Raw genomic sequence first — 115,343 nt, 5'->3', positions numbered from 1 at the left:
CACTGTTGACCACTTCGGAGGTGTAGCACAGCTGCAACAGATTGCGGTCGGCGTGTACCCCGGTAGCCAGCGGTTTTACCTGCGCCCGGTTAAGCAGCAGTTCCACCTCTTTCTGCGCCAGCGCAAAATCATGTTGCGGAGCAATTTCCAGTTCAATCAGGCAGATATCATCATGACTGGTGACAATCTTCGCTCCGGTACCCGAGGCCAGCACCCGCTCAATACGGGTTGATCCCTGCTCCGGCTGATAGCTGCAACGCAGTTGTAAATCGATATCGCTGCCGGAGACCGGCTGCAGAGTGCGGGTGTGCAACACCGGTGCCGCCAGACGCGCCAGTTCACTGGCTTCGTCCAGACGCAACAGCGGCAGCAGACAGGCGTCTTTCACCTTGCGCGGGTCGGCGCTATAAACCCCGGCGACATCGCTCCAGATGGTTACCCGACTGGCACCGGCCAGCGCGCCAATCTGTGTGGCCGAGTAGTCACTGCCGTTACGCCCCAACAGCACGGTTTCACCGGCTTCATTGCGCGAGATAAAACCGGTGACCACCAGATATTGCTGAGGATGCTGCGCTAACAGCTGTTGCAGCAGCGGATAAGAACGACCTTCATCCACCTGCGGCTGCGCTGCGCGTTCCGCACGCAGAAAATCGCGGGCATCCAGCCAGGCGGCGGGCAGGTCCATTTTCGACAGCAGCGCGGCCATCAGACGGGCCGACCAGATTTCGCCATGGCCGACAACTTCGGCATAGACGGCATCGGTCACCTTGCCATCAAGCAATCCCGCCAGACGTTCAAGATCCTGAATAAATGAGGCAATAAGCGGTTCGGACATTTCCACCGGCACCAGCCCGGTGATCAATTCCGTTTGATAACGGCGCAGCGCTTGCTGCACCTGATGCGCCGAAATACGATCCGTCTGACTGAGCTTCAACCAGCTGATCAGCTGATTGGTGGTGCTGCCTGCGGCAGAAACCACCATCATATCGCCGGGATTGCCATATTCAGCCATAATGCCGGCCACGCGAAGATAACATTTCACATCGGCCAGACTGCTACCGCCAAACTTGTGTAACTGCCGACTTCCTGCCGGCGCTGCAACCGCTATTGCACTCATTGCTTACCTCTTTGCCGCCGCCTGGAAAGCCTGTTCCAGGTCAGCAATTAAATCTTCGCTATCTTCAAGACCGACAGAAATGCGCAGCAGACTGTCGGAAATCCCCGCGGCTTTACGCGCTTCCGGTGCCATTCCGGCGTGCGTCATGGTCGCGGTATGGGAAATCAGACTTTCCACGCCGCCCAATGATTCGGCCAGGGTGAATAATTTTAATTCCTTGAGGAAGTGGCGCAAGGCTGCTTCTTCTCCCGCAAATTCAAAACTTACCATAGCGCCGAATCCGCTTTGCTGACGCCGCGCAATATCGTGGCCTTGATTCTCAGGCAATGATGGATGGTAGAGTTTTTTCACCAGCGGCTGTTTTTGCAAATAGTCGACAATCGCCAGCGCATTTTGTTGCTGCTGTTTGACCCGGACACCCAGGGTGCGCAGGCCGCGAAGCAATAAATAGCTGTCGAAGGCCGCGCCGGTTACACCAATATTATTGCCCCACCAGGCAAGCTCGGTGGCATGCTCGGCGGTTTTGGAGATAACGGTGCCGGCCACCACGTCAGAGTGACCATTGAGATATTTGGTGCATGAATGCACGACCAGATCCGCCCCCAGTTTCAGCGGCTGCTGCAATACCGGGCTAAGGAAGGTGTTATCCACCACCGTCAGCGCGCCAACCTGATGTGCCGCCTCGCAGATGGCCTGAATATCCACCACGCGCAGCAGAGGATTACTCGGTGTTTCAATCAGCACCAATTTCGGTTGCTGCGCCAGCGCATCCGCCAGTGCCTGGGGATTGCCCTGATCGACAAACAGCACGCGGTAAGCGCCACGCTTGCTGAGGCTATCGAATAAACGGTAGCTGCCGCCGTAGCAATCATGGGGAGCCACCAGCAAATCGCCAGGTTTAAGAAACACAGTACACACTAAATGAATGGCAGACATACCGCTGCTGGTTAACACCGCTCCGGCACCGCCTTCAAGATCGGCCAAAGCGCGCTGGGCTATATCGCGCGTAGGATTACCGCGACGGGAATAGTCATGCGCCCGCGGTTGATTGAAGTCGGCAAAATTATAGGTGCTGGAGAGAGTAATAGGCGGGACAACACAGCCATATTGTTGGTCGATATTGAGTCCACTGCTAACCGCGATAGTGCCTTGTTTGAGCGTCATAGTGTTTCTCCCTGACGGGATAAAAGAGGATAAGGGCTAAAGATTAACCGCCCGAGAGATAGACGTCAATACATCTGGACATCTAAACTTCTTTGCGTATAGATTGAGCAATGCAATAATACCCGCTAAAATTATAGCGGTATGATGGATTGTACCGGTACAGGGGGTGAATTTGGCCCAACCTGGAAAAAATATCTCCTGGCAGTAACCTACCACCGGTATCCGCTGACAAGATAAACAGCAGTCCGTCCAGGATGATAACCATTACCCGAGCACTTACTGCGATAAGTGACTGGACAGCCAGCGCACCTGCCACGTGAAAGCGAAGGGTCGATACCCGGCTTCCGGTATGACGGGTGTAGTGAGAACTGCGGAAATCGGGCATACTCCCCGGGTTTTCAGAATATTATTTTTTTTGATAAATTTAAGGTGTCCCATGGCTGAGTGGAACGGCGAATATGTCAGCCCTTACGCTGAACACGGTAAAAAAAGCGAACAAGTTAAAAAGATTACAGTTTCGATTCCTCTAAAAGTACTGAAGATTTTGACGGATGAGCGCACGCGTCGTCAGGTTAACAACCTGCGTCACGCCACCAACAGTGAACTGCTGTGTGAAGCTTTTCTGCATGCCTTTACCGGCCAGCCCCTGCCGAACGACGAAGACCTGCGTAAAGAACGTAGCGATGAGATCCCGGAAGCGGCCAAAATCCTGATGCGCGAGCTGGGTGTGGATCCTGATACCTGGGAATATTAAGGAAGAAATTCAGGGCAACAAAAAAGGCGCCACCGGCGCCTTTTTTGTTTTCGAGCAAAAACTTATTTGCTGCTCGGAACGCTGAAACGCTTGTTGAAGCGGTCAACGCGGCCACCGGTAGCGACTTCACGTTGCTTACCAGTGTAGAACGGGTGACATTCGCCACACACGTCCAGGTTCAGGTTGTGACCCACGGTTGAGTGAGTATTGATCACATTACCGCATGAACAAGTTGCAGTAATAGCTACGTAATTAGGGTGAATACCTTTTTTCATGGGAAAAACCTCTTTTAGGCCGCGTCGCTATCCAACCCTGTTTCCGTCGGACACCACACGTAGTGTTAATGAATAGTTCGATGATACGGAATGTATCAAAGGCGGCAAATCATACAGAATATAAACTGGCCGCGCAATGATGTTCATGCAATCCCAGCCACACAGTGTACACTATCTCGTCATTTTTTTATAGTCTGGACCGCCAATGCCCGTTGCTCACGTTGCTCTACCCGTCCCCTTAAGTCGCACATTTGATTACTTATTACCTCCGGGTATGCAGGTTGTCCCCGGCTGTCGGGTAAGTGTGCCTTTCGGCAAACGTGACGCCATCGGGATTGTGACCGCCGTCAGTGACAGCAGTGAGTTTCCGATGGAAAAACTCAAGCCGGTGGCCGCAGTGATCGACGCCACCAGCCTCTATACCCATGACTTATGGCGCGTGCTGCACTGGGCGGCGGACTATTATCACTTTCCGCTGGGCGAAGTGTTGTTTCATGCGCTGCCGGTGTTGCTGCGCCAGGGCAAAGCGGCCGAACTCGCGCCGCTGTGGCAGTGGTTCGCCACCGAACAGGGACGCGCCACGCCGTTAGCCAGTCTCAAGCGAGCACCCAAGCAACAGCAGGCAATGGCTGCCTTGCTGCAAGGCAAAATTTACCGTCATCAGGTAAGCCAGCTTGATCTGAACGAGGCCGCACTGCAGGCGCTGCGCGCCAAAGGGCTCTGCGATCTGCAAGGCGTTGCCCCCGTCGCCCAGGACTGGCGCGACAGTTTCGCCGTGGTCGGTGAACGCCTGCGACTGAATACCGAACAGGCCACCGCCGTAGGTGCCATTCGCAGCGAAGATCAGCAGTTTTCAGCCTGGCTGCTGGCCGGAGTCACCGGCTCGGGTAAAACCGAAGTCTACCTCAGCGTGCTGGAAAATATTCTGGCACAAGGACGACAGGCGCTGGTGATGGTGCCTGAAATCGGCCTGACGCCGCAGACTATCGCCCGCTTTCGGGAACGCTTTAGCGCTCCGGTAGACGTATTGCACTCTGGTCTCAATGACAGCGAACGCCTGGCGGTCTGGCTACGGGCCAGAAACGGCGAAGCGGGCATTGTGATCGGTACCCGCTCCTCATTGTTTACGCCCTTTGCCCGTCTCGGCGGCATTATTATCGATGAAGAGCATGACAGTTCTTACAAGCAGCAAGAAGGCTGGCGTTATCACGCCCGCGATTTGGCGGTTTTGCGTGCCCATGAAGAGAATATTCCCATTATTATGGGCTCGGCCACTCCGGCGCTGGAAACGCTACACAATGTGCAGTTGGGCAAATACCGACAGCTTACGCTGACCAAGCGCGCCGGCAACGCCAAACCGGCAGTGCATCATTTGCTGGATCTGAAAGGCATGGCGTTAAAAGTCGGGCTGTCTCAACCCTTGATTCAGCGTATGCAACAGCATTTGAAAGCCGATAATCAGGTGATGTTGTTTCTTAACCGACGCGGCTACGCCCCGGCGCTGTTATGCCACGAATGCGGCTGGATTGCCGAATGCCAGCGCTGCGACCACTACTATACGTTTCACCAGAACCAGCGGCAGTTGCGCTGCCACCACTGCGATAGCCAGCGGGCAGTACCTCAGCAGTGCCCACAGTGTGGATCCACCCAGTTGGTCTCCGTCGGCGTGGGCACCGAACAGCTTGAGAATGAACTGGCGCCGCTGTTTCCCGATACGCCGATCACCCGCATCGACCGCGATACCACCAGCCGTAAAGGTTCGCTGGAACAGCATCTGGCCGAAGTGCATCGCGGCGGCGCGCGCATTCTGATTGGCACGCAGATGCTGGCCAAAGGGCATCATTTCCCGGATGTAACGCTGGTGTCACTGCTCGACGTGGACGGGGCACTGTTTTCCGCCGATTTTCGTTCCGCCGAACGCTTTGCGCAGCTATATACCCAGGTTTCAGGGCGTGCCGGACGTGCCGGTAAACAGGGTGAAGTGGTGCTGCAAACCCACCATCCCGACCACCCCTTGCTGCAGGTTCTGCTGCAACAGGGGTATGACGCCTTTTCAAAACAGACACTGGCCGAACGCAAAAGCGTATTTTTACCGCCGTTTACCAGCCATATTCTGTTTCGCAGCGAAGATCACGACAATCAACAGTCGGCGATGTTTTTACAGCAACTGCGCAACCTGCTGGAAGCCAGCCCGCTAAAAGACGATGCGCTATGGATCCTCGGGCCGGTACCGGCTCTGCAGGCCAAACGCAGCGGCCGTTTTCGTTGGCAATTGTTGCTGCAGCATCCCTCCCGTCGGGTACTGCAGCATTTGATCAAAAGCTCGATGCCATTAATCGCCAGTTTGCCGCAGGCAAAAAAAGTGAAATGGACCCTCGACGTTGATCCCATAGATAATTAACGCAAAGAACGGCTTTTTTTTGGAATAAGGTACAAAAAAACAACAAAAGTGACATTTATTGCGTAATTAGGTAATTAATCCTAGTCACATTCTGTTTAGAATGTGATGTGCTATGCGAGCAGTCTGCTGGCAGGCAAAAACGCACGGATGCTGCAGTCACTATAAAAATAAACATCCATGATGTCGTGTCAGTTTGATGCAAATGCAAGGAGAGATGCGTTGGATCAGAATAGAGTCATTACTAGCGCCACAATGAAAGATGTCGCCGAACAGGCGGGGGTTTCTACCGCGACAGTATCAAGAGCCCTGATGAATCCCGAAAAGGTTTCAGCACCCACGCGCCAGCGGGTTGAACAGGCAGTGATCGCCGTGGGCTACTCGCCGCACTCTTTGTCCCGTAATCTCAAACGCAATGAATCCCGCACTATTTTGGTGATCATCCCGGATATCTGCGATCCCTTCTTTGCCGATGTGATCCAGGGGATCGAGCGTACCGCCGCCGAACACGGCTATCTGGTGTTGATTGGTGACTGCGCGCAGCAGAATCAGCAAGAAAAAACCTTTATCAATCTGATCATCACCAAACAAATTGACGGCATGCTGTTGCTCGGCTCCGATCTGCCGTTTGACGCCAGCAAAGAAGAGCAGCGCAATCTGCCGCCGATGGTGATGGCCAACGAATTTGCTCCGGAACTGGAATTACCGACGGTGCATATCGATAACCTGACCGCCGCCTATGAAGCCGTGCACTATCTGCTTGGGCTTGGCCATCAGCGCATTGCCTGTATTACCGGCCCGGAAGCGATGCCGCTATGTCAATATCGGCTGCAAGGCTATATTCAGGCTATCCGCCGCAATGGCTTGACCGTTGAAAGCCAGTATATCGCCAACGGCGACTTCAGCTATGAATCGGGGGCACTGGCGCTGGCCAAATTAATGAGTCAGCCGACACCACCGACGGCCATTTTCTGTCATAACGACATGATGGCCATTGGCGCCATGTATCAGGCGAAAAAATTAGGGCTACGTATCCCGCAAGATTTGTCTATTGTTGGGTTTGACGATATCAAACTCAGCCAGTTTTACGACCCGCCGTTAACCACAGTGGCACAACCACGATTCCAGCTTGGCAGAGAAGCCATGTTACTATTGCTGGAACAGCTTAACGGCCATTCGGTGCAAAGCGGTTCACGACTGCTCGACAGTGAACTGATTATTCGCGGCAGTACCGCTGCGCCCAGATAACAGTGACGTTTCAGGACCCTGTAAAATGACGTACTTCTTTAAACATAACGACACAGCGAAACGATAGTGGCACAAAAAGACTATGTGAGCCGTGGACGCTCAGGAGCACGGCGGAAAAAAAGTACCAGCCGTAAAAAAAGCAGTTCCCCGATGATCCCCAAAACCATGGTGGTGTTTGCCGTTGCCGTGGTGGTGGTATTTATTGGCGGCCTCTACTTTATCACCCATAACAAAAGCGAAGAGGCCCAGATCCTGCCTGCGCATGCCCCGCGCCCGGGCAATGGCTTGCCGCCCAAACCGGCAGAACGTTGGCGTTATATCAAAGAGCTTGAGAATCGTCAGATGGGGGTACAAACGCCAACGGAGCCGACTTCGGGCGGGGATGTCTCATCCAAGACACAGCTCACGCCAGAACAGCGTCAGTTGCTTGAGCAGATGCAGGCCGATATGCGTCAGACGCCAACCCAGCTCTCGGAAGTGCCTTATAACGATCCGACGCAGGTTTCACGGACACAGGCGGCGAAACAGCAAAGTAGCCAGCCAACCTTTATGCAACAACCGGTGAGGGCACCACAACCCCAGCCAACCCCGACACAGCCAAGACCGCGGCCAGTGCAGGTGGCACCGCAGGCAACAATCACCCAGAGCAAGCCGGTGGTTACCCAGCCCAAACCGGTGGTCGTTCAGCCGAAACCTGTTGTCACGCAACCCAGGGCGATGATCACCCAGGCGAAACCGGAACATATCAAACCGCAGCAACCGGCTAGCGTACAAGCAGCGCCGGCAGCGGCTCCGGCAGTTATTGCCGAAAAACCGGCCGAAAAGCCTAAAGAAGCAGAAAAACCGAAAGATCAGCCAAAATCACAGCGCTTCCTGCTGCAGTGTGGCTCATTCCACGGTACCGATCAGGCCGAATCCTATCGTGCCAAACTGGCATTTGAAGGGTTTGAAGGGCGCGTCACCACCAGCGGTGGCTGGAATCGTGTGGTGATCGGCCCCTACAATAACCGCGCGGGCGCTGACGGCACCCTGTCGCGTTTGAAAAATTCTGGCATTACCGGCTGTATTCCCCTCCCTGTCGGGGGTTGAAAACCCACATTCTTCCCCAATCTATATTTACAATATGCCTCGCGCGTTAAGCTGACCTGATCAGGGCCAGCTTAACGCGCCGGGATCTTTTCCGTCTGCAACGAGGAACCGCTCGTGACAACAATTGTATGTGTACGCCGTAATGGCCAGGTGGTAGTCGGTGGTGATGGCCAGGCCACCATGGGCAATACTGTAATGAAAGGCAACGTCCTGAAAGTGCGTACCTTTTATAAAGATAAAGTGATCGCGGGTTTTGCCGGCGGTACTGCTGACGCGTTTACCCTGTTTGAACTGTTTGAGCGCAAACTGGAAATGCATCAGGGTCATCTCACCAAGGCGGCCGTTGAGCTGGCCAAAGACTGGCGAACTGACCGTATGCTGCGCCGTCTGGAAGCGCTGCTGGTGGTTGCCGATGACACCGAATCACTCCTGATTAGCGGTAACGGCGATGTTATCCGTCAGGATAATGGCCTGATTGCCATAGGTTCAGGCGGTCCCTACGCCCAGGCAGCAGCGACCGCACTGCTGGAAAATACCGAGTTAAGCGCCCGCGAAATTGCCGAGAAGTCGCTGAATATCGCCGCTGATATCTGTATTTATACTAACCATAACCTCAATTTCTTAGAATTGCCCTGCAATCCTAAAGCGTAAGGATCTTAGAATATGTCTGAAATGACCCCACGCGAGATTGTCAGCGAGTTAGACAGCTACATCATTGGCCAGGACAAAGCAAAGCGCGCTGTGGCGATCGCCTTGCGTAACCGCTGGCGCCGGATGCAGCTTGATGAAGCGCTGCGTCACGAAGTGACACCCAAAAACATTCTGATGATCGGCCCGACCGGTGTCGGTAAAACCGAAATTGCCCGTCGTCTGGCAAAACTGGCCAATGCTCCTTTTATCAAGGTCGAAGCGACCAAGTTCACCGAAGTGGGCTATGTAGGTAAAGAAGTGGATTCAATCATCCGCGATCTGACCGACTCCGCCGTTAAAATGGTGCGCCAACAGTCAATCGAAAAGAATCGCTTCCGTGCCGAAGAAATGGCCGAAGACCGCATTCTTGACGTGCTGATCCCCCCGGCCAAAAACAACTGGGGCCAGCCGGATGAAACACAGGAGCCTTCTGCGGCACGTCAGTCTTTCCGCAAAAAATTGCGCGAAGGTCAGTTGGACGATAAAGAGATCGAAATCAATCTGGCAGCGGCACCTATGGGCGTGGAAATCATGTCGCCACCGGGTATGGAAGAGATGACCAATCAACTGCAATCCATGTTCCAGAACATGGCCGGTCAGAAACAGAAAGCGCGTAAGCTGAAAATCAAAGAAGCTTATAAACTGTTGGTCGAAGAAGAAGCGGCCAAACTGGTTAATCCGGAAGAGCTGAAAGAACAGGCCATCGAAGCCGTAGAACAGCACGGTATCGTGTTTATCGATGAGATCGATAAAATCTGTAAGCGTGGCCAAAGCTCCGGTCCGGACGTCTCCCGTGAAGGGGTTCAGCGCGACCTGCTGCCGCTGGTGGAAGGCTGCACCGTCTCCACCAAACACGGTATGGTAAAAACCGACCATATTCTGTTTATTGCTTCCGGGGCATTCCAGACCGCCAGTCCATCCGATCTGATCCCGGAACTTCAGGGGCGTTTGCCGATCCGCGTAGAACTTCAGGCATTGTCTACCGAAGATTTTGAGCGCATTCTGACGGAACCCAGTGCCTCTCTGACTCACCAATATCAGGCACTGATGCAAACCGAAGGTGTCAGCGTGACCTTTACCCCGGATGGTATTCGTCGCATTGCCGAGGCAGCATGGCAGGTTAACGAAACCACCGAGAATATCGGTGCTCGTCGTCTGCATACCGTTCTTGAGCGTTTGATGGAAGATATCTCCTATGACGCCAGTGAAAGCAACGGTATTTCAATAAACATTGATGCAGATTATGTTCGTGACCACCTGGACGCACTCGTTGCTGATGAAGATCTGAGCCGTTTCATCTTATAATTTATCTATACCTTCGGTGGTAAAAAAGGAGGCATACGCCTCCTTTTTTATGCTGCCGATCCCATCCGATACGTACCTTCAGCGGATAACGCCAATTATGAGCTCTATAACCTGCACCAGCCCGGCCAGTGCATGGCTTGAAAGTCTAAGACTACGCACTCTGCCTCTGGCCTTTGCTTCAATTCTTATGGGGTCGGCCGTTGCCAGTCTGCAAGGCAGTCTGAAACCGTCAGTGGCGCTGTTGGCATTGCTTACTGCGGGCTTGCTGCAAATCCTGTCCAACCTGGCCAATGATTACGGCGACGCCGTAAAAGGCAGTGATACTCCAGAACGCGTGGGTCCACTGCGTGGCATGCAAAAAGGGCTGATTACTCAGCAGCAGATGAAACGCGCCATCAAATTGTGCATTGTGGCCGCCGTGGTGGCTGGCCTGGCATTGATTGCCGTCGCCTGCCAGAAACCCAGTGATGTACTGGTGTTTTTAGTGCTGGGATTACTCTCCATTGCCGCCGCCATTACCTATACCGTTGGCACACGACCTTACGGTTATATGGGGCTGGGCGACCTGTCGGTGCTGATCTTCTTTGGCTGGATAAGCGTCGGGGGGACCTACTATCTGCAGGTTGGCCGGCTTGACCTGCTGGTTATGCTGCCGGCGACCGCCTGCGGTTTACTGGCGGCGGCCGTGCTCAATATTAATAACCTGCGCGATATCGAAACGGATCGCCAGCATGGCAAGAACACGCTGGCGGTGCGCCTGGGTCCGCATAAGGCACGAGGCTACCACCTGCTGTTATTGGTGGCCGCACTCGCCGCACTGGCCGTTTTTTCCCTGCTCTATCTTGATAGCTGGAAAGGCTGGCTGTTTATCCTCGCCGTGCCCATGCTGGTCAGTCATGCCCGCAAAGTTATCACTGCGAAGACGCCTGAGGGCGTGCGCCCCTTGCTTGAAGGGATGGTCAAAGCTGCACTGCTGACTAACGTCCTGTTTGCTGTGGGACTTATACTGAGCTGACTGGACAGTTTTTATCCGGACCGCTCAAATCGTCGTCATCAAAACTTAACATTTGATGATTTTGCCAACATCAACCAGAAAGGGATATACTGAAAGCTCCCGCGAGCCACCAGATAAAAATCCTATGAAATACGATACTTCAGAATTGTGCGACATCTATCTTGAAGAAGTGAATGTCGTTGAACCCCTGTTCTCCAACTTTGGTGGACGTACTTCATTTGGCGGGCAGATCACCACGGTGAAATGCTTTGAAGATAATGGCTTACTGTATGATTTGTTGGAAGAGAACGGTCGTGGCCGTATTCTTCTGATTGACGGCGGGGGGTCGGTACGTCGTGCGCTGCTTGATGCCGGTCTGGCACTGCTGGCATTGCAAAACGAATGGGAAGGTATTGTGATTTACGGTGCCGTGCGCCAGGTCGATGATCTCGCTGAGCTGGATATTGGTATCCAGGCTATGGCGGCCATTCCTGCCGGTGCCACCAGCGAAGGTATTGGTGAAAGCGATATTCGCGTCAATTTTGGCGGCGTAACGTTTTTCTCCGGCGATCATCTCTATGCCGACAATACCGGGATTGTGCTCTCTGAAGATCCCCTCGATATCGAGTAAATCTCAGGGTAGCAGATAACAAAAAGACGCAGCATGCTGCGTCTTTTTGCTCTGGCAAAACTTGCCAAATAGCCAGGTTAGTGGCGATGCAGACCTAAGGGTCGACACTGGTACTCCACAGATTTCAAGACAGATCGGCGCAAAATCCACCCACGCCCACGGCCATGAAAGCTATCGGGGTATTTAGACTTCTTCCATTTTGCCCAGCAGTGAGCGCAAACGCTCTTGCCAAACAACCTGTTCTTCTTTCAACTGCGTATTTTCACGAACCAGAGACTCCTGGTTACCATTGGCTTGCTGAACCTGTTGCGCCAAATTGGTGTTCTGTTCTTTCAGCTCTTCGATTTCCATCTGTAATAAAGTAATGGTATCAATCGCTTGCTGAACTTTAGTTTCTAGTTTCTCAAATACTTCAAATGACATGTCTTAATCCCCTTATGTTCGCAAGGCGTACATCTTTTATGTTCTGCCACATCGTCCCGACGCAGCTCAAAAATTCAATTATCTTGATCCAACGAAAGATGCATCCTGACCCAAGTGAAGGTCGCAGCCCTCGATGGCATACAATCGATTGAGATGATAACTATCGATTGTATGTAGGCAACCTTTCCCTGTCTAGCAACATACAGGCTACGCACGTAGTCTGTTGCAATTTTAATGTCGCCACCATCAGCATATGCCTAAAAATCGCTTAATCGCCAAGCAGTTTCTTCATTTTGTTTCTGTTAAGGACGCATTTTGCACGCCCGTAGCGGTCAATCAGGTAATAATTGCGCTACTTTTACGAAGTCGCCTACCTGTTTAGGGTGAGTAATCCACGCAAAAAACACTCGAATTCGCTCATTTTCATGACGCAGTACACACATTTTGATTTCGGTATTTCTCGTTTATGTTCGTTAACGATAAATTCACATTACAGACTCATTCTACGTGAGATGTAAAAAATACATAACAAAGCATAAAAGCAATTAATCTTAAACTTACCCTAACAACCATCCTTATATAGGATCCGATTATGAGCCAAAACATCAGTTCCACAATCAAAGGGCAGTGTATCGCAGAGTTTCTGGGAACCGGCCTGATTATCTTTTTCGGTGCCGGCTGCGTAGCGGCGCTAAAACTGGCTGGTGCCAGCTTTGGCCAGTGGGAGATCAGTATCATCTGGGGCCTCGGCGTATCAATGGCCGTTTACCTGACCGCCGCCATCTCCGGCGCCCATCTCAATCCCGCCATCACCATAGCGCTCTGCCTGTTTGCCAACTTTGACGGACGCAAAGTTTTGCCTTACATCGTTGCCCAGGTTGCCGGGGCATTCTGTGCCGCCGCATTGGTTTACGGTCTCTACTACAATCTGTTCTTTGATTTCGAGCAGAGCCATAACATGGTGCGCGGCAGCGTTGAAAGTCTGGATCTGGCCGGTATCTTCTCTACTTATCCAAACCCGCATATCAGCGTGTTGCAGGCGTTTCTGGTTGAAGCGGTGATCACCGCCATTCTGATGGCACTGATCCTGGCATTAACCGACGACGGTAATGGTGTCCCGCGTGGTGCCCTGGCTCCGCTGTTAATTGGTCTGTTGATTGCCGTTATCGGTGCCTCTATGGGTCCGTTGACCGGGTTTGCCCTTAACCCGGCCCGTGACTTTGGTCCCAAGCTGTTCGCCTATTTTGCCGGCTGGGGCAAAGTTGCCTTTACCGGTGCCCGGGATATTCCTTACTTCCTGGTGCCGATTTTTGGTCCATTGGTAGGCGCATGCCTCGGTGCTGTCGGCTATAAAGCCTTGATCAGCAACCACCTTCCTCAGGCAGTGTCGGAAGCCGAAGAAGCGGTACCGCAACAGACGCGCCGCAAGGCCTGACCGTTGCCACTGATTTCAAGACACCCGGTAGAAACTGTTCCATCGCAAACATTGCAGGACATAATTATGACGACTGACAAGACACACCAGAAAAAATATATCGTTGCCCTCGATCAGGGTACCACCAGCTCCCGCGCAGTGATCCTTGACCACGACGCCAATATCGTTAGCGTCTCACAGCGTGAATTCTCCCAGATCTATCCCAAGCCGGGCTGGGTTGAGCATGACCCAATGGAGATTTGGTCGTCACAGAGCTCAGTATTGGTGGAAGTGCTGGCCAAAGCCGATATTGATTCTGACCAAATCGCCGGTATTGGTATCACCAACCAGCGTGAAACTACTATCGTCTGGGAAAAAGAGAGCGGCAAACCGATTTATAACGCTATCGTCTGGCAGTGTCGCCGCACCGCAGATATCTGCGAGAAACTGAAAAATGACGGTATGGAAGAGTATATCCGTCATAATACCGGTCTGGTGGTTGACCCTTATTTCTCCGGCACCAAACTGAAATGGATCCTCGACCACGTAGAAGGTTCCCGTGAACGCGCCAAACGTGGCGAGTTGCTGTTCGGTACCGTCGACACCTGGCTGGTGTGGAAAATGACGCAGGGACGGGTACACGTCACCGATTATACCAATGCCTCGCGTACCATGATGTTCAATATCCACAGTCTGGAGTGGGATGAGCGCATGCTCGAAGCGCTGGATATTCCTCGCGAAATGCTGCCGGCAGTCCGTCCTTCCTCCGAGATTTACGGTCAAACGAACATTGGCGGTAAAGGCGGCACCCGTATTCCTATCGCCGGTATCGCCGGTGACCAGCAGGCGGCGCTGTATGGCCAGCTCTGCGTGCAACCGGGAATGGCGAAAAACACTTATGGAACAGGCTGCTTCCTGCTGATGAATACCGGCACCGAAGCGGTAGTTTCAAAAAATGGTCTGCTGACCACCATCGCCTGCGGCCCACGCGGCGAAGTCAACTATGCTCTGGAAGGGGCGGTGTTTGTGGCGGGTGCCTCTATCCAGTGGCTGCGCGATGAGCTGAAAATTATCAGCGATGCTGCCGACTCGGAGTATTTTGCCACGAAAGTAAAAGACACTAACGGCGTATACGTGGTCCCGGCCTTTACCGGTCTCGGTGCCCCTTATTGGGACCCGTATGCTCGAGGTGCCATTTTTGGCCTCAGCCGCGGTGCCAATAGTAACCATATTGTGCGCGCCACCCTAGAATCCATCGCCTATCAGACCCGTGATGTGCTCGATGCGATGCAGGCTGACTCAGGCGCTCGTTTGCAGTCGCTGCGCGTAGATGGTGGCGCAGTGGCCAATAACTTCCTGATGCAGTTCCAGTCCGATATTCTCGGCACCCGCGTAGAACGTCCGCTGGTGCGCGAAGTCACCGCACTGGGTTCGGCTTTCCTCGCCGGTCTGGCGGTCGGTTTCTGGAACGATCTGGAAGAAGTGCGCAGCAAGGCGACCATTGAGAAAGAGTTCCGCCCTGGCATTGAAACCACCGAGCGCAACTTCCGCTACAAAGGCTGGCAGAAAGCCGTGGCCCGCGTGCGCGCCTGGGAAGATCACGAATAACGACTCAACACTGACCGATCTCTTGCCCATCAAACTCCCCCCCAGCGGGGAGTTTTTCTTTTTTGCCCCCCTCGCTATGATAAACTTTACCGCCTGAGACGAGCCTGTGCTCTCCCCCCTCATTTTTCTCAACACGGATTTATCCATGAAACGTGAATTAGCTATCGAGTTCTCCCGCGTAACAGAAGCTGCCGCCCTTGCCGGTTACAAATGGCTGGGTCGTGGCGACAAAAATCTGGCCGATAACGCCGCCGTGCAGGCGATGCGCATTATGCTTAACAAGGTCGATATCGACGGTGAAATTGTTATTGGCGAAGGTGAGATTGATGAAGCGCCAATGCTCTATATCGGTGAGAAAGTGGGGACCGGGAAAGGGGATGCCGTCGATATCGCCGTTGATCCCATTGAAGGCACCCGTATGACCGCCATGGGCCAGGCCAATGCGCTGGCGGTGCTGGCCGTTGGCGATCGCGGTTCATTTCTCAATGCGCCCGATATGTATATGGAAAAACTGGTGGTTGGCCCGGCAGCAAAAGGCAGCATTAATCTCGATTTGCCGCTGGCGGAAAACCTGCGCAATATTGCTGCCTGCATGAATAAACCTCTGGATGAACTTACCGTTTCCATTTTGGCCAAACCGCGCCATGACGACATTATTCGCGAAATGCAAAGCCTCGGTGTACGGGTATTTGCTTTCCCGGACGGTGATGTGGCCGCGACAATCCTCACCTGTATGCCGGAAAGTGAAGTCGATGTGGTGTATGGCATTGGCGGCGCACCGGAAGGGGTGATCTCGGCGGCGGTGATCCGCGCGATGGACGGCGATATGCAGGGCCGTTTACTGGCAAGGCATCATGTCAAAGGCGATACCCCGGAAAACCGCAGACTGGGTGAAGACGAGCTGGCGCGCTGCAAGCAGATGGGCATTGAAGCAGGCAAAGTGTTGCAGCTCGATGATATGGCGCGCAATGATAACGTTATTTTTTCCGCGACCGGCATTACCCAGGGAGACCTGCTGGCGGGTATCAGCCGTCAGGGAAATCTGGCCACCACCGAGACACTGCTGATCCGCGGTAAATCTCGTACCATTCGCCGTATCCGCTCAACCCATTATCTTGACCGCAAAGACCCGGCGCTACACAACCTGATTATCTAGGCCAGTCTATCAGGCAAGCGCTCTCGCCTGCCTGATAACATTTAATCGATAATTCTTCTGTAGAATATGGAATAACATCAGCCAGTAATATCAATCCTTAACCTAGCGGAGTGAGAATCGATGGCTGAATGGGTAACAGGTAAAGTGACAAAGGTGGAACACTGGACAGATAACTTGTTCAGCATCGTTGTTAATGCTCCCGTCAACAGTTTTGCTGCCGGACAATACGCCAAACTGTCGCTGGAAATTGAGGGTGAACGGGTACAACGTGCCTACTCCTTTGTGAATGCACCGAGCAATAGCAACCTGGAATTTTATCTGGTGACCGTGCCAGAGGGTAAACTCAGCCCGCGGCTACATGCGATGCAGCCAGGTGCAGAAATTCAGATCACCAAAGACGCTGCCGGCTTTTTTGTTATCGACGAAGTCCCGGAATGCGATACCCTCTGGATGCTGGCCACCGGCACCGCCATCGGCCCTTTCCTGTCGATATTGCAGGAAGGCAAAGGCCTTGAACGCTTCAAAAATATTGTACTGGTCCATGCCGCGCGTTTTGCCGCAGACCTGAGCTACCTGCCGCTGATGCAACAGTTGCAACAGCGCTATAACGGCAAACTGCATATCCAGACCGTGGTCAGCCGTGAACAGACCCCGGGTTCCCTTAGCGGACGCGTACCGGCGCTGATTGCCGACGGTTCGCTGGAAAGCGCCGTCGGATTGAAGATGGATGCCAGCGACAGCCATATCATGCTGTGCGGCAACCCGCAGATGGTGCGCGATACGCAGCTGATCCTGAAAGAAAGCCGCGATATGCGTAAACATTTACGCAGAAAACCCGGTCATATGACCAGTGAGCATTACTGGTAAACATGGCGACAGAAAAGACGTAACTTATGAGACAAATTTTCCCTTTGCAGCTGGCATCCGCGCTACTGTTGCTGATCCTCGGCAGCAGCATGGTCCTGGCCGATCCCCCCCAGGAACGTCCTGCTAACGAGGAGGTTCCCAAAGCGCCCTATCTGATGCCGGGCGCGCCAACGTTTGAAATGACGCTGGTGAATTTTCGCGAAAAATATAATGCTGCCAACCCGACGCAGCAAATTGGTGAATTCCGCGCCATCCCCGATAAAACGGACAGTGCGCTGTTGACGCGCGCCGCCAGCAAAATCAACGAAGATCTCTACGCCTCCACTGCGCTGGAAAAAGGCACCGGCAAAATTAAAAGCCTGCAGATCACCTATTTGCCCATCAAAGGACCGGATGAAAAGGTCGCCCATGCCACGGCAATAAGTTATATGGCCAACCTTATCCGCCAGTTTGACGCCACCCTGACCCCCGCGCAAAGCCAGGACAAAATCAATAACCTGCTGGATAAAGGCAAGGGCATGCAGTTTTATCAGCAACAGGTCGGGGCAATACGCTATGTGATTGCCGACAATGGCGAGAAAGGCCTGACTCTGGCGGTAGAACCGGTAAAACTGGCGTTGTCTGAACCTTAATCGCCAACGGTTAACAGGATGCGGCGCGCCATTTAATGACGAAAAGCAAAGCCTTTCGGTTTAATCCTCTCTATACTGTTTAGCAGGTAATCTGCCGGTTTGGCAGAAATTTTAATCGACAATCGCGTCCCCTTTTGGAGGAAAATACATGCGACATCCATTAGTGATGGGTAACTGGAAACTGAACGGCAATACCCACATGGTTAACGAACTGATCGCCGCTTTGCGTGCAGAGCTGAGCACCGTTGAAGGCTGTGGCGTTGCCATCGCACCACCGGAAGTGTATCTGTCTCAGGCAAAACATGCGCTGTCAGGCAGCCGTATCGTGCTGGGTGCCCAGAACGTTGACAGCAACCTGTCAGGTGCTTTTACCGGTGAAATTTCTGCCGATATGCTGAAAGATGTTGGTGCAAAATACATCATTATCGGTCACTCAGAACGTCGTACTTATCACAAAGAAAGCGATGAGTTGATTGCCAAGAAATTTGGCGTTCTGAAAGCCGCAGGTCTGACTCCAGTGCTGTGCATTGGTGAAACCGACGCAGAAAACGAAGCGGGTCAAACCCAGGCCGTTTGCGCCAAACAACTCGACGCCGTACTGTCGACTCTGGGTGCAGAAGCGTTCCAGGGCGCGGTTATCGCCTATGAACCTGTTTGGGCTATCGGTACTGGCAAATCAGCGACCCCTGCTCAGGCACAAGCGGTTCACAAATTTATCCGTGACCATATTGCCAAACAAGACGCTGCTGTGGCTGAACAAGTCATTATCCAGTACGGCGGTTCTGTTAATGCTGCCAATGCAGCAGAGCTGTTCACTCAGCCAGACATCGATGGTGCACTGGTCGGTGGCGCTTCACTGAAAGCCGACGCCTTTGCAGTTATCGTCAAAGCGGCCGCTGCTGCCAAAGCCTGATTAATCGCTGATTATTTAGGCTAATAAAAAACCCCGCGCTGCGGGGTTTCAGACTGCTGACAAAGTCCGTTATTAGGGAGAGTGCACCGTTGGGGTCGTAGCGGGCTTGCCCGCCGGAGCGCCCCTAGGTGTGCTATGCCCGGGTATCTCGCTCATCAAGACGACTTGGTCATCAAACTCAAACCCCGCGCTGCGGGGTTTTTTTATCCTTTGTCCACTTAGCGCTTATTGATCTCGTCGTAGACGCCGCCGTTGGCAAAGTGATCTTTTTGCGCAGCGGTCCAGCCACCGGCAACCTGCTCAACGGTATAGAGTTTAATCGCCGGGAATTGCGCGGCAAATTTCTTGGCAATTGCCGGGTCGCGCGGACGATAGTAGTTTTCAGCAGCAATCGTCTGGCCTTCTGGCGAATATTCGTATTTCAGGTAAGCATCCGCCACTTCGCGCGTTCCGCGTTTATCAACAACCTTGTCGACCACTGAAACGCTGGGTTCTGCCAGAATGGATTCACTTGGGTAGACCACTTCAAACTTGCCTTTGCCAAGTACTTTGTCCGCCAACTGCGCATCGTTTTCCCAGGAAATCAGCACATCACCAATGCCACGCTCAACAAAAGTATTGGTTGCGCCGCGAGCACCGGAATCCTGAACTTCGACATTCTTAAACAATGCACGCAGGAAATCCGTTGCCTTGGCTTTGTCATTGTTGTTGTGATGCAGGGCATAACCCCAGGCTGCCAGATAGTTCCAACGGGCACCGCCGGAGGTTTTCGGATTTGGCGTGATCACCGAAACACCCGGTTTGATTAAATCTGACCAGTCGTGAATACCTTTAGGATTGCCTTTACGCACTAAAAACACAATCGTCGAGGTGTAAGGCGCGGAGTTATCCGGCAAGCGGGTGATCCAGTCTTTGTTAATACGACCACGTTCAGCAATAGCATCGACATCCGACTGCAACGCCAGGGTGACCACATCAGCTTCAATGCCGTTGATTACCGAGGTCGCCTGCTTACCGGAACCACCATGGGATTGACGCACGGTCACCGTATCACCGGTTTTGGCCTGCCAGTATTTACTGAACGCTTTATTGTACTGCTCATAAAGCTCACGCGTTGGGTCATAAGAAACATTGAGGATTTGGATATCTTTAGCTATCGCCCCCGCTGTCACCAGTATTAATGCCAAACCTACAGCCAATTTCCGCATTGCTTCTCTCCCGGCGAGTGATTTTAGTCAGATTGATTCATTGAATCAGTTTGATAAAGCCTGCCAGAGAAAGAGAAAACTAATAAAGAATAAAAAAGTTCTATCTATTCACTTTTGGAATATGACATCGCCGGGCGTAAAAAAGCCCTCACGGTGGAGGGCTGATTTGGCAACGCGACGATTAATAGAGTTTTTTCGCCGTTTCCCACATTTCGGTTTTAAACGGACGCTTCATATTTTCGATGGCATCAATGATGTCATGATGCACCAGCTTCTCGTTCTGCACACCGACGCAGCGACCACCGTAGCCCTGCAACAGCAGTTCGATGGAGTAGGCACCCATACGTGACGCCAGAATACGGTCATAAGCCACCGGCGCACCACCACGTTGAATATGTCCCAGAACCGTAGCGCGGGTTTCGCGTTTGGTTTCTGTTTCAATATGACGTGCCAAATCGGCGATATCGCAGATATGCTCGGTAATGGCTACGATAGCGTGTTTTTTGCCTTTGGCGATGCCGCCTTTGATTTCTTCAACCAAATCATCGCGGTTAAATTCAACTTCAGGGATAACGATAAATTCGCAACCACCAGCGATAGCCGCCGACATGGTCAAATCACCGCAGTAACGGCCCATCACTTCGACGATGGAGATACGCTGATGCGAAGAAGAAGTATCGCGCAGACGGTCAATCGCCTCAACAACGGTTTCCAGAGCGGTGAAATAACCGATGGTGTAGTCGGTACCGGCCACATCGTTATCGATGGTACCTGGCAGACCAATACATGGGAAACCCATCTCGGTCAGACGCTTGGCACCCATATAAGAACCGTCGCCACCAATAACCACCAGGGCATCGATACCGCGATTCTTCATGTTCTCAATTGCTTTGCCGCGTACCGCTTCATCACGGAATTCAGGGAAACGAGCTGAACCCAGGAAGGTACCACCGCGGTTGATAACATCTGAAACGCTGTAACGATCAAGCTGCTTCATGCGGTCTTCATACAGTCCAAGGTAGCCGTCGTAGACACCGAAAACCTCAAGGCCTTCCGTTAGTGCCGCGCGCACCACGCCACGTATCGCCGCATTCATGCCTGGGGCATCGCCGCCACTTGTCAGTACACCGATTTTTTTGATCATGACTACCTCTGAACTTGTAGATGCAATTTCTTAAGAATTCTTGAGCATACCTGCCACACCTGGCCCTTGGGGCAATGTTTCAGGATCTTTGCTTCGATGCTCAAATCATATAACACAATGCTAAAACTGAATTGATTCAGGTCAGCTCGATCCGCTTAATTAAGAGCTGTTCACTGCAATTTACCGTCTGGCTCCGATTATACAAGTCTCGCGTTACAAACCTTATAGGGAAATTAAAGTTCTTTGAGAAGCGACTGAATTTTGTCAGCAATAGGGCCGTATGCTCTAAGAATAGCACTGTTCATCACGACATCTGACTGATAACGCAACATATCTGTTGCATAGTGTTAAAAAACAGATTTTCTGCCGAAATGCAAAGCGTTGCGGAAAAGCGATCGAGGCGGGGCGTAAAATGGCAAACACCCTGTTGACGGCAAAAAAAACCCCACCTCGAAGGTGGGGAAAGACAGGGATGGTGTCTATGGCAAGGAAAAGCAGAGATTTACTCGTTACTATTACTACTTGGCTTCTGGGCAGAAGTCGGTTGTACACCAGAAAGTTGCGCGGATAGCTGTTGCATACGCTGCTCATGTTTCTGGTTTAGCACATTTTTCTGTTCCGGGGTCAGGAGGTTAAACATCAGGTTACGTATGCGGGCCATTTCTATCTGGCGGTCCACCTGTTCCTGCGCTATTTTCTCCGCCTGAGCTCGCACAGCGGTTTGATCAAAATGTTCTGCGGTCACCAGCTTATGCATGGTTTCCATTTGTTCTAAATTAACCTGCGGCGCGTCTTTACGAGCCTGATGCATAAGATCACGCATTTGTTGGCGTTGCTGTTCGGTAAGATTAATTCCATCGAACATCGTGTTACGTCTATCCAACATATTGCCATCATGAGCTAAAGTATCTGCAGGCACCAATTTCGCGCTTTCAGCCAAGGCTACACTTGAACTAAGTGACAGCATTGAGGCCATAAGCATTGCAGCCACCTTACTCATCACGAACTCCTATATCATTTCGCTTAACGCGAATCATTGAAAAGCAGTCTAACCCTGGAGCTGCAAACTAGCGTCAGTGCATGTAAAACTACGTAAAGTCATGGAATAGCGGCAATTGATGACGTATTTTGCGTCTAGAGGTAAACACAATGAATAAAATTTTGTTAGTTGATGACGATCGTGAACTGACTTCACTGTTGAAAGAATTGCTTGAAATTGAAGGATTCAGCGTTGTTGTTGCCAATGACGGCGAACAAGGGCTGGAGAAACTCGACGCCAGCATCGAATTAATATTGCTCGACGTAATGATGCCAAAGAAAAATGGTATCGAAACCCTGAAAGATTTACGCCAGCGCCATCAGACGCCGGTGATTATGCTCACCGCCCGTGGCAGCGAGCTGGATAAGGTTCTCGGCCTTGAACTGGGGGCGGATGACTACTTGCCCAAGCCGTTCAACGATCGTGAACTGGTGGCGCGTATACGTGCCATGCTGCGTCGTTCCAACTGGAGTGAACAGCAACAGGCGGGGGAACATAATAGTTCACCCAATCTCGAAGTGGACGGACTACAGCTTAATCCGGGTCGCCAGGAGGCCAGCTTTGACGGGCAACCGCTGGATCTGACCGGTACCGAATTTACCCTGTTGTATCTGCTGGCCAAGCATCTTGGGCAGGTAGTATCGCGTGAGCATCTCAGCCAGGAAGTGCTGGGCAAACGCCTGACGCCTTTTGACCGGGCTATCGATATGCATATTTCCAATCTGCGTCGTAAGCTGCCGGACCGCCAGGATGGTCATCCGTGGTTTAAAACGCTGCGTGGCCGCGGCTATCTGATGGTATCAGCTACATGATCAACAGCCTTACCGCGCGCATATTTGCCATCTTCTGGTTCACGCTCGCGCTGGTGCTTATGTTGGTCCTGATGGTCCCCAAGCTCGACTCGCGCCAACTGACCCCGTTGCTTGACAGTGAGCAACGGCAAGGGTTAATGATTGAGCAGCATGTCGAAGCCGAACTGGCTGGCGATCCGGCCAATGACCTGATGTGGTGGCGCAGGCTGTTTCGGGCCATAGACAAATGGGCGCCACCGGGCCAGCGGCTCTTGCTGGTTACCAGCGAAGGCCGGGTTATTGGTGCACAGCGCAACGAAATGCAGATCGTGCGTAATTTTATCGGCCAGTCTGATAATTCCGACCGTCCCAAGAAAAAGAAATATGGCCGCGTTGAAATGGTCGGCCCCTTTGCCGTCCGTGATGGTGAAGACAACTATCAGCTCTACCTGATCCGCCCGTCGGGCAGCGCTCAGTCCGACTTTATCAACCTGATGTTTGACCGCCCGTTGCTATTGCTGATTGTGACGATGTTAATCAGTTCTCCTCTGCTGCTATGGCTGGCCTGGAGCCTGGCCAAACCGGCGCGTAAACTGAAAAACGCCGCCGACGATGTGGCACGCGGCAACCTTAAACAGCACCCCGAACTGGAATCCGGGCCACAGGAATTTCTGGCCACCGGTGCCAGCTTTAATCAGATGGTCAGTGCGCTGGAACGTATGGTAACCGCACAGCAGCGGCTGATTTCCGATATTTCCCATGAACTGCGCACCCCGTTGACGCGTTTGCAGTTGGCCACGGCGCTGCTGCGCCGTCGACATGGCGAAGGCAAAGAGCTGCAACGTATCGAAACCGAAGCCCAGCGGCTGGATGGCATGATCAACGATTTGCTGGTGCTCTCCCGCAGTCAGCACAAAAATGAGCTGACTCGCGAGCAGTTAAAAGCCAACGAGCTGTGGGCCGACGTTATTGATAATGCGCAGTTTGAAGCCGAGCAGATGGGCAAAACCCTGGAGGTGACCGCACCGCCTGGGCCATGGAAAATCATTGGCAACCCCAACGCCCTCGACAGTGCGCTGGAAAACATTGTTCGCAATGCCTTGCGCTATTCCCATCATCATATTGCGGTCAACTTTACCGCCGACAGTGAAGGGATCACCATCATGGTTGACGATGATGGTCCTGGGGTCAGCGAAGAAGATCGCGAACAGATTTTCCGCCCTTTCTACCGTACAGACGAAGCGCGAGATCGCGAGTCAGGCGGCACAGGTTTGGGGCTGGCGATTGTGGAAACGGCAGTACAGCAGCATCGTGGTTGGGTAAGAGCCGAGGACAGTCCGTTGGGCGGTTTGCGGCTGATTATCTGGCTGCCGCTGCAGCAACGCTGAGATTCTGTTATTCTGCGTCCCTCATGAGAGAGAGGGGCGCGAGCCGCATGCTTAACATCATTTTATTCGAACCAGAAATCCCACCGAACACCGGTAACATTATTCGCCTTTGTGCCAATACCGGCTGCCAGTTACATCTGATTAAACCTATGGGTTTTGCCTGGGATGACAAACGGCTACGCCGTGCGGGGCTGGACTATCACGAATTCGCTCATATCAAGCATCATGACAACTATGAGGCGTTTCTGGCCAGCGAAACCCCTGCCCGCCTGTTTGCCCTGACCACCAAGGGGACACCGGCGCACAGCGCGGTTGCCTATCAGCAAAATGATTATTTGCTGTTTGGCCCGGAGACACGGGGTTTGCCCGCAACAATCCTCGATAATCTGCCGCCGGAGCAAAAAATTCGCATCCCAATGCAGGCCGAAAGTCGCAGCATGAATTTATCCAACGCCGTATCGGTAGTAGTGTACGAAGCCTGGAGGCAATTGGGCTATCCGGGGGCGCTAATTAAAACGCTGCCGGGCAATCTTTAAGAAAAAAGCAGAAACGGCATGCGAACGCCTGCCGTTAACAATCAAATCCCGTCGCCAAACTCAAAACCCTGATTAATCCCGTTAAAGTGCTGGTTCATATCCATTGAAGGTTTTTCGCTTTCCGGACGCCCGACGATACGCGCAGGTACGCCAGCGGCGGTGGTATGCGCGGGTACAGACTGCAAGACCACTGAACCGGCACCTATTTTCGCACCTACGCCGACCTCGATATTGCCAAGGATTTTCGCCCCGGCACCAATCATCACACCTTCACGAATTTTGGGATGACGATCGCCAACGGTTTTGCCGGTCCCGCCGAGAGTGACCGATTGCAGGATGGAGACATCGTTCTCTACCACCGCCGTTTCGCCGATCACAATGCCGGTGGCATGGTCGAGCATAATGCCACAGCCAATACGTGCGGCAGGATGAATATCGACGCCAAAGGAGACGGAGATCTGGTTCTGAAAATAGATTGCCAGTGCCTTGCGGTCCTGCTTCCACAACCAGTTGCCAATGCGATAGGCCTGCAGCGCGTGAAAACCTTTCAGGTACAGCAGCGGCGTAGAGAATTGATCAACGGCAGCATCGCGGGAATGCACGGCCAGAATGTCACGGGCCGCCGACAGCGTCATTTGCGCGTCGTTACGGTACGCCTCTTCCACCACTTCACGGATAGCGATGGCGGGCATAATCGGATTGCCCAGTTTATTGGCCAGAATATAGCTCAGCGCGCTGCCAAGATTTTCGTGTTTAAGTAATGTCGCATGGAAAAAGCTCGCCAGCATAGGTTCACACTCAGCCAGCGCTCTCGCCTCTGATTTTATGTTGTTCCAGACCAGTTCCAACTCTTCTGACGACATCACTTTTCCTTACAGCCAATAAAATAAAGGGCAGTTCCCTTTATCTTTCAAGTAACAGAAAACCTGCCGGCAGATCTTGCCGGCGGGCAAACAGTATGAGGTATCAGCGGCTGGTCAGTTCGTCTTTACTGGCTCGAGCCAGCAAACTGGTTGCCGCTTCTCGCGCGTCTTTACCGTTGTACAGCACCTGAAAGATTTGTTCGGTAATGGGCATTTCAACGTTAAAACGCTGCGCCAGGGCACGAACTTCTTTGGTATTACGATAACCTTCAACCACCTGGCCTATCTGATCCTGAGCACTCTGCACATCGTGCCCCTGTCCCAGCATGATACCAAAGCGACGATTACGGGATTGGTTATCGGTACAGGTTAGCACCAAATCGCCTAACCCTGCCATGCCCATAAAAGTAGAAGGTGAAGCCCCTAATGCCGTTCCCAGACGGCTCATTTCAGCCAGTCCACGGGTAATTAACGCCGTGCGGGCGTTGGCACCAAAACCAATGCCGTCGGACATGCCGGCACCAATGGCGATAACGTTTTTCACGGCACCGCCAAGCTGAACGCCAATGAAATCGGGATTACTGTAGACGCGGAAGCTTTTGCCGCAGTGCAGCAATTGCTGCAGGTCTTCGGCAAACTGGGCATCGGTGGAAGCCAGGGCAATGGCGGTTGGCAAGCCCGCGGCCAGCTCTTTGGCAAAGGTCGGTCCGGACACCACGGCCAGAGGAATAGTGTCACCCAGGGCTTCGCGCGCGACGTCCTGTAACAGACGCCCCGTTTCTGCCTCCAGACCCTTGGTGGCCCAGACAATACGCGCATCGGCACGCAAGAAAGGTTTGATTTGTCGTAGCACATCGCCAAAAACGTGGCTTGGTACTACCACCAGCACATCGCGACTTGCCGCAATAGCTGCCGCAAGGTCTGTTTCCAGAATCAAGGTTTCAGGAAAAGTGACATCAGGCAAAAATGCCTGATTGCAACGAGCAGCCTGCAATGCCTGAATGTGCGCAGCGTTATGACCCCACAGCACCACAGAGTGGCCATTTCTGGCGAGGGTAATGGCTAAAGCGGTGCCGTACGAGCCGGCACCGATAACGGTCATTGAAGCATTGACAGTTTTCATCAGGCATCCTGATGTGGCTGTGCACCTTCGGTTTCTGACTGCTGTTGCAGATAATTCATAAACAGCGCGTCAAAATTTACCGGTGCCAGATTGAGTTGCGGGAAGGTGCCGCGTGAAACCAGGCTGGTGATGCACTCACGCGCGTATGGGAACAGAATATTCGGGCAATATGCACCCAGGCAATGCGCCATCTGAGTACCATCAATACCATCGATAGAGAAGATGCCGCCTTGCTGAACTTCGCACAGGAATGCTGTTTCTTCGCCAACGCTCGCAGTCACGGTCACACGCAGGACAACTTCAAATACGCCTTCGGCCAATTGGCTGGAAGCGGTGTCCAAATCCAGTTTGATCTCCGGTTCCCACTCTTTCTGAAAAACCTGCGGTGCGTTTGGAGCTTCAAAAGAGATGTCTTTGGTATAGATACGTTGGATCTGGAAAGTCATCTCTGTGTTGTTCTGTTCTGACATGAAAAAATTACCCTTAAGTTAATTATAGTCCTTGTTAACACCCGCCTTTATACGCAAAAGCGCGCCCTCTGCTAAAGCAGAGGATCAAGACCACCACGAGCATCGAGTGCGTGTAAATCGTCGCAGCCACCAATGTGCTGTCCGTCGATAAATATTTGAGGAACAGTAGTACGGCCACTGCGTGCGATCATCACTTCACGCTGTTGAGCATCACCATCGATGGCAATTTCGCTAAAGGCTGCGCCCTTGCTGTTGAGCAAGGCTTTGGCACGATGGCAATAAGGACAGGTCGCTTTGGTGAAGATTTCAATCTTAGCCATATCACACCTCAGAATCATGTAGTTGGGATAGAGAGTATTCTTACTTGCCGCGAGCCAATGGCAGATTTTCACCGCTCCAGCCTGCAATGCCTTCTTTCAGGGTGTAAACACGCTCAAAACCGGCGGTGACCAGACCTTCTGCGGCAGCACGGGAAGTTTGACCATTGGCACAGACAACAATCACTGGCTGCGCTTTATGTTTGGCCACTTCGGCCAGATTGTTGCTTTTAATGTCTGCAGTCAGCAGATTGACCGACGTGGAAATATGACCTTTGCGGAACTCTTCACGCGCACGCACATCCACAACCACGGCATCTTCTTTATTAATCAGACGCGTCGCTTCGCCGCGGGTGATCTCTTTGACTTTGGAAAAACGTGCTTTGACCGTGGTAAAAATCACGGCAATCAGCAGGGCAACCCACGCCAGGCTCAGAACCGGGTGCGCGCTAATAAATGGCATAATGTCTTGCAGGGGTAGAATGTCTTGCATGGGGTGTAGCAACTCCCGACAGTTAAGGGAAAAATCAAGGCTAACGAGTATACCCTGCGGATGGCGCAATTACAGCCCGAATGCGCCGCCTATTACCATAAACTGAGGCATATCCCGAAAAAATCAAGGGAGCATTCCTTAAAATAATCCCGGACATTGCGCTTACTTTGATCTCCCTGCGCTATTCTCCTTTGCGCGCTGATATAGAATTTGCCAGCAAAAGTGGGAATAGCCGCGCAGATCTGCTCTGCATGCGCAACTGACGCCTTCTGCGAGCCTATTCAACATTTAAACTTATCAAGTAGAGGGTATTGCAATGTCGGGTAACAAAAAACCAATGGTTCTGGTGATCCTTGATGGCTACGGATATCGCGAAGAACAACAAGATAATGCGGTGCTCAATGCACAAACGCCGGTTATGGATAAACTGTGGCAAACCTGTCCCCACACGCTGATTGCCGCTTCCGGCCTCGATGTCGGCTTGCCTGACGGGCAAATGGGCAACTCGGAAGTCGGCCACGTCAATCTGGGTGCCGGTCGTATCGTTTATCAGGATCTGACCCGTCTCGACAAAGAAATCAAAGAAGGCGAGTTCTTTGCCAACCCAACGCTGGTCGGCGCAGTCGATCGCGCGGTAGCCGCCGGCAAAGCGGTGCATATCATGGGTCTGCTGTCCGCAGGTGGCGTTCACAGCCATGAAGATCACATTATGGCCATGGTCGAACTGGCCCAGCGTCGTGGTGCCAAAGCCGTCTATTTGCATGCATTCCTCGATGGCCGCGACACGCCGCCACGCAGCGCAAAAAGTGCGTTGCAACGCTTTAGTGACAAATTCGCAGCACTGGGCTGTGGTCGTATCGCGACGATCATTGGCCGCTATTACGCCATGGACCGCGACAACCGCTGGGACCGCGTGCAACTGGCTTATGATCTGATGACCCAGTCGAAAGGCGCTTTCCACAGCGATAACGCCGTGCAGGCACTGGAAGCCGCCTACGCCCGTGACGAAAACGACGAATTTGTTAAACCGACCGTGATCCAGGCCGCCGGCGAAGCCGATGCCAGCCTTAATGACGGTGACGCGCTGGTCTTTATGAACTTCCGCGCCGACCGTGCACGCCAGATCACCCGCGCCTTTGTTGAAAAAGAGTTTGACGGCTTTGCCCGTGAAAAAGTGATCAACTTTGGTGATTTCATTATGTTGACCGAATACGCTGCCGACATTTCTGCCGCTTGCGCTTATCCACCGGCTTCGCTGAAAAACACCCTCGGCGAATGGCTGATGGATCATCAGAAAACGCAACTGCGTATCTCGGAAACCGAAAAATACGCTCACGTGACTTTCTTCTTTAATGGTGGACTGGAACAACCTTTCACCGGCGAAGAACGTATTCTGATCAAATCACCAAACGTGGCAACCTACGATCTGCAGCCTGAGATGAGCTCTGCCGAGCTGACCGACAAACTGCTGACCGCCATTGCCAGCGGTAAATATGACGCCATCATCTGTAACTACCCTAACGGCGATATGGTTGGCCATACCGGTATCTACGATGCAGCGATTAAAGCGGTAGAAACCCTGGATAGCTGTATTGCCAAGGTTGTCGATGCAGTGAAAGCCGTCGATGGTCAGTTGCTGATCACCGCCGACCACGGCAATGCCGAGCAAATGCGCGATCCGCAAACCGGTCAGGCACACACTGCCCATACCAGCCTGCCCGTTCCATTGATCTACGTCGGTAAAGCGGCCGATGCCATCGAAGGCGGTAAATTATCTGATATTGCCCCGACCATGCTGTCGCTGATGGGCATGCCAGTACCGGCAGAAATGAGCGGCAAACCGCTGTTCATTACCAAATAGTCGACGCCAGGTCGCCAACCGGCGGGGCTTTGCCGCCGGTGAATACCTGACGAAAACAACCTATTTAAGGTGTATCAGCCACGGCTGGTACGCCTTTTTTGTTTGTGCATCAGCCTGTTGATTAGTGCTACGATAAAGGCTCACGTGATCAGATTGTCTATCATCCCTGGGTCGGCAAGCGGAAAAAAGTTTGAGCAAATCTATTTATTTTAGTTTGATGAGAAAAGTCCTGTCCGGTACAGCACTGATCGTCTGTGGCGTCCTGCTGGTTCAGCCACGGATCGCTTTTGCCGATGAAACCAAGGACCAACTCAAAGACATTCAGCAAAGCATCGCCGATAAAGAAAGAAGCGTTCGCGCGCAAAAGCTGCAACGTGGATCCCTGCTTGAACAATTGAAATCACAAGAAAAAACCATCTCGGCTGCCAGCCGCACCCTGCGTGCAACCGAGCTGACTCTGGCCGGGTTAAACAAAGATATTAGCGGCCTGAACGCCTCGATCGACAAACTGCAAAAACAGCAAAAGAGCCAGGAGAGCATTCTCGCCAAACAGCTCGATGCCGCCTTCCGATTAGGCAAACAGAACGGACTGCAACTGGTGTTAAGCGGAGAAGAGAGTCAGCGCAGCGAACGTCTGCTGGCCTATTTTGGCTATTTTAATCAGCAGCGTCAGGAGAATATCGAGGCGCTAAAAAAGACGCGCAGCGACCTGGCGGAACAACGCGTCACCCTGCAATCTAAGCTGGTAGAGCAGAAATCGGTGCTCGCGGCGCAACAGAGCCAGCAGGAAAAACTCGAGCAGGCGCTGGGGGCTCGGCAAAAAACCTTAACCTCGCTGGAATCAGCTTTACAGAAAGATGAAGAAAGCCTGGTGGAGCTGCGTGCCAACGAAACCCGACTACAGGATAAAATCGCCGCCGCCGAGCGCGCAGCACGCGCACGTGCCGAACAGGAAGCCCGCGAGGCAGCTGCGGTTAAACAAAAAGAACAGCAGGCCAAATCCAAGGGTTCCACCTACAAACCGACGCAAAGCGAACAGTCTTTGGTGTCGCGTACCGGCGGCCTTGGCCGGGCGGCAGGACAAAATATCTGGCCGGTCCACGGCTCGATACAACACCGATTTGGTGAACAGCTCCAGGGCGAACTGCGCTGGAAAGGCATGGTGATCGCCGCTCGCGCTGGCACTGATGTCAAGGCCATCGCCGATGGACGCGTACTGCTGGCAGACTGGTTACAGGGTTATGGGCTGGTTGTGGTGATCGATCACGGCAAGGGCGACATGAGTTTGTACGGCTATAATCAGAGCTCACTGGTCAATATTGGCGAGCAGGTGAAAGCCGGTCAGCCAATTGCCCAAGTGGGTACCAGCGGTGGTCAAGGTCAGCCGGGCCTCTATTTCGAAATTCGTCGGCAGGGTCAGGCCGTTAACCCACAGCCGTGGTTGGGAAGATAACATTGCAATATAAAAAAAGACGCTTAGTGACGTTATGCGCGGCGCTGGCATTCACTCTGGATGTTCAGGCAGCCAAACTGGCTATTCTGTTTGATGATTTTGGTTATCGGGCTCAGAACGAAAATCAGGTGCTGAAAATGCCAATCAATGTCTCGGTTGCCATTTTCCCCAATGCGCCTGATTCCCGTCAAATGATGGAAAAAGCTCACCAGCAGGGTCGCGAGATCCTGATCCATCTGCCAATGGAGCCTATCAGTAAACAACCGCTGGAAAAAAACACGCTGACACCGTCAATGAGCAGTCAGGAAGTCAGACGCATTGTCGATCAGGCGATTGCCGATATCCCTTACGCGGTGGGTATCAACAATCATCAGGGCAGCAAAATGACCTCCAGCCTGAGCGGCATGCAAAATGTCATGCAGGCCATGGCACCTCATCACCTGTTCTTTCTCGACAGTATGACCATTGGCGGCACGCAATCAATGCAGGCCGCGCAGGGCACCTCGGTCAAAGTAATAAAACGCAATGTCTTTCTGGATGATGTGCAAAACGATGCCGAGATCCGCCATCAATTTGCTCGCGCCATCGCCATTGCCCGCAGCAGCGGCTTTGCTATCGCCATTGGGCATCCGCATCCCAGCACTGTCAGTGTGATCCAGCAAGAGCTGGCTAACCTGCCGGGGGATATCCAACTGGTACGCCCAAGCGATTTGTTAAACGCGTCGGTCAGCCATATGCCACAACCGGCATTCAAACCTGTTATTCCGCCTAAGCCGCAGCCTAAAGGTATTCGTACCTGTGCGCTTAAACAGCCGATCCCGCCGGTCTATGCCACCGCCATGTTTACTGTATTGGCCGAGAGTATTGAACAAACTCCGGTGGTTAATTTTATTGCGCGCCAATGGCGGGATTGGGGCACAGCGCCTGCGCAGGCAACACCGCCGGCGCCTCCCGCTGAAGCACCGAAAAAACCCTGATATAACAGGCTGGTCTGCGGTTGATAGAGATCTGTTGAATTTCTGTCCCCGACTACCAGTCTAAAATCACCTTGCCTGATTGTCCTGAGCGCATCACGTCAAAGCCCTGCTGAAAATCATCAATGGCAAAATGGTGAGTAATAAGCGGCGTCAAATCCAGGCCAGACTGCACCAGCGCCGCCATCTTGTACCAGGTTTCGAACATTTCCCGCCCGTAAACACCCTTGATAAACAGTCCCTTAAAAATCACCTGCTGCCAATCGATAGCCATATCTGCGGGAGGGATCCCCAGCAGCGCAATACGCCCGCCGTGGTTCATGGCCGCCAGCATTGAGCGAAACGCCGGTGGCGCACCGGACATCTCCAGCCCGACGTCAAAACCCTCCGTCATCCCCAGCTCTGCCATCACACTGCCCAGATCCTGCTGAGCAACATTGACCGCCCGCGTCACCCCCATTTCCCGCGCCAGTCCCAGACGATACTCATTCATATCGGTGATCACCACGTGGCGCGCACCGACATGACGACAAATGGCCGCCGCCATAATGCCGATGGGCCCGGCACCGCAGACCAGCACATCCTCGCCCACCAGATCAAACGACAAGGCGGTATGGACCGCATTGCCGAGGGGATCAAAAATTGCCGCCAGGTCATCGGAAATATTGTCGGGAATTTTGAAGGCGTTAAACGCCGGGATCACCAGATATTCGGCAAAGGCGCCGGGACGGTTGACCCCGACGCCCTGGGTGTTGCGGCACAGATGCGTACGTCCGCCGCGACAATTACGGCAATGTCCGCAGGTGATATGCCCCTCACCGGAGACGCGATCGCCGAGCTGAAATCCTCTCACTTCCTGGCCGATAGCCACCACATTGCCAACATACTCATGCCCAATCACCATCGGCACCGGGATGGTTTTTTGCGACCACTCATCCCAGTTATAGATATGCACATCGGTGCCGCAAATCGCCGTTTTGCGGATTTTAATCATAATGTCGTTATGACCCAGTTCAGGCAGCGGAGACTCGGTCATCCAGATACCCTGCCGGGGGAAAAGCTTGGCCAATGTTTTCATAAATGCTCCTCGATAAAATGCGTCAGGTCATTTTGATCACTTAGTGGTGAGCCAACACGCCGAGTTCTCTGCCGGTTTGGATAAAGGCTGCCACCGCCTGTTCAATCTGCTCACGGCTGTGCGCGGCAGACATTTGCGTGCGAATTCGCGCCTGTCCGCGCGGCACCACCGGATAAAAGAAGCCGGTAGCAAAAATGCCCTGTTGCTGGAGACGGCTGGCAAATTGTTGCGCCAGTTGTGCCTCACCGAGCATCACCGGAATAATGGCATGGTCGGCACCCGCCAGTTGAAATCCGGCCTGCGACATCTGCTGACGAAACAGGCTGGCATTGTCCCACAAGCGTTGGCGCAGGGCCTCGCCCTGTTCCAGCAACTGCAATACGGCAAGGGAGGCGCTGACAATGGACGGCGCCAACGAGTTGGAAAACAGATAAGGCCGCGAGCGCTGTCTTAGCCATTCGACCACTTCCCGGCGAGCGGCGGTATAGCCCCCCGACGCGCCGCCCATGGCTTTGCCCAGGGTGCCGGTAATAATATCGACCCGCCCCATCACCTCGCAGTATTCATGGCTACCGCGCCCATTGGCACCAATAATGCCCACTGCATGGGAATCATCCACCATCACCAGCGCACCAAATTCTGCGGCCAAATCGCAGATAGCACGCAGGTTGGCAATCACCCCGTCCATGGAAAAAACGCCGTCGGTTGCTACCAGGATGTGCCGTGCACCGGCTGACTGCGCCTGCTGTAAACAGGCTTTCAATTCGGTCATATCATTGTTGGCGTAGCGATAGCGCTTGGCCTTGCACAGGCGAATACCATCAATAATGGAGGCATGATTCAAGGCATCGGAAATGATCGCGTCCTCTTCCCCAAGCAGCGTTTCAAACAAACCGCCGTTTGCATCAAAACAGGAAGAGTAAAGAATGGCATCCTCCATCCCCAGAAATGCCGCCAATCGGTTTTCGAGGGTTTTATGAATATCCTGGGTGCCGCAGATAAAGCGTACCGATGCCATACCAAAGCCGTGGCTGTCCAGCCCCTTTCTGGCAGCCGCAATCACCTGGGGATGATTGGCCAGCCCAAGATAGTTATTGGCGCAGAAATTGATGACCTGGCTGCCGTCAGCCAGAGTAACCAGCGCTTGCTGGGCTGAAGTCAGGATACGTTCGTGTTTAAAGAGTCCTTCAGCACGCGCCTCGGCGAGTTCTGCTGCCAAACGATCGTAGAATGAAGCAGACATGAGATTATCTCCTGAAATAACGTTTTCAACAGAGAGACTACTCATTGCATGGCGGAATAACGAGCAACCCAGAGGTTAAATGTCATTTTTGCAGCATATGTCACGGGCACACATTAGCACTTACCACATGAAACGAATCAGATAGCTTACCAATGTGAGTCAGCTAATGAAGTGTTATGATACAGACAACTCAATGGCCAGGCATGGTGCCCGGTCGCTAATCAAGAATAAGGTGATCCCCATGATTATCGTCACTGGCGGTGCCGGTTTTATCGGCAGCAACATTATTAAATCGCTTAATGATATGGGATATCGCGACATTTTAGTGGTTGATAACCTTAAAGATGGCACCAAGTTTGTCAATCTTGTCGACCTGGATATCGCCGATTACATAGATAAAGAAGACTTTATTGCCAGCATTATGGCCGGTGACGACCTGGGCGATATCGACGCGGTGTTCCATCAGGGTGCCTGCTCTTCCACCACCGAGTGGGATGGCAAATATATGATGGACAATAACTATCAGTATTCCAAAGACATTCTGCATTACTGTCTGGATCGCAGCATTCCGTTCCTGTACGCCTCTTCCGCGGCGACCTACGGCAGCCAAAATGCCAACTTTATTGAAGATCGCCAGTATGAGAAGCCTTTAAACGTCTACGGCTATTCCAAATTCCTGTTCGATCAGTATGTGCGCGAAATTCTGCCGCACGCTGAATCGCAAGTCTGCGGTTTCCGCTATTTCAACGTTTATGGTCCGCGTGAAGGCCATAAAGGCAGCATGGCCAGCGTGGCCTTCCATCTGAACAATCAGATCAAAGCCGGTGAAAACCCAAAACTGTTTGCCGGTAGCGAACAGTTTAAACGCGACTTTATTTACGTGGGTGACGTGGCTGCGGTTAACCTGTGGTTCTGGCAAAACGGTAAATCCGGCATTTTCAACTGCGGCACCGGCCGTTCCGAATCCTTCCAGGCAGTAGCAGACGCGGTGCTGGCATTCCACCAGAGCGGAACTATCGAAACCATTCCTTTCCCGGAAAAACTGAAAGGTCGCTACCAGTCATTTACTCAGGCCGATATGACCGCGCTGCGTGGAGCGGGCTACGATCAGCCGTTCAAAACCGTAGCGGAAGGCGTCGCCGAGTATATGAGCTGGTTGAATCGTTAATTCAAGGGATCAGTTAACGCGATGAAAACGCTGGTCATTGGGCCCTCTTGGGTTGGCGACATGATGATGTCGCAGAGTTTGTACCGCACGATCAAAGCCAATAATCCCGAGGCCGAGATTGATGTGATGGCACCTGCATGGTGCCGTCCACTGCTCGACAGGATGCCTGAGGTCACTCAGGCGCTGGCGATGCCGTTAGGTCACGGGGCACTCGAACTGGGTGAACGTCGTCGCCTGGGGATCGCGTTGCGCAAGGAGGCCTATCAACAGGCGTTTGTGCTGCCCAATTCATTCAAGTCGGCCCTGGTGCCTTTTTTTGCCGCCATTCCCAAACGCACCGGTTGGCGTGGTGAAATGCGCTACGGCTTGCTCAATGATCTGCGTACCCTCGACAAGGCCGCCTTTCCGCTAATGGTCCAGCGCTACGCTGCGCTCGGCTATCCGGCGGCACAGATAAAATCCGCCGCCGACTTGCCGCCGATACTTTGGCCAAAGCTCAGTGTCAATCAGACCGAAATTACCACGGTCAAAGAGTCTTTTGCCCTCACCGGCGAACGTCCGCTGATTGGTTTTTGTCCCGGGGCAGAGTTCGGTCCGGCCAAACGCTGGCCGCACTATCACTATGCCAGCCTCGCCGCCATGCTGATTGAAGCAGGCTATCAAATCGTGCTGTTTGGCTCGAACAAAGACCATACCGCCGGTGAAGATATTCGCCAGTTGCTGCCGCCCGATGCCGTGGATCACTGCCTGAATATCGCCGGGAAAACCACGCTGGACCAGGCAGTGGTATTAATCGCCGCCTGCCAGGCAGTAGTCAGCAATGATTCAGGCCTGATGCACGTGGCCGCGGCGCTCGATAAACCGCTGGTGGCACTCTATGGCCCGAGCAGTCCCGATTTTACGCCACCGCTCAGCCATCAGGCCCGCGTGATCCGACTAATTAGTGGCTATCACAAAATACGTAAAGGCGATGCCGCCGAGGGCTACCATCAAAGCCTGATAGATATTCAACCCACACAGGTGTTCAGCGAGCTGCAACAACTGCTGGTTACCTCCAAGGAGCGGGAATGCGGGTTTTAATTGTTAAAACGTCGTCGATGGGTGACGTTTTACACACGCTTCCTGCGTTGACTGATGCCATGCAGGCGCTGCCGGGCATCACTTTCGACTGGGTGGTAGAAGAAGGTTTCGCGCAAATACCGAGCTGGCATCCGGCGGTCGATCGGGTGATCCCGGTGGCGATCCGTCGCTGGCGTAAACACTGGTTTGGTGCAGAAACGCGGCAACAGCGCTGTGACTTTAAACGCCTGCTGCAATCACGCACTTACGACGTGATTATTGATGCACAAGGCCTGGTGAAAAGCGCAGCGCTGGTCACCCGTATGGCCAAAGGCAAAAAACATGGGCTGGACAGCAAAAGCGCCCGCGAACCCTTTGCCAGCTGGTTCTACGATATAAGACATCATGTTGAGAAAAAACAGCATGCGGTTGAACGTATTCGCGAGCTGTTTGCCAAAAGCCTCGGCTATCAGAAACCGACAACCCAGGGTGATTACGCCATTGCCTCACGGTTTCTTGCCACCTTGCCAGCCGACCACGAAAAGTATCTGGTCTTTCTGCATGCCACCACTCGCGACGATAAACACTGGCCGGAAGAAAACTGGCGGCAGTTGATTGGTCTGTTGGCCTCTACGCCGTTACGCATTAAGCTGCCGTGGGGAGCCGAGCATGAACATCAGCGAGCGCTGCGTTTGGCGGAGGGGTTTGATCAGGTCGATGTATTACCCAAACTGAGTCTGGAAAAAGTGGCGACTATCCTGGCTGGTGCCGAGGCTGTGGTCTCGGTGGATACCGGCCTGAGTCATTTGACCGCGGCCCTCGATCGGCCCAATATTACCCTGTACGGCCCCACAGATCCGGGCCTGATCGGCGGCTACGGACAAAATCAGACGACCTGTCGTCCGCTGCAGGGTAAGGCGATGTCAGCTATCACCGCCGCTCAGGTAAAAGATCTTTTGGATAAGGAGCGAATGAGTCGTGGGATCTTTTTTTAAACAACTCTATCGCTATACGCACAAGCGTCCTTTTCGGCATAATGAAAATCTGTGGCCCTATATGCGAATTTCCCGCGCTTCCAGCGGAGAAATTATCAGTCTTAACTTTCGTGGTCAGACAGTACCTATTGTAGATTTATCCTCGTTAGCTGCGGCGCACAGTGGGCCGATCATGCTGACCGCCACCGGCCCCTCGGTAAAAGACATTCGCTTTAAAACGCCCGCCAGCTTTCCTGCCATGGGCGTAAACGGCGCCTGGTCATTAGGTAACGTCGTCGATTTCAGATTCTATGTGATTGTCGATATGGGATTTTTTGACCAACGTCCGGAAATGATTGCCGAAATTGTGGCCGATCCACAGCTGACACTGTTTACCACCGCCCACGGCATTGCCCGCATTATTGACCGACTTTCCCTGGCCAGGATCCGCTGTCGGCTGGCGCTAATCGAAGATGCCGCGTTCAAAATCTTTCAGCCGAAGATACCGGCCAGCGAACTGGGACGCTGCTATGCCAATGTGCGCAGCGCCTCATTTGCTGAAAACAGACCGGATATTGGCTTTACCACCGATATCCGTCATGGTGTATTTGATGCCGGCACCGTCGCCTATTGGGCGCTGCAAATCGCCGCCTATCTGGGTTTCAGCGAAATGTATATCGTCGGCCTGGATATGAATAACTTCAACAAACCAAGGTTCTACGAAGCCGAAAACAATAAACTGCCCACCTTCCTGGCGGAAAACCTCGAAGATTTAATCGTTCCGGCCTTTACTCATGCCAGCCAGGTATTAAAAAAGAAAAATATCCGCGTGGTTAACCTGTCAGTACACAGTGCCATCTCAAGCCAGATCTTTGAGAAGGCCGATTATCACCAGGTTTTTGGCTAATCAGTTCGTTGGCAACAGCGTGGTGATCCGCTGCTGAACTTCTTCGGCAGAGATAATATCCAGCGGCTGTTCTTTGACTGTTGCGTCCAGACTTTCCACCTCGGCCGACACCCACATAATTTCATGCAGTTGGGGATCCTGATACGGCCCGGTATATTTGGGAACAGCGGTGACAAACAGACTGACGGTTCTGGTTTTTAGCGCCACGGCCAAATGCAGAGGTCCGGTATCACCGGTGACCAGCACGTCCATATTTTTGATAATGCCCAGCAGTTGGGGCAGGCTGGTTTTGGCAATATAGCTGACCACGCGCTGTTTTTCCGTGTCTGACAAGGCCGCGAGAAAGGCTTGTTCATGGTCCTTCTCTTTTTGCGTACCAATCAACACCACTTCATATTGCGGTCCCAGGGCCAGCAGCGATTTTGCCAGCGCAACAAACTTTGGCACCGGCCAGCAACGCAATTTCTCGGAGGCCCCCATCTGAAAACCGATAGTAATTTTGCCGGATTCTTTTTCAATCAGCGGAAAATCAACGGGGATAAACATCTCTTTATTGCTGCTGTCACAACCCAACAACGCCAGCAGATTGAGTTTGCGCTGGATCAGATGACCATCGAAGCCGGTAATATAATGTGCCAGCCAGGGCTCGATTCCACTGGGCCGATCGCCATAGACGTCTTTGACCACATACTCGCAGCCCGACAGTACGGCGCTGATCACGTCATAAGGTGGTTTGGAATGCAGAATAACCGCCAGCTCGGGTTGGTTTTTGCGTAGCGCCTTAATCACCCCGCCGATATCCCGTACTTTTTCATCCCAGTAGATCACATCATCAAAATAACGACTATTGGCCACCAAGCCTTTGTTTTTATGGCTGGATACCAAGGTAATAAAAGCGTGGGGATAACGATTTTTTATCGCGCGGATCGCCGGAGTATTAAACATCAAATCCCCCAACGCCGTAGTCGAATAGATAACGATACTGGTAAAGATACGCGTGGGCTCAAAGGAATCGCGGGGTTTTAATCGACCAGAAAACAAGGTGTACAACTGTAATACCTTGTTTGCCAAAGCTGTTTTCCACTTCTTAGCCATCTTAATTCACTTTCCGCTGATAATATTCTGACAATGTTAACCCTACTGTGCGTTCGCTCAGCCAGCTAAACAGCTGTTCGAGGTCGCGATAAAGACCTTCGATTGCCGCATCATTTTTAAAGGTCGGACTCCCGCCTGGCATAAACTCCGACGAATGCAGCATAAATTCCACGTAATCTTGCCCATTAGCCAGACTACGCGCAGCAACGGCTTTCATTTTTTCCAGATTGCCACCTGCTGGCCGCAGCCACAACGCAGACGGCGAGCGTTGTTTACCCCGCAGGGCATCGTAGCCCTGTTTCAGGCGGTTCATCAGCGCTGAATGCTTGAGATGAATGCTCATCGGCACTTCCAGCAGTGGTGATTGACCGGCACGGCGAATATCTGCCGGATCGATAAAATAGGCCTCGCTGGGAAAATGCCGATAATCGCTGCCGCCGACGCCTTGCGGATCACCCGGGGAAAATGCCCAGTTGACGTGCGGGGTCACCGAGCAATCTACCTGATAGCCATATTCCAGCAGCAGCGCGGCGTAATATTCGTTAAAAGCCCAGCGCCCGGCGCGATGACTGCGCATTTTGGTCTGGAAGGCATCTTCCAGCAGCTTAGTCATATGGTCGACTTTGGCTCGCATCTGCTGTTGGGGATATTCAATCAGATAGGGCTTATGACGCCAGTCATCAGCGGTTAATGGCGTGAGCGGCGGACTGTTCCAGGCATGCAAATGCATCCCGACTTCACCGGCATCGCGGCGGATCACATCGCTGGCAAATTCAACGTATTGCGCATCCATGGCCATCTCATAGTTGGTGAGATACACAGGCTTGAAAGCATATTTTTCACAAAGCGCCTGAAAACGCGGCAAATATCGCGTGTTCTCCGTGGAGATACTGTCGTGATTTTGCCAAAGATTGTCGCCTTCGGTATCAATTGTGATAATAAATGCCGGTTTTTTCATAAAAAAATGCCCGATGAAAACATGATGACGTTTTCCAGAATCATGGTGAAGTTAGCAACCAGTATCTCTTCAGGAAAACCAAAATAAGCTGGTTATTCGACAACAATTAATCAATTTTGTTGTCTATTCTTTGACATTTTTCCCCCCAAGGCAAGAAAGGTCTGGAAGAGTAGCCACATTCTTCCGGGTCCATTAGAATCTATAGCCAATAGATTGCAAGCATAGCGTCGGCCCCGATCGCCAGTCCGCCTGCGAACCTGCAATAGAAAAGATAATCGGCATATGCCTAAATCCTTGAATAGCGATTAAAAGATGACTCAGGTTTCAGCGACGCCAACCTCGAAAACACCGCAGCGTATTCTTATTGTCAAACTCCGTCATCACGGCGATATGTTGTTGACCACGCCGGTGATCAATACGCTGCATCAGCATTATCCTGATGCCGAAATTGATATGCTGATGTATCTCGAAACCCGGGACATGCTGGCCAGCCATCCGGCTCTCCACCAGCTGTTTACCATTGATCGTCAGTGGAAAAAACAGGGTGTCCGCGCGCATATGGCGCACGAAATCAGGCTGGTCAGGCAATTGATGCAGCGCAAATACGACCTGGTGATCAATCTTGCCGACCAGTGGCGCAGTGCGATTGTGACGCGCTGTACCGGCGCGCCTGTCCGTCTGGGATTTGATTTCCCTAAACGTCGCGGCAAGATCTGGCCCTTCTGCCATACGCAACTGATTAGCACCGCTGACCATCAGACTCTGCATACCGTCGAACAAAATCTGGCGATCCTCGCACCATTGCATCTGCAGCCCCTGGTCAGTACTGCCACCATGAGCTATGCCCCGCAAGACAGGCAGGTGGTGGATCAGCTGCTGCTGGACAACCGAGTCAAGATCCCCTTTATCGTGGTACAGCCCACTTCCCGCTGGTTTTTCAAATGCTGGAGCGAAGAGAAAATGGCGGCAACCTTTGCTGCTTTAGCGGCCAAAGGCTACCCCATTGTCGTCACCGCCGGACCCGATCCGCGTGAACTGGAGATGGTGGCGCGCATTCTCGCGCTCTGTCCCGAGGTAAATGTCATTTCACTGGCCGGAAAGCTAACGCTGCGCCAACTGGCGGCCCTAATTGACCAGGCCGCACTGTTTATCGGCGTCGATTCCGTGCCGATGCATATGGCCGCTGCGCTGCAAACGCCGCTGGTTGCGCTGTTTGGCCCGTCAAAACTGACGTTCTGGAAACCCTGGCAGGCAAAAGGCGAAGTGATTTGGGCCGGTGATTTTGGCCCCTTGCCCGATCCCGATGCTATCGATACTCATACCGACCAGCGCTATCTCGACGCGATCCCCACCGAGGTAGTCATTGCGGCGGCAGAAAGGTTACTCCCATGAAGCATTTCAGACTGGCGCTGGTTCGCCAAAAGTATCGTCCCGATGGCGGGGCAGAAAGATTTGTCTCCCGCGCCCTGGAAGCCCTCGACAGTCAGGATCTTGAGCTAAATGTGATCACCCGCCAGTGGCAGGGCGAGATTAAACCCGGCTGGAAAGTCCACCTGTGCGATCCCTGGAAATGGGGCCGCATCAGCCGCGAACGCGGCTTCGCCAATGCCGCCCGCCGTCTGTGGCAGCAAGAAGCCTTCGATTTGGTGCAGAGCCATGAACGTATTCCGGGTTGCGATCTGTATCGTGCCGGGGATGGCGTCCATCGCCGCTGGCTGGAACAGCGGGCGAGAGTATTACCCGGCTGGAAAGGCAAACAGCTGTTTGCCGACCGTTATCACCGTTATGTGATGCAGGCGGAACAGCAAATGTATGCTGCTCCCGAGCTGAAAGCGGTGATTTGCAATGCCGAGATGGTGAAACAGGAAATTATCCGCGAATTTGCCGTACCCGCCGCCAAGATCCACGTGATTTACAACGCCATCGACAGCCAGCGTTTTTTACCCCCAGGCGAAGCCGAACGCCATGCGCTGCGTCTGCAATATGGCATCCCGGTGGCGGCCAGTTGCCTGATCTATGTCGGTTCCGGTTTTGAGCGCAAGGGGCTGGCGGCAGCAATAAAAGCGGTGGCCAATACCGATCGCCATCTGCTGGTGGTGGGTAAAGATAAAGACGAGAAACGCTATCGCGCGCTTTGTGCCACCTTGGGTTGTAGCCAGCGGGTGCATTTCTTCGGTATGCAAAACCAGACGCTGGCCTTTTATCAAATGGCCGATGCACTGCTGCTGCCAACGCTGTACGACCCTTTTCCCAACGTCATTTTAGAAGCCATGGCCTGTGGACTGCCGGTGATCACCACGCCAACCTGCGGCGGTGCCGAATTTATTACTCAAGGCGTCAATGGCTACGTGTGTGATGCCCTGGATATAGCGGCGTTACAGCAGGCGGTGATGGCTCTGCCACACCAGGCGTTAGGATCGCTGCAAGGCGAAAAAGCGCGAGAAAGAGTGCTCGACAGCACGCCACAGCGCCTTTCTTCGCAACTAATCTCTCTGTATCAGGAGTTGCTTGGCTGATGCGCATTCTGTTTATTATTGATGGCCTGCCGGGCGGCGGTGCTGAAAAAGTGGTGCTGACCCTTGCCGAAGGCCTGCTGCGTCAAGGCCAGCAGGTCACACTGTTTTCACTGCGTGACGTCTGCCACTATCCGTTGCCTGCCGGTCTGGATTATCAATTAATCGCCGACCACTGTCGCACACCCTGGCGCAAACTGACCGAGCTGTCCCGCCGCGCCGCGCAGCTTGATAAAGCGCTACAGGCTGCCGGTAGCTTTGATTTGGTATTATCCAATCTGCATAAGACCGATCGCATTGTGGCCAAGAGCCGGGTGCTAGCCACGGAAAAAGTGTGGTTCTGTCTGCATGGTATGTTTTCACGCTCTTATCTTGGCCATCGGCGCGGTTTTGACCGCTGGCTAAAACAGCGAAAAATCAGAGCGGTCTATCAGCAACGTAATCTGGTGGCGGTGTCGCAGGCGGTCGCCGATGATATCGAGCAGCAGTTCAACCTGACGCCCTCGCAGCTGCGGGTGATTTATAATCCTTTTGATATCGAGGCCATTGAGCAAGCGGCAGAGCAACCCTGTGAGATGGCCGGGATGGATTACCTGATCCACGTCGGGCGTTTTCATGAAGGCAAGCGCCATGACCGGCTGATTGAGGCCTACGCGCAAAGTGGCGTCAGCGCGCCGTTGCTGCTGGTCGGACAGGGAACGCCAGCACAAACAGAGAAACTCAAGGCGCTGGCCAGCCAATTAGGTGTGGCCGAACGCGTGATTTTTAAAGGTTTTCAGGCCAACCCTTATCCTTATATTCGCCACGCAGCCCAGTTGATTTTAAGCTCCGACAGCGAAGGCTTTGGCAATGTGCTGGTTGAGGCGCTACTGCTCAATACGCCAGTAGTCAGCACCCGCTGTCCGGGAGGACCGGCAGAAATTCTCACCGGTGAATTGGCGCGCGGCCTGGCAGACCTCAACGCCCCGGCGCTGGCCGACAGGATCCGTGATATCTACGAAAATCCCCCGCTTATCGACCGCACACGCCTGGCGCGTTTTGACCTGTTGGCGATTTGCCAGCAATATAGCAGTCTGATAAAAAACCCCTAGCGACAAACCAAGTCGTCTGCGGCGAACAGCACCAGGGAGAAACAGGATCGCTATCCTGTTGATTCCTGGTAGCTCCACGGCAACGACGAATAAATGATAGCTTTAGCCTCGGTTAAAACTTAGAATTCGGCCTTTACCATCAGATTTTACGGAAATTATGTTACAAACGCTGTATACCGTTCTTCTTTACCTCATCCAGCCACTGATCTGGGTCCGTCTCTGGATGCGTGGTCGCAAAGCCCCGCTTTATCGTAAAAGATGGGCGGAGCGCTATGGATTTTGTCGAGGTAAAGTGGTGGCGGACGGCATTATGTTGCATTCGGTTTCCGTTGGCGAAACGCTGGCCGCCGTGCCGCTGGTGCGCGCGCTGCGCCACCGCTATCCTTCGCTGCCTATCACCGTCACCACCATGACGCCTACCGGCTCGGAACGCGCGGTATCCGCCTTTGGCAAAGATGTGAATCACGTCTACCTGCCTTACGATCTGCCTGGCTCAATCAATCGCTTCCTTAATGAAGTTCGCCCCAAGCTGGTGATCATTATGGAAACCGAACTGTGGCCCAATCTAATCACCGCCCTGCATAAGCGTGAGATCCCTTTGGTGATCGCCAATGCGCGTCTTTCCGCACGCTCGGCCAAAGGCTATGGCAAGCTGGGCAAGTTTATTCAGGGGGTGATGAAAAAAATCACCCTGATTGCCGCGCAAAATGCCGAAGACGGCGAACGTTTTATTGGCCTTGGCCTGAAACGATCGCATCTGGCGGTAACCGGCAGCCTGAAATTTGATATCTCGGTTACTCCCGAACTGGCAGCGCGCGCACTGACCCTGCGTAGCCAGTGGGCCTCGCGCCGCAAAGTGTGGATCGCCACCAGCACCCACGAAGGCGAAGAGGCCATGTTGCTCGCCGCCCACCGCGAGCTGCTGAAAACCTTTCCTACCCTGCTGCTGATTTTAGTGCCGCGCCATCCGGAGCGTTTCCCGGTGGCCTGTGACTTGACGCAAAAAGCCGGTTTGACCTTTATTCAGCGCAGCAGCGGGGAAGTACCTACCGCGCAAACTCAGGTGGTGATTGGCGATACCATGGGCGAACTGATGCTGCTCTATGGCATTGCCGATCTCGCCTTTGTTGGCGGCAGCCTGGTTGAGCGCGGCGGCCACAATCCGCTTGAAGCCGCCGCCCACGCCATTCCGGTGCTGATGGGTCCACATACCTTTAACTTTAAAGATATCTGCGCCAAGCTGGCTCAGGCCGACGGCTTGATTACCGTCAGCGACAGCGCCTCGTTGGTGAAAGAAATCTCCACGCTGCTGACCGATGAAGACTATCGTTTATACTATGGTCGCCATGCGGTTGAGGTACTGCGCCAAAATCAGGGGGCATTACAGCGTCTGCTGCAACTGATGGAGCCTTATCTTCCTATTCGGAGTCACTGATGCCTGTCAAAAAACGCCTGTCGGTGGTGCTGATCGCCAAAAACGAAGCCTCACTGCTGGAAGAGTGTCTGCAATCGGTCGACTGGGCAGACGAAATCATCCTGCTCGATTCCGGCAGCAGTGACGGTACTCAGGAACTGGCTCGCAGTCTTGGCGCCAAGGTATTTGCCAACACTGACTGGCAAGGCTTTGGTAAACAGCGACAACTGGCGCAGACACACGCCAGCGGCGAGTATATTTTGATGATCGATGCCGACGAGCGGGTTTCGCCCGAACTGCGTCAATCCATTGAACGCTGCCTGCAACAACCCGATGAACATACTGTCTACCGGCTTGGCCGACGCAATCTGTTTTTGGGTCGTTTTATGCGCCACAGCGGCTGGTATCCCGATCGCGTCAATCGCCTGTATAAAGCCGATAAATTCCGCTACAACGATGATTTTGTCCATGAGTCGCTGAATACCGGCACGGCAAAAATTGTCGATCTCGACGGCGATCTGCTGCACCTTACCTGCCGTGATTTTTTCGCTTTTCAGCGCAAACAGATGAACTACGCCGAAGCCTGGGCCAAACAGCGTTACCAGCAAGGCAAGCGCTGCAGCTACTTTGCCATTATCAGCCATACGCTGGGGGCGTTTTTTAAAACCTGGATCCTGCGCGCCGGTTTTCTTGATGGTAAACAGGGGCTGGTGCTTGCCGGGGTGAATGCCCAGTATACTTTCAACAAGTATGCGGCCCTGTGGGCGTTTAGCCATCAACTGCAAAAAAGTGAGCCATCATGAGCACCAAGGCAATCTATCCCGGTACTTTCGACCCCTTTACCAACGGTCATCTGGATTTGGTGACCCGGGCCTCGCTGATGTTCGACGAGGTGATCCTGGCTATCGCCGCCAGCCCAAGCAAAAAGCCGCTGTTCACCCTCGATGAGCGGGTAGCGCTGGCCAGCCAGGCGACGGCCCATTTGCCCAAGGTGAAGGTGATGGGGTTTAGCTCACTGATGGCAGACTTTGCCAGACAGCATCAGGCCAATATCCTGGTACGCGGTTTACGCGCTGTCTCGGATTTTGAATATGAAATGCAGTTGGCCAATATGAATCGCCATCTGATGCCGACGCTGGAAAGCGTATTTATGATGCCGTCAAAAGAGTGGTCGTTTATTTCATCGTCGTTAGTCAAAGAAGTGGCGCGACATGGGGGGGATATCACGCCCTTCCTTCCGGCCCCAATCACCAAGGCCTTGCTCGAGAAGATCGCGGCAGGTTAATGCTGGCAGCGACGGCAAAAGAAAGTGCTGCGCTGCGCATGCTTGCTGCTTTCAATCAGCGTACCGCAAACGCGACAGGCCTCCCCGGCACGGCCATAAACCTGAAGCTCCTGAGCAAAATAGCCCGGCTTGCCGTCTGACTGCAAGAAATCCCGCAACGTGGTCCCCCCCTGCTCAATGGAGCGGAGCAACACCGCCTTAATGGTCGCCACCAAAAGCGCGTACTCGGCCAATGACAGCGAGTTTGCCGGGCGATCGGGCAAGATACCGGCCACAAACAGCGATTCACTGGCGTAGATATTGCCGACCCCCACCACCAGTTTGTTATCCATCAGCCAGGGTTTAATGGCTGACTTCTTGTTTTTGGATCTGTCACGCAGATACTCGGCGTTAAAATCCTCGCTTAGCGGCTCTGGCCCGAGATGTGACAGCACACTGCTGCCTGCCAGGTCCTGACACCACAGCCAGGCACCAAAGCGGCGAGGATCGGTATAGCGCAGCACATGGCCGCTATCCATCACCAGATCCACATGGTCATGCTTGCCAGGTTCGGTCTCTTCCGCCAGGATACGCAAACTGCCGGACATGCCGAGATGAATGATAATCCATCCACTATTCAGCTCCACCAGCAGATACTTGGCGCGTCGTTGTACGCTCAGTACCGGTTGGTCGCTCAACGCCATGATTTCTTGTGACACCGGCCAGCGCAGGCGGCTATTACGCACCACGGCATGCATAATGGTATGGCCAACCAGATAGGGTTCTATGCCCCGCCGACTGGTTTCTACCTCTGGTAATTCTGGCATAGCCTCTCCCGCATCCAATGTTTCAACCATAGTCATGCCATTCTACGGGCATAAAAAAACCCGGCCAAGGCCGGGTTTTTAGATAATCCACTAAAATTATTTAATTTTAGCTTCTTTGTAGATCACGTGTTGACGGACAACTGGATCGAATTTCTTCAGTTCCAATTTTTCCGGCTTAGTACGCTTGTTCTTCGTGGTGGTATAGAAGTGACCAGTACCAGCAGAAGAAACCAGCTTGATCTTCTCGCGAACACCTTTAGCCATGTTTCAGTTCCTTTCCTTAATACTTCTCACCACGGGCACGAATTTCGGCCAAGACCGTTTCGATACCCTTCTTATCAATCACGCGCATACCTTTAGCAGATACACGCAGAGTTACAAAGCGCTTCTCACCTTCAACCCAAAAACGATGGGAATGCAGGTTTGGCAGAAAACGGCGTTTGGTCGCGTTCATTGCGTGGGAACGGTTGTTACCGCTCACCGGGCGCTTGCCAGTAACTTGGCAGACTCGGGACATGTGTCTATTCTCCAAAAATCAAATCAGCTCGAGCTTCGTATAGGGTATGGCCGCCTCGTCAGGCTTTGAGAGCCCATCTCAGCAAACTCCACTGAGAACCGACTCACTGTCGTCGGGTAAAAACCAAATCATCAGGTATGAAACCTGCTGAGATAGGCTCTTAACGCCAAACCCAAGATTCTCAAAGGTGGCGTAGTATACGCTCTAGAGCGTAAGTGCTCAAGTCCCGAACAGCTAAAGATCCCAAAGGATCTTCAAAAAGAAGTCTAAATCCAACCGCGCTCGGCAAAAGATACCGTTTCACCGCCCCCAATCACAAAATGATCAAGCACGCGAATATCGAGCAGTTGGCACGCTTTTATTATCTGTTCGGTTACCCTTCTGTCCGCAAAACTGGGTTCCGCTTTGCCGGACGGGTGATTATGCGCCAGAATCAGCGCCGCCGCATTAACCTTCATCGCTTCACGTACAATTTCGCGAGGATGAATTTCGACGCGGCTAATGGTACCAGCAAACATCTCCTCATGGCGAATAACACGGTGTTGATTGTCGAGAAAAAGTACTAAAAACACCTCTCTTTCACGATGAGACAGTAAATTCTGCAAATATTGGCGGGTGACCAGCGGGTTAAGCAGGGCATTTTCCCGCGCAAGCTGACAGGCATAGCGCCGCTGAGAAAGTTCGGTCACCGCCGAAAGCTGGGCAAATTTGGCAGCACCCATGCCATGAAAGCTGGCCAGCGTCGAATAATCGGCGGCCAGAATTTCATAAATCGAGCCAAAATGCATGATCAGACGCTCGGCCAACTCCAATACGTTCATGCCGCGCACGCCGGTATGTAAAAAGATTGCCAGCAACTCACAGTCCGATAATGTTTCTGCACCAAAGGTGATCAGTTTTTCTCTGGGACCTGCGCCAGATTGCCAGAAGATTTTATGATTTTTCATCCCCCCACTCCTTGTGAGTCAGGATTGTCTCATAGCCGGATAGCCAATGGTTTTATGAAAATTTACCCTGCGAGATATCTCGCAAAACCGCCGGAGCTCTCCTTAATAACGAAAGCGTATAGCTGTCATGAATGCGCATTATGCTAAAATATCGCCTCTTTGGACTTTCAATCGGACAATCATGATGACGGGACTTTCCGGCAAACATATTGTGCTTGGCGTCAGCGGCGGTATCGCCGCCTACAAAGCACCGGAGCTGGTACGGCGTTTACGCGATCGCGGAGCAGAAGTACGGGTAGTGATGACAGAAGCGGCCAAAGCTTTTATTACCCCGCTCAGTTTGCAGGCCGTTTCGGGTTATCCGGTCTCTGACTCGCTACTCGATCCTGCTGCCGAAGCGGCCATGGGGCATATCGAACTGGGCAAATGGGCCGATCTGGTGATTATTGCCCCGGCAACGGCAGATCTGCTGGCGCGGATGAATGCCGGTATGGCCAACGATCTGCTGACCACCGTCTGCCTGGCCACCGCCGCCCCCGTCGCGGTGCTGCCGGCCATGAACCAGCAGATGTATCGGGCAACCATTACCCAACAAAACCTGCAGCAATTATCTGCCCGCGGCACACTGATCTGGGGGCCAGATGAAGGTAGCCAGGCCTGCGGCGACGTCGGCCCGGGTCGTATGCTCGACCCGCTGGTTATCGTTGCCATGGCGGTTGAGCATTTCTCCCCGCAGCAAGATCTGCAACATCTGAAGATTATGGTCACCGCTGGCCCGACCCGCGAAGCCTTGGATCCGGTGCGTTATATCAGCAACCACAGTTCTGGCAAGATGGGCTTTTCTATCGCCCAGGCCGCGGCGAAACGCGGCGCACAGGTCACGCTAATTAGCGGTCCGGTTACCCTGCCGACACCACCCAATGTGACGCGTATAGACGTGACCACCGCATTGGAAATGCAGGCGGCCGTCAATCAGAGCGTGGCTTCCCAGCATATTTTTATCGCCTGCGCCGCAGTGGCGGATTATCGCGCCCTGGCTATTGCTGACGAAAAAATCAAAAAACAGGGTGATGAAATCACGCTGAAAATGGTTAAAAACCCTGATATTGTCGCCGGGGTAGCCGCCATGCAACATCAGCGGCCTTATGTGGTTGGGTTTGCTGCCGAAACCCAGAATGTGGAAGAATACGCCCAACAAAAACGCATCAGGAAGAATCTTGACCTGATTTGCGCGAATGATGTATCACTTGCCGGGCATGGTTTTAACAGCGATACCAATGCCCTGCATCTTTTTTGGCAAAATGGCGATCTGCGTTTACCGCTTAGCGATAAACAGCAGCTTGGCCAGGCTTTATTCGACGAGATTGTCAGCCGTTATGATGAAAAAAATAGACATTAAGATCCTTGATCCGCGCATCGGTAAAGAATTCCCTTTACCGGCTTACGCCACCCCTGGCTCTGCGGGCCTGGATCTGCGGGCAATTTTGGATACCGCCGTGGAGCTGCACCCGGGTGAAACCACCCTGTTGCCTACCGGTCTGGCGATTCATATTGCCGATACCAATCTGGCTGCGGTGATCCTGCCGCGTTCCGGTTTGGGTCATAAGCACGGTATCGTATTGGGTAATCTGGTAGGACTTATCGACTCGGATTATCAGGGGCAGTTGATGGTATCGGTATGGAACCGTGGGCAAACCAGCTTTACCATTGAGCCGGGCGAACGTATTGCGCAGATGGTGTTTGTTCCTGTCGTGCAGGCCGAATTCAATCTGGTTGAAGATTTTACCAGCAGCGAACGCGGCGAAGGTGGCTTTGGCCATTCTGGACGCCAGTAAGAATCTGTTCAACATCGCGGTGCAGGGCCGCAGGATATTGAACAGATCCTTGTTTATATCAAACCGATACAATAAAAAATTACTGATTTCCAACCACTTTTAGCGGTCGGGCGCTTTGCCCGTTACCACTCTAAGAATGAAGGGTCTATAAGCTGCGCGATCTGCCGATCGCCGCGGCAATTGTGCGGTTTTCGTATATTTTGAGCCGTTTTTAGCAAGGGTCTATTCAGGCATGGCAGAAAAAGAAACTACTAAAAGGAACCGGCGCGAGGAGATTTTGCAGGCGCTAGCGCAAATGCTCGAGTCCAGCGATGGCAGCCAGCGGATCACTACGGCAAAACTTGCCGCCAATGTCGGCGTATCAGAAGCTGCACTTTACCGTCACTTTCCCAGCAAGACGCGGATGTTTGACAGTCTGATCGAGTTTATCGAAGACAGTTTGATCACCCGTATCAACCTTATTCTGCAGGATGAAAAAGATACGTTTAACCGGCTTCGTCTTATACTGTTGCTGATCCTGGGCTTTGCCGAACGTAATCCGGGGTTGACCCGCATTATGACCGGGCATGCGTTAATGTTTGAACAGGAACGCTTGCAGGACCGCATTAACCAGTTGTTTGAGCGTATAGAAGTACAGCTTCGCCAGGTGCTACGCGAAAAGAAAATGCGTGAAGGCAGTGGATTCAAAACCGACGAAACGCTGCTGGCCAGCCAGTTGCTGGCACTTTGCGAAGGCCTGCTGTCGCGCTTTGTTCGTTCCGAGTTCAAGTATCGACCAACGCAGGATTTCGATACCCGCTGGCCGCTAATTGCCGCACAACTGCAGTAAATGCAAAAAGGGCCATTGGCCCTTTGAGTTTGATGACAAAGTGGTTTTGAAGATCGAGATACCCGGGCATAGCACACCTAGGGGCGCTCCGGCGGGCAAGCCCGCTACGACCCCAACGGTGTACTCTCCCTAAAAATGAGCTTTGTCAGCAGTCTGAAAGGGCCATTGGCCCTTTTCTTATATCAGCAGAAGAAAGTTAAATCCCGTACTGCTGTTGGTAGGCACGTACAGCCGCCAGATGATCGGCCATCTCGGTTTTCTCTTCGAGATAATCAATCAAATCAGCCAGCGTAATAATGGAAATCACCTTGCAGTGATAATCCCGTTCTACTTCCTGAATTGCCGAGATATCCGCACGTCCCCGCTCCTGGCGGTCGAGAGAGATCAGTACGCCAGCCAGCGTTGCCTGGTGGGCATTGATAATTTCCATCGATTCGCGGATCGCGGTACCGGCGGTGATCACATCATCCACCAGCATCACTTTCCCCTGCAACGGACTGCCAACCAGCGTACCGCCCTCGCCGTGGTCTTTGGCTTCCTTACGGTTAAAGCAGTAAGGCACGTCGCGCTCATGCTGCTCAGCCAGCGCCACCACGGTGGTGGTCGCAATAGGAATACCTTTATACGCCGGGCCAAACACCAGATCAAAATCGATGCCGGAATCGATCAGCGCTTCGGCGTAGAAGCGACCAAGCAAAGCCAGATCGCGCCCAGTATTAAACAGACCTGCGTTAAAAAAGTAGGGGCTGATACGGCCTGATTTCAGGGTAAATTCGCCGAATTTCAAAACCTGCTTGTTCAGTGCAAACTCAATAAACTGGCGCTGATAGGCTTTCATGGGTGCTTCTCCTCGTCTTAAATTTGATGACTATACCCAAAGGGATACAGACGTTGTGACCATAAAAAAGGCGACTCATGGTCGCCTTAAAAAATTATTCTGCTGCCAGGACCGCTCTCTGCGCCTGGAAAATCGTTTCGATCCCCCCGCGAGCCAGGGTCAGCAGGCTCAGCAACTCTTCGTGGCTGAAAGGCTCGCCTTCTGCGGTACCCTGCACTTCGATCATCCGGCCGTCTTCCATCATTACCACGTTCATATCGGTTTCGGCTGCCGAGTCCTCGACATACTCCAGGTCACACAGCGCTTCGCCTTTGACAATACCGACGGACACGGCCGCCACCAGACCTTTCATTGGGTTGGTCTTCAGCTTTTTAGCCGCAACCAGCGCATTTAACGCATCAGCCAGTGCCACACAGGCCCCGGAAATGGACGCGGTACGGGTACCACCGTCGGCCTGCAACACGTCGCAGTCGAGAGTAATGGTGAATTCACCCAGCTTTTTAAGGTCGACCGCCGCACGCAGTGAACGGGCGATAAGACGCTGGATCTCCAGAGTACGTCCGCCCTGTTTGCCTTTTGCGGCTTCACGGGGATTACGACTGTGGGTTGAACGTGGCAGCATGCCATATTCTGCGGTGATCCATCCCTGGCCCTGGCCTTTGAGAAAACGAGGAACGCCCTCTTCTACCGTTGCGGTGCAAAGAACTTTAGTATCACCAAATTCCACTAACACAGAACCTTCAGCGTGTTTAGTGTAGTTTCTGGTCAGGGTAAGGGGGCGTACTTGTTGTGCATTTCGGCCTGCTGGACGCATGGGTTGTTCTCCGGCTCGCAAATCATGATTGGCTGCGCATTATACGGGCTTCGTGAGGTAATGCCTATCATGACCGCTGCAGCGAGGCTATAATCCCTTCATCTTTACATTAACAGGTAAACAGACATGATCCGTAGTATGACCGCTTATGCCCGACGTGAAATCAAGGGTAACTGGGGCAGCGCAGCGTGGGAACTTCGCTCCGTAAACCAGCGTTATCTTGAAACCTATATCCGTCTGCCCGAGCAGTTCCGCGGTCTGGAGCCGGTTATCCGTGAACGCATCCGCGCCCGACTGACCCGCGGTAAAGTTGAATGCAATCTGCGTTTCGATCTTGACCCCAGCGCCCAGGGCACCCTGCAACTTAACGAAAAGCTGGCAAAACAGCTGGTCGAAGCCGCGCAATGGGTCAAGATGCAAAGTGATGAAGGTGAAATCAATCCGCTGGATGTACTGCGCTGGCCGGGTGTGATGCAGGCCGAAGAGCAAGATCTCGATGCCATCAGCAATGAACTGCTGCAGGCGCTGGAAACCACGCTGGATGACTTTATCAGCGCCCGTGAAAGCGAAGGCGCATCACTGAAAACGCTGATTGAACAACGTCTTGACGGCGTCAGTGCCGAAGTGGTCAAAGTCCGCGCGCAGATGCCAAATGTATTGCTATGGCAGCGTGAACGCCTGGTCAGCAAACTGGAAGACGCGCAGGTACAGCTGGAAAATAACCGTCTGGAACAAGAGCTGGTGCTAATGGCACAGCGCGTTGACGTCGCCGAAGAGTTGGACCGACTGGAAGCGCACGTTAAAGAAACCCATAAAATCATGAAGAAAGAAGAGGCCGTAGGCCGTCGCCTGGACTTTATGATGCAAGAATTCAACCGTGAATCCAACACCCTGGCCTCCAAATCAATTAACTCCGACGTCACCACTTCGGCCATTGAGCTGAAAGTGTTAATTGAACAGATGCGCGAGCAGATTCAGAATATTGAGTAAGCAATTACGAGAATGCATCAGCTAGCATAAATCCTAAAAGCCCGCACCATAGCGGGCTTTGTTGTCTCTATAGACTCGCATTATCACCAGAATTTAAACGGTATCGCATCAATGACGCCGATTAGGAACAAGAGTATTACAATATGCTACTGGAGGGCGTTACGGTTATCTCATTTAATCCGGGAATGCCTAATACCAAAATGTCAGAAATGTCGGGCGCAAACCATACAGAAATGGTTTCTCTGATGTATGAAAAGATCACACACAAATATTGTGATGGTAATGTACAGCATTCAGATAGCTGGAATGAACGATAGTTAAAAGGGGTATCCGCCCCTTTATCAATCAAAAACGAATCCCAACAAGGTTATAACGATGTAAAAAATAATCACGCATACTACTGCCAGGGCAAAAGTTTTCATTACACAAGAGAGGAACCACTTCGTAAACGGCCCAACAGAAAATTCTTTATTGTAGAGATTAACTGCAAGTGTAATTAAAAATGAATACACAACGATGGAAACTGATGCAATGAAATAAATGCATACTTCATCGTAAATATTCATGATTGCTTCCCCCATTCCTTCAACACCAAATACCTTGGCAAGAAAATGGATGAAATCCCAACTGATTATATTTTCACTAATGTTGAAATAAAAATCTATCCTTGCACATACATAGAAGACAAGAATATAAAAAATAAATTTAACAAGCTTACGGACAAGTAGTGCCATTTGCTATTATCTCTATTTTTCCATAAGCATAAGCTTCGAGCCAGGTATCGGCCCTACACTTGGCAGTGTGGGCACATGCTCCTTTGTTTATGTAAGCTCCCTGCCCTGAAAACGCCATGAAGGTGCCTATACCGTAAATGGTCAGAGGCGAGTAGTCTGCCCCATTGATGATGAACTTCCCTTGTATTGTCATCCGTCGCAAAACTCCATTTGATAAACCATGTTTATTATAGGGGTAAGTGTGATATTTTAAAGTGGCATTGACTAAAAAGCAGTTTAAAAACGAGGTCTGTGCCAGTGGGCTAAAAAAAGATTTGATAATGGGAGGGTGGGTTAAACGTTTTGGCTGCCATCTGTTACGGGCTGCCCGCCCCATCGTATTTTTCCGCACGTAAAATAAGAATCAAATTTTATGATCGTTTTTATCCGCGATATGTGATCAATTTTAAGTTGAAACCTATCATGGGAGGATTTATGACTATTCGCGCAAGTGGTGCCGGACGTAAGAAGAACGTTGTTCAATTCTCTTAAAAAGCGGGTGAATTGAAAAAATGGATAAACATAAAATCAATCTCCTCAAAGGGAATAGGAAACGATGGCAGTTCTTAATAAAGAATAATATAGGAACAGCTTTCCGCTGATTAAGAATATTCCACGTTAGCCTGAACTGCGTGAAATGGCCAAACCATCCGTGGCTTTTTATTACTGCTCGGCAACAAAATAAAAAGCCCGAACATTGTGTCGGGCTTTTTGACCGCCGCTTATTGCGGTTTATATCGGGACGGCGATCGCTACTCCTGCGCCCCCGGTAACAGCAACGGATTAATGCCGCTACAGCGGTAACCACGCGTCTCCATTTCCATATCGAGAAGCAGTGAAGCCAGGCTGTCAGCCATGGCGTCCACCTCACTATCCTGTTCCGCATACAGCGCCTTCAGATAGCTATGACAGGTATCGCAGCTTTCCGCTTTTACCACGGCATTGGATTTATCAATCGACCAATACTCCACTTTTTCATCCTGCGGGCAAACGCTACAGGTGCTACGCACCTTATGCCATTGGCATTCGCACAGTGAACAGTGCAAATAACGCAGGCCTCGCGGTTCCCTGGCATGGATCACACTGGCGACCGGCGGACTGCCGCACAGCGGACAGAGCTGGCGTGACTGACCATAATCGGCAGAGGGCAGAACAGTGGTGGCGGCAGCCAACTGCGTCCAGTAGAGGCTGATAGCCGCCCAGATAAACAGGCTATCGGTAGCGCTAACCTGTTGAAACTGGCCGTTAAGCAGTTCACTGGCCCAGCGTTGGCGATCTGCTCTGGTACTGTCACGCAGTGCCCGGGCAGCAGGACGCACATGGTCAGGTGCCGTGGTCAGCATCTGATCAAGTATCGCGTCCAGCGCCTGTTGCCAATATTCGCTGTCCAGCCACGCCGTGCCTTTCAGTGACGCAGAGGCAGCGGCTTGCTCGGCTAAGGCTGCCGGAAGCGGGAAGCGCTCGCAGAAGGCCTGCTGAGCCTCCACCAGCGCAGCGCTAAACAGCAGATAATCTGCCATCGACGCATTGGCCGCCAGTCCGCGCAAGCGCGCCGCGCGCCCGGTGTAACGGGTTAACGGCGCACTGCGCAGTACATAAGGGATCGGACCGTTTTGTGAGGCAGAAGGAGGCGTGATCATGATCTATCCTTCGCCTGTTTAGCCATCAGCTTGCGATACCAGCGAGGATGGTGTTTCCTCGCCCACGGCTGCGTTACCCGCCCCTGCACCATGCCGCGAATCGAGCCTTTAACCCAGAATGCCATATAGACATGGATCAGGATGGCATGGATAAGCACAATGGCCGCCGTGGCGTGGATAAGTAAACAGACGCGAATCAGCGGGATAGGAAAATACCCGGCGAAAAAAGGTCGCCAGATAATCACGCCGGTAATCCCCAGCACCGATACCAGGCCGATAATGCTCCAGAACATCAGTTTTTGACCGGCGTTATATTTGCCGACGTCAGCGACCTTATGCTCATTGCCTTTCAGCACTTCGACAATATTCTTCAACCAGGGAATATCTTCCCGCTCTGGAATATTGTGTTTAACAAAGCGGAAAAACATCACGATCAGCAGGCAGAAGATGGCAACGCCAAAGAAAGGGTGCAGGATGCGCCCCATCTGCGGAGTACCAAAGGTATCGGTCAGCCATTGCAAGGTGGGGAAAAACAACGCCATACCGGACAGCGCCACCAGGATAAAGCTGATCACCACGCACCAGTGGCAGGCACGATCGATAAATCGAGTGCGCAATATTTCAGGCTGCTTACTCATGGATATCCTCCTCTGATTTTTCCAGTTCTTCGGTATTTGGCCCAATGCCGACATAGTGGAAGATCAGGCTGGCAAAGGTGGCAATAAAGCCGAGTGCCGCCACCGGTTTGAGCACGCCTTTCCACAAATTGATTGGCGTGGAAATAGAGGGATTTTCCGGCAAGCCGTGATACAACCCTGGCTTATCGGCATGGTGCAGAACGTACATAACATGGGTGCCGCCCACGCCTTCCGGGTTATAGAGCCCGGCATTAGTGAACCCGCGAGATTTCAGTTCGGCAATCCGCGTGGCGGCCAAATCCAGCATATCCTGTTTAGTGCCGAAATTAAGCGCACCGGTAGGACAGGTTTTGACACAGGAAGGCTCCTGACCCACCGTGACCCGATCGACGCAAAGCGTACATTTATAAACCCGGTTATCCTGCGGATTAAGGCGTGGAATATTAAACGGACAGCCAGCGATACAATAACCACAGCCAATACACTGCTCTGACTGAAAATCCACAATGCCATTTTTATACTGGATGATCGCCCCGGGGGATGGACAGGCCTTCAGACAACCCGGATCGCTACAGTGCATGCAGCCGTCTTTACGGATCAGCCACTCCAGCTTGTTGTGCTCATTTTTGACTTCGCTAAAACGCATCACCGTCCAGGCTTTGGCGCTCAGGTCGGTGGGGTTATCATAAATACCGACGTTATGCCCCACTTCACTGCGAATATCGTTCCATTCTGAGCAGGCAACCTGACAACCTTTACAGCCAATACAGGTGCTGACGTCAATCAGCTTGGCCACTTCCATTTTAAAATCACGAGCCTGCGGTGGCGGCGTGAGATCGTTGGTGGCTGAACGTTTGATAATATCCTGAGATTGCATTGACATAAGCGCCTCACACCTTCTCAACGTTGACTAAAAACGCTTTATATTCCGGCGTTTGCGAGTTCGCTTCACCAATACTGTGCGTCAGCGTATTGGCCAGGAAACCTTTGCGGGTTGCCCCGGTAAAGCCCCAATGGCAAGGAATACCCACCGTTTCGATCTGTTCCCCGTTGACCGTCAGCGGATGCAGGCGCGCGGTCACGACCGCCTTGGCCCTGATATAACCTCGTTGTGAAGAAACACGGATCGCATCCCCGGTAGCAATGGATTTTGCCTTTGCCAACTGTTCACTGATTTCCACAAACTGCTCTGGCTGAGCAATGGCGTTGAGCAGAGCGTGCTTGGTCCAGTGACGGAACAGTTCGGTAATGGAATAGCTGGTGGCGACATACGGGAAATCCGCAGCCTTGCCTAACGCCTTCTTATCACGAGGGAAAACGCGAACTACCGGACTTGATACCACCTTAGGATGCAGCGGATTGGTGCCGATCGGCGACTCCATTGGCTCATAGTGTTCCGGGAAAGGCCCGTCCACCATTTTATTGAGCGAGAACAGATGACCCAAACCGTCCGGTAACATGATAAATGGCGACACTTTTTTATCTGGTGCGCTATTAACCGGGAAGTCAGGAACATCCAGTCCGTGCCAGCGAGTACCATCCCACTCCAACAACGGACGTTTCGGATCCCAGGCCTTGCCGGACGCATCCGCAGAAGCGCGGTTATACAGAATGCGGCGGTTGGCCGGCCATGCCCATGACCAACCAGAAACAGAGCCCAGCCCGGAAGGATCGGTATTGTCGCGGCTGGCCATCATATTGCCCGCTTCCGTCCAGCTGCCGGCATAGATCCAGCAAAAACTGGCGGTACTGCCGTCGTCTTTCAACTGCGCAAAGCTGGCGATCTGCTGACCTTTTTTCAGTACCAGTTTGCCCTGGTCGTCAAAGATATCCTGCAGTGCGCTGCCGTTGGCTTCGCGCGCCACCTCTTCAGGCTGCGGATCGGTGGGATCACGGTAGTTCCAGTTCACACTGAGGAAAGACTCAGCCGCTACGCCCCCTTCATTTTGATAGAGTTCGCGCAGACGGGTAAACAAACGCCCGAGGATTTTGGCATCGTGCAATGCCTCTCCCGGCGGGGCTACTGCTGCCCAGTGCCACTGTAGCCAACGAGAAGAGTTGGCGATAGAACCGTCTTCTTCCGCAAAACATGAGGAAGGTAAACGGAAAACCTCGGTCTGAATGGCAGCACTATCGACGTTGTTAAACTCCCCTTCGTTTTGCCAAAAGCTGGCACTTTCCGTCGCCAGCGGGTCGATCACCACCATATATTTGAGTTTTGAAAAAGCCTGAGTGGCTTTGTTTTTATCCGGGAAGGCCGCCAGTGGATTAAAGCCCTGAATAAGATAGCCATTCATTTTGCCATCCAGCATCAGCTCGGCCTGGGTGGTCACATCGTAGCTTTTATCCCACTTCGGCAACCAGTCAAAACCCCAACTATTTTGTGCCGTCGCCTTGTCGCCATAAATACTCTTCATCAGGCTGACAAAGAATTTTGGCGTATTTTGCCAGTAGTTGACCTCACCGGCGCTAAGCGTTGCGGGAGTGATGGCACCGAGAAAACTTTCCAGCGTGGTCTGCTTTTCGGAAGGCAATGGCATATAGCCTGGCATATTGAGGGAAAGCAGCCCGAGGTCGGTGTAGCCCTGAACATTGGAGTGACCGCGCAGAGCATTAATACCGCCGCCAATCATGCCGATATTACCGAGCAGCAGCTGGATCATCGCCGCACAGCGGATAATCTGCCCGCCATTGGTGTGATGCGTCCAGCCAAGGGCATAGAGAATACTGGCGGTTTTGTTGGTGACGCAGGTGGTGGCCAAAGTCTGGCAGACGGTAAGGAAATCTTCCTTCGGTGTACCGCAGATATTGACTACCGCGTCGAGGGTATAGCGGGAGACATGTTCTTTCAGCAAATTCCACACACAGCGCGGATGCGTTAAGGTTTCATCACGTTTTGCCTGACCCTTTTCATCCAGCTGATACTGCCAACTGGTGGTGTCGTAACGGTGGGTTGTCTGGTCAAAGCCACTGAACAAGCCTTCGGTAAAGGCGTAGTCATCGCGCACCAGCAAAGTGGCATTGGTATAGGATTTCACATACTCATGCTGGATCTTGTCATTTTCAATCAAATAGTGGATCACGCCCAGCAGGAAGGCGGCGTCGCTGCCCGGACGGATCGGCGCATAGTGGTCGGCTACAGCGGCTGAACGATTAAAGCGCGGATCAACCACCATCACCTGGGCATTATTGTGCTTCTTGGCTTCGATAACCCACTTGAAGCCCACCGGGTGCGCCTCCGCCGGATTGCCACCCATAATCAGGATGACATCCGCGTTTTTAATATCAATCCAGTTATTGGTCATCGCTCCGCGGCCAAAGGAAGGCGCCAGAGCGGATACGGTTGGACCATGGCACAAACGCGCCTGATTCTCGACGGCCAGCATGCCCAGGCCACGAGAGAACTTATAGTCGAGAGCGCCGGTTTCATTACTGGCGGCGGAGGAACAGAGCATACCGGTGGTCGTCCAACGGTTAACGACCACACCATCTTTATTCTTTTGCTGGAAATTGGCATCGCGGTCGGCTTTCATCAGCCGTGCAATGCGATCTATCGCCTCGTCCCAGCCAATGCGTTGCCATTGGTTTGAACCCGGGGCACGATATTGAGGGTACTGTAATCGCTCCTCGCTATGAATATAGTCGATAAGTCCTGCCCCTTTGGGACAGAGTGAACCTCGACTGACGGGGTGATCGGGGTCACCCTCGATATGGAAAATAGCGTCACGGGCATTTTTTGCCCCGTCACCCAGACTATAAATCAGTATTCCGCAGCCTACTGCGCAGTATGTACAGTTATTCCGTGTCTCTTTGGCTCGCAGCAACTTGTAGCTGCGCGGGGCAGCAAGTGCAGTTGCAGGTGAAAAGCCCAAAGCAGCAAGCGTGGTACCTGCCATCCCTCCAGCGCAGATCTTGAAAAAACCTCTTCTGTTGGTCTCTATCATTTCATTGCTCACTATTTTTTTTATTATTAGAGCTATCGACCATAACAAGGTGGATAAAAACACTATTGCGTTAGATCAATAAAAAAAATTCTTATTATTTATAAAGTATCGCAGCCTGACTTTATTACTCATTTAGGATCAGCTTCACACCCCCAATGGTGGCGTAATGCTATAAGCCAGAAGGGATGTACGCGATTTATCAGGTAAGAGCACCTTGCACGGCCAAGCTATAATGCGTACATGGACTGAGTGTCAGTTCTCCGCAGCCCCGTGAGGATAGCGTATGCAGTTGTTACCGAGTGTGACAATGGCATGCGCAGAGATTGACGGCATCCCCTTTACCCCTTATATCAGTCGGAGAGTTTGTCTCTGTTGAGTGTTTGACCCCTGAGGGGAATGAAATGAAGAAGCTTGCTGTATCACTATTGACCCTGAGCCTGCTTTCACCGCCGCTGGCACTGGCACATGGGGGACATGGTGGTCCCGGACATGGATTTAATATCTTACCCGATGCCGCTGTTGCCGTGGTGATTGGTGGCTTGACCTACTGGGCACTAAACGGAAATTATTACCAGAAACAAGGCGATGATTACGTAGAAGTCAATGCACCGCCGCAGGATACCCCGCCACCGCCTGACTATGATGCTGAACCGCAGGAATATGATTCTGCGCCGCCAGACCTTACCCCGCTTGATTTCCACGGTGAACGTTTTTACGTTAGCCATGGTCATTATTACAAGCGCGATCCTTCTGGCGACTTTTATGAAATCCCTCGACCAGAGGGTTTATAAAGGCGTAAAAAAGCCCGCTTAACATGAACTGTCCAACTTTATGGGGTCAGTCCATTAATAGCGGGCTTTTTACTTATTGTCAGCGGGCAGAAGGAGACTTAGTCTTCCCAGCGCTTAAGCAATACACAGGCATTGACGCCGCCGAAGCCAAAACCATTGGATAAGGCATAAATAATGTTATGCGCTTGCGCCGTGTTACCAATGATATTCAAGCCTTCTGCTGCCGGATCTTTATTCTCAAGATTCAGCGTTGGCGGCACGATTTGATCGCGGATAGCCAGTACGGTGAAGATGGTTTCCAGACCACCCGCCGCGCCAAGCAAATGCCCGGTTGCGGATTTGGTGGAGGTGACAGCCAGCTTGCCGTCGGTACCAAACAGGGTTTTTATGGCGTTGATTTCACCCAGGTCGCCAACCGGCGTTGAGGTGGCATGGGCGTTAAGATGGTCAACCTGCTCAGGTTTAATGCCTGCCTGGCGCAAAGCAATTTTCATTGCACGACCCGCACCATTGCCATCTTCGGCACCGGAAGTCATATGGTAGGCATCACCGCTGGTGCCGTAACCGACGATCTCGGCCAGAGGTTTGGCACCACGCGCGAGCGCGTGTTCCAGCTCCTCAATGACCAGCATGCCAGCCCCTTCGCCCATAATAAAACCATCGCGCGCACTATCAAAAGGGCGTGAAGCTTTTTCAGGCTGATCGGTATGGCCGGAAGACATGGCTTTGGCAGCCGCAAAACCGCCAAGGCTTACGGTATCAATGGCCGCTTCCGCACCACCACAAATGGCAATATCGGCCTCATCGTTACGGATCAGACGTACTGCATCACCGATAGCCTGCACCCCGGCCGCACAGGCGGTCACCGGTGCGCCAATCGGCCCTTTAAACTGATGCTTGATCGACACCTGACCAGAAGCCAGGTTGACCAAAAATGAAGGCACCGTAAAAGGCGACAAACGTTTTGCGCCACGGCTATCGTTGGTTCTTACCGCATGAGCAATGGCCGGGAAACCACCAATACCGGAACCGATAACGGTTGCAGTGCGCTCCTGTTGTTCCGCCGTTTCTGCCTTCCAGCCAGCGTTTGCAATCGCTTTATCCGCAGCAGCCATAGCGAACAGAATAAAACGGTCCATTTTCTTTTGGTCTTTCGGCGCAACGTGCTGATCGACATCGAAGCCGGATTCAGGATCCTGCTCGAGGGTTTGTACCTGGCCTCCGATTTTTACCGTCAGCGTCTCGACGATCTCATCCGGCAATACACGGATACCTGACTGACCAGCCAAAAGCCTTTTCCAGATTGTATCGATATCACAACCGAGCGGGCTCACCGCCCCCATACCAGTAATTACTACGCGACGATGAGTCATAAAAATTCCTCTAAGGATCATTCTGTTTAGGTTGAGATGAGGGGAACACCCCGGGCATCTCACAGCATCGGTATCCCTGATAAGCGGACAGCGCGAGAGCTGGAATTATTTAAATAATAAGTAACGAGTCACGCGGATGGAAACTTGTCACTTCTTTACTGCCAGTGCGTTTACCTGGCCAGACTGCGTAATACCAAATTGGTGATCACGACGACACGCTCTTCCAGTTGCTCAGGCGTTTTCTCTTCAAGCATCAACGGATGCGAAAAAGGCGTCATCACACTGGCAATTGCCATACAGACTTCATCAATTGGCGTTTGGCATTCAAATTCACCGGCTTCGCGCCCCTCGGCAATCACCTGTTTAATAATGCCAAACAGCGCCGCACGGTGATTATTGGCCGAGCTCCAGTGATTTGCCGCTGCAACAGCGGCAATGTCATGCAACTTTCTTTCTTCGAAAAACAGCGCCAGACTTTTTCTCATCAACGAAGTGAAGATATCGCGCAGACGCTCGGCGGCACTTTGCTCACGCCGGGCAATAGTGCGCAACGCATCATCGATCTGCCCCAGGGAATGGCTACATACTGCTTCGCCAATTGCCTGTTTCGACTCGAAAAACTTGTAAATATAGGCACTCGACACCCCAATTGTCTTGGCCAGGTCAGCCACCGACGTTTTGGCATAGCCATAGTGACGAAAATGATCCAGCGCAGCCTGAATGATCTGCTGGCGGCGTTCATGCATAGCGGGCCCGCGCAGCGGCAATACCACCGGTGTTTCGGGTTTCATGCTGTGCTCCTGGACAAAAAAATAAAAATGTTGGTCGCTGCATCAGCGGTTAACAGGTGACGAATATACACACTCGTAACCAAGCAAGTATACTTAATTTTCGTTTAATCCCTTAAAAAACGTCATTATCAGCCAACACCCTTCAACATATTCACTTTATTTAATCTAATGTGAATACAGAAAGCATGATGAAAAAATTAGGCTAAAATGCACTATATACAGCATGACAAGATAAGATTAACTAATTCGATTGCCTTGCCAAAAGAAAAACTCAGTCGAGACGCTAAGCAAAGGTCACTACCCTATAGTCAGTAAATCTCTTTGCATTCTCGACTGGCGAAATCTTATGTTGCTCACTGTTCTTTATATTATTGGTATTACCGCAGAAGCCATGACCGGCGCACTGGCGGCGGGTCGCCGGAAAATGGATGTGTTTGGGGTAATTATTATTGCCTCGGCTACGGCAATAGGCGGTGGGACCGTGCGAGATATGGTGCTAGGCCACTATCCGCTAGGTTGGGTAAAACATCCGCAATATATTCTTATTGTGGCAGCGGCGGCGATCCTGACCACCTGGTTGGCCCCGCTGATGCGGCATTTACGTAAACTGTTTCTGGTACTGGATGCGCTGGGGCTGGTGGTATTTTCCATTATCGGTACCCAAATTGCCCTGGATATGGGCCACCCGCCCTTGATTGCCTCTATTTCCGCAGTGATTACCGGCGTCTTTGGCGGCGTACTGCGCGATATGCTGTGCAATCAAATTCCGCTGGTGTTTCAGAAAGAGATTTATGGCGGGATCTCATTTGCCGCCGCCTGGCTATATATCACGTTGCAATACTTCTCCTTGCCACAAAATATGGTGGTGATTGTCACCCTGCTGGCAGGTTTTATTGCCCGACTTATCGCCCTGCGCTTTAAACTTGGCTTACCGGTGTTCCACTACCCCGACTCGGATCATCATTAACCCCGTGCTTTTGGTGCTGGACGGCCATGGGTTCTCTGCCCCTCTGCCGAGGAGTATCTTGTCATCGTCGGCAAAGCGCTGGCTAATCAAACGCTGGCAACTGCTGCTGATGTAGCGTCGCCATCATCGTCACCACGCAGGGATGATGCAGAAAGCGCTGGATTTGCCGGGCGTTTTTCGGCCCTATTCCCTGGCCCGTCAGCCACTGTTGTTCGCTGAATTGCTGCAACTGCCGCCAGCTCATCCGTTGCGCCATTGGCAACCCGGCCGTGGGAAAACCGAGGGCCGACAGCCAGCGACGCAGGCTTTGCTGGCGAGAGAGCTGAATTTGCGCCACCAGTTTTTGCGCCTGTTTGCTGCCAACCCCCGGCAACTGGGCCAATTGCTCTTCGGTCAGGAAAAGCCAGTCAATTAATGAATCAAGCAACCGGGCATCGAGCAATTTCTGCCATGTCGCAGGGCCAAGGCCAGCCATATTCAACCCCTGCGGACCACTGAGCCACACCAGCCGCGAAAGAAACTGCGCGCGGCAACCCTCCACCGGGGTAAAACAGGAGAGAAAGTCCAGCGGCGGTCCCTCAGGTTCTATCGCTTTATCGCGAACGGCTACGCGCCAGACCACCTCGTCGATACGGGGTATCCCCTGCCCGGCAAGACTGACCGCCACCCGATCACCAATAACGATATCCCAGGCTTTTAGCCGCTCTGGCGAACCCAGGCTCACCCTCGCCACCCGCTTGTCATCGAGAGTAACCGGCTCCAGCAGCAGTACCACCGAGCGCTTGCCACTGCGCCCGACAGAGAGTTCAATCCCGGTGACATCGGTAATTTTCTGCACCACAGGATATTTCCAGGCCACCGCCCACGATGCCGTTTTGTTTCGCCACAGCCGCCCCTGGGGTTCCTGTTGCTGGCGGATCACCACGCCGTCGGTAGCAAAAGGCAGTGCCTGCTGATACCAGGACTCTCGCCATTGACTGACCTGCTCCAGACTGCTCACCGGTTGGGTAAATTTTTGACTAAGCGGAAAACCCAACTCGTGCAGTTTTTGCAAACGTGCCGGCATCGTCTGTGGCCCGTCTGGCCATTCCCAGATAAACACCCCGATTTGCTGCATAATGTCTGGTGATAATGTGCGGCGCATCAGGGCACCGGCAACTTTGGATCTGGCGTTCAGCCCGCCGGAGAGCTTTTGTTGATGACCGTTCATCAGCAAAAAAAGCTCGCCCTGCAACACCAGTTGCCCGGAGGTATCGGCAATTTCTTGTGGTATAGCCGGGATATGGCGGCTTTTTGCGGTCCAGTCCTGACCGTATTGACCATCGCCGCGGCTTAACATGGTGGTCAGACGCCCTTGCTGATAGACCAGCGTCACCGCTATGCCGTCAATTTTGGGCTGTACCCATAAATCCTGTTTGCCGCGCATCCATTTGGCCACCTCTTGCGCGGAGGGCATTTTTTTCAGGCCGGTATGGGCAACAGGGTGAAGGTTTGGCTCGTTACTTTTGGGGGGATTGAGCTCACTGACCGGTTTTTTGGCGCATCGCAACCAAAACCGCTGCTTTTCGCGTAAATTATCGTAGACCGCATCTTCTATCAGGCTGGTGCCCTGTTGATGATAGGCAATATCCCAGCGCTGCAGTTGCGCCGACAGTTGGGCAATCTCCCGTTCAAGCCGCTGTGATGACCAATCGGGGCAGACTACGGCCGCTGACGAATAGTTAAATAGCGAAATAAAAGCGCAAAAGATCAATGTAATAAGCGTTAGGTAGCGCATGGCAACTCTCCTTGTTTCGCCTATTCAACGCATTTTCCTTTTGCTCTGCCAGACGTAATGCGCACAGCCGGGAGAAACCGCAGCACTTTATTATCCCACTAAACAAATTGTCATTTTTAAATGGAATCCATCCCGCAAAAAAGTTACTTGCCACTATTTTCTGGTGATTACTTGCGTTGAAATGCGTGTGAACGCTGCACCGAAAGCGGTGAACGTGTATACTGTGCCGAAGATCACTCTTCTGTATCTCATTTCAACCCAATCAGCTGAAACGTCATCATGGTCCAAGGCACGCTATATATTGTCTCCGCCCCCAGTGGAGCAGGTAAATCAAGTCTGATACAGGCTTTACTGAAAACTCAACCGCTCTACGACACGCAGGTCTCAATTTCTCATACCACCCGTTCTATTCGGCCGGGAGAGAAAGATGGCGAGCATTACTTTTTCGTCTCTAAAGACGAATTCTGCGCAATGATCGAGAATGAGGCGTTTTTAGAGCACGCTGAAGTGTTCGGTAACTATTACGGCACATCGCGTAAAGCCATTGAGCAGGTATTGGCTTCCGGGGTTGATGTCTTTTTGGATATCGACTGGCAGGGCGCCCAGCAAATTCGCCAGCGCATGCCGCAGGCACGCAGTATTTTTGTGCTGCCACCGTCAAAAGATGAACTTGATCGCCGCCTGCGTGGACGCGGTCAGGACAGCGAAGAAGTCATTGCCAAACGTATGGCGCAGGCCGTGGCCGAAATGACACACTTTGCCGAGTACGACTATTTAATTGTGAATGATGATTTTGATTTGGCTTTGTCCGATCTTAAAACCATTATTCGCGCCGAACGTCTGCGACTGAGCCGCCAAAGGCTTCGTCATGACGGATTAATCACCAAACTATTGGCAGACTGAAGACACTTTCAGTATTATGCCCAGTCTTTCGTCACCCTGTGGAGTAGCACATATATGGCACGCGTAACTGTTCAAGACGCTGTAGAAAAAATTGGTAACCGTTTTGACCTGGTGTTGGTGGCTGCTCGTCGCGCACGCCAGCTGCAATCTGGTGGTAAAGATCCACTGGTCGCTGAAGAAAACGACAAAGTCACCGTTATCGCCCTGCGCGAAATCGAAGAAGGCCTGATCACCAATCAGATCCTCGACGTACGCGATCGTCAGGAACAACAAGAGCAAGAAGCCGCCGAAATCCAAGCGGTCACCGCTATCGCCGAAGGCCGTCGTTAATTAACCTGGCGGGTCAAACTTGTACATCTTTGAAAGCCTGAATCAGCTGATTCAAAAATACCTGCCAGAGGAGCAAATCAAGCGCCTCGTGCAGGCATACCTCGTTGCGCGGGACGCGCACGAGGGGCAGACACGTTCGAGTGGCGAACCTTATATCACTCACCCGGTTGCCGTGGCCTGTATTCTGGCTGAAATGCGACTCGACCATGAAACGCTGATGGCCGCGCTGCTGCATGATGTCATCGAGGATACACCGGCCACTTACCAGGACATGGAGCAGTTGTTTGGTAAAACCGTTGCCGAATTGGTTGAAGGCGTTTCAAAGCTCGACAAGCTCAAGTTCCGCGACAAGAAAGAAGCCCAGGCGGAAAACTTCCGCAAAATGATTATGGCGATGGTGCAAGACATCCGCGTCATTCTGATCAAACTGGCGGACCGTACCCATAATATGCGCACCCTGGGCTCTCTGCGCCCGGACAAACGTCGTCGCATTGCCCGTGAAACGCTGGAAATTTACAGTCCTCTGGCACACCGGCTGGGTATTCATCATCTCAAGACCGAGCTGGAAGAGCTGGGTTTTGAAGCGCTTTATCCCAATCGCTATCGCGTCATCAAAGAAGTGGTGAAAGCCGCGCGCGGTAATCGCAAAGAGATGATCCAGAAAATCCTTTCCGAGATTGAAGGACGGCTGACCGAAGCGGGCATTCAGTGCCGGGTCAGCGGGCGCGAAAAACATCTGTACTCGATTTACTGCAAGATGCACCTGAAAGAACAGCGCTTCCATTCAATAATGGATATTTACGCCTTTAGGGTGATCGTCAAAGAACTCGATACCTGTTATCGCGTTCTCGGGCAGGCGCACAGCCTTTACAAGCCGCGCCCTGGTCGGGTCAAAGACTATATTGCCATTCCCAAAGCCAACGGCTATCAATCGCTGCACACCTCGTTAATCGGCCCCCACGGGGTACCGGTTGAAGTCCAGATTCGCACTGAAGATATGGATCAGATGGCAGAGATGGGTGTTGCCGCCCACTGGGCATATAAAGAGAATGGCGAGAGCAACAGTACCACGGCACAAATTCGCGCCCAGCGCTGGTTGCAGAGTCTGCTCGAGCTACAACAAAGTGCCGGTAACTCGTTCGAATTTATCGAGAGCGTAAAATCCGATCTCTTCCCTGATGAGATCTACGTCTTTACTCCGGAAGGTCGCATCGTTGAGCTGCCTGCTGGTGCCACGCCGGTGGACTTTGCTTATGCGGTGCATACCGATATCGGTCATGCCTGCGTTGGTGCCCGCGTCGACCGTCAGCCTTACCCGCTGTCACAGCCTCTCAACAGCGGTCAGACCATCGAAATTATCACCGCACCCGGCGCACGTCCAAATGCCGCCTGGTTAAACTTTGTGGTCAGTTCAAGAGCGCGGGCCAAAATCCGCCAGATGCTGAAAAACCTCAAGCGTGATGATTCTGTTTCCCTGGGTCGTCGTCTGCTTAATCACGCCCTGGGCAGTGGCCGCAAGTTAAGCGACCTGCCGCCGGAAAATATCAAGAAAGAACTCGATCGCATGAAGCTCGGCGCAATGGACGATCTGCTGGCCGAAATTGGCCTCGGCAATGCCATGAGCCTGGTGGTAGCTAAAAATCTGATGGGCGACCAATCCAGCATGGCGTCGTCAGGTTCACGCAATCTGCCGATTAAAGGCGCCGAAGGCGTGCTGATCACCTTTGCAAAATGCTGTCGTCCAATCCCCGGTGACCCCATTATTGCCCACGTTAGTCCGGGTAAAGGCCTGGTGGTGCACCATGAGTCCTGCCGTAATATCCGTGGTTACCAGAAAGAGCCAGAGAAGTTTATGGCTGTCGAGTGGGACAATCAGGATCCCGAGCAGGAATTTGTCGCTGAAATCAAAGTGGATATGTTCAACCATCAGGGTGGACTGGCCAATCTGACGGCGGCGATCAATGCGGCACAGTCAAATATTCAGAGTATGAGCAGCGAAGAAAAAGACGGTCGTGTCTACAGTGCGGTTATTCGCCTGAGCACCCGCGACCGCGTTCATCTGGCCAATATCATGCGTAAAATTCGCATTATGCCGGACGTTATTAAAGTCACGCGTAATAGAAACTGATCGATGACCCCCGAACGTTATGCGCGCATACGCGAGATGCTGGCAGCCCGCCAGCCGGACCTGACTCTGTGTATGGAGCAGGTTCACAAACCGCATAACGTTTCGGCGGTGATCCGCACCGCCGATGCCGTTGGCGTCCATGAAGTCCATGCCGTCTGGCCAAGCAGCCGGATGAAAACCCAGGGATCTTTTGCCGCAGGCAGCAATAGCTGGGTTCAAGTTAAAACGCATAAAACAATTCAGGACGCCGTTGCCAAAATGAAGGCGATGGGCATGCAGGTGCTGGCCACCAATCTGTCGGAAAAAGCGGTAGATTTTCGCACTATCGACTACACGCGCCCGACCTGTATTCTGCTGGGTCAGGAAAAAACCGGAATTACCCCCGAAGCCCTTGCTCTCGCCGACAGTGATATCGTGATCCCGATGGTCGGTATGGTGCAATCACTCAACGTGTCGGTAGCCTCTGCGCTGATTTTGTATGAAGCCCAGCGTCAGCGTCAAAATGCCGGCATGTATCAGCGAAAAACCAGTCTGCTTAAAGAAAAAGAGCAGCAGCGGCTGCTGTTTGAAGGCGGCTATCCGGTCCTGGCTAACGTTGCCCAGCGTAAAAAACTGCCGCGCCCCTTTATTGATGACGGTGGCAACATTGTCGCCGATGACGCCTGGTGGGCCGCCATGCAAATGACGGTTGCCAGATGAAGGGCCGCCTGCTCGATGCCGTTCCGCTTACCTCACTGACGGGCGTTGGCGCAAGTCAGGCAGAAAAGCTGGCAAAAATTGGGCTCGAAACCATCCAGGATCTGCTGCTGCATTTGCCGCTGCGCTATGAAGACCGCACCCGCCTTTACGCCATCAACGATTTATTGCCCGCCATTTTTGCCACGGTAGAAGGCGAGGTGCTGCGTACTGACATCAGTTTTGGTCGTCGACGTATGCTGACCTGCCAGATTAGCGATGGCACCGGCATAGTAACGCTGCGCTTTTTTAACTTTAGTGCTGCCATGAAAAACAGCCTGGCGACCGGTCGTCGGGTGACCGCCTATGGTGAAATCAAACGCGGCACCCACGGCGCGGAGATTATCCATCCTGAATACCGCATTCAGGGGGAAAACAGCGAAGTGGTATTGCAGGAGTCGCTGACGCCGGTCTATCCGACCACCGAAGGGATCCGCCAGGCAACGCTGCGCAAACTGACCGATCAGGCATTGGCGCTGCTTGATAGTCAGCCCATTGCCGAGCTGCTGCCGGAAGAACTTAGCCGTTCGCTGATGCCGCTGTCTCAGGCCTTGCATCTGTTACACCGCCCGCCTCCCGATATGCAGCTTGCTGACCTGGAAAAAGGCCAGCATCCGGCACAGCGCCGTCTGATTATGGAAGAGTTGCTGGCGCATAACCTGAGCATGCTCGCCGTGCGGGCGGGAACGCAAAGCTATAAGGCCTTGCCGCTGGTTACCAACCCGGATTTGATTCAGTCATTTCTCGCCTTGTTGCCCTTTAGTCCCACCGGTGCACAGCAGCGGGTAGTTGCCGAGATTGAACAAGATCTCGCCAAGCCCTTTCCCATGATGCGTCTGGTTCAAGGTGATGTTGGCTCGGGTAAAACCCTGGTCGCCGCCCTCGCCGCTTTATGTGCCATTGCGCAAGGAAAGCAGGTCGGGTTAATGGCCCCCACCGAGCTGTTGGCAGAACAACATGCCAATAACTTCCGCCAATGGTTTGAGCCGCTGGGTATTCAGGTGGGCTGGCTGGCGGGGAAACAAAAAGGCAAAGCGCGTCTGGCACAACAAGAAGCTATCGCCAGTGGTCAGGTATCGATGGTGGTAGGCACCCATGCCATCTTTCAGGAGCAGATCCAGTTCTCCGCCCTGGCATTGGTGATTATCGACGAACAGCATCGCTTTGGTGTCCACCAGCGTCTGGCGCTGTGGGAAAAGGGCAAGCAGCAGGGGTTTCATCCGCATCAGCTGATTATGACCGCCACCCCAATCCCGCGCACCCTGGCAATGACCGCCTATGCCGATCTCGATACCTCGGTGATCGATGAACTGCCCCCGGGTCGTACGCCGGTGACTACCGTGGCCATCCCTGACACCCGGCGCAGCGATATTATCCAACGGGTTAAAAGTGCCTGCCAGGAAGAAAATCGTCAGGCCTACTGGGTCTGCACCCTGATTGAAGAGTCGGAAATGCTCGAGGCGCAGGCGGCAGAAGCCACCTGGCAAGGGCTGAAAGAGGCGTTGCCAGATTTAAATATTGGTCTGGTTCATGGCCGCATGAAAGCGCAAGAGAAACAGGCGGTGATGCAGGCCTTTAAGCAGGGAGAGATCCAACTGCTGGTAGCCACCACGGTGATCGAAGTTGGTGTCGACGTGCCCAATGCCAGCCTGATGATTATCGAGAACCCGGAGCGACTGGGTCTGGCGCAGTTGCATCAGTTGCGTGGCCGCGTTGGCCGTGGCGCTGTCGCTTCGCACTGCGTGCTGTTATATAAAACCCCGCTGAGCAAAACGGCGCAAAAGCGTCTGCAAGTCCTGCGCGACAGCAATGATGGCTTTGTTATTGCCCAGCAGGATCTGGAAATTCGCGGCCCCGGCGAACTGCTCGGCACCCGCCAGACCGGTAGCGCCGAATTTAAAGTCGCCGATCTGCTGCGCGACCAGGCAATGATCCCCGACGTACAGCGCATTGCCCGCCATCTGCAACAACAGTACCCGGAGCATGCCCGGGCATTGATTGAACGTTGGCTGCCCGAGCGCGCACGCTATACCAATGCCTGATCCCGCCTGACCACAAACCGGCCCGTTAGCCCATCAGCGCAGGAAATACCGGCAACAATAAATAAAGCTTAATCACAATGGCATTGGCGATATCAATAAAGAACGCGCCGACCATTGGCACCACCAAAAATGCCAGATGCGAAGGCCCGAAACGGCTGGTGATCGCCTGCATATTGGCGATAGCCGTCGGCGTAGCTCCCAGTCCAAATCCGCAGTGACCCGCCGCCAATACCGCCGCATCGTAATTTTTGCCCATCAGACGATAGGTCACAAAAATGGCATACAGCGCCATGACCAGCGTTTGCACCAGCAAAATCGCCATCATCGGCAGCGCCAGCGCGGCCATTTCCCACAGTTTCAGACTCATCAACGCCATTGCCAGAAAAAGTGACAAACTGACGTTACCCAATATGGACACAGCGCGATCAAATACGCGGTAAAAACCCAACCATGCCAGCAGGTTACTTAATATCACGCCGACAAACAGTACGCAGACAAAGGTCGGCAATTCAAAAGCGGTGCCGGAGAGCTGCCGTGCAATATGACTGCCGGCACTCAGACAGATGGCGATCAGCGCCAGCGTTTCGACCAGCACCAGCGGAGTGATCATGCGACCGACAGTCGGTTTTTCAAAGGCGCTGGGATCCTGCAAATCGTCGGGGGTACCGTTTGGGGTGGCCGAGTGTCTGACCAGATAACGCGCCACCGGCCCGCCAATCAGGCCACCCAATACCAGACCAAAAGTGGCACAGGCCATTGCCACTTCTGTGGCACTCTCAAATCCGTAGCGCTCGCTAAACACTTTGCTCCAGGCAGCGCCGGTGCCGTGTCCTCCTGATAGGGTAATAGACCCGGCCAACAGGCCCATCAGCGGATCGATACCCAAGATTTTGGCCATGCCCAGGCCGATGGCGTTTTGCAACAATAGCAGACCGAGGACCACCAGCAGCAGCATCACCAGCGATTTGCCGCCAGCGCGCAGGCTGGCCAGATTGGCGTTCAGACCGATAGTGGCGAAAAAAGCCAGCATCAAGGGTTCGCGCAGAGAGAGGTCAAAAGTGATTTCCCAGTGAAACAGCTGATTGAGCAGCAGCAAGACCAGTGCCACCAGCAAACCGCCCGCCACCGGCTCGGGAATGGTGTACTTTTCGAGGAAAGAAACGGATTTTACCAGCTTACGGCCCAGTAGCAGGACCAGGGTAGCGGCAACCAACGTGCCGTAGGTATCGAGGTGTATCATTAAAGAACTCCATATCAAAAAATATCCAAGAAAATTAGTAGATTAAAAATTTTTACTTTTAATAAAATCTCCAGGAAACGGAATTAAAAGATAGATCTCCCCATAGAATCAAGGGAAATAGCATTAAAATGCTGGTTTTGTGCGTAATGACCAATAAAAATGCCAATGGCAAACGATTGCTTTTATTGTCAATATCATTAAAAATGCCCGCTTTGCCGCTTAGGGTGCCAAAAATGACCACAGGATCCGCCGTGCCAGAGACACTGCGCCAATCATCAGAACCAACACGTAGCAGTGAATTGATTTATCGATTAGAAGACCGTCCACCGCTGCCACAGACACTGTTTGCCGCCTGTCAGCACTTACTGGCGATGTTTGTTGCGGTGATCACCCCCGCACTGCTGATTTGTCAGGCGTTAGGTTTACCGCAACAAGATACCCAACACATTATCAGCATGTCTTTGTTTGCCTCGGGCCTGGCGTCCATTCTGCAAATCAAAACCTGGGGACCGATCGGTTCCGGGCTGTTATCTATCCAGGGCACCAGTTTCAACTTTGTTGCTCCACTGATTATGGGCGGAATGGCGCTGAAAAATGGCGGCGCCGATGTGCCAACCATGATGGCAGCGCTGTTTGGTACCCTGATGGTGGCATCCTGCACCGAAATCCTGTTGTCGCGCGTACTGCACCTGGCACAGCGCATCATTACTCCACTGGTTTCCGGTATTGTGGTGATGATTATTGGCCTGTCGCTGATCCAGGTCGGCCTGACCTCTATCGGCGGTGGCTATGCCGCCATGAGCAACCACACCTTTGGTTCACCGAAGAATCTGCTGCTCGCCGCTGTGGTTCTGGTGGTGATTATTGCCCTTAACCGCCAGCGCAACCCCTATCTGCGCGTCGCCTCACTGGTGATCGCCATGGCAGTAGGTTATGTGGTGGCCTGGGCAATGGGTATGCTGCCGACACTAAGTCCTGCCACTTCCGGGCATTTGATTACCATCCCGACGCCGCTCTATTACGGGCTGGGTTTTGACTGGAATCTGCTGATCCCCCTGATGCTGATCTTTATGGTCACCTCTCTGGAAACCATTGGCGATATCACTGCGACCTCTGACGTATCAGAGCAACCAGTTAGCGGTCAGCTGTATATGAAACGCATCAAGGGTGGTGTGCTGGCCAATGGCCTCAACTCGATGCTGTCTGCGGTGTTTAATACCTTCCCCAACTCCTGCTTTGGCCAGAATAACGGCGTGATCCAGCTGACCGGCGTCGCCAGTCGCTACGTGGGTTTTGTGGTGGCATTAATGCTGATTGTGCTGGGTTTGTTCCCGGCAGTCGCCGGTTTTGTGCAGCATATTCCTGAGCCAGTACTTGGCGGCGCGACCATTGTGATGTTTGGTACCATTGCTGCATCCGGGGTGCGTATTGTCTCCAGAGAGCGTCTCAATCGCCGGGCGATTATGATTATGGCCTTGTCATTGGCGGTCGGTATGGGGGTATCACAGCAACCGCAGATCCTGCAGTTTGCCCCGGACTGGCTGAAAACCTTGCTCTCCTCTGGTATTGCCGCCGGTGGTATTACGGCCATTGTGCTTAATCTGGTCTTTCCCCGCGAGCCGTAAGCGCGGATAAAAATCCCCGATTCGACCATATCCGGTAAACTTCAACGGCGGAAAGACGCGTTCTCCGCCGTTTTTTATCGTCTGTTACATGCTAACCTATTGAGAAAGATTGCTGATTACGGCATAAACAGTTGTACGCTTTTCCAACTTACCCAACGGATATGGATTCAGACGATGAAATTTATCGGTAAACTTCTGCTGACAATACTCCTGTTGTTGGTACTGGCAATCGTCATCTTGTATGTCTTGCTGCAAACGCGCTGGGCAGCCAGCTCACTTAGCCGCTGGATCAGCGAGCGCAGTGAATACCGCCTGACCATTGAGCAGGTGACTCATACCTGGAGTACGCCCAGCCGTATTACTCTTTCCGGGGTAAAGTTTGGGCAAAAAAACCAGCCCGACGTCCTTGATGCCGGTGAGGTGGATCTCGACCTGAGCTGGCATCAAATTACCGACCCACGCTTTTTTGATCGCGTGGTATTGGTCAATGGCACACTGAGCCTTTCCCCCTCGGCACTCAATCTTCCATTACAGGCCAATACGCTGCAACTCAACAAGATGGCCATGAGTGGTCATCTGGAACAGTGGAAAGTGGACGGTAAAAACGTTAATGCCGGTATTACTCCCTGGCAGCCGGGAAAAACTTCGGTGCTGGGCAGCAATGCCCAGTTCCAGCTCAGTGCCGATACCCTGACGCTGGATGATATTCCTACCGACAATGTATTGATCCAGGGACGTATCGATAATCAGCAGCTTAACCTGACCAATTTCGGTGCCGATCTGGCGCGCGGGCAACTGACCGGTAAAGCCAGCCGCAGCAGTGACGGTAGCTGGACGCTGGACAGCCTGCGACTGAGCAACGTCAGACTGCAAACCTCGCAAACTCTGGCGAGCTTTTGGCAGGAGTTTGTCAAACTGCCGAAAGTGGATATCAAGCGCCTGGACCTGATTGATGCGCGTCTGCAGGGACAAAACTGGGCGTTCAGCGATCTGGATCTGACGGTCACCGATGTCACCCTGCAACAGGGTGACTGGCAAAGTACCGACGGGCAGCTTTCGCTTAATGCCACCGATCTGATTAACGGCAACCTGCATTTTATCGACCCGGTGGTCAATCTGGATTTGTCACCACAGGGTATCGCCATTCGCCAGGTTGGCTCGCGCTGGGAAGGTGGCTTGCTGCGCACCAGTGGCCGCTGGGACCGCGCCTCGCACAGCCTGAATCTCGACGAGCTTAGCGTGGCCGCGCTGGAATATACGCTGCCGCAAAACTGGCGGCAGCTATGGGTCACCGCCTTGCCGGACTGGCTGTCTGAGGTGTCGATCAGCAAGCTCACGGCAAACCGGAACCTGATCATCGATATTTCCCCTGATTTTCCTTTCCAGGTGACCGCGCTCGAAGGGCTCGGCAACAATCTGCTGGTGGCGCATAATCATCAGTGGGGGATATGGAACGGTAAACTGACCCTGAATGGCAGCGATGCCACCTTTAACAAAAATGATGTTCGCCGCCCTTCACTGGCGCTTGAAGCCAACAGTGATGCGGTGAAAATTACCGAGCTGAGTGCCTTTACCAAAGAGGGATTGCTGGAGGCTACTGCTAATGTCAGCCAACAGCCGCAGCGGGATTTTTCTCTGACCATGACCGGACGAGCGGTGCCAGCCAATGTCTTGCAGAACTGGGGCTGGCCGGAATTACCGCTGCAAGGCAATGCCAATCTGCAACTTACCCTGCAGGGTAAAATGCCGGCCAATATCGATTTTAAACCCACCATTAATGCCACATTGCATGCCACCGCTGCCGATGGCAAATCGCTGCAACAGCAAATGAGCAAAGGTGTGGTCAGCCCGTTGAGCCAATAGTTACCCACATCGCCTCACCCGCTATGGGTGAGGCGGTAGGTCAGTCGATGGTTGGTTCGAGAGGCGCACCCGCTCGCGCAGGCAACACCAGATAAGTTCCTTCAAACAAGGCCCCTTCTCCTTCGTCCCCCATCAGTTTGACATCAAGCTGAACACGCGCCCGACGCCCTTTGGCCAGTCGATCCAGATCGCCGCTGATTGAACTGAGGTCGGCAATGGCTCGCGGACGACCGGTGACCGGCGAACTGTAGCGAATATGGGCATCGGCCAGCACAATGGTGCCGCCAAGATGACGCTCACGCAGCAATAACCAAATCAGTCCCCAACCGGTCAGCGTGGCCAGGGAAAACAGACTGCCGGCAAACAGAGTGTGATGCGGGTTCTGATTGCCGGTTTCCGGCATGGTAGTAACAAAGCGCTGCCCGGTGTACTGGCTGATCCTCACCCCCATTTTTTCACTGAGGGGAATATGATCATACCAGGCCTGTTGCAGCTGTCCGCACCAGTCAGGCCGGTGCAGAATATCATCCAGGGTCTCCACTGGTTTAATCATCAAAAAATGGCGCACCGGGGTGGTCTGCGGCGTGGTGATCTCGCCCTGATTAACAAAACCCAGTTTGGCAAAAAATTCTACGGCGTCTTCACGGGCGCTACAGACTACGCGCTTTACCCCCTCCTGACGCGCCACCGACTCCAGGGTCATCGCCACCAGTGTCCCCAAGCCTTTGGCTTGCACCTCGGGATCGACAGCCAGAAAGCGGATAGAGGCTTCATTATCGGCGTTAATATATAACCGCCCAACGGCAACCGGCTCGCCCTGTTCATCGACCACCATTTGATGATGAGCCATGGCATCATAGGCATCACGTTCTGACCCCTCGGGTTGATGCAGAGGTTTACGCAGCATTTCCCAGCGAAATCGATAATAAGCCGCCAATTCTGATTCAGTAACGGGAACTTTCAGGTGATACATAGACAGGTTCTCTCTCAGGCATTGTGCCGTTGCTTCAGACCTGTAACCAGAAGGTCACGGGGCCATCGTTGACCAAAGCCACTTTCATATCCGCCGCGAAACGCCCGGTTTCGGTATGAATGCCTTTGTCGCGACACTGACCATAGAAGTATTGATACAGTCTGTCGGCCTCGGCAGGCGTCGCACCGCGTGAAAAGCCCGGACGCATCCCTTTCTGCGTATCGGCAACCAGCGTAAACTGCGAAACCACCAATAAACTGCCCCCAGCTTGAGTGACATTAAGATTCATTTTGTCGTCACTGTCGCCAAAAATTCGGTAACCGATCACCTTTTCACACAGGCGTTTGGCTTTCTGCTCATCATCGCCCTGCTCAACGCCCAGTAATACCAACAAACCAGGACCAATTTCACCGCAAACCTCGCCTTCAACGGTAACGCTGGCCTGTAAAACTCGTTGAATTAACGCAATCATAACGACCCTATTTCTCCTGAGCGGTGGTTTGCTTATCATCCACCGGCTTCTGACCTTCGCCACGATACTCACCTAGCGTAACGGTGATTTCGGCACCGAGTAACACGATACACCAGCTGACATAAACCCATAAAAATAAAATCGGGATCACCGCAAGAACACCATAAATCAGCTGATAAGAAGGAAACAGCGTGATGTACAGTGCAAAGCCCTTCTTGCCCAATTCAAACAGTAAACCGGCCACCAACGCGCCGATCAGCGCGTCCTTTGGCGGTACGCGCACTGTTGGTACCACGCAATAAATCAGCCAGAACGATCCACAGGAGATCAGCAGGGGCAACACTCGCAACAGGCGGTCGACCAGATAATGGACACCATTAAGGCTTAGCCAGTTAAGGGATAACAGGTAGGAGCTGATGGCAACGCTGGCCACCAGCAGGATCGGCCCCAATGTCAGCACCATCCAGTAAACGGCAAAGGAGAATACAATCGGCCGTTTGCTGTGGCTGTTCCAAATCTTGTTTAATACGCTATCCACAGAGGCGATCAGCAATAATGCGGTAACAATCAACCCGCAGGTGCCGACCGCAGTCATCTTGCTGGAGTTGGCCACAAACTGTTCGAGATAGTGTTGAATGATATTGCCGGTGGCGGGTAAAAAGTTATTAAAGATAAAGGTCTTTAGCTGGTTACTGATCTCGGAAAATACCGGGAAAAGCGCAAATAACGAGAAGACCACGGCGATCAGCGGTACCAGTGAAAGCAGAGAGACATAGGCAAGATGACCCGCCAACAAGGTTAATCCATCGTTGTCGGCGCGCTTAAACAGCATATGGCCAAAATGTACTGCTGACTTTAGTCTCGGATGGAGCCTTGGCATTCTGTCATCCTTGTTTACTCAGGTGATTTGGTTTCCGGAAAAATGGCGTGGCAACGTTTGGTCATCCTCAACCAAAAAGGCCTGAATACCCAGCGCACTGGCCGCATTGACGTTATCGGCTACGTCGTCAAAGAACACCGTTTCTTGCGGACTAAATCCTTCTTTTTCCAACACATGTTGGAAAATGGCCGGATCGGGTTTACGCATCCCCAAATCCTGCGACAGGTATAAGGCATCGACGTTTTGTTCGATTTCGGGATAGTGCACCGGCCAGTGGTCGAGGTGCAAACGGTTGGTGTTGGATAACACCACCACGCGATGCCCCTGCGCGCGCAACTCCTTCATAATCGTAATGACCTCAGGACGCAAACTGACAAAAATAGACTGCCAGCCGGCACTGAATTGTTCAAAACTCAGTGCAATGCCCATCTCGCGGCAAAGTTGCGCAGCAAAGTCTTCATCGCTGATTTCGCCCCGTTCATGCTGCTGAAAGACTTCGCCCATGGTAAAGCGCTCCACCAGATGAGCCAACGGCACCCCGCTGAGCTTACTCCACACACCAAGCACACGTTTGAAATCGATCTCAATAATTACGTTGCCCATATCAAAAATATACAGCATTGCACTCTCCTGATTTCAAAGATGAAGTTTTACTGTAGCGGTAAACGTCGACGCTGAACAGTGACACAGATAGAAGCATAGCGGTTGTTTATTGAAAAAATAGTCAAGCGCATGCTGAAGCCGATCACAATAAGACAAAAGAAATTTCGGTTAATGCCAACGGTCTGGGTAATATAGATAACACCTTAACCAATTAATTTAAAAGGATTTAAAATGGCAATGGGGTATTTTCTTCGCGTGGGTGACAAGACCACCTGCGGTGGTGAGATCCTTAGCGGCGATCCCACTTTCACCTGGAATGGCGTGCCCACGGCACGCGACGGCGATGCGGTGTCCTGTGGCAAGCATTCCGGGCGTTACCAAATTTGCGGCGGCATTCAAGATATCTGGGATGAGGGGAAAATGCTGGCAGGCACCCTTGATAGCATTAGCTCCTGTCCCTGCCGCGCCACCTTTATCAACTCCATTTTTGACAGCAGTGGAAAAATCAAAAGATGCATCCGACTTGAAAGCAGCGGTAACCAGTAATTTTGAAGCGCAACGAATAGGGTTACGCGAAGCAGGGTTTAGTGATGAACAACTGAACCAGGCACATCACGATTTACATCATTTTAATAGAAAACAAGGATGGTATAAATGATGAGAAATATTGTTTTATTAATCAAAAGTTTAGGATTAAGCGCAGAGCAACTTATAGCGAAAAAATTAATACCCACAGATAAGTTTGAATATATGTTTGATGGTGATGACGAGTTTTATTGTGAACCAGAAAATGGCCTTATACTGACATTTAATGATGTATCTAAAATTCTGATTTCCTTAACTATTAGTCTTATTCCGACAGATGAAAACGATACACATATTTATCATGGTGAAATGCCACAGCCATTCTCACTATCGATGGATAGAAGCAAAGTGAGATCGGAATTTGGCGAGCCTACGGAGGTAACATCGGCAACCGAAATACCGACTATAGGTATGGTAGGTGGATGGGATATGTACATTAATAAAATGAATAGATTGTATCCAAACATTCAAATAATTTTCGAATATACCGCGGCGCAGCAAGTTAGCGAGTTGATTTTTAAAATAAATTCAAAGGGTTCCTCGGAATAAAATCATTTCCGGATCATCGTATAATGTTGGCATGTGCAAGAACAAATAAATAAAGCTTGGGAGATATGCACTAATAAACCGACGCGCGTAATAACTAACAGATTGTGCCAGGACGGGTAGCCTAATTCTTCATATCAGCAATGCCACCCATCAAGGAAAGCCAAAGACAGGCATTACATATCTCATTGATTTCTATTAAAAATTGACAATCCCTTGGTCTTTCAGATAGAGATAGACTCTTCATGCCCAGCTGAATGGTGAAAAATTATGCATTGCAAAAAAAAAGCCTGATAAAGGCTGCTCGTTCAGCAAGTACCCCAATAAAAAAGCCAGTCAGCGTTAACTGACTGGCTTTTCACCCAAAGGTTTTATCTAGATAAAACCCTGTTGCTCACCAAGAAGATTAGGCTTCTTTAGGACCACGGGTGGCACGTTTACGATCGTTTTCAGTCAGGTGACGTTTACGAATACGTACAGAGATAGGCGTTACTTCGACCAGTTCGTCATCATCGATGAATTCCAGAGCTTGCTCCAGAGACATTTTGATAGCAGGAACCAGAGTCGTTGCTTCGTCGGTACCAGACGCACGCATGTTGGTCAGTTTCTTACCGGTCAGGCAGTTAACGGTCAGGTCGTTAGAACGGGTGTGAATACCGATGATCTGGCCTTCATACACTTCTGCACCGTGACCCAGGAACAACTTGCCGCGATCTTGCAGACCGTACAAAGCAAAGGCAACAGCCTTACCCTGACCGTTAGAGATCAGCACGCCGTTCTGACGCTGGCCGATTTCGCCTGGACGCACGTCATCGTAGTGACTGAACGTGGAGTACAGCAGGCCGGTACCAGAAGTCATGGTCATAAATTCGGTACGGAAACCGATCAGGCCACGGGCCGGGATCAGGTAGTCCAAACGAATACGACCTTTGCCGTCAGGGATCATGTCCTTAACGTCGCCTTTACGTTCACCCATGGCTTGCATGACTGAACCCTGGTGCTGTTCTTCGATATCCAGAGTCACGTTTTCGAATGGCTCTTGCATACGGCCATCGATTTTACGGTTGATAACTTTTGGACGAGAAACAGCCAGTTCAAAGCCTTCACGACGCATGTTTTCGATCAGAACCGACAGGTGAAGTTCACCACGGCCTGAAACGCGGAATGCATCGGCGTCTTCGGTTTCTTCAACACGCAGTGCCACGTTGTGCACCAGCTCTTTGTTCAGACGGTCAAGGATCTGACGTGAAGTCACATACTTACCTTCTTTGCCGCAGAACGGAGAGGTGTTGACGTTGAAGTACATGGTAACGGTAGGTTCGTCAACGCTCAGTGCTGGCAGCGCTTCGACATTCTGTGGATCACAGATGGTGTCGGAGATATTCAGCTCGCCCATACCGGTAATAGCAATGATATCGCCAGCTTCAGCAAGAGTTGCTTCGATACGTTCCAGACCCATGTGGGTCAGAACTTTAGCCACTTTCGCGTTACGGGTTTTGCCTTCGCTATCAATGATAGTCACTTGCTGGTTAGGCTTGACGGTACCGCGTTTAATACGGCCGATGCCGATAACGCCCACATAGTTGTTATAGTCCAGCTGCGAAATCTGCATCTGGAATGGGGCTTCCATTTCAACTTGTGGTGGAGATACGTGGTCAACAATCGCCTGGTACAGCGGGGTCATGTCTTCAGCCATATCGTTATGGTCAGTACCCGCAATACCCAACAATGCAGATGCATAGATAATTGGGAAGTCGAGCTGTTCGTCGGTCGCATCAAGGTTTACGAACAGGTCAAATACCTGATCCACAACCCAGTCAGGACGCGCACCAGGGCGGTCAACTTTGTTGATAACCACGATCGGTTTCAGACCATTAGCAAACGCTTTCTTGGTCACGAAACGGGTTTGCGGCATTGGGCCATCCATTGCATCCACAACCAGCAGCACCGAGTCGACCATTGACATCACACGCTCTACCTCACCGCCGAAGTCGGCGTGTCCTGGGGTATCAACGATGTTGATGCGGTAGTCTTTCCAATTAATGGCGGTGTTTTTTGCGAGGATGGTAATCCCACGCTCTTTCTCCAAATCGTTGGAGTCCATTACGCGTTCGGTAGCTTCTTCACGTTCTCCGAAAGTTCCGGATTGTTGCAGCAGCTTATCAACCAGGGTGGTCTTACCATGGTCAACGTGGGCAATAATGGCGATGTTACGCAAATTTTCGATCACAGCTTTGCCTCAGGCATTTAGAAATATAGAAATAGCGCGCTATTGTACACGTATTAGGCGAGGTTCTAAACAAGTTCACAAGGATCTCTGTGAAACAACTGAAAGATGGTTACTTTGTGATCCCTTTCACGGTGCAAATCCCCTCATGATCCATGATGGTGCACCATTTTGGTTCACCACCCTGGACCCACTGAACTATAATAGTGCACAAATTCCGTTATGGTGCATACTCGGTAAGAGTGTAAGCCGCCTATAACGGCATTCACACCTATTTCACAGAGTTGGCACAGATTTCGCAATTAAAATTCCAGGGTGCAAAGAGTCTTATCAGAGCAACTAAAAAAGCTGTTTAAGCCACACGCCATTTTCAACAACGTTTGTTTAATCGTTCCACGACGATGACGATAATGAGAAATTCGGGAGAACTAGTATGTCCGCTGAACACGTTTTTGCGATAATCAAGGAAAATGAAGTCAAATTCATCGACCTGCGCTTCACTGATACTAAAGGCAAAGAACAGCACGTTACCATTCCAGCTCACCAGGTAAATGAAGACTTCTTTGAAGAAGGCAAAATGTTCGATGGTTCATCCATCGGCGGCTGGAAAGGCATCAACGAATCAGACATGGTATTGATGCCAGATGCATCTACCGCTGTTCTTGACCCGTTCTATGAAGAGTCAACCCTGATTATTCGTTGCGATATCCTCGAACCGAATACCATGCAAGGTTATGACCGCGACCCACGTTCTACCGCAAAACGTGCAGAAGAGTTCCTGAAAAGCTCAGGCATCGCTGATACCGTTCTGTTTGGGCCAGAGCCAGAATTTTTCCTGTTTGATGACGTGCGTTTTGGCAGCAGCATCTCCGGTTCTCATGTTGCAATCGACGATATCGAAGGCGCATGGAACTCTGCAACCAAATACGAAGGCGGCAACAAAGGCCACCGTCCAGCAGTAAAAGGCGGTTACTTCCCGGTTCCTCCAGTCGATTCATCTCAGGATCTGCGTTCTACCATGTGTCTGACCATGGAAGAAATGGGCCTGGTTGTTGAAGCTCACCACCACGAAGTAGCAACCGCTGGCCAGAACGAAGTGGCAACCCGCTTCAACACTCTGACCAAAAAAGCTGACGAAATCCAAATCTACAAATACGTGGTGCACAACGTGGCACACGCATTTGGTAAAACTGCGACCTTTATGCCAAAACCTATGTTTGGCGATAACGGTTCAGGCATGCACTGCCATATGTCACTGTCCAAAGACGGCCAGAACCTGTTCTCTGGTGACAAATACGGCAACCTGTCTGAAATGGCGCTGTACTACATCGGCGGCATCATCAAACATGCCAAAGCGATCAACGCCTACGCTAACCCGACTACCAACTCTTACAAACGTCTGGTCCCGGGCTACGAAGCACCGGTTATGCTGGCTTACTCTGCTCGCAACCGTTCAGCCTCTATCCGTATTCCTCACGTTTCCAGCCCGAAAGCGGTGCGTATCGAAGCTCGCTTCCCTGATCCAGCGGCTAACCCATACCTGGCATTTGCTGCCCTGCTGATGGCTGGCCTGGACGGCGTAATCAACAAAATCCATCCTGGCGATGCAATGGACAAAGACTTGTACCATCTGCCACCAGAAGAAGATGCAGAGATCCCTAAAGTTGCAGGCTCTCTGGAAGAAGCGTTGAACGCTCTGAGCGAAGACCGTGAATTCCTGACCCGCGGTGGCGTGTTCACCGACGACGCTATCGAAGCTTATATCGCGCTGCGTAAAGACGAGATGGACCGTGTGCGCATGACGCCACACCCAGTAGAATTCGAACTCTACTACAGCGTCTAATACGTTATATCCCACTGCCTTCACTATGCAGGCAGGCAGCAACTCAGTATCCCCCGGCAACTTGCTCAGCAAGCGACCGGGGTGAATAAAGGCAGCCACCTCCTGCATTTTCAGGATAGTGGGTATAGCGGGGAATAAATGGCTGATGTTTACTCCCTGAGTTTACTGTCTGCGCCGCAACTGTCCTGACGATGTGCTGCGACGCGGAGCTAGAGACCGAGATATTTTTGTTGCCGTGGAAATTTTCAGCCCATCTCCGGATGGGCTTTTTTCTCCACGCTCTTTCCTGTGTAACCACCTCTGACCCGACGATGTTGGCGGGTAGCGGTTTAAATGCACCAATCAGGTGCGGGAGACTGCTGTATGGCAACTGGCAAGCTGCCCGATGCTGGGCAGATCCTTAATTCTCTTATCAACAGCGTTCTGCTGTTGGACGACGAATTGGCAGTGCATTATGCCAATCCGGCGGCTCAGCAATTATTAGCGCAGAGTTCACGCAAGCTGTTCGGGACACCCTTACCCGAGCTGGTGGGCTACTTTTCGCTCAATATCGCGCTTATGCGCGAAAGTGTTGAAGCAGGACAAGGATTTACCGACAGCGAAGTCACCCTGGTAGTAGATGGTCGCGCGCATATTATGTCGCTGACCGCTCAGGCTTTGCCGGAGGGTTATATTTTGATTGAGCTGGCGCCAATGGACAACCAACGCCGTCTGAGTCAGGAACAACTTCAGCATGCTCAACAAGTTGCCGCTCGCGATTTGATACGCGGGCTGGCTCATGAAATTAAAAATCCGCTGGGTGGCTTACGCGGTGCTGCGCAACTGTTGTCGAAAGCGCTCCCCGATCCCGCCCTGCTGGAATACACCAAGGTGATTATCGAGCAGGCCGACAGATTACGGAACCTGGTCGATCGCCTGTTGGGTCCGCAGCGTCCGAGCCAGCATATTACGCAAAGCATCCATCAGGTTGCCGAGCGGGTCTGCCAGCTGGTCTCGATGGAGAAGCCGGATAACGTGCAGCTGGTACGGGATTACGATCCCAGCTTGCCGGAACTGGCCCATGACCCGGACCAGATAGAGCAGATCCTGCTTAATATTACCCGCAATGCCCTGCAGGCGTTGGGCGAGGAAGGCGGCACCATTACGCTAAGAACGCGTACCGCTTTCCAGATTACTTTGCATGGTGTGCGCTACCGTCTGGTTGCCCGTATTGATATAGAAGATGACGGCCCGGGCGTGCCTGCGCATCTGCAGGATACACTTTTTTACCCTATGGTTAGCGGTCGCGAAGGCGGTACAGGTCTGGGCCTGTCAATTGCGCGCAGTTTGATTGACCAGCATTCGGGTAAAGTTGAATTTAACAGTTGGCCAGGACACACCGAATTCTCGGTCTACCTGCCTATTCGCCAGTGAGGTTCTTATGCAACGAGGGATAGTCTGGATCGTCGATGACGATAGCTCCATCCGCTGGGTACTTGAACGCGCGCTGACCGGGGCGGGTTTAAACTGCACAACCTTTGACAGCGGCAATGAAGTGTTGGAAGCCATTGCGACTCAAACCCCTGACGTTTTGTTATCAGATATTCGCATGCCCGGCATGGACGGGTTGGCGCTGTTAAAGCAAATCAAGCAACGTCATCCGATGTTGCCTGTGATTATCATGACCGCACACTCGGATTTGGACGCCGCCGTCAGCGCCTATCAACAAGGTGCCTTTGACTATCTGCCCAAACCTTTTGATATTGATGAAGCCGTTGCCCTGGTAGAACGCGCAATCAGCCACTATCAGGAACAGCAACAGCCGCCACGCACTCAACCGGCAAGTGGCCCGACGGCAGATATCATCGGTGAAGCGCCTGCCATGCAGGATGTGTTTCGCATAATCGGTCGTCTGTCCCGCTCCTCCATCAGCGTGCTGATCAACGGTGAATCGGGGACCGGTAAAGAACTGGTGGCGCATGCGCTGCACCGTCATAGTCCACGGGCCAAATCCCCGTTTATTGCCCTGAATATGGCGGCAATTCCCAAAGATTTGATTGAGTCAGAACTTTTTGGCCACGAGAAAGGGGCCTTTACCGGTGCTAATCAAATCCGCCAGGGCCGTTTTGAGCAAGCCGATAACGGCACACTGTTCCTCGACGAAATTGGCGATATGCCAATGGATGTGCAGACACGTCTGTTGCGCGTACTGGCCGATGGCCAGTTCTATCGCGTAGGCGGCTATGCGCCGGTAAAAGTCGATGTGCGTATTATTGCCGCAACGCACCAAAATCTTGAGTTGCGCGTGCAGGAAGGCAAGTTCCGTGAGGACTTGTTTCACCGGTTAAACGTTATTCGTGTGCACCTGCCTCCACTGCGCGAACGTCGTGAAGATATTCCGCGTCTGGCGCGCTATTTCCTGCAGGTTGCCGCCAAAGAGCTGGGGGTCGAAGCCAAAAATCTGCACCCGGAAACCGAGACAGCGCTCACTCGTCTGCCTTGGCAGGGTAACGTCCGTCAGCTTGAAAATACCTGCCGTTGGTTAACCGTGATGGCAGCAGGTCAGGAAGTGTTGATTCAGGATCTGCCTTCCGAACTGTTTGAAAGCGCTATCCCGGAAAGCGGCGGCCAGAGTCTGCCCGACAGCTGGGCTACCTTGCTGGCACAGTGGGCCGATCGTGCCCTGCGTTCCGGTCATCAAAACCTGTTGTCTGAAGCCCAACCCGAAATGGAACGCACCCTGCTGACCACCGCATTGCGCCATACTCAGGGCCATAAACAGGAAGCAGCACGCCTGCTGGGCTGGGGACGCAATACGCTGACACGTAAACTTAAAGAATTAGGCATGGAATAACGCCAGTCCATTGTCTGCTTTACCTGAAAGTCCTGGCCAACTGGCCCGGACTTTTTGTTTTAAACAATAGCCCCCGCCCCCAGCAAAATCGGTCATCATAAATAGGCTGTTACCCCCTAATCTCGGTCAGAAATTAACTTCTCGTTGAATATTGGTTTATATATCGGTGCCTCGCCGCTAAGCTAGCGACATAGCATGGCCATGGATCCGACACTGCCAGTCACTATTCGATTCGCGGTTTTTTCTTTTTTCAAAAATATAGAGTGAGTTATGAACGGGTTATTTGATCAATGGGACTACGTGGTTATCCTGCTGCAAATTATCGTAATTGATCTGTTGTTAGGCGGCGATAATGCGGTGGTGATCGCCCTTGCCTGCCGTAAGTTGCCAAGCCACCAGCGCAATAAAGCCATTGTTATCGGTATGGCGGGGGCCATTGTAGCCCGGGTGATTTTACTGATTATTGCCGTCACTCTGCTGACGCTGCCCTATCTGAAGCTGGTAGGCGGACTGTTGCTATTGTGGATCGGTATCAAGCTGGTGGCCAATCAGGAAGACGAGGGAAATCAGATCGATGCTGGCACCAGTCTGTGGAAAACCGCATCAACTATTGTGGTTGCCGATGTGGTGATGTCGCTGGATAACGTGCTGGCGGTGGCCGCTGCGGGCAAGGGAAATGTGCTATTGGTGGCGCTGGGCGTGGTGATCAGCATTCCGATTATTATCGCCGGCAGCAAGCTGGTGCTGGCGCTGATCAATCGTTTCCCGATGGTTATTATGCTCGGCGGTGCCTTGATTGGCTGGATAGCGGGCACTATGTTGGTTACCGACCCGGCTATCGCCCGGCGGCTCCCCTCTTCCCCCGACACGCTATCTATTTTCGCAGGGGTAATCGGGGCGGCATTGGTGGTGGCGGTCGGGCTTAAAAAAGGGGCTCCAGGCGAAAAAAGCCGTCACTCCTAGGCTTGCATAGCGAACAACCTTGTCTTGGCGATCGAAATAGCCGGGATAGTACACACGGGGGGCGCCGGCGGGCCTGCCCGCTACGACCCCAACGGTGTACTATCCCTAAAAACAGTCTTTGCCCGTTGTCTGCTGTTTTACTCAAATTACCCGTGAAAACTGCTGCTGACGAACCTGGCGACGTAAATAGATATCAAAGCACATGCAGATATTGCGGATCAGCAAACGCCCTCTGGCGGTGACTTTAATGTTGTGCGCGCCGATCTCCAGTAATCCATCTTGCACCAACGGTGCCAGCAGCAGCAGGTCGGGGGCAAAATAGTCGGCAAACACTATCCCGTGTCGCCGTTCAATCACCGCGAAATCCAATTCAAAATGGCAGATCAGCGATTTGATCACATCACGGCGCAGACAGTCATCATCGCTCATCGCCAGACCACGCCATAGCGCATGACCTTGTGCTTCAACCTGCGCATAATAGGTTTTCAGGTCCTTCTCATTCTGCGCATAAGTATCACCGATCATGCTAATTGCCGAGACGCCAAGCCCCAACAGATCGCTGTCTCCCTGCGTGGTGTAACCCTGAAAATTACGGTGCAGCTCGCCATTTTGCTGGGCAATGGCCAGCTCATCCGTCGGACGGGCAAAATGATCCATACCAATAAACTGGTAACCGGCCGCGGTGAGCGAGGCGATGGTTTGCTGCAATATTTTCAGCTTGTCTTCGGCAGCGGGTAAATCGGCGTCTTTGATTTTACGCTGCGCGGCGAACAGCGCCGGCATATGTGCATAGTTAAACACGCTCAGGCGATCGGGATTGAGCTGCGCAACCCGTTGCAAAGTGAGAGCAAAGCTCTCTGGCGTTTGCTTTGGCAAGCCGTAGATCAGGTCAATATTGGTAGAACTGAAACCCAGGGCCTTGGCGCGGGCGATCAAGGCAAAGATAAAATCCTCGTCCTGAACGCGGTTCACCAGCCGCTGCACTTCTTTATTAAAATCCTGAACACCCATACTCAGGCGATTAAAACCTTCGCGGCGTAAATGATCCAGCACATCCAGTTCGATCTCACGGGGATCGATTTCCAGCGACATTTCCGCATCTGGCAAGAAATCAAAATGCTGACGCAGCAAGGCCACCAGGCGACTGATTTGCGCGGTATTCAAATAGGTTGGTGTTCCGCCACCCCAATGCAATTGGCTGACTTTGCGGTGTTTAAACAGGGGCGCACGCCGGGCAATCTCTTTGGCCAGCACATCAAGATACTCTTCCGCTTTATGCTGTTGCCGGGTTACCAGTTTGTTGCAGCCACAGAAGTAACAAAGTTTATGGCAAAACGGGATATGGACGTAAAGGGAAAGGTGGCGCTCGGGATAACGCGTGCTCGCCTGTTCAAACGCGTCATTGCCATAATCAGGGCTGAACTCCAACGCCGTGGGGTAGGAAGTGTAGCGGGGACCTGAATAATTATATTTCTGAATCAGATCCAGATCCCATTCGATTTGTGGTGCTGACATGCTTACTCTCTCGTATCTTGAACATCACGTTAGCGACGCCGTACTGACCGTCGTGCGGGAAGAGGTTGTCTGAACGGCCTCGAAAGGCTGGCTTTACGCAGCCGTGACCGCTGTCGCGACAGGCGCATGAGTCTACATAATAAACAAAATATCGAACACACAAAAAATGTGCCAATAACCAATACAATGATATTCATCTGTATCCAATGGATGGCAAGATGCGCCCAGGCGAAGACAGGATCCGCAAGCACTAACAAGTGGCCGGGATAAGCAAAGACAGTCAACAACGCCACAACCTGAAAGGCGAAGGATATATTATACCCAAAGTCATGGCTATTGCAGCAGGCTGACAGCGAACAACAGGCCGCAGGATGCCCCCGCAACAGGTGCGGTTTCAAACAGGACAGGCGTGTCGCTTAAAAAGAGACGTTAAACAGCTTGGTCTCGGTCAACAGGCAATAAAGCTGGCAGTCGGACTCAACCTCCAGTTTATTCATCGCTCTAAGCTTATGGGCGCTGACCGTTTTAATACTGAGGTTCATTCTGTTGGCGATACTGGTCAAATTCAGTCCCTTGCATAGCAGCCGCAACACTTCCATCTCTTTGAGGGAAACCTCTCGCCCAGAACGATCTCCGCCCTGGAAAAGCGACTTCATCATCCCTTTTTCAACATAAACCTCATTATTCAACACCGAGATAATAACGCGCTCCAGCGTCTTCTCGCAGATATCCATGCTGATATAACCCGTCGCCCCCATTTCCAGAACCTTGCGCATCAGGCTGGGATGCTTATAAGGCGAGATGACAATAATTTTGAGAGTAGGGTACTTTTTAGTCAGCCACTTGATCAGCGCATAACCGTCAAGAGAAGAGATAGGATTACTGTTTTCTTTGGTACTAAGAGAATACCCCAAAATGAGTAAGTCTACCTCATGACTGGAAAGAATATTGACCAGCTCGTTGGGGGTGGCGGTGTCAGCAACAATATTAAATCTTCCCGCGGGATCGTTCCCCAGCTGTTCACCATAATGCATACTGTTGATAAGGGAAATGACTCCCTTCCGGACAAGTCTTAACTCATCAGCAATTACAATGTTTACACTCATACTAAATCCCTAATGTGTTTATATTGTAAATAAACCGCAAAAAAAACCTGAATCATTATAAATAGCCGTACCACATGCGTGACAGTCTGGAATGACCATCATTAAGAAGCTGAAAAATAAAATTAACATCCTGTAGATTTATATAATTTAATCCGCAAGCTGGGTTATTTAATATTAATTATAATATGATGAATATAATAAAAAATAATGCTATTTATTCGCTGTTATTATAAAGGTATATAGCGCGATCACCCACATAAGAAAACTCTTACTTTTTCTTATTAATAATTTATTTTTGACATTTTTCTGGCAAAGGTGCAGAAATATCTTCGTTAACCTTAAACGCCCAGTCCTGATAAGACTTTGCCTTCTCAAAGTTCTTATAATCCTCAGAAAAACCGATTTTCTTCAGTGGCTGTCCCTTATGGGAGGTATGCACCCCAATCCAGCGACCTTGACTATCAAAAATTTTTACCCAATTCGCCTTCTGGGTAAAGGGATCAAGATACAGCCTGCGCAGATGAAACCTGGATTTAAGATTTCTTTTATCAAAAATCAATTGTTCAAAATTAACCGGGAAACAACTGTCCTTATTCCTTATCTCGTCGTTGGGTTTTCCGTCGGTATTGCCCGCGTCACCACGATAACTTTTAATTGCATTACGAATTTGATCGCCTACAAATAACAGCTGCTCTTCCTGCTGTTGACGGAGTTCTGTTGCCAGATGATCCTGACTCTTAAGCAGCATAATGGCCATAATAGTTAACCAGGTGAGCAATAGCAGATAACTAAAACCCGCCTGCGGGTTACCACTGCGCATACTCGCTTCCTTCTGACGATTGCAACGGAGAGCCGCTGTGGACATCAATGATCCTGCCCTCATCATCCTCCTTGACCACCCAGCCATCGCGTTTGTCTGTGGTAGGATCAAGGGGTAACTGCCGCAGATAGTTTTCTTCAACCAGGTCATTCAACGACTCGGGATATTTGCCGGTATCCCTTAAATAGTCATCCAGACTGATACGCAGTACATTAAGATTGTGTTTTAACACCACCTCCCTGGCTCTGGTCGTCTGCTGAAAATATTTGGGCACAGCCACGGACATCAATACGGCGATAATTGCCATTACCACCAATAATTCAATCAGCGTAAATCCTTTTTCACCATTGCGCATAAGGTACTCCGTTCAACCCTGTCTGAGTGCTGCCGGAAGCAACATCATAAACATCTTTGCCACGATCATAATTTCCGGGTTCACTTTTCGAACTGCGTATTCGCCAGGTCTCTTCGTTGCTACGTCCCTCACAGTCACACATAGGGTCGCGGGGAATGCGCCGCAAAAAATAGATTTTCGCCCCGTGCGGCGAAGTGACATCCACCACACCTTTCTCCAGCAGGCTCAGCTCCTTGGGATAACCCGAGTCATCGATGGCTTTTTCACTGCCCAAACGACCTTCTTGTGCCACCTGGTAGTAGCGATCAATCGCCGTGCGGATCTGCCGCAGCGCCAGTTGCAACTCCTGTTCTTTTTTACGCTGGCTATACTTCTCCACTGTCGGCAATGCCGCTGCCGCCAGCGTTGCCAGCAAGGCCAGGGTCACCATCATTTCAATCAGCGTAAAGCCCTTTTGCGCGCCACTCATTGCCGGGCCACTTCATTGGCGCTAATCATCGGATCGGCCAATAAGGCCGGCAACTGCGCGGGCGGAGCCAATTCAGGTAAGCTAAAGTTTTCGGCATTGAGTTTTATTTTGCCTTCTGAATGCAAAATAGTGTTTTGCTCACCCGGCATATCTTCCGTCCCTAATGGAATGGAACTGACGTGACCACCCGGTAAATCCAGATTGCGTTCCAGATGTGGGGTGATCAGCAGCACGACCTCGGTCCGCTGCTTTTCATGGCCTTTACTGCCAAACAAATACCCCAGCACCGGAATTTTATTTAACCAGGGGATGCCGCCCTCACTCTCCTGTTGATCCTGCTTTATCAAGCCAGCCAGGATTTGTGTCTGCCCGTTTTCACTGCTCATCACCGTCTTGGCGGCACGCTTACTGGTGCGATAATTGCCATCTTCCTTAATACCTAAATTACTTAACTCGAAGTTCACATCCATGGTAATACTGCCATCAAGACTAATATCAGGCATCACTTGCAGCTTTAAACCAACATTTTTATATTCAACTTTATCTGATTTAAATTCACTTGAAACAACCGCCGTTTTAATGGGAATTTCTTCACCAATTTCGATCTCGGCCTTTTTGCCATTTTTCACACGAATGCGCGGATTAGCCAATACCTTGGATTTAGATATCAGCTGGCTGACATTGACTTTAATGCCGTCGCCAAGTAACAGGCTGATATTATTTTTACTGAGTCCACTTAGCGGGATATTATTTACCGTTGTGCTACTTTTGCCCTCCTCACCCGTTGTCGTCGGATTTGTTTGCACTCCGATGGCCTCGGGATATTTAATCCCCAGATTAAAGGAGTCCTTACTGGAGATCTCCAGCACCTGGACCTCCAGGGTGACTTCAGCCTCTGGGCGGTCCAATGTCACCAGCAAGCGTTCAGCCATACTGACTGTTTCGCTTGGGGCGCGAATAGTAATGGTATTGGTACGCTCATCCACATGGATATCTTTTATCTTCAGCATATTACGCAAGGCAACATTGACCTCTTTCGCTTTGGCATAACCAAGGAAAAAGGTTTTCACTTCTATTTCGCGATAAATTTTATCTTTTGACTGGCTGGCAGGATAAATCAATAACGTGTTGCCATTGAGGATTTTCTTTCTTAATTGATTTGAAAGCAGCAGCAAATTGATGGCATCTTCCGCCGTGGTGTTACTGGCGACAATGCTGGCTTTGGCGCTGGTCGATACATCGTTATCATAAATAATATTCACGCCAGTCATCTGCGAAATAGTATTAAAAATATCAATAATATTGTGCGAGCGGAAATTCAGCGAAATAGTTTTCTTGAGCTCGGCATTCATCCTGTCATAGGGCAGATTGCTGGCAGAAAGTTTGCGCAGCAGATGATCGCGCAATGCCTTGGCCTGCGGCCAGTTGGGCTCTTCTTCCAATACCAGCTGGATCTTTTGCAGCGCTTGTTCAGGGTTCTGCAAAGCCAGATTGACCGCCTGGGTATAAGTCGCGTTCAGTGCCCGATAGGTACTGATGCGTCGCAACCCCTGCATGGCACGACTGTTACCCGGCTGATAGTTCAATACTTTGCGCCAAAGGTCGGCAGCATCAACATAGCGGTTTTCTTTCAATGCCTGCTCAGCCTGCAGCAGGTAGATATTCACCAACTGTGAGGCCTCTATCTGCTCCCGGCTTTTCAACTCGATATTATCGGGATCCGTTGCCCGCTGCGCGGCCAGCTTTTCCAGAGAGTTAACCAACGCCTGCTGGGGCGTCTCTTTTGCTGCCATCGGGCTATCGGGGACTTTGGTTGTACTACATCCTGCCAGTAATAACAGAGAGATGGCGAGGGCGAGGGGTTTCTTATTTGTCATAATTAAACTTAGGTTCAGATTTCATATCACCAAGGGCCAGATGCAGCTCTTGCATCTGGGGTAACCAAATAAAGGTCAGGCTGTCGGCCGAGACGCTTTTCAACTGCCAGTCAGCCGTCAGTTTCATCCCCGTCCACACCCGCGTTGATGCGCGGCAACTGCGACAGATAATCCACTGCTGGTCGTTCGCCTGTAGCATCAGCGTTCGCTGATGATTGCTCCACCAGGCTCCCACCAATTGAAATGGCAGCGGTGGTGCCATAATCTCAGGCTCCTGATGCAGAGAGGGTTCTTCGGCGATCGGCGCTTCTTTACTTTCCTCCCGCGCGACAGGCTTAATTGCCGAGGGGAAAAGATCGACAAAGTCATCAGACTTGTTTTCCGACACCGGCTGACGGCGGTACAGGTCGGCGCTCCTGGTTTGAGCGGTCTGACTTAGCGGATTAATTACCGACAAAGGCGGCGAAACCGCCTCGTTATCGGCAACCAAGGTGTAGAGCACCAGCAATACGGTGATCAGCAGGGAAATTTGCAGATAGCGTGGCAGTTTCATGCCTCCCCTCCACGCAGCGTGACACGCAGCATAATTTGCAACCCCGTCAGATCGGGGTGCTTGCGGCGCAGGGTTGCTGCATTGACTTTCACCGGCATGCTGGCGGTGAGTTCCCTCAGTGCGAGGTAAAACTGCTGATAATCGCCCTGCAAGGGAATATCCAGTGCCAGTTGTGCCGGATGATCGGCATCGGCGGCAATAAACTGGTAGCGGCTTTCCTGCACCTGCAAATGATATTTATTAAAAATGGCAAACAGCGCCTTCACCTGCTGATACTCGGTGATACTCAGATTGTCTTGCATGGTGGACTGTTCAGCAGAAAGCATCGGCAAAGGCACGCTTAACTCATGTCGGATCTCGTCTAAAGAGTGCTTTTGCATCAACAGCTCAGGACGCAGCGTCAGAGCCCAATACAACACCCCACTCAGCCATATGCCGAGCAGTAACAACGGCAGCGGGCCCATACGTCGATAAAGACAATGTGCCTGCCATTGCAGCCGCAACCAGCCCGCCCGTAGATCTAATGAAGTGGTGAAATTAACCTTCATAATTGAACTCCATACTGAGCGTACCTCTGACTTTCCATGGCGCGTCGAATAGCTTGTCGTTGCTGTGACTCTCCAGTTCGACCTTGCCAGCCAGTTGCTGCAGACGAGCCGTAAAATCCAGCAGCGTATTTACGCTGTCCGTCACCACCTCTATACGCACACGATGCTGTGAGTTATCTACTTCCAGCGAAATCAGGGCGACATCGTCGCGCCGTGCTTTGCCGAGAAGCTGAAACGCCAGCAGATCGGGAGTCGTTTTGACGCTGCCTGACTGATTACGCGCAAAGGCTTTTTGGCTGGTACGGATCTTTTCTGCCGCCTGGCGATGCGCCTGAAGCTGGCGCATATCGACATTAATCTTTTGCTGCAGACGCTGTTGCTCGCTGAGGGTTTGCTGTAGCGCCATCAATAGCGGTATAGCCAGCAGCAGGAGAACAAAGCAGGTTTTGACTGCCAACGGCGGGAGTGCGGTAAATGTTTGCGGCTTCATGGGTTTTCTACCGCCACAGCCGGAATAGGCAACTGCCGGGCGCTTTGCAACCCCTGGTCTGAATAGATCACGTAGCGATCAACCGGCGGCAGTCCCGCCAGGCCATTCGCCGTCTCAAGATGTTTTGCCGTATCGGCCGCCGGGAGATGCAGGGTAAAAACGCTATGCCAGCGGTGTTGATAGCGCAGGGCAAAGCTGCTTTGCCGGGCATCAATGCAGGCGTACAACGCATTGGCGGGCAGTTTGCGAGTCAGCGTCTGACAGAGGACGGCAAACAGGGTACGACAGCCGCAAAAACGTAATCGCCGCCGACGTGCGGCTGCGCGCATCAGCTCAAACAGCGATTTCTCCAGCAAGGCGGCAAAGCCGGGTTTTTGATATTCGCTATCAAAAAATGCCACCCGCAGATCGCCAGTCAGCCTGCCTTGCTGCTGCTGATGGAGAGCCAGGGCAAATTGATCGCGATCGGCGGGCGTAGTCACCCCCTGTTGCCAGGGCACAATCAGATAGTCGAGATAAGCATGATCGAGAATAAATTCCACGCAGTCGACAAATGGCCCGCGCCGGGGAAGTTTACCGAACAAGGTTTCAAGCGCCGCCGCCAGATCGCCGAGGTTTTCCCACGCCGTTTGATGGACCATAGTCGTGCCAAGATAAAGCTGTAGCTGTTGCGGTCGCATAAAAACTTGCCACATCTTAGTGTATTGAAATAACACGTTTTACTTCCTGTAAGGTGGTAGAGCCTTTGAGCGCTGCCTCAATCGCGATATCGCGCAAAGGAATAAAGCCGTCTCTTAATGCGGTGTCACGCAACTGTCTAATCGACGAACGAGCCAGCATCGCCTCTTTCATGGCGTCACTAAAAAACAGCACTTCAGCCAGCGCCAGACGACCGTGGTAGCCGCTTTGTCGACACTTGTCACAACCGCGGCCTTTGGCCCACACGCCCTGCGCCAGCTGTTGCGCTGTCAGGCTCCAGTCCTGGATCTCCTGTTCATCGGGCTGACAGGTTTCCCGGCAGTGCGGGCAAATCTGACGCACCAGGCGTTGCGCGACCACACCATTAAGCGCGGTGATCAGACTGGCAGGTTCTACCTGCATATACAGAAAGCGCTCAAGTACACTAAAGACGCTGTTGGCATGCACTGACGACAACACCACATGACCGGTTAACGCCGCCTGTACGGCAATACCGGCGGTTTCCCCATCGCGGATCTCCCCCACCAATATGATGTCCGGGTCATGACGCAAAATGGCGCGCAGGCCACGGGCAAAAGTGAGGCCTTTCTTATCGTTAACCGGGATCTGCAACACGCCGTCGAGTTGATACTCCACCGGATCTTCGATGGTAATAATCTTGCTTTCTCCGCTGTTCAATTCACTGAGCGCCGAATAGAGGGTGGTGGATTTTCCGCTACCGGTCGGGCCGGTAACCAACACCATGCCGTACGGCATATGGGTTAACTGACGGATGGAGGACAAGGTCTGTTGATCAAAACCCAGGGTCTCGAGACGCAGATTCTGTTCATGCGACTTATCAAGCACGCGCAGTACGGCATCTTCACCATGAATGCTTGGCATTATGGATACGCGGAAATCCACCGCACGCTGCTGGATAAGCGCTTTGAAACGGCCATCCTGCGGGATACGTCGCTCAGAGATATCCATGCATCCCAGCACCTTCAGGCGCGAAATCACTTGTTCCGCCTGCTGGCTGCCAATGCTGCGGGTGATAAAATGCAGTACCCCATCGATACGGTATTTCACCACCAGCCCGTCGCTCACGCTTTCCAGGTGGATATCGCTGGCGCGACTTTGCAGGGCATCAAACAGCGTGGCGTTAACCAGTTTGATCACCGGACTCTGCTCCCGGGAGATGGAGACCAGCGAGATCTCGGTCAACGCTTCTTCCGCTTGTCCTTCTGACTCTTGCTGCCCAAGATGGTCGGTGGTGCGCTGCTGACGAGAAAGAGATTCAAGCTGCTTGTCGACCCATGAGGGCTGACACAGTGCCAGCCGATCGGTATAACGCTGTGCCCACTGCCTGACAGGCAGAGAAAAGGGATCGCTTAACAGCAGATAATGATGATCCTTCAGCCTGAGCGGCAATACACCGTGGGAAATGGCTTCAGCCAACGGCAAGCGGGAAAAATCCAGCTCAGCCAGCGCTAATTGCTCGTTATCCAGCGGGTACAGACCGAAGGCAGCGGCCAGTTTCTCAAGCTGTGCGGGCTGTTCGGCCAGCAGCCTTTCCAGGCGTTCACGGCGTTCAGCTACCTCCAGTGAGAACCAGGAATAGAAATCCTGGTGATCTTTATTCGTAGATGTCATCAGGAAAGACTCCCTGCCATTTCAAAAATCGGCATATACAGCAGAAACACCACCAATCCCACCATGCCGCCCACGATCAACATCAATAGCGGCTCAAACACCTTGCTAAAGGTTTCGATGGCCCGTTCCAGGCTTTCATCATAAAAAGCGGCAATGCGTTCACACATGGCGGGCAGTTCGCCACCACGTTCACCTACCGCCAGTAATCGTGCGGCAACTGGCGTCGTCAGTTGATAACAGTCGAGAGTTTGCGAAATTGCCTTGCCGGCACGCACCTCATTGAGTACCCCGGCAAGCCTTGGGCGGTAGTCAGCAGGCAGCAGCGAACCGGTCATGGAGATGGCGTCGACGGCGGGCATTCCTCCCTGCAACAGCAATCCGAGGGTGCGATAAAATCTCACCAGCACCGTGAGTTCAAACTGCATCTTCAACTGCGGGATACGCATCAACACACCCATTAACGCCTTTTTAATCAGTTGGCTGCGCAGTAAAAAGACCAGACCGGTGCTGGCAAACAGGGTGATAACCAGTAATATAAGCCCTTGTTGTTCAACTAATTTCCCCCACCAGACAATAAATTGCGCACTGGCCGAGGGGTCTTTCATTCCGGCAAACACCACTGAAAAACGGGGAATAATAAAACCGAGTAAAAAAAACATAATCAGTCCACCGACGCTCAGTACTACGCAGGGGTAAAGCAGGGTGGAACGGATGCGTTTGCGCAAAATCTCTATTCTTTTTTCATAGAACTGAAAACGCGTCAGTGCGGTGGCCAACTGCCCGGTCTGCTCGGAAGACGCGACGGTACTTACCAACAACGCGGGGAATAACAGCGGCTGAGCGGCCAACGCCTGGGAGAGCTGGCATCCCTGGTAAAGCTTCTGTAGCAGCATCTGCAGCACCTGACGTTGCATTTCATCGCGACAACTTTCATACAGCGCTTCAATGGCCTCGACAACGACCAGCCCCGCTTCCAGCAACGCCACCAGCTCCTGGATAAACAGGGTCAAGGGAAAGGGTTTTGCCCGCCCGCCCCATTGCTGGCAGGCCTTGATCTTGATGACTAATGCCCCTTCGGCGGCGACCATTGCTTTCGCCTCGTCGGCTGAATTTGCTCTTACGCGTTGTACTGCGCTTTTACCATCGAGCAATAACGTGACATCAAAGGTTTTCATTACATACTCACTGAGGTTTGGCGGCGCGCGCGGTATGCAAACGCTGATAATGGATCCAGACGCGGTTGACATAGCGTTTGCGTAAATGAGCGCGGGCGGGAGAAAATCCGGCGTTATAGGCGCCAACCGCCTCCCAGTTATATCCCTTTTGGCGGATCATTCCGGCCAAAATCCAGGCCCCGCTCATCACACTCAAACAAGGGTTATCAAGTAATTGCCGCTCGGTAATATTAAATTTTTTTAACGCAGGCATATTACGGCTATTAATTTGCATTAAACCAATATCGTAACTTCCATCTTTATTCCGGTTATGGGCCTGTGAATTTAAATTAGATTCAACAATCCCAATAGCCTGGAGCAGATCGGGCTCAATACCATAGCGCACCCCGGCTTCCTGCCAACAATAGGCATTTGCCGGAGAGCAAAAAATAATGGATGCAGCAAAAAAAATAATTCTTAACAAGACTAAAAACCGTAAGTAATTGATTTTCCGTTTATACCGGCCGACGTAATATCCACTTCATAAATTTCATTTTTATCTTTGGCGGGATTATTCCACTGATAAGGGTTTCCCCAGGGATCATTAGGAACCTCCTGACTTAGGTATGGCCCACGCCAGTTGTTTACACCGCTGGGTTGATGCGTCAGCGCCTTGAGCCCCTGGCTGGCAGTGGGATACTGACCAACGTCAAGACGGTATTGACCCAGAGACTCGGAAAGAGATTTCATCTGACTGCGGGCTGTTTTTTCTTTTGCCTGATCCACTTGTGAAAAAAGTTTTGGTCCGACAAAACCGGCAAGTAATGCAATGATCATTAAAACGACCAACAGTTCGAGTAATGTGAACCCCTGCTGGGTATCACGTTTTATTTTTGTTAACTTCATACAATCCTCAGGCGGTATGACTAATGATATAAAAATGAGAATAGAGCGGGTTAGCGCCATTTTTGAGCTAAGTACGCACAGATAATAGAAGAGGCCTCTCATAACAACAGAGAACTAACTAATAAACTTAGAGATTATTCTCTGTTACGTTAAAAAAAATTAACCCTTTAGGGCGAAAGTTCCCCTCGCAACCGCAATGGCGCAAAAATTCATAAAAAAAATCATGGCAAATAGTAACAAATAAATGATAATACCTCACCACTTAAACAATACATTTAAAAAATTAAAATATACATTAATTAAAAGTGAATAAAGGCAATGTTCGTTTTAATACTTTCAATAATAGTCGGTGCTATCATCGGCAGTTTTATCAATGTGATTATCTATCGGCTGCCGAGAATAATGGCAGGAGAAAAAATATCATTGAGTTTCCCGGTCTCACACTGCCCTTTCTGTCACCATCCGGTACGCTGGCGCCATAATATTCCGTTAATTGGCTGGCTATTATTGGCAGGAAAATGCGCCGATTGCCGAGCAGCTATTTCCCCTCGCTATCCGCTGATTGAAGGCTTAATGGCTATCATGTTTGGCTGGGTGATCGCTCATCATGGCCCGGGTATCGAGTCTGCCGTAATACTGTTTGCACTTTGCCTGCTGGTACCGCTGGCCTGCATTGATGCAGCAACCATGCTGCTGCCTGACAGGCTGACCTGGCCGCTGATTATTGGCGGCATAGTGACTGCCTGGGCCGGTGTTGGCCGCGTTGGCTGGCAAGAAGCGGGTATTGCTGCGGTTGTGGGTTTTACTCTGCCCTGGGCATTGTCTTTATTATTTCGCGTGTTTTTTCAGCGGGAAGGAATGGGCAGAGGCGATATGAAGTTATTTGCCGGATTGGGTGCCTGGATGGGTTACGGCATGTTATGCCATATTATGATTGCCTCATCTATTTTGGCCATCCTCAGTGCTTTAATAATATTGAAAGTTAAACCCGGTCAGGCTTTTCCTTTTGGTCCTTATCCCATACTGGTCGCTATTATGGTTTTTCTGTTCTTTTAAATACCGCTATAACAACCCCGTCACTGTTGGTTGAAGAACTTTCTTATTAATGATAAGAAAAAGCTTCAGCATCTAAGCCTATATTCCCACATCTCCCCTCATGTACAACTATGGACAGGGATCGCTCATGCCTATTAAAAACAATCATATTCATTATTCAGCTAAACAATTCACTAGCAAAGAAATGAACTCCCCCACTTATTTAATTAAAAATAAATTAATGAGTCAGAAGCAATGAATATTTTAACGAAGGAACTCCATAGCCAGGCAATACCGCTGCTGACTTCTACGCCCTGGATAGCCTGCATGGTGGCTGTCGCTTTGCCGATCAGTGCCAACGCAACCTCTGAGGTGATCACCATCAGTGCACCATTAACGTCACCGCTGACCACCGTCACATCAACCAAAGCACCTCGTCAGCCGGTACCGGCCAGCGATGGTTCCGATCTATTGAAGTCAATTCCGGGCTTTGCGCAAATCCGCAATGGCGGTAGCAATGGGGACCCCGTGCTGCGCGGCATGTTTGGTTCACGATTAACGGTCTTAACCAATGGCGGTGCAATCTATGGCGGATGCGGCGGGCGGATGGATGCCCCCACTTCCTATATTTCACCCGCCAGTTTTGATCTGTTAACCCTGATCAAAGGTCCGCAGACTGTTATCTGGGGACCTATGGCACCGGCAGGAACCTTGTTGTTTGAAAGTAAACCCGAGTCTGTCAGCCAACCGACGTTTAGCGGAGAGATCAACGCCCTCGCCGGCAGTTTTGGCCGCCAGGATCAAAATATAGATACCACCCTGGGTAATGAGTCCGGTTATCTCAAGCTGGCGGCGGGGAAATCGCGCGCCAATGACTATCGTGACGGCAGAGGCAATCGCGTTCCCAGCCGTTGGGATAAATGGAACGCAGATGTCAGCCTGGGTATCACGCCGGATAACGATAGTCTGGTTGAACTGAGCCTGGGCAGCAGCGACGGCGAAGCACGCTACGGCGGCCGCGCCATGGACGGCGCGCAGTTTCTGCGTAAAAGTGCCGGTCTGTTGCTGGAGAGGCGCAATATCAACGCTACCTTGACCAAGGTGAGCTGGCGCAATTATTACAATCATGCCGATCATATTATGGACAATTACTCGCTGCGCCCGACCGCTGACGATCGGCGCATGGCCTCGCGGGTCGATCGCACCACCTATGGCACGCGACTGGCGAGCACCTGGCAATGGCAGGGTAATCAGCTGATTACCGGTGTCGATGCGCAAAGCAGCACTCACCGTAAAAACGGTATGATGCAATGGCAAAAGAACGCCACCCTGAGCCAGGCTGGATTATTTGCCGAGCTGACTACCGAAGCGGGTATGTCGGGAAAAATCATTAGCGGTGCTCGTGTTGATCGGGTGCAGGCGACAGACTTTCGCACCACAACCACCTCCCGCACGGCCATCCTGCCCGGAGCCTTCACGCGCTATGAAGTGACCGACGCCAAGTGGCCATTGATGGCCTATGTTGGCCTCGGTTATACCGAGCGCACCCCGGACTATTGGGAGCTGTTCTCCAGCGCCGGTGATATTCATCGTATTCGCAGCGAAAAAACCACACAGCTCGATTTCGGTACGCAATACAAAGGGGAAAAACTCGATGCCTGGTTTGCCGGATACCTCGGTCAAATCAAGGATTTTATTGTTTTTGATTATGCTTCACCGGCGAAAATGACCCGCAACGTCAATGCACAGATTATGGGAGCAGAACTGGGGAGTGCCTACTTATTAAGTGAGCGCTGGAAGCTGGAAACTACCCTCGCCTGGGCATGGGGACGCAACCGCAGCGATGGTCAACCGTTGCCGCAAATGCCACCGCTGGATTCAAGGCTGACTCTCAGTTATGCCGGCAACGACTGGAATACCCGTTTGCTGTGGCGTCTGGTCAGCGCACAGCCACGCGTAGCCAATCAACAGGGCAATGTCACCGGCAAAGATATGGGCCCAAGCGCAGGCTTCGGCGTGCTCTCCTGGAACATCGATTATGCCATTACACCGGCGCTGCGCCTGAGCGGCGGCATCGATAATCTGTTCAACAAAGACTATGTCGAACACCTGAATATGGCAGGCAATAAAGATTTTGGCTTCCCGGCGCAGACGCAGTTGCGCGACCCCGGTCGTAATTTCTGGGCTGCTGTACAAATGAAATTTTGACTTAAATATCCAGGTTAAACAAGGAGTAAAGATAGAATGCAAAACAATGGGGCAATAATACCTACGCGTTACGACGGTTTTAGCCGCCTGTTACACTGGTTGGTGGCCATCGTGATTATTTACGCCATGTGCATGGGGTATATATTGCATGCTCTGGAGGGCACGGCTTATTTCCAATTTTTCTCCGTGCTGAATATGACGCTGGGCACCATTGCCACCCCGATTATGCTGGTACGCTTTATCTGGCGTTTCTTTCGCCCTTCAGTACCTTATCCGGCAGAGATCGGCCGTATGAAAAAGAGTTTCCTGATCTTCGCCCATGAAGTTTTCTATCTGACCATTTTTGTTACGCTGGTCTCGGGCTTTTTAATGCTGGAAAAAGGTTACAACCTGTTTGGTTTATGGCCGATCCCCCAACCTATAGAAAACCTGGAAGTTAATCGCTTTTTCTTTATCGTCCACCGTTATGCCTGCATTACCCTGGGCGTGATCCTGGTGGGGCATGTAACTGCGGTGGTCCGTCACTATCTGGCGGGCAAAAAAGCGATTATCGCACGGATGTTCTAAATAATAAGGGCCGGTCAACCATGATGGTCGACCGGCCCTTATATCGCAGCTAAATAACCTTGCCGGTTAGTTGCCGCCTTTCAGCAGACGATACATATTCTCGCCGGCATCTTCGTCTTCGTCGTCTTCATCGCCTAATTCAATACCCAGCAATTCCATCAGTACATCGATGCGATCCAGGGTCTGATCCACATAACTCTGATCTTCGGCGCTCAGGGTTTTCCCTTCGTCCAACAGATCCAGCAAAGAATCCAGACGCGCATCATTTTCCAGCAGGGTTAATTCTTCTTCTGGAGGAAGAGCAGGCTTGGCCTCGACAACAGGCTTGACCACTTTTTTCGCTTTAGGGGCATTATTCAACACGGTTTCCACCACCAGTGGCACCGCTTTTTTACTGCCAATACGTGGATCGGCTTTTTTATCATTGGTCGACGACGTGTTTTTGCCGCCTTCCGGGTTAGCGCGTGAGCCTGGCTTATGGCCACGGCGCTTGTTGTCACGCTTACGTTCGCGAGCTTCGATATCTAGCTCAACACGACTTTTTTTCTTCGTTTTTGACGTCGCGGTTTTGGCGCGCGGGGCTTTCGCTGGCTGGTTCATGGCATCTACTCTTAGGAGTGTTCATTTAGTATAGAATTGCCGCGGAATCTAGCAGAAAGCGCACAAAGAAAAAAGGTAACAAGTTAACCTTGTCGCCTTTTTCTTTTTTTTGATGGCAGAATATTTGTACATCACTGTCCTTTTGTGACCAAAACCTGCCTTCTTTACTTTGCCTGTTGCGCCTGCCTGGCCAGATACGCGATGGGTTCCCAACATCCTTTAACGCTTTGGCGTCCCTGTTTCCTCTCTTGCGTTCATCGCGTAAGAAAGACTTTACCCTAAAGCACTTAAGGCTCAAGATAGCGGGCTGAGTGACTGGGAATATTTACCAGCCAATTAACTCACCACATTGTTTTTTATGAAAATTTATGGCAAAGGTAGAATAAATAGCGTTTTAGCTCGCATTAAAAATGGTAAAACTCTCACAGCTTAATGGCAGAAATCTCAGCTGCTATCATTTCTATGAATGATTTTTCATCATGCGCTTTGTAAAACAGAAACACATCTCACCACTGTTATCGCTATAATCGCCAGCCAGATACTAAAGCCTCACGGAGACGCACGTTTTGAGCAGCCAAACCTACAACTATCATATGACCCATTTCGTTATCAGTGCCCCAGACATCCGGCATCTGCCAAGCGATGAAGGCATTGAAGTCGCATTTGCTGGCCGTTCAAACGCCGGAAAATCCAGTGCGCTCAATACATTGACCGGTCAGAAAAGCCTGGCGCGCACCAGTAAGACACCAGGACGCACCCAGTTAATTAACCTGTTTGAAGTTGAATCCGGGATACGTCTGGTGGATTTGCCAGGCTATGGTTATGCGCAAGTTCCGGAAGAAATGAAGCGTAAATGGCAGCGCGCACTGGGCGAATATCTGCAAATGCGTAATTGTCTGAAGGGCCTGGTGGTTTTGATGGATATTCGTCATCCGCTCAAGGATCTAGACCAGCAGATGGTGCAGTGGGCGGTTGACGTGGGTACTCCGGTGCTGATTTTGTTGACCAAGGCTGACAAGCTGGCCTCGGGGGCACGTAAAACACAGGTCACCATGGTCCGCGAAGCGGTACAACCTTTTATGGGTGATATTCAGGTCGAGGCTTTTTCATCCCTGAAGAAATTTGGTGTCGATAAACTCAGTGACAAACTCAATAACTGGTTTAGCCAGATCCCGCCAGAAGTATTAGAAGAACAACTGTCAGGCGAATAATGGCTTGGCAATAACTCGCCAGCACTGTCAGAGGCAGCCGATCGGCTGCCTTTTGCTTGTTCAGGGATCTCTCCCCTTGCCACGCGGCAAAAAAGTCAGTCAAAAATCCAATAAAAAACGCCCCAGACATAAAATGCCTGGGGCGGCTAAAATATTCAGCCAAATCCGATTACGTGAAGTAAAAGGTCTGAAAGATAGAACATCTTACCTCTGTACCCTACGTCTGAGACTTTACCTCATTTTTTTGCGATGAAAAAGTGTTTTTTGTAGTTTACTTACACAAAAATTGAAGGTTATGCGATCGTACGCATAAAATTACCGCCAACTGATGTTGTTTAATTACAAAATTAGCTTGTTTTATCGTCACTTAGTGAGCTTGATCCCAATTCTCGCCAACGCCGATATCAACTTTAAGTGGCACAGCCAGCGTCATGCTCTCTTCCATCAATCGGCGAATAGTCTCATTGGCCTTTTCGACGTCGTCTTTATGCACCTCAAACACCAATTCATCGTGTACTTGCATAATGATCCGCGCGCGCGGTGCATCAGGCTGTGCTAACCAGCCGGCAACCTTGATCATGGCCCGTTTGATAATGTCAGCGGCCGTTCCCTGCATTGGGGCATTAATCGCCGCACGTTCCGCTGCCTTGCGACGCATGGCGTTGCTTGACTTGATATCAGGCAAGTACAGTCGGCGGCCATCCAGCGTCTCGACGTAGCCCTGTGCGGCCGCCTGCTGACGGGTGCGTTCCATATACTCCAGCACACCAGGGTAACGTTCAAAGTAGAGGTCCATGTAGCGCTGGGACTCTTTGCGCGGAATATTTAGCTGACGCGACAAACCAAAGGCGCTCATGCCGTAAATCAGACCAAAGTTGATCGCTTTGGCACTGCGGCGCTGTTCACCAGAAACTTTATCGAGTGCCAGACCAAAAACTTCGGCAGCGGTGGCGCGGTGGATATCTTTACCTTCAGAGAACGCCGTCAATAGCCCCTTATCCTGCGATAAGTGCGCCATAATCCGCAGTTCGATTTGCGAATAGTCCGCCGCAACAATGCAGTAATCTGCCGGTGCAATAAATGCCTGGCGAATTCTGCGTCCTTCGTCGTTGCGCACCGGGATATTTTGCAGGTTAGGATCGCTGGAAGACAAACGCCCGGTGGCAGTGACCGCCTGATGATAAGAGGTATGCACCCTGCCGGTTTGCGGGCTGATCATCAAAGGCAGCTTGTCGGTGTAGGTCGATTTAAGCTTGGCCAGACCGCGATACTCGAGGATCACTTTCGGTAAAGGATAATCCAGCGCCAGCTCAGCCAACACTTCTTCGTTGGTGGATGGAGCACCGCCCGGAGTTTTCTTCAGAACCGGCAGTTTTTGTTTATCATATAAAATCGCCTGCAGCTGCTTGGTTGACGCCAGGTTGAAAGGTTCTTCAGCCAATTCATGCGCCTTGCTCTCCAGTTCATTTAAACGGATAGCCAGCTCTTTGGAGTGCGCCGCCAAAATATTCTGGTCAATCAGCACGCCGGTACGCTCAATATGCGACAGCAAAGGCACCAGCGGCATATCAATGTCGCTAAACACCTTTTTCAGTCCCGGTTCTTGCGCGATCTTCGGCCACAGTGTCTGGTGTAATTGCAAAGTGACGTCGGCATCTTCCGCCGCATAGGGGGAGGCTTGTTCCAATGCAATCTGATTAAAAGTGAGCTGGTTTTTACCTTTGCCGGCAATCTCTTCAAAGGTTACCGTCTTGTGGCCGAGATAACGATCGGCAAGGCTATCCATATCGTGGCGACCAGACACGCTGTCGAGCACATAAGATTCAACCATGGTATCGAAATCGATACCTTGCAGCTCAATGTCGTAACGCAGCAATACTCCGCGATCGAACTTGAGGTTTTGTCCCACTTTTGCTTGCTTGGGATCTTCCAGCAGCGGTTTTAATTGCGCAAGCACGCTGCTGCGATCGAGCTGGACGGGACAATCAAGGTAATCATGGGCTACGGGGAGATACGCCGCTTTACCGGGGGCAATAGCGAAAGAGAGACCTATCAGATTGGCGGTTAAGGTATCCAGGCCATCCGTTTCGGTGTCAAAAGCAAAAACTTCGGCCTCTTTCAGCCACACCAGCCATTGATCGAGCGTAACCTGGTCGAGAATGGTGATATAGCCCTCCTGAGAGAGCTGTGCTGGCGCTACAGTGGTTTGTTCGAGGCTTTCATCTTGGGCTACAGCACTTTTCTTGCTGGCCGCCACGGGGCCTTTCTTGCCGCTTAACCAGGTACCTTGTTCAACATCGGCCAGCCAGCGCTTAAATTCATAGCGTTCGAATAAGCCTTTTAGCTCGGAAGCATCCGGTGGGCTGACGGTAAGTCGATCGCAGGTGATATCAAGCGCCACATCGGTTTTGATGGTGGCCAACTGATAGGAGAGGTAGGCAACGTCTTTATTATCAGCCAGTTTTGCCGCCATGGTTTTGGCACCACGGAAACTCAGGGTGGCTATCTTGTCGAGATCGCCATACAGCGCATCCAGACCGCCCAACCCCTGCAACAAAGCCTGTGCCGTTTTTTCACCAACACCAGGTACGCCGGGAATATTATCGGAAGAGTCGCCCATCAGGGCCAGAAAATCGATAATCAGCTCAGGAGGTACACCGTATTTCGTTACCACCTCATCCGGCCCGAGAATAGTGTTATTCATGGTATTGATTAAGGTCACGCCCGGGGTAACCAACTGCGCCATGTCTTTATCGCCGGTGCTGATCAAAACGGCATGCCCCGCTTTTTCAGCCTCCAGAGCCAGCGTGCCGATCACATCATCGGCCTCCACGCCTGGCACCACCAACAGCGGCAATCCCATGGATTTTACCATCTGATGCAGGGGTTCTATTTGCGCCCGCAGATCGTCCGGCATAGGCGGTCGGTGCGATTTGTACTCGGCAAACAGCTCGTCGCGAAAGGTTTTTCCTTTGGCATCAAACACCACGGCAACATGACTTGGTTGATACTGCAATAACAGGCTGCGCAGCATATTCAGCACACCGTACATCGCCCCAGTGGGTTCTCCTGCGCTATTGGTCAGCGGGGGAAAAGCGTGGTAGGCGCGGTAAAGGTAAGACGAACCGTCTACCAGGATTAATGGATTTTCAGCAATCTGGACCATAACTCTTCTTTATACGTGGCATGTCATACCCTAAGCATGCCATAGCTGAGGTCAAAGTCGAACCCGGAAAGGAAATTTGATGTTGATCTTGCGCGCTTTCTCGCGGATCCAGCCTGTGGATAAGTTTGTGAGTAAAATTAAAACATATTGAGAGATTTGTGTTGCATATGGCGGAGCTGAACGATATAGGGCTGTTAATCATCAGCTTATCAGCAGCCGTTGCTGCCTTATACTGTCATTTTATTTTAATCATCATTGTGGATATAAATATCCTCAGCAATATTTATTTAAAGAATTCAGCCAGTAAAAATGTAATGTTATCGCCAGCAACTACAGCGAGTGAACAAAGATAAATTCAGGGAAGGGGTGCAGTGAACAAGCCTGGAATAGGTTAATGACGCCGGGAATTATTTGCCGGGTATATAAACGCCAGCACGTAGCTGGCGTTTATATCACTGCTTATTTTTGCGTTGCCAGGAAATTGACTACGTCGGAAAATTGCTTGGAGTAAGCGTCCATAGAGCTGGTATCGAGGCCATTATTTTTGATCTGGTATTTACCGTTTACAAAAATGGATGGCACACCTTGCAGAGCAAAATCAGCAGCGGCTTTCTCTTCCTGAACCACCAGAGATTTAACCACGAAGCTATTTAATGCCGCATCATAGTCCTGACCACTAACGCCAGCTTTAATAAAGACATCGCGAATATCCGCTACTGTTTTCACGGTCTGAGTTTTTTGCACCGCTTCAAACATCAGTGGGCTGATTTTATCTTCAACACCCAATGCCATGGCAACCGCCCAGGCCTGAGTTAGCTGTTTACCCAAAGGTCCAAGAAAATCGACGTGGTATTTCACATACTTGACATCTTTTGGAAGGTTTTTGCTAATGGTATCAGAGACATGCCACACACGTTCAAACTCGTAGCAGTGCGGACAATAGAATGAGAAAAACTCCACTACCTGAGGCTCATTCGCCAGCGGCTTATCTAATGTTGTGTATTGAGCACCATCAGAAAATTGAGCAGCAGAGGCGCTGAACGCCAATACCAGCCCAACGAGTGCTAACATGATTTTTCTGGCAGAAAAAAGGCTCTTCATACTCATCGATCTCCGTTTAAATAATTTTATAAAACTTTTTATATTGCTCAGTACATTGGCATCAGTTGCAAAGGTGGCGCACGCAGTTTATTAATTTGCTCTTTAAATGCCGCAGCCTGACCCAGCCAAAAGTCTTCGTCTTTCATCCAGGGAAAACTTTTAGGAAAAGCAGGGTCCTGCCAGCGACGTGTCACCCAGGCCAGATAATAAACCATACGCATTGCGCGAAGCGGCTCGATAAGTGCCAACTCGCGGCTGTCAAAATCAGCAAACTCACCGTAGGCCTCAAGCAAAATATCCAGTTGAATTAATTGCTCGGAACGATCGCCGTGCAATAGCATCCATAAATCCTGTACTGCCGGGCCATTACGGGCATCATCTAAATCGACAAATATCGGTCCGTCACGCCAGAGAATATTACCCGGGTGACAATCCCCATGTAAGCGACGCGGCTGCCACTCAGAGTGCCAATATTCTTTAATGACCGTGATCAGATCATCGAGGATAGCCAAAAAAGCGGTCCGCTGCTTGGCGGGAATTAATTCACTGGTAGCGAGAACCGTTCTTGGTTCGGTGAGATATTCATCTAAATCCATAGTAGGACGATGAGTAAAAAGATTTTCACTGCCAACTTGATGGATCCTGCCGAGAAAGCGTCCGACCCATTCTAATTGGTCGAGATTATCGATTTCGTACTGACGCCCGCCCACGCTAGGAAACAGCGTAAACATATAGCCATGATAGTGATGTAATGTCTTGCCCTGAAGCATAACGGGCGCAACGGCGGGGATCTCTGCACGTGACAGATCCGCGGAGAAACGATGTTCCTCTTCAATTTGTGCAGCACTCCAACGCTCTGGTCGATAAAATTTGACCACATAGCGTTGGCGCTGTTCATCAAGAAATTGGTAAACCCGGTTCTCGTAGCTGTTGAGCGCGGTTAATCCTGACTCAGCAATCAAGCCCACACTTTCTAGCGCATCAAGGATAAGATCCGGGGACAGCGCATGAAAATTAAATGCAGAATTATTCATAACTTCATTCAGATAGGCCAGAATGCAAAAGGATAGTCTGAAATAGTACCATCAATTTTTAGCCTGTCGCATGAAGTTCACATAAGTTTACATCAATCCTTCAATATCCCTCTGGCGCGCAGAATGGCCGTTTTAAAATCTTCTTCGTAATCCTTCTTCAGGCCAGGGATTTCATCAGTCGTAGCGCTACCGCGCATTTTCAGGTGATAAATCAATGTGTCATCACTCAGGTCGGCAAGGGCACCCTGGTAACCTGCCTCGGTGGCCAGCTTTTGCAAAAACTGTAACAGATTTAAATCTGTGTCTTCTTTCCAGGCCGGATGCAGAAGTTCAATCAATTCATTGATACGATGATCTTTCATAAGGAGCCTCTTCTAAGCTGAGTAGTGATCCAAAGTAGCAGGGTTATTTGACCCTGAACAGAAGGGGGAAAAGGAAAAAAAGTATAATCTGATCCAGGACAATATTTGACGTTACAATCATCATCAGTCAAGACATGGAGATAACATCATGACCGGCAACGCGATTACGGGTGTCATTCTGGCCGGTGGACGCTCTTCAAGAATGGGGCAGGACAAAGGGCTGGTGAAGATTGACGGGCTACCGCTTTTCGTTCATATCGCCAATAAACTGCTACCGCAGGTCGGTACGCTGTTAATCAGCAGTAACCAACATCAGGAACAGTACGCCGAGCGTTTTGCGGTTATTGGTGATATCACCGTCGACTTTGCCGGCCCGCTGGCAGGGATGCTGGCGGCGTTGGTTGCCAGTCAGACAGAGTGGGTGGCGTTTGTCCCCTGCGATGTGCCAGCGTTTCCAGATAACCTGGTGCAGCGTCTGTGGGAAAACAAAGGCCAGGCTCCTGCCGCTTACGTCACCGACGGTGAACGCGCTCACCCCACCCTATGTCTGCTTAATAAAAGCCTGATCCCTCGCCTGCGTGAATATCTGGCGCAAGGGGAGCGGAAAGTTATGCTTTTCTTTGCACAAGTTGCCGCACAGCAGGTGGTTTTTGCTAATCCTGCCGCCTTTGCCAATTTAAATACGCCAGAGGATGTCCAGCTTTGGCAGGCTTCGCTAAGGAAAACGCAATGATCCCATTATTAGGCGTAGTCGCCCGCAGTGGCACCGGTAAAACTACGCTGCTCAAGCTGGTGATCCCTTATTTGCGCCAACACGGTCTGCGGGTGGGGCTGATTAAGCACAGCCATCACGCGGTGGACGTTGACACCCCGGGTAAAGACAGCTTTGAACTCAGAAAAGCCGGGGCAGAGCAAACCATGGTTGCCAGCAGCAGTCGTTGGGCATTAATGACAGAAACGCCGACATTACCCCCCCTGGATCTCTGTTATTTGGCCAGCCGCTTTGATGAGTCGGCGCTCGATCTGATCCTGGTTGAAGGTTTCAAGTATGAAAAGATCGATAAAATCGCGTTATTTCGTCAGGATTCAGGCAAGGATTTAGCGGATATTTTAGACGATTACGTGGTGGCGTTAGCGACTGATGCGCCCTTATCTTTGCCAGTGCAGCAACTGGATATCAATAATATCGCTGAAGTCGGTGACTTTATCATCAGTTGGTTGAAAAATCGGCCTTCTGTTTAAGCTGTTATTCCCTGCCAGTCTTGTTTTTAACGCAATCGCCCAATAAAAAAGCCCCTGACGTCAGTCAGGGGCCGGGAGTGGGTTAACCATATTGTCTTGATGAGCGAGATACACGGGTATTATTGCCGTATTACAGACAGCAAAAAGCCCTGTACGTCAGTACAGGGCTTTCCACTTATTTGATGCCTGGCAGTTCCCTACTCTCGCATGGGGAGACCCCACACTACCATCGGCGCTACGGCGTTTCACTTCTGAGTTCGGCATGGGGTCAGGTGGGACCACCGCGCTAGTGCCGCCAGGCAAATTCGTTTTATTCCAACCGCTTTCCCTTACAGGCAAGCCGCCAGAACCAATCTCGGAACATTGCTGAAAATCTCTCTCTCTCAAATTACAAACACCTTGGGTGTTGTAAGGTTAAGCCTCTCGGGTCATTAGTACTGGTTAGCTCAATGCATCGCTGCACTTACACACCCAGCCTATCAACGTCTTAGTCTTAAACGTCCCTTCAG

111 protein-coding genes, 2 rRNA genes and 1 pseudogene (1 of these 114 running past the window's edge) are annotated in these 115,343 nt (G+C 51.9%); 56 read left to right on the top strand and 58 right to left on the bottom strand.

From position 1 onward, the window contains the following. Window positions 1-1,117: the beginning of a bifunctional aspartate kinase/homoserine dehydrogenase II gene (locus tag GW590_RS21810; RefSeq protein WP_169405183.1), read on the bottom strand. The gene continues 1,319 nt to the left of window position 1, outside the view; the window shows 1,117 of its 2,436 coding nt (coding positions 1-1,117); it begins with the start codon at window positions 1,115-1,117; the stop codon falls past the left edge of the window. Window positions 1,118-1,120: 3 nt separating this feature from the next. Next, the gene (gene metB / locus GW590_RS21805; protein WP_169405182.1) at window positions 1,121-2,281 is read right to left on the bottom strand and encodes a cystathionine gamma-synthase; all 1,161 of its coding nucleotides are present in this window, start codon (window positions 2,279-2,281) and stop codon (window positions 1,121-1,123) included. 436 nt (window positions 2,282-2,717) lie between these two features. On the opposite strand from metB, the gene metJ reads away from it, so the two are divergent. Next, the gene (gene metJ, locus GW590_RS21800) at window positions 2,718-3,035 is read left to right on the top strand and encodes a met regulon transcriptional regulator MetJ (RefSeq protein ID WP_004392248.1); all 318 of its coding nucleotides are present in this window, start codon (window positions 2,718-2,720) and stop codon (window positions 3,033-3,035) included. A gap of 62 nt (window positions 3,036-3,097) precedes the next feature. Here metJ and rpmE read toward each other — a convergent pair whose 3' ends face one another. Then, a complete protein-coding gene (gene rpmE / locus GW590_RS21795) occupies window positions 3,098-3,310 on the bottom strand; it encodes a 50S ribosomal protein L31 (RefSeq protein ID WP_169405181.1) in 213 nt (70 codons plus the stop codon). 205 nt (window positions 3,311-3,515) lie between these two features. Between rpmE and priA the strand changes: the two genes are divergently transcribed. The 7 genes from priA to rraA all read left to right on the top strand — a co-directional run bounded on the left by priA (window position 3,516) and on the right by rraA (window position 11,665). Further along, entirely contained in the window at window positions 3,516-5,711 is a 2,196-nt protein-coding gene (priA, locus tag GW590_RS21790) for a primosomal protein N' (RefSeq protein ID WP_169405180.1), read from the top strand. Between the two features lie 180 nt (window positions 5,712-5,891). Further along, window positions 5,892-6,956, top strand: coding sequence for a DNA-binding transcriptional regulator CytR (gene cytR, locus GW590_RS21785; RefSeq protein WP_408014954.1), 1,065 nt, complete (start codon window positions 5,892-5,894; stop codon window positions 6,954-6,956). Window positions 6,957-7,022: 66 nt separating this feature from the next. Further along, window positions 7,023-8,045 (top strand): cell division protein FtsN, encoded by a 1,023-nt coding sequence (gene ftsN / locus GW590_RS21780; protein ID WP_169405178.1) that lies wholly within the window; start codon window positions 7,023-7,025, stop codon window positions 8,043-8,045. A gap of 114 nt (window positions 8,046-8,159) precedes the next feature. Then, window positions 8,160-8,696: an ATP-dependent protease subunit HslV gene (hslV, locus tag GW590_RS21775; RefSeq protein WP_169405177.1), complete on the top strand. Its 537-nt coding sequence runs from the start codon at window positions 8,160-8,162 to the stop codon at window positions 8,694-8,696. Window positions 8,697-8,708: 12 nt separating this feature from the next. Continuing rightward, on the top strand, window positions 8,709-10,040 hold the full coding sequence (gene hslU / locus GW590_RS21770; RefSeq protein WP_169405176.1) for an HslU--HslV peptidase ATPase subunit: 1,332 nt from the start codon (window positions 8,709-8,711) through the stop codon (window positions 10,038-10,040). Between the two features lie 97 nt (window positions 10,041-10,137). Beyond that, window positions 10,138-11,055: a 1,4-dihydroxy-2-naphthoate polyprenyltransferase gene (locus tag GW590_RS21765; RefSeq protein ID WP_169405175.1), complete on the top strand. Its 918-nt coding sequence runs from the start codon at window positions 10,138-10,140 to the stop codon at window positions 11,053-11,055. A 124-nt stretch (window positions 11,056-11,179) separates the two neighbouring features. Continuing rightward, entirely contained in the window at window positions 11,180-11,665 is a 486-nt protein-coding gene (gene rraA, locus GW590_RS21760; protein ID WP_169405174.1) for a ribonuclease E activity regulator RraA, read from the top strand. A gap of 183 nt (window positions 11,666-11,848) precedes the next feature. Here the strand turns inward: rraA and zapB are convergent, their stop codons facing one another. Continuing rightward, complete coding sequence (zapB, locus tag GW590_RS21755; RefSeq protein ID WP_169405173.1) at window positions 11,849-12,088, bottom strand: cell division protein ZapB; 240 nt, start codon at window positions 12,086-12,088, stop codon at window positions 11,849-11,851. A 592-nt stretch (window positions 12,089-12,680) separates the two neighbouring features. Between zapB and GW590_RS21750 the strand changes: the two genes are divergently transcribed. From GW590_RS21750 to tpiA, 6 genes are all read left to right on the top strand, one after another. Continuing rightward, on the top strand, window positions 12,681-13,523 hold the full coding sequence (locus tag GW590_RS21750; RefSeq protein ID WP_169405172.1) for an MIP/aquaporin family protein: 843 nt from the start codon (window positions 12,681-12,683) through the stop codon (window positions 13,521-13,523). A 66-nt stretch (window positions 13,524-13,589) separates the two neighbouring features. Next, complete coding sequence (glpK, locus tag GW590_RS21745) at window positions 13,590-15,110, top strand: glycerol kinase GlpK (protein WP_169405171.1); 1,521 nt, start codon at window positions 13,590-13,592, stop codon at window positions 15,108-15,110. A 145-nt stretch (window positions 15,111-15,255) separates the two neighbouring features. Next, on the top strand, window positions 15,256-16,266 hold the full coding sequence (gene glpX / locus GW590_RS21740; RefSeq protein WP_169405170.1) for a class II fructose-bisphosphatase: 1,011 nt from the start codon (window positions 15,256-15,258) through the stop codon (window positions 16,264-16,266). A 120-nt stretch (window positions 16,267-16,386) separates the two neighbouring features. Next, window positions 16,387-17,133, top strand: a complete 747-nt coding sequence (gene fpr / locus GW590_RS21735) for a ferredoxin--NADP(+) reductase (protein ID WP_169405169.1) — start codon at window positions 16,387-16,389, stop codon at window positions 17,131-17,133. Between the two features lie 26 nt (window positions 17,134-17,159). Further along, complete coding sequence (locus tag GW590_RS21730; RefSeq protein WP_169405168.1) at window positions 17,160-17,765, top strand: DUF1454 family protein; 606 nt, start codon at window positions 17,160-17,162, stop codon at window positions 17,763-17,765. A gap of 148 nt (window positions 17,766-17,913) precedes the next feature. Continuing rightward, the gene (gene tpiA, locus GW590_RS21725) at window positions 17,914-18,678 is read left to right on the top strand and encodes a triose-phosphate isomerase (protein ID WP_169405167.1); all 765 of its coding nucleotides are present in this window, start codon (window positions 17,914-17,916) and stop codon (window positions 18,676-18,678) included. A gap of 218 nt (window positions 18,679-18,896) precedes the next feature. Here the strand turns inward: tpiA and GW590_RS21720 are convergent, their stop codons facing one another. The 3 genes from GW590_RS21720 to cpxP form a co-directional block, all read right to left on the bottom strand. Next, complete coding sequence (locus GW590_RS21720; RefSeq protein ID WP_169405166.1) at window positions 18,897-19,886, bottom strand: sulfate ABC transporter substrate-binding protein; 990 nt, start codon at window positions 19,884-19,886, stop codon at window positions 18,897-18,899. 181 nt (window positions 19,887-20,067) lie between these two features. Next, window positions 20,068-21,030: a 6-phosphofructokinase gene (gene pfkA, locus GW590_RS21715; RefSeq protein WP_169405165.1), complete on the bottom strand. Its 963-nt coding sequence runs from the start codon at window positions 21,028-21,030 to the stop codon at window positions 20,068-20,070. Window positions 21,031-21,532: 502 nt separating this feature from the next. Continuing rightward, entirely contained in the window at window positions 21,533-22,030 is a 498-nt protein-coding gene (gene cpxP, locus GW590_RS21710; RefSeq protein WP_169405164.1) for a cell-envelope stress modulator CpxP, read from the bottom strand. Between the two features lie 149 nt (window positions 22,031-22,179). Here cpxP and cpxR point away from each other — a divergent pair, with 149 nt between their 5' ends. Genes cpxR through trmL form a run of 3 tightly spaced genes read left to right on the top strand, consistent with a single transcriptional unit; the run spans window position 22,180 to window position 24,784 of the window. After that, window positions 22,180-22,881 (top strand): envelope stress response regulator transcription factor CpxR, encoded by a 702-nt coding sequence (gene cpxR / locus GW590_RS21705; protein ID WP_169405163.1) that lies wholly within the window; start codon window positions 22,180-22,182, stop codon window positions 22,879-22,881. Further along, complete coding sequence (cpxA, locus tag GW590_RS21700) at window positions 22,878-24,248, top strand: envelope stress sensor histidine kinase CpxA (protein ID WP_169405162.1); 1,371 nt, start codon at window positions 22,878-22,880, stop codon at window positions 24,246-24,248. Before cpxR ends, cpxA begins: the two co-directional genes overlap by 4 nt. 47 nt (window positions 24,249-24,295) lie before the next feature. Continuing rightward, a complete protein-coding gene (gene trmL, locus GW590_RS21695; RefSeq protein ID WP_169405161.1) occupies window positions 24,296-24,784 on the top strand; it encodes a tRNA (uridine(34)/cytosine(34)/5-carboxymethylaminomethyluridine(34)-2'-O)-methyltransferase TrmL in 489 nt (162 codons plus the stop codon). A 41-nt stretch (window positions 24,785-24,825) separates the two neighbouring features. Here trmL and cysE read toward each other — a convergent pair whose 3' ends face one another. The 5 genes from cysE to GW590_RS21670 all read right to left on the bottom strand — a co-directional run bounded on the left by cysE (window position 24,826) and on the right by GW590_RS21670 (window position 28,050). Next, the gene (gene cysE / locus GW590_RS21690; RefSeq protein ID WP_169405160.1) at window positions 24,826-25,647 is read right to left on the bottom strand and encodes a serine O-acetyltransferase; all 822 of its coding nucleotides are present in this window, start codon (window positions 25,645-25,647) and stop codon (window positions 24,826-24,828) included. 103 nt (window positions 25,648-25,750) lie between these two features. Continuing rightward, entirely contained in the window at window positions 25,751-26,770 is a 1,020-nt protein-coding gene (gene gpsA / locus GW590_RS21685) for an NAD(P)H-dependent glycerol-3-phosphate dehydrogenase (RefSeq protein WP_169405159.1), read from the bottom strand. Continuing rightward, window positions 26,770-27,240, bottom strand: a complete 471-nt coding sequence (secB, locus tag GW590_RS21680) for a protein-export chaperone SecB (RefSeq protein ID WP_169405158.1) — start codon at window positions 27,238-27,240, stop codon at window positions 26,770-26,772. The genes gpsA and secB overlap by 1 nt, the downstream gene beginning before the upstream one ends. A 71-nt stretch (window positions 27,241-27,311) precedes the next feature. Beyond that, window positions 27,312-27,560, bottom strand: a complete 249-nt coding sequence (gene grxC, locus GW590_RS21675; protein WP_169405157.1) for a glutaredoxin 3 — start codon at window positions 27,558-27,560, stop codon at window positions 27,312-27,314. Between the two features lie 40 nt (window positions 27,561-27,600). Continuing rightward, window positions 27,601-28,050 (bottom strand): rhodanese-like domain-containing protein, encoded by a 450-nt coding sequence (locus tag GW590_RS21670; RefSeq protein WP_169405156.1) that lies wholly within the window; start codon window positions 28,048-28,050, stop codon window positions 27,601-27,603. Between the two features lie 316 nt (window positions 28,051-28,366). Between GW590_RS21670 and gpmM the strand changes: the two genes are divergently transcribed. The 3 genes from gpmM (at window position 28,367) to GW590_RS21655 (ending at window position 32,341) form a co-directional block, all read left to right on the top strand. Beyond that, a complete protein-coding gene (gene gpmM, locus GW590_RS21665) occupies window positions 28,367-29,911 on the top strand; it encodes a 2,3-bisphosphoglycerate-independent phosphoglycerate mutase (RefSeq protein ID WP_169405155.1) in 1,545 nt (514 codons plus the stop codon). A gap of 190 nt (window positions 29,912-30,101) precedes the next feature. Beyond that, window positions 30,102-31,364, top strand: coding sequence for a murein hydrolase activator EnvC (envC, locus tag GW590_RS21660; RefSeq protein ID WP_169405154.1), 1,263 nt, complete (start codon window positions 30,102-30,104; stop codon window positions 31,362-31,364). Window positions 31,365-31,366: 2 nt separating this feature from the next. Further along, window positions 31,367-32,341 (top strand): divergent polysaccharide deacetylase family protein, encoded by a 975-nt coding sequence (locus GW590_RS21655; protein WP_169405153.1) that lies wholly within the window; start codon window positions 31,367-31,369, stop codon window positions 32,339-32,341. A 52-nt stretch (window positions 32,342-32,393) separates the two neighbouring features. Here the strand turns inward: GW590_RS21655 and tdh are convergent, their stop codons facing one another. Both tdh and GW590_RS21645 read right to left on the bottom strand, forming a co-directional pair. After that, window positions 32,394-33,416, bottom strand: coding sequence for an L-threonine 3-dehydrogenase (gene tdh, locus GW590_RS21650; protein WP_169405152.1), 1,023 nt, complete (start codon window positions 33,414-33,416; stop codon window positions 32,394-32,396). A gap of 40 nt (window positions 33,417-33,456) precedes the next feature. Next, window positions 33,457-34,659, bottom strand: coding sequence for a glycine C-acetyltransferase (locus GW590_RS21645; RefSeq protein WP_169405151.1), 1,203 nt, complete (start codon window positions 34,657-34,659; stop codon window positions 33,457-33,459). A 241-nt stretch (window positions 34,660-34,900) separates the two neighbouring features. Between GW590_RS21645 and rfaD the strand changes: the two genes are divergently transcribed. The 4 genes from rfaD to GW590_RS21625 are packed head-to-tail and all read left to right on the top strand — an operon-like array spanning window position 34,901 to window position 38,767. Further along, complete coding sequence (rfaD, locus tag GW590_RS21640; protein WP_169405150.1) at window positions 34,901-35,827, top strand: ADP-glyceromanno-heptose 6-epimerase; 927 nt, start codon at window positions 34,901-34,903, stop codon at window positions 35,825-35,827. Between the two features lie 21 nt (window positions 35,828-35,848). Next, window positions 35,849-36,907, top strand: a complete 1,059-nt coding sequence (gene rfaF, locus GW590_RS21635; protein ID WP_169405149.1) for an ADP-heptose--LPS heptosyltransferase RfaF — start codon at window positions 35,849-35,851, stop codon at window positions 36,905-36,907. Then, window positions 36,895-37,881 carry a lipopolysaccharide heptosyltransferase RfaC gene (gene rfaC / locus GW590_RS21630; RefSeq protein WP_169405148.1) on the top strand — a complete coding sequence of 329 codons (987 nt, stop codon included), beginning with the start codon at window positions 36,895-36,897 and terminating at the stop codon, window positions 37,879-37,881. The genes rfaF and rfaC overlap by 13 nt, the downstream gene beginning before the upstream one ends. Further along, entirely contained in the window at window positions 37,865-38,767 is a 903-nt protein-coding gene (locus tag GW590_RS21625) for a sugar glycosyltransferase (protein ID WP_169405147.1), read from the top strand. The genes rfaC and GW590_RS21625 overlap by 17 nt, the downstream gene beginning before the upstream one ends. Here the strand turns inward: GW590_RS21625 and GW590_RS21620 are convergent, their stop codons facing one another. Together GW590_RS21620 and GW590_RS21615 are read right to left on the bottom strand one after the other, a co-directional pair. Continuing rightward, window positions 38,768-39,862, bottom strand: coding sequence for a glycosyltransferase family 9 protein (locus GW590_RS21620; protein ID WP_169405146.1), 1,095 nt, complete (start codon window positions 39,860-39,862; stop codon window positions 38,768-38,770). 1 nt (window position 39,863) lies between these two features. After that, the gene (locus GW590_RS21615) at window positions 39,864-40,820 is read right to left on the bottom strand and encodes a polysaccharide deacetylase family protein (RefSeq protein WP_169405145.1); all 957 of its coding nucleotides are present in this window, start codon (window positions 40,818-40,820) and stop codon (window positions 39,864-39,866) included. 312 nt (window positions 40,821-41,132) lie between these two features. Between GW590_RS21615 and rfaQ the strand changes: the two genes are divergently transcribed. The 6 genes from rfaQ (at window position 41,133) to coaD (ending at window position 47,123) form a co-directional block, all read left to right on the top strand. Further along, window positions 41,133-42,212: a putative lipopolysaccharide heptosyltransferase III gene (rfaQ, locus tag GW590_RS21610; protein ID WP_169405144.1), complete on the top strand. Its 1,080-nt coding sequence runs from the start codon at window positions 41,133-41,135 to the stop codon at window positions 42,210-42,212. Continuing rightward, window positions 42,209-43,336: a glycosyltransferase family 4 protein gene (locus GW590_RS21605; RefSeq protein WP_169405143.1), complete on the top strand. Its 1,128-nt coding sequence runs from the start codon at window positions 42,209-42,211 to the stop codon at window positions 43,334-43,336. Before rfaQ ends, GW590_RS21605 begins: the two co-directional genes overlap by 4 nt. Next, entirely contained in the window at window positions 43,336-44,424 is a 1,089-nt protein-coding gene (locus tag GW590_RS21600) for a glycosyltransferase (RefSeq protein ID WP_169405142.1), read from the top strand. The genes GW590_RS21605 and GW590_RS21600 overlap by 1 nt, the downstream gene beginning before the upstream one ends. Before the next feature lie 157 nt (window positions 44,425-44,581). Beyond that, window positions 44,582-45,859, top strand: coding sequence for a lipid IV(A) 3-deoxy-D-manno-octulosonic acid transferase (waaA, locus tag GW590_RS21595; RefSeq protein ID WP_169405141.1), 1,278 nt, complete (start codon window positions 44,582-44,584; stop codon window positions 45,857-45,859). Next, the gene (locus tag GW590_RS21590) at window positions 45,859-46,641 is read left to right on the top strand and encodes a glycosyltransferase family 2 protein (RefSeq protein ID WP_169405140.1); all 783 of its coding nucleotides are present in this window, start codon (window positions 45,859-45,861) and stop codon (window positions 46,639-46,641) included. The genes waaA and GW590_RS21590 overlap by 1 nt, the downstream gene beginning before the upstream one ends. Then, window positions 46,638-47,123, top strand: coding sequence for a pantetheine-phosphate adenylyltransferase (gene coaD / locus GW590_RS21585; RefSeq protein ID WP_169405139.1), 486 nt, complete (start codon window positions 46,638-46,640; stop codon window positions 47,121-47,123). Before GW590_RS21590 ends, coaD begins: the two co-directional genes overlap by 4 nt. Here coaD and mutM read toward each other — a convergent pair. The 4 genes from mutM to radC all read right to left on the bottom strand — a co-directional run bounded on the left by mutM (window position 47,120) and on the right by radC (window position 49,378). Next, the gene (mutM, locus tag GW590_RS21580) at window positions 47,120-47,929 is read right to left on the bottom strand and encodes a bifunctional DNA-formamidopyrimidine glycosylase/DNA-(apurinic or apyrimidinic site) lyase (protein ID WP_169405138.1); all 810 of its coding nucleotides are present in this window, start codon (window positions 47,927-47,929) and stop codon (window positions 47,120-47,122) included. The genes coaD and mutM overlap by 4 nt on opposite strands. 96 nt (window positions 47,930-48,025) lie before the next feature. After that, the gene (rpmG, locus tag GW590_RS21575; protein ID WP_004392084.1) at window positions 48,026-48,193 is read right to left on the bottom strand and encodes a 50S ribosomal protein L33; all 168 of its coding nucleotides are present in this window, start codon (window positions 48,191-48,193) and stop codon (window positions 48,026-48,028) included. A gap of 16 nt (window positions 48,194-48,209) precedes the next feature. Beyond that, entirely contained in the window at window positions 48,210-48,446 is a 237-nt protein-coding gene (gene rpmB, locus GW590_RS21570; RefSeq protein WP_005164747.1) for a 50S ribosomal protein L28, read from the bottom strand. Between the two features lie 266 nt (window positions 48,447-48,712). Then, window positions 48,713-49,378, bottom strand: a complete 666-nt coding sequence (gene radC / locus GW590_RS21565; RefSeq protein WP_328803091.1) for a RadC family protein — start codon at window positions 49,376-49,378, stop codon at window positions 48,713-48,715. A 196-nt stretch (window positions 49,379-49,574) separates the two neighbouring features. Here radC and coaBC point away from each other — a divergent pair, with 196 nt between their 5' ends. The 3 genes from coaBC to slmA all read left to right on the top strand — a co-directional run bounded on the left by coaBC (window position 49,575) and on the right by slmA (window position 52,057). Continuing rightward, on the top strand, window positions 49,575-50,792 hold the full coding sequence (coaBC, locus tag GW590_RS21560) for a bifunctional phosphopantothenoylcysteine decarboxylase/phosphopantothenate--cysteine ligase CoaBC (RefSeq protein ID WP_169405136.1): 1,218 nt from the start codon (window positions 49,575-49,577) through the stop codon (window positions 50,790-50,792). Beyond that, window positions 50,770-51,228, top strand: a complete 459-nt coding sequence (gene dut, locus GW590_RS21555; RefSeq protein ID WP_169405135.1) for a dUTP diphosphatase — start codon at window positions 50,770-50,772, stop codon at window positions 51,226-51,228. Before coaBC ends, dut begins: the two co-directional genes overlap by 23 nt. Window positions 51,229-51,460: 232 nt before the next feature. After that, complete coding sequence (gene slmA, locus GW590_RS21550; RefSeq protein ID WP_169405134.1) at window positions 51,461-52,057, top strand: nucleoid occlusion factor SlmA; 597 nt, start codon at window positions 51,461-51,463, stop codon at window positions 52,055-52,057. 196 nt (window positions 52,058-52,253) lie between these two features. On the opposite strand, the gene pyrE is transcribed toward slmA, so the two are convergent. Then, a complete protein-coding gene (gene pyrE / locus GW590_RS21545) occupies window positions 52,254-52,895 on the bottom strand; it encodes an orotate phosphoribosyltransferase (RefSeq protein ID WP_169405133.1) in 642 nt (213 codons plus the stop codon). Window positions 52,896-52,989: 94 nt separating this feature from the next. After that, a complete protein-coding gene (gene rph, locus GW590_RS21540) occupies window positions 52,990-53,709 on the bottom strand; it encodes a ribonuclease PH (RefSeq protein WP_169405132.1) in 720 nt (239 codons plus the stop codon). Window positions 53,710-53,835: 126 nt separating this feature from the next. Here rph and GW590_RS21535 point away from each other — a divergent pair, with 126 nt between their 5' ends. Then, a complete protein-coding gene (locus GW590_RS21535; protein WP_169405131.1) occupies window positions 53,836-54,699 on the top strand; it encodes a YicC/YloC family endoribonuclease in 864 nt (287 codons plus the stop codon). Between the two features lie 137 nt (window positions 54,700-54,836). Further along, window positions 54,837-55,016, top strand: a pseudogene (locus tag GW590_RS21530) (type VI secretion system tube protein Hcp); the annotation flags it as partial. A gap of 24 nt (window positions 55,017-55,040) precedes the next feature. Here the strand turns inward: GW590_RS21530 and GW590_RS21525 are convergent. The 5 genes from GW590_RS21525 to fdnG all read right to left on the bottom strand — a co-directional run bounded on the left by GW590_RS21525 (window position 55,041) and on the right by fdnG (window position 61,691). Then, window positions 55,041-55,433: a hypothetical protein gene (locus tag GW590_RS21525; protein ID WP_169405129.1), complete on the bottom strand. Its 393-nt coding sequence runs from the start codon at window positions 55,431-55,433 to the stop codon at window positions 55,041-55,043. A gap of 791 nt (window positions 55,434-56,224) precedes the next feature. Then, window positions 56,225-57,112, bottom strand: coding sequence for a formate dehydrogenase accessory protein FdhE (gene fdhE, locus GW590_RS21520; RefSeq protein WP_169405128.1), 888 nt, complete (start codon window positions 57,110-57,112; stop codon window positions 56,225-56,227). Then, a complete protein-coding gene (fdnI, locus tag GW590_RS21515) occupies window positions 57,109-57,750 on the bottom strand; it encodes a formate dehydrogenase-N subunit gamma (RefSeq protein ID WP_169405127.1) in 642 nt (213 codons plus the stop codon). Before fdnI ends, fdhE begins: the two co-directional genes overlap by 4 nt. Further along, window positions 57,743-58,633, bottom strand: a complete 891-nt coding sequence (gene fdxH / locus GW590_RS21510) for a formate dehydrogenase subunit beta (protein ID WP_169405126.1) — start codon at window positions 58,631-58,633, stop codon at window positions 57,743-57,745. The genes fdnI and fdxH overlap by 8 nt, the downstream gene beginning before the upstream one ends. Before the next feature lie 7 nt (window positions 58,634-58,640). Beyond that, entirely contained in the window at window positions 58,641-61,691 is a 3,051-nt protein-coding gene (gene fdnG / locus GW590_RS21505; protein WP_169405206.1) for a formate dehydrogenase-N subunit alpha, read from the bottom strand. Between the two features lie 404 nt (window positions 61,692-62,095). On the opposite strand from fdnG, the gene GW590_RS21500 reads away from it, so the two are divergent. After that, on the top strand, window positions 62,096-62,485 hold the full coding sequence (locus GW590_RS21500; protein WP_169405125.1) for a hypothetical protein: 390 nt from the start codon (window positions 62,096-62,098) through the stop codon (window positions 62,483-62,485). 98 nt (window positions 62,486-62,583) lie between these two features. Here GW590_RS21500 and fabF read toward each other — a convergent pair whose 3' ends face one another. After that, on the bottom strand, window positions 62,584-63,858 hold the full coding sequence (gene fabF, locus GW590_RS21495) for a beta-ketoacyl-ACP synthase II (protein WP_169405124.1): 1,275 nt from the start codon (window positions 63,856-63,858) through the stop codon (window positions 62,584-62,586). A 170-nt stretch (window positions 63,859-64,028) separates the two neighbouring features. After that, window positions 64,029-64,649, bottom strand: a complete 621-nt coding sequence (locus tag GW590_RS21490; RefSeq protein ID WP_169405123.1) for a TetR/AcrR family transcriptional regulator — start codon at window positions 64,647-64,649, stop codon at window positions 64,029-64,031. 346 nt (window positions 64,650-64,995) lie between these two features. Here GW590_RS21490 and GW590_RS21485 point away from each other — a divergent pair, with 346 nt between their 5' ends. Further along, the gene (locus GW590_RS21485; protein ID WP_169405122.1) at window positions 64,996-65,616 is read left to right on the top strand and encodes a trimeric intracellular cation channel family protein; all 621 of its coding nucleotides are present in this window, start codon (window positions 64,996-64,998) and stop codon (window positions 65,614-65,616) included. An 82-nt stretch (window positions 65,617-65,698) separates the two neighbouring features. Here GW590_RS21485 and ligB read toward each other — a convergent pair whose 3' ends face one another. Next, on the bottom strand, window positions 65,699-67,393 hold the full coding sequence (gene ligB / locus GW590_RS21480) for an NAD-dependent DNA ligase LigB (RefSeq protein WP_169405121.1): 1,695 nt from the start codon (window positions 67,391-67,393) through the stop codon (window positions 65,699-65,701). Window positions 67,394-67,672: 279 nt separating this feature from the next. Here ligB and gmk point away from each other — a divergent pair, with 279 nt between their 5' ends. From gmk to recG, 5 genes are read left to right on the top strand one after another with little or no spacing between them, the layout of a single operon-like run. Next, window positions 67,673-68,296 carry a guanylate kinase gene (gene gmk / locus GW590_RS21475; protein WP_169405120.1) on the top strand — a complete coding sequence of 208 codons (624 nt, stop codon included), beginning with the start codon at window positions 67,673-67,675 and terminating at the stop codon, window positions 68,294-68,296. Between the two features lie 54 nt (window positions 68,297-68,350). Next, window positions 68,351-68,626, top strand: a complete 276-nt coding sequence (gene rpoZ, locus GW590_RS21470) for a DNA-directed RNA polymerase subunit omega (protein WP_013577639.1) — start codon at window positions 68,351-68,353, stop codon at window positions 68,624-68,626. Window positions 68,627-68,645: 19 nt separating this feature from the next. After that, window positions 68,646-70,754: a bifunctional GTP diphosphokinase/guanosine-3',5'-bis pyrophosphate 3'-pyrophosphohydrolase gene (spoT, locus tag GW590_RS21465; protein ID WP_169405119.1), complete on the top strand. Its 2,109-nt coding sequence runs from the start codon at window positions 68,646-68,648 to the stop codon at window positions 70,752-70,754. 3 nt (window positions 70,755-70,757) lie between these two features. Next, complete coding sequence (gene trmH / locus GW590_RS21460) at window positions 70,758-71,453, top strand: tRNA (guanosine(18)-2'-O)-methyltransferase TrmH (RefSeq protein WP_169405118.1); 696 nt, start codon at window positions 70,758-70,760, stop codon at window positions 71,451-71,453. After that, window positions 71,450-73,531 carry an ATP-dependent DNA helicase RecG gene (recG, locus tag GW590_RS21455; RefSeq protein WP_169405117.1) on the top strand — a complete coding sequence of 694 codons (2,082 nt, stop codon included), beginning with the start codon at window positions 71,450-71,452 and terminating at the stop codon, window positions 73,529-73,531. The genes trmH and recG overlap by 4 nt, the downstream gene beginning before the upstream one ends. A 25-nt stretch (window positions 73,532-73,556) precedes the next feature. On the opposite strand, the gene gltS is transcribed toward recG, so the two are convergent. After that, window positions 73,557-74,771 carry a sodium/glutamate symporter gene (gltS, locus tag GW590_RS21450; protein WP_169405116.1) on the bottom strand — a complete coding sequence of 405 codons (1,215 nt, stop codon included), beginning with the start codon at window positions 74,769-74,771 and terminating at the stop codon, window positions 73,557-73,559. Between the two features lie 233 nt (window positions 74,772-75,004). Here gltS and GW590_RS21445 point away from each other — a divergent pair, with 233 nt between their 5' ends. Beyond that, entirely contained in the window at window positions 75,005-76,396 is a 1,392-nt protein-coding gene (locus tag GW590_RS21445; protein WP_169405115.1) for a nucleobase:cation symporter-2 family protein, read from the top strand. Window positions 76,397-76,570: 174 nt separating this feature from the next. Beyond that, complete coding sequence (locus tag GW590_RS21440) at window positions 76,571-78,259, top strand: AsmA family protein (protein WP_169405114.1); 1,689 nt, start codon at window positions 76,571-76,573, stop codon at window positions 78,257-78,259. A 40-nt stretch (window positions 78,260-78,299) separates the two neighbouring features. Here the strand turns inward: GW590_RS21440 and fabY are convergent, their stop codons facing one another. The 4 genes from fabY to yihX are packed head-to-tail and all read right to left on the bottom strand — an operon-like array spanning window position 78,300 to window position 81,205. After that, entirely contained in the window at window positions 78,300-79,232 is a 933-nt protein-coding gene (gene fabY / locus GW590_RS21435) for a fatty acid biosynthesis protein FabY (RefSeq protein WP_169405113.1), read from the bottom strand. 34 nt (window positions 79,233-79,266) lie between these two features. Next, window positions 79,267-79,704, bottom strand: coding sequence for a D-aminoacyl-tRNA deacylase (gene dtd / locus GW590_RS21430; protein ID WP_169405112.1), 438 nt, complete (start codon window positions 79,702-79,704; stop codon window positions 79,267-79,269). 7 nt (window positions 79,705-79,711) lie between these two features. After that, window positions 79,712-80,584, bottom strand: a complete 873-nt coding sequence (locus GW590_RS21425) for a virulence factor BrkB family protein (protein WP_169405111.1) — start codon at window positions 80,582-80,584, stop codon at window positions 79,712-79,714. A gap of 18 nt (window positions 80,585-80,602) precedes the next feature. Then, window positions 80,603-81,205, bottom strand: coding sequence for a glucose-1-phosphatase (yihX, locus tag GW590_RS21420; protein WP_169405110.1), 603 nt, complete (start codon window positions 81,203-81,205; stop codon window positions 80,603-80,605). Between the two features lie 213 nt (window positions 81,206-81,418). Here yihX and GW590_RS21415 point away from each other — a divergent pair, with 213 nt between their 5' ends. Together GW590_RS21415 and GW590_RS21410 are read left to right on the top strand one after the other, a co-directional pair. After that, window positions 81,419-81,733, top strand: coding sequence for a PAAR domain-containing protein (locus GW590_RS21415; RefSeq protein ID WP_169405109.1), 315 nt, complete (start codon window positions 81,419-81,421; stop codon window positions 81,731-81,733). 108 nt (window positions 81,734-81,841) lie between these two features. After that, on the top strand, window positions 81,842-82,321 hold the full coding sequence (locus tag GW590_RS21410) for a DUF6392 family protein (RefSeq protein ID WP_235956010.1): 480 nt from the start codon (window positions 81,842-81,844) through the stop codon (window positions 82,319-82,321). Between the two features lie 403 nt (window positions 82,322-82,724). Here GW590_RS21410 and typA read toward each other — a convergent pair whose 3' ends face one another. Then, complete coding sequence (typA, locus tag GW590_RS21405; protein ID WP_169405108.1) at window positions 82,725-84,548, bottom strand: ribosome-dependent GTPase TypA; 1,824 nt, start codon at window positions 84,546-84,548, stop codon at window positions 82,725-82,727. A gap of 430 nt (window positions 84,549-84,978) precedes the next feature. Here typA and glnA point away from each other — a divergent pair, with 430 nt between their 5' ends. The 4 genes from glnA to GW590_RS21385 all read left to right on the top strand — a co-directional run bounded on the left by glnA (window position 84,979) and on the right by GW590_RS21385 (window position 90,184). Further along, a complete protein-coding gene (gene glnA, locus GW590_RS21400; protein ID WP_169405107.1) occupies window positions 84,979-86,388 on the top strand; it encodes a glutamate--ammonia ligase in 1,410 nt (469 codons plus the stop codon). A gap of 363 nt (window positions 86,389-86,751) precedes the next feature. Beyond that, window positions 86,752-87,801, top strand: a complete 1,050-nt coding sequence (glnL, locus tag GW590_RS21395; RefSeq protein WP_169405106.1) for a nitrogen regulation protein NR(II) — start codon at window positions 86,752-86,754, stop codon at window positions 87,799-87,801. Between the two features lie 7 nt (window positions 87,802-87,808). Beyond that, window positions 87,809-89,221, top strand: coding sequence for a nitrogen regulation protein NR(I) (gene glnG, locus GW590_RS21390; protein ID WP_169405105.1), 1,413 nt, complete (start codon window positions 87,809-87,811; stop codon window positions 89,219-89,221). 270 nt (window positions 89,222-89,491) lie between these two features. Beyond that, window positions 89,492-90,184: a TerC family protein gene (locus tag GW590_RS21385; protein WP_169405104.1), complete on the top strand. Its 693-nt coding sequence runs from the start codon at window positions 89,492-89,494 to the stop codon at window positions 90,182-90,184. 141 nt (window positions 90,185-90,325) lie between these two features. Here GW590_RS21385 and hemN read toward each other — a convergent pair whose 3' ends face one another. The 14 genes from hemN to gspG form a co-directional block, all read right to left on the bottom strand. Beyond that, the gene (gene hemN, locus GW590_RS21380; protein WP_169405103.1) at window positions 90,326-91,699 is read right to left on the bottom strand and encodes an oxygen-independent coproporphyrinogen III oxidase; all 1,374 of its coding nucleotides are present in this window, start codon (window positions 91,697-91,699) and stop codon (window positions 90,326-90,328) included. A 416-nt stretch (window positions 91,700-92,115) separates the two neighbouring features. Next, window positions 92,116-92,805, bottom strand: coding sequence for a response regulator transcription factor (locus GW590_RS21375; protein WP_169405102.1), 690 nt, complete (start codon window positions 92,803-92,805; stop codon window positions 92,116-92,118). A gap of 289 nt (window positions 92,806-93,094) precedes the next feature. Further along, window positions 93,095-93,670, bottom strand: coding sequence for a type II secretion system protein (locus tag GW590_RS21370; protein ID WP_169405101.1), 576 nt, complete (start codon window positions 93,668-93,670; stop codon window positions 93,095-93,097). Beyond that, entirely contained in the window at window positions 93,612-93,980 is a 369-nt protein-coding gene (locus GW590_RS21365) for a type II secretion system protein (protein WP_169405100.1), read from the bottom strand. The genes GW590_RS21370 and GW590_RS21365 overlap by 59 nt, the downstream gene beginning before the upstream one ends. Then, window positions 93,967-94,449: a type II secretion system protein gene (locus GW590_RS21360; RefSeq protein ID WP_169405099.1), complete on the bottom strand. Its 483-nt coding sequence runs from the start codon at window positions 94,447-94,449 to the stop codon at window positions 93,967-93,969. Before GW590_RS21360 ends, GW590_RS21365 begins: the two co-directional genes overlap by 14 nt. Continuing rightward, window positions 94,446-96,326, bottom strand: coding sequence for a secretin and TonB N-terminal domain-containing protein (locus GW590_RS21355; protein ID WP_169405098.1), 1,881 nt, complete (start codon window positions 96,324-96,326; stop codon window positions 94,446-94,448). Before GW590_RS21355 ends, GW590_RS21360 begins: the two co-directional genes overlap by 4 nt. Beyond that, window positions 96,316-96,879, bottom strand: a complete 564-nt coding sequence (locus tag GW590_RS21350; protein WP_169405097.1) for a hypothetical protein — start codon at window positions 96,877-96,879, stop codon at window positions 96,316-96,318. The genes GW590_RS21355 and GW590_RS21350 overlap by 11 nt, the downstream gene beginning before the upstream one ends. Beyond that, on the bottom strand, window positions 96,876-97,427 hold the full coding sequence (locus tag GW590_RS21345) for a hypothetical protein (protein ID WP_169405096.1): 552 nt from the start codon (window positions 97,425-97,427) through the stop codon (window positions 96,876-96,878). The genes GW590_RS21350 and GW590_RS21345 overlap by 4 nt, the downstream gene beginning before the upstream one ends. Then, window positions 97,417-97,917, bottom strand: a complete 501-nt coding sequence (locus tag GW590_RS21340) for a hypothetical protein (RefSeq protein ID WP_169405095.1) — start codon at window positions 97,915-97,917, stop codon at window positions 97,417-97,419. Before GW590_RS21340 ends, GW590_RS21345 begins: the two co-directional genes overlap by 11 nt. Then, window positions 97,914-98,597: a hypothetical protein gene (locus GW590_RS21335; protein ID WP_169405094.1), complete on the bottom strand. Its 684-nt coding sequence runs from the start codon at window positions 98,595-98,597 to the stop codon at window positions 97,914-97,916. Before GW590_RS21335 ends, GW590_RS21340 begins: the two co-directional genes overlap by 4 nt. 16 nt (window positions 98,598-98,613) lie before the next feature. Next, window positions 98,614-100,248 carry a GspE/PulE family protein gene (locus GW590_RS21330; RefSeq protein WP_169405093.1) on the bottom strand — a complete coding sequence of 545 codons (1,635 nt, stop codon included), beginning with the start codon at window positions 100,246-100,248 and terminating at the stop codon, window positions 98,614-98,616. Then, on the bottom strand, window positions 100,248-101,423 hold the full coding sequence (locus GW590_RS21325) for a type II secretion system F family protein (RefSeq protein ID WP_169405092.1): 1,176 nt from the start codon (window positions 101,421-101,423) through the stop codon (window positions 100,248-100,250). The genes GW590_RS21330 and GW590_RS21325 overlap by 1 nt, the downstream gene beginning before the upstream one ends. 7 nt (window positions 101,424-101,430) lie before the next feature. Next, window positions 101,431-101,886 (bottom strand): transglycosylase SLT domain-containing protein, encoded by a 456-nt coding sequence (locus tag GW590_RS21320; protein WP_169405091.1) that lies wholly within the window; start codon window positions 101,884-101,886, stop codon window positions 101,431-101,433. A 2-nt stretch (window positions 101,887-101,888) separates the two neighbouring features. Continuing rightward, window positions 101,889-102,308, bottom strand: coding sequence for a type II secretion system major pseudopilin GspG (gene gspG, locus GW590_RS21315; protein ID WP_169405090.1), 420 nt, complete (start codon window positions 102,306-102,308; stop codon window positions 101,889-101,891). A gap of 318 nt (window positions 102,309-102,626) precedes the next feature. On the opposite strand from gspG, the gene GW590_RS21310 reads away from it, so the two are divergent. The 3 genes from GW590_RS21310 (at window position 102,627) to GW590_RS21300 (ending at window position 106,118) form a co-directional block, all read left to right on the top strand. Beyond that, the gene (locus GW590_RS21310) at window positions 102,627-103,364 is read left to right on the top strand and encodes a prepilin peptidase (RefSeq protein ID WP_169405089.1); all 738 of its coding nucleotides are present in this window, start codon (window positions 102,627-102,629) and stop codon (window positions 103,362-103,364) included. A gap of 234 nt (window positions 103,365-103,598) precedes the next feature. Continuing rightward, entirely contained in the window at window positions 103,599-105,551 is a 1,953-nt protein-coding gene (locus GW590_RS21305; RefSeq protein ID WP_211186868.1) for a TonB-dependent copper receptor, read from the top strand. Between the two features lie 36 nt (window positions 105,552-105,587). Next, on the top strand, window positions 105,588-106,118 hold the full coding sequence (locus tag GW590_RS21300) for a cytochrome b (protein WP_169405088.1): 531 nt from the start codon (window positions 105,588-105,590) through the stop codon (window positions 106,116-106,118). A 66-nt stretch (window positions 106,119-106,184) separates the two neighbouring features. Here GW590_RS21300 and yihI read toward each other — a convergent pair whose 3' ends face one another. Then, entirely contained in the window at window positions 106,185-106,718 is a 534-nt protein-coding gene (gene yihI / locus GW590_RS21295; protein WP_169405087.1) for a Der GTPase-activating protein YihI, read from the bottom strand. Window positions 106,719-107,284: 566 nt separating this feature from the next. On the opposite strand from yihI, the gene yihA reads away from it, so the two are divergent. Beyond that, window positions 107,285-107,929 (top strand): ribosome biogenesis GTP-binding protein YihA/YsxC, encoded by a 645-nt coding sequence (gene yihA / locus GW590_RS21290; protein WP_169405086.1) that lies wholly within the window; start codon window positions 107,285-107,287, stop codon window positions 107,927-107,929. Between the two features lie 155 nt (window positions 107,930-108,084). On the opposite strand, the gene GW590_RS24710 is transcribed toward yihA, so the two are convergent. The 5 genes from GW590_RS24710 to GW590_RS21270 form a co-directional block, all read right to left on the bottom strand. Next, window positions 108,085-108,132, bottom strand: a complete 48-nt coding sequence (locus tag GW590_RS24710) for a spot 42 RNA, inhibition of DNA synthesis (RefSeq protein WP_071892919.1) — start codon at window positions 108,130-108,132, stop codon at window positions 108,085-108,087. 164 nt (window positions 108,133-108,296) lie between these two features. Further along, on the bottom strand, window positions 108,297-111,095 hold the full coding sequence (polA, locus tag GW590_RS21285) for a DNA polymerase I (RefSeq protein ID WP_169405085.1): 2,799 nt from the start codon (window positions 111,093-111,095) through the stop codon (window positions 108,297-108,299). A gap of 459 nt (window positions 111,096-111,554) precedes the next feature. Next, on the bottom strand, window positions 111,555-112,196 hold the full coding sequence (dsbA, locus tag GW590_RS21280) for a thiol:disulfide interchange protein DsbA (protein ID WP_169405203.1): 642 nt from the start codon (window positions 112,194-112,196) through the stop codon (window positions 111,555-111,557). Between the two features lie 47 nt (window positions 112,197-112,243). After that, the gene (locus tag GW590_RS21275; protein ID WP_169405084.1) at window positions 112,244-113,230 is read right to left on the bottom strand and encodes a serine/threonine protein kinase; all 987 of its coding nucleotides are present in this window, start codon (window positions 113,228-113,230) and stop codon (window positions 112,244-112,246) included. Window positions 113,231-113,322: 92 nt separating this feature from the next. After that, on the bottom strand, window positions 113,323-113,592 hold the full coding sequence (locus GW590_RS21270; RefSeq protein WP_169405083.1) for a YihD family protein: 270 nt from the start codon (window positions 113,590-113,592) through the stop codon (window positions 113,323-113,325). A gap of 148 nt (window positions 113,593-113,740) precedes the next feature. Here GW590_RS21270 and mobA point away from each other — a divergent pair, with 148 nt between their 5' ends. Both mobA and mobB read left to right on the top strand, forming a co-directional pair. Next, window positions 113,741-114,325: a molybdenum cofactor guanylyltransferase MobA gene (gene mobA, locus GW590_RS21265; RefSeq protein ID WP_169405082.1), complete on the top strand. Its 585-nt coding sequence runs from the start codon at window positions 113,741-113,743 to the stop codon at window positions 114,323-114,325. Continuing rightward, window positions 114,322-114,834: a molybdopterin-guanine dinucleotide biosynthesis protein MobB gene (mobB, locus tag GW590_RS21260; protein WP_169405081.1), complete on the top strand. Its 513-nt coding sequence runs from the start codon at window positions 114,322-114,324 to the stop codon at window positions 114,832-114,834. The genes mobA and mobB overlap by 4 nt, the downstream gene beginning before the upstream one ends. Before the next feature lie 184 nt (window positions 114,835-115,018). On the opposite strand, the gene rrf is transcribed toward mobB, so the two are convergent. Together rrf and GW590_RS21250 are read right to left on the bottom strand one after the other, a co-directional pair. Beyond that, window positions 115,019-115,134, bottom strand: a 5S ribosomal RNA gene (gene rrf, locus GW590_RS21255). A gap of 110 nt (window positions 115,135-115,244) precedes the next feature. Continuing rightward, a 23S ribosomal RNA gene (locus GW590_RS21250) occupies window positions 115,245-115,343 on the bottom strand; the annotation flags it as partial.

It is taken from the genome of Rouxiella aceris (assembly GCF_012933545.1).
In the GTDB taxonomy this organism is placed as follows: Bacteria; Pseudomonadota; Gammaproteobacteria; order Enterobacterales; family Enterobacteriaceae; genus Rouxiella; species Rouxiella aceris.
The sequence above is the reverse complement of the archived record's forward strand: the minus strand, read 5'-3'. Positions and strand labels throughout refer to the sequence as shown.

Coding starts and splice junctions, on each gene's coding strand:
- metB (WP_169405182.1), bottom strand. CDS start 2,281: ATGACGCTCAAACAAGGCACTATCGCGGTTAGCAGTGGACTCAATATC.
- metJ (WP_004392248.1), top strand. CDS start 2,718: ATGGCTGAGTGGAACGGCGAATATGTCAGCCCTTACGCTGAACACGGT.
- rpmE (WP_169405181.1), bottom strand. CDS start 3,310: ATGAAAAAAGGTATTCACCCTAATTACGTAGCTATTACTGCAACTTGT.
- priA (WP_169405180.1), top strand. CDS start 3,516: ATGCCCGTTGCTCACGTTGCTCTACCCGTCCCCTTAAGTCGCACATTT.
- cytR (WP_408014954.1), top strand. CDS start 5,892: ATGTCGTGTCAGTTTGATGCAAATGCAAGGAGAGATGCGTTGGATCAG.
- hslU (WP_169405176.1), top strand. CDS start 8,709: ATGTCTGAAATGACCCCACGCGAGATTGTCAGCGAGTTAGACAGCTAC.
- GW590_RS21765 (WP_169405175.1), top strand. CDS start 10,138: ATGAGCTCTATAACCTGCACCAGCCCGGCCAGTGCATGGCTTGAAAGT.
- rraA (WP_169405174.1), top strand. CDS start 11,180: ATGAAATACGATACTTCAGAATTGTGCGACATCTATCTTGAAGAAGTG.
- zapB (WP_169405173.1), bottom strand. CDS start 12,088: ATGTCATTTGAAGTATTTGAGAAACTAGAAACTAAAGTTCAGCAAGCG.
- GW590_RS21750 (WP_169405172.1), top strand. CDS start 12,681: ATGAGCCAAAACATCAGTTCCACAATCAAAGGGCAGTGTATCGCAGAG.
- glpK (WP_169405171.1), top strand. CDS start 13,590: ATGACGACTGACAAGACACACCAGAAAAAATATATCGTTGCCCTCGAT.
- glpX (WP_169405170.1), top strand. CDS start 15,256: ATGAAACGTGAATTAGCTATCGAGTTCTCCCGCGTAACAGAAGCTGCC.
- fpr (WP_169405169.1), top strand. CDS start 16,387: ATGGCTGAATGGGTAACAGGTAAAGTGACAAAGGTGGAACACTGGACA.
- GW590_RS21730 (WP_169405168.1), top strand. CDS start 17,160: ATGAGACAAATTTTCCCTTTGCAGCTGGCATCCGCGCTACTGTTGCTG.
- tpiA (WP_169405167.1), top strand. CDS start 17,914: ATGCGACATCCATTAGTGATGGGTAACTGGAAACTGAACGGCAATACC.
- GW590_RS21720 (WP_169405166.1), bottom strand. CDS start 19,886: ATGCGGAAATTGGCTGTAGGTTTGGCATTAATACTGGTGACAGCGGGG.
- pfkA (WP_169405165.1), bottom strand. CDS start 21,030: ATGATCAAAAAAATCGGTGTACTGACAAGTGGCGGCGATGCCCCAGGC.
- cpxP (WP_169405164.1), bottom strand. CDS start 22,030: ATGAGTAAGGTGGCTGCAATGCTTATGGCCTCAATGCTGTCACTTAGT.
- cpxR (WP_169405163.1), top strand. CDS start 22,180: ATGAATAAAATTTTGTTAGTTGATGACGATCGTGAACTGACTTCACTG.
- cpxA (WP_169405162.1), top strand. CDS start 22,878: ATGATCAACAGCCTTACCGCGCGCATATTTGCCATCTTCTGGTTCACG.
- trmL (WP_169405161.1), top strand. CDS start 24,296: ATGCTTAACATCATTTTATTCGAACCAGAAATCCCACCGAACACCGGT.
- cysE (WP_169405160.1), bottom strand. CDS start 25,647: ATGTCGTCAGAAGAGTTGGAACTGGTCTGGAACAACATAAAATCAGAG.
- gpsA (WP_169405159.1), bottom strand. CDS start 26,770: ATGAAAACTGTCAATGCTTCAATGACCGTTATCGGTGCCGGCTCGTAC.
- secB (WP_169405158.1), bottom strand. CDS start 27,240: ATGTCAGAACAGAACAACACAGAGATGACTTTCCAGATCCAACGTATC.
- grxC (WP_169405157.1), bottom strand. CDS start 27,560: ATGGCTAAGATTGAAATCTTCACCAAAGCGACCTGTCCTTATTGCCAT.
- GW590_RS21670 (WP_169405156.1), bottom strand. CDS start 28,050: ATGCAAGACATTCTACCCCTGCAAGACATTATGCCATTTATTAGCGCG.
- gpmM (WP_169405155.1), top strand. CDS start 28,367: ATGTCGGGTAACAAAAAACCAATGGTTCTGGTGATCCTTGATGGCTAC.
- tdh (WP_169405152.1), bottom strand. CDS start 33,416: ATGAAAACATTGGCCAAGCTTTTCCCCCGGCAGGGTATCTGGATGACC.
- GW590_RS21645 (WP_169405151.1), bottom strand. CDS start 34,659: ATGTCTGCTTCATTCTACGATCGTTTGGCAGCAGAACTCGCCGAGGCG.
- rfaD (WP_169405150.1), top strand. CDS start 34,901: ATGATTATCGTCACTGGCGGTGCCGGTTTTATCGGCAGCAACATTATT.
- rfaF (WP_169405149.1), top strand. CDS start 35,849: ATGAAAACGCTGGTCATTGGGCCCTCTTGGGTTGGCGACATGATGATG.
- rfaC (WP_169405148.1), top strand. CDS start 36,895: ATGCGGGTTTTAATTGTTAAAACGTCGTCGATGGGTGACGTTTTACAC.
- GW590_RS21620 (WP_169405146.1), bottom strand. CDS start 39,862: ATGGCTAAGAAGTGGAAAACAGCTTTGGCAAACAAGGTATTACAGTTG.
- GW590_RS21615 (WP_169405145.1), bottom strand. CDS start 40,820: ATGAAAAAACCGGCATTTATTATCACAATTGATACCGAAGGCGACAAT.
- rfaQ (WP_169405144.1), top strand. CDS start 41,133: ATGACTCAGGTTTCAGCGACGCCAACCTCGAAAACACCGCAGCGTATT.
- GW590_RS21605 (WP_169405143.1), top strand. CDS start 42,209: ATGAAGCATTTCAGACTGGCGCTGGTTCGCCAAAAGTATCGTCCCGAT.
- GW590_RS21600 (WP_169405142.1), top strand. CDS start 43,336: ATGCGCATTCTGTTTATTATTGATGGCCTGCCGGGCGGCGGTGCTGAA.
- waaA (WP_169405141.1), top strand. CDS start 44,582: ATGTTACAAACGCTGTATACCGTTCTTCTTTACCTCATCCAGCCACTG.
- GW590_RS21590 (WP_169405140.1), top strand. CDS start 45,859: ATGCCTGTCAAAAAACGCCTGTCGGTGGTGCTGATCGCCAAAAACGAA.
- coaD (WP_169405139.1), top strand. CDS start 46,638: ATGAGCACCAAGGCAATCTATCCCGGTACTTTCGACCCCTTTACCAAC.
- mutM (WP_169405138.1), bottom strand. CDS start 47,929: ATGCCAGAATTACCAGAGGTAGAAACCAGTCGGCGGGGCATAGAACCC.
- rpmG (WP_004392084.1), bottom strand. CDS start 48,193: ATGGCTAAAGGTGTTCGCGAGAAGATCAAGCTGGTTTCTTCTGCTGGT.
- rpmB (WP_005164747.1), bottom strand. CDS start 48,446: ATGTCCCGAGTCTGCCAAGTTACTGGCAAGCGCCCGGTGAGCGGTAAC.
- coaBC (WP_169405136.1), top strand. CDS start 49,575: ATGATGACGGGACTTTCCGGCAAACATATTGTGCTTGGCGTCAGCGGC.
- dut (WP_169405135.1), top strand. CDS start 50,770: ATGATGAAAAAAATAGACATTAAGATCCTTGATCCGCGCATCGGTAAA.
- slmA (WP_169405134.1), top strand. CDS start 51,461: ATGGCAGAAAAAGAAACTACTAAAAGGAACCGGCGCGAGGAGATTTTG.
- pyrE (WP_169405133.1), bottom strand. CDS start 52,895: ATGAAAGCCTATCAGCGCCAGTTTATTGAGTTTGCACTGAACAAGCAG.
- rph (WP_169405132.1), bottom strand. CDS start 53,709: ATGCGTCCAGCAGGCCGAAATGCACAACAAGTACGCCCCCTTACCCTG.
- GW590_RS21535 (WP_169405131.1), top strand. CDS start 53,836: ATGATCCGTAGTATGACCGCTTATGCCCGACGTGAAATCAAGGGTAAC.
- GW590_RS21525 (WP_169405129.1), bottom strand. CDS start 55,433: ATGGCACTACTTGTCCGTAAGCTTGTTAAATTTATTTTTTATATTCTT.
- fdhE (WP_169405128.1), bottom strand. CDS start 57,112: ATGATCACGCCTCCTTCTGCCTCACAAAACGGTCCGATCCCTTATGTA.
- fdnI (WP_169405127.1), bottom strand. CDS start 57,750: ATGAGTAAGCAGCCTGAAATATTGCGCACTCGATTTATCGATCGTGCC.
- fdxH (WP_169405126.1), bottom strand. CDS start 58,633: ATGTCAATGCAATCTCAGGATATTATCAAACGTTCAGCCACCAACGAT.
- GW590_RS21500 (WP_169405125.1), top strand. CDS start 62,096: ATGAAGAAGCTTGCTGTATCACTATTGACCCTGAGCCTGCTTTCACCG.
- fabF (WP_169405124.1), bottom strand. CDS start 63,858: ATGACTCATCGTCGCGTAGTAATTACTGGTATGGGGGCGGTGAGCCCG.
- GW590_RS21490 (WP_169405123.1), bottom strand. CDS start 64,649: ATGAAACCCGAAACACCGGTGGTATTGCCGCTGCGCGGGCCCGCTATG.
- GW590_RS21485 (WP_169405122.1), top strand. CDS start 64,996: ATGTTGCTCACTGTTCTTTATATTATTGGTATTACCGCAGAAGCCATG.
- ligB (WP_169405121.1), bottom strand. CDS start 67,393: ATGCGCTACCTAACGCTTATTACATTGATCTTTTGCGCTTTTATTTCG.
- gmk (WP_169405120.1), top strand. CDS start 67,673: ATGGTCCAAGGCACGCTATATATTGTCTCCGCCCCCAGTGGAGCAGGT.
- rpoZ (WP_013577639.1), top strand. CDS start 68,351: ATGGCACGCGTAACTGTTCAAGACGCTGTAGAAAAAATTGGTAACCGT.
- trmH (WP_169405118.1), top strand. CDS start 70,758: ATGACCCCCGAACGTTATGCGCGCATACGCGAGATGCTGGCAGCCCGC.
- recG (WP_169405117.1), top strand. CDS start 71,450: ATGAAGGGCCGCCTGCTCGATGCCGTTCCGCTTACCTCACTGACGGGC.
- gltS (WP_169405116.1), bottom strand. CDS start 74,771: ATGATACACCTCGATACCTACGGCACGTTGGTTGCCGCTACCCTGGTC.
- GW590_RS21445 (WP_169405115.1), top strand. CDS start 75,005: ATGACCACAGGATCCGCCGTGCCAGAGACACTGCGCCAATCATCAGAA.
- GW590_RS21440 (WP_169405114.1), top strand. CDS start 76,571: ATGAAATTTATCGGTAAACTTCTGCTGACAATACTCCTGTTGTTGGTA.
- fabY (WP_169405113.1), bottom strand. CDS start 79,232: ATGTATCACCTGAAAGTTCCCGTTACTGAATCAGAATTGGCGGCTTAT.
- dtd (WP_169405112.1), bottom strand. CDS start 79,704: ATGATTGCGTTAATTCAACGAGTTTTACAGGCCAGCGTTACCGTTGAA.
- GW590_RS21425 (WP_169405111.1), bottom strand. CDS start 80,584: ATGCCAAGGCTCCATCCGAGACTAAAGTCAGCAGTACATTTTGGCCAT.
- yihX (WP_169405110.1), bottom strand. CDS start 81,205: ATGCTGTATATTTTTGATATGGGCAACGTAATTATTGAGATCGATTTC.
- GW590_RS21415 (WP_169405109.1), top strand. CDS start 81,419: ATGGCAATGGGGTATTTTCTTCGCGTGGGTGACAAGACCACCTGCGGT.
- GW590_RS21410 (WP_235956010.1), top strand. CDS start 81,842: ATGATGAGAAATATTGTTTTATTAATCAAAAGTTTAGGATTAAGCGCA.
- glnA (WP_169405107.1), top strand. CDS start 84,979: ATGTCCGCTGAACACGTTTTTGCGATAATCAAGGAAAATGAAGTCAAA.
- glnL (WP_169405106.1), top strand. CDS start 86,752: ATGGCAACTGGCAAGCTGCCCGATGCTGGGCAGATCCTTAATTCTCTT.
- glnG (WP_169405105.1), top strand. CDS start 87,809: ATGCAACGAGGGATAGTCTGGATCGTCGATGACGATAGCTCCATCCGC.
- GW590_RS21385 (WP_169405104.1), top strand. CDS start 89,492: ATGAACGGGTTATTTGATCAATGGGACTACGTGGTTATCCTGCTGCAA.
- hemN (WP_169405103.1), bottom strand. CDS start 91,699: ATGTCAGCACCACAAATCGAATGGGATCTGGATCTGATTCAGAAATAT.
- GW590_RS21375 (WP_169405102.1), bottom strand. CDS start 92,805: ATGAGTGTAAACATTGTAATTGCTGATGAGTTAAGACTTGTCCGGAAG.
- GW590_RS21370 (WP_169405101.1), bottom strand. CDS start 93,670: ATGTCCACAGCGGCTCTCCGTTGCAATCGTCAGAAGGAAGCGAGTATG.
- GW590_RS21365 (WP_169405100.1), bottom strand. CDS start 93,980: ATGCGCAATGGTGAAAAAGGATTTACGCTGATTGAATTATTGGTGGTA.
- GW590_RS21360 (WP_169405099.1), bottom strand. CDS start 94,449: ATGAGTGGCGCGCAAAAGGGCTTTACGCTGATTGAAATGATGGTGACC.
- GW590_RS21355 (WP_169405098.1), bottom strand. CDS start 96,326: ATGACAAATAAGAAACCCCTCGCCCTCGCCATCTCTCTGTTATTACTG.
- GW590_RS21350 (WP_169405097.1), bottom strand. CDS start 96,879: ATGAAACTGCCACGCTATCTGCAAATTTCCCTGCTGATCACCGTATTG.
- GW590_RS21345 (WP_169405096.1), bottom strand. CDS start 97,427: ATGAAGGTTAATTTCACCACTTCATTAGATCTACGGGCGGGCTGGTTG.
- GW590_RS21340 (WP_169405095.1), bottom strand. CDS start 97,917: ATGAAGCCGCAAACATTTACCGCACTCCCGCCGTTGGCAGTCAAAACC.
- GW590_RS21335 (WP_169405094.1), bottom strand. CDS start 98,597: ATGCGACCGCAACAGCTACAGCTTTATCTTGGCACGACTATGGTCCAT.
- GW590_RS21330 (WP_169405093.1), bottom strand. CDS start 100,248: ATGACATCTACGAATAAAGATCACCAGGATTTCTATTCCTGGTTCTCA.
- GW590_RS21325 (WP_169405092.1), bottom strand. CDS start 101,423: ATGAAAACCTTTGATGTCACGTTATTGCTCGATGGTAAAAGCGCAGTA.
- gspG (WP_169405090.1), bottom strand. CDS start 102,308: ATGAAGTTAACAAAAATAAAACGTGATACCCAGCAGGGGTTCACATTA.
- GW590_RS21310 (WP_169405089.1), top strand. CDS start 102,627: ATGTTCGTTTTAATACTTTCAATAATAGTCGGTGCTATCATCGGCAGT.
- GW590_RS21305 (WP_211186868.1), top strand. CDS start 103,599: ATGAATATTTTAACGAAGGAACTCCATAGCCAGGCAATACCGCTGCTG.
- GW590_RS21300 (WP_169405088.1), top strand. CDS start 105,588: ATGCAAAACAATGGGGCAATAATACCTACGCGTTACGACGGTTTTAGC.
- yihI (WP_169405087.1), bottom strand. CDS start 106,718: ATGAACCAGCCAGCGAAAGCCCCGCGCGCCAAAACCGCGACGTCAAAA.
- polA (WP_169405085.1), bottom strand. CDS start 111,095: ATGGTCCAGATTGCTGAAAATCCATTAATCCTGGTAGACGGTTCGTCT.
- dsbA (WP_169405203.1), bottom strand. CDS start 112,196: ATGAAGAGCCTTTTTTCTGCCAGAAAAATCATGTTAGCACTCGTTGGG.
- GW590_RS21275 (WP_169405084.1), bottom strand. CDS start 113,230: ATGAATAATTCTGCATTTAATTTTCATGCGCTGTCCCCGGATCTTATC.
- GW590_RS21270 (WP_169405083.1), bottom strand. CDS start 113,592: ATGAAAGATCATCGTATCAATGAATTGATTGAACTTCTGCATCCGGCC.
- mobA (WP_169405082.1), top strand. CDS start 113,741: ATGACCGGCAACGCGATTACGGGTGTCATTCTGGCCGGTGGACGCTCT.
- mobB (WP_169405081.1), top strand. CDS start 114,322: ATGATCCCATTATTAGGCGTAGTCGCCCGCAGTGGCACCGGTAAAACT.